Here is a 115,343-nt window from a genome sequence, read left to right as displayed (position 1 = left end):
TTTTGTATGTTTTTAATTTGTGATCGCTGCATACATACTGTATAGTCTTGTCATATAGGTTTTTATATTGAAATTCTCATTTACGTGTTTTTCGAGATTTATAGCCAGTTGATTTCTGTAATGAACATTTTTAATTAGTTTTTCTATTGCTGCCGCAAGTTGTGCAGGTTCTCCGGGAGGTACCAGCAAACCGGTTTTCTCTTCAATAATTACCTGGTCACAATCGCCTACATTTGTACTTATTACGGGTAGTTTAGAAATACCATATTCTAATAAGGCCAGCGGAAGCCCTTCGGAAAGAGAGCTGATAATGCCAATAGTACTTTGTTTCAGGATATGAGATACATCTGCCCTTTCTCCGTATAAAAATACTCTTTTTTCCAGTTTGTTTCGGGTTATAAAGCTTTTCAATGTTTCTGAATACAGATCCTGCTGATCTCTGCCTACAAGGTGTAATGACCACAACGGGTGTGACCGGCTTACCTCTAAAAAGGCCTTTAAAAGTGTTTCATGGCCTTTGGGATCTCTTAGATTGCTCAAACAAACCATGCGTTTTCCTTCTTCTCCTTTTAAAACGGTGCTGTTTTTAGAGGCATTGTTTTTTAGTATAACAAAATTGGGTATGTAATATACTTTTTTGCAGTATAACGATTTTTTAACCCAGGCAGTGATGTCTTTATTAACGGTTATGACTGCACTAAACCCAAGTGAAGCCAGTTTTAATAGAAAGCGGTTTTTAAGAGGAAGGTTTTTACTATTCCCAAGATGATTGTGCCATACGATCTTAATTTTGGGATACCTTATTTTTATAAGGGAAGCGATAAAAAAAGAAGATCCGTGAGCATGAATGATATCTATTTTATGGTGCTTTATAAATGCACTTAGATCTATAAGGGCTCTGCGGTCAAAAACAAATCTGCGTTTCAGGAAAAGATAGTTTACATGTGCATTTATCTCAGCTTTAAGGGGACCCTCTGATCGGGTGGTGCAAAGAAATGGAACAACAGGTTGCGTAAGCAGGGCATTTGCACAATATACGGCTACCTTCTCAGCACCTCCGGTTTGCAGGGAATCTATAAGCTGTAGCACTTTCATCCCTAACTGTTTTTTTCAAGATACATGGTAAGGTGCATGCAATTAAACACTTTAGAAATATGCTTCTTGGTACTCCAGTCTTTCTCAATTAAAGAGCGAATCCATTTTTCTTTATATGGTTGCGACAGCGGAAGCAAATTAATGAGGATTCCCCATTTGGAGGCACCCAAAACCCCATGAAAATCCAGTATCTGAAAATTATTTTCAAATATATATATGGTTTTCCGGTTAAACGGCCATTCCCATTTTTTATCATTTTGGAAGGGGCGGTAGGCACTTCTTACCAGTTTAAGAAGCCAGTACGTTTCCAGTGGGTCATAAGCAATAATTCTTCCTTTAGGGGCTAATTTTTGATTAAGACGTTTTATCAGGATATTTACATCGGGAAAATGATGGAGAACCCCGTATGCATAAATAAGATCAAACTCGGATTCTTTAAAATCATCGGAAAGAAAATCAACTACCTGAACGGAAGCGTGAGGCAGTTGTTCTTCCTCAATTTTGTTTAATAGTTTGGAAATACCTTTTTCACTAAGGTCAATACCCAGATAGCTTTTTGCATGTCTTGCCAGATGTAAAGAGAGATGGTTACCCTCATAACAACCCAGGTCAAGCACTTTCATTTCCGAAAGTTTTTTTTGGTCTATCCACTCAAGATGTGTTTTATATACTTTTTCAGAAATATTAAATTTCTTTCTGTAGGTTCCCAGGGTTTTATTTCGTAACAAATACCATATACGGGTAGCCAGATTTTTTTTTCGTGAAGGGTTGTTGTAAAAAGCAGCCTGTTCTTTATTTACTTCAAGGGTTTTGTCAATTTCTTTTTTCATACTTTTTAGGTATTGATTAATTTCTTCAGCGCCTCTTCAAAATATTCCAAAGTATATATGCGTGACCATTGGGCTGCCGTATCTGATAGTATAGGTAACAGATCTTTGTTTTTGAGTACAGAATCTATCTTTTTTACAGCCTCTACCAGATTATTTTCTATTAAAATACCACGTTTTCCATTATCGAGCATCCAGGGAAGACAAGATACTTTTGAGGTGATAGGAATGGCTCCCCAAAACATGGCTTCTGCCACTGCTTTAGGCCATCCTTCGCTTTGTGAAGGTAATATAAGAAAATGACTTTCTTTTAAATGCTGTTTGACTTTGTTGGCTGATAGATTACCATGGAGATGAATACCTGTATGCAATTCATGCTGGGTGATATACGTGCGTAATGTTTCAAACATAACGCCATCTCCCAGAATATCCAGCGTTGCTTCATATCCCAGTTTTTGAAGTTCTTCAATAAGCTGAATGGCAAATAACGGACGTTTTCCGGGTGATAAAGTACCGACAAAGGCAAATTTCAGATCTTTGCGGTAGGTTCTTACAGATAAAGGCTCTTTCTCTGCTTCCTGATACGTAGCGGTAAAAAAAGGCACAATATTTTTAGATGTATCCGGCCATTCACCATATACCAATACTTTGGTGTTCTTAGTTAAGAAAACATTGTTAAGTATCCATTTCTGAAGACGGTAAGAAACAGGTTGTTTTGACTGTGGATCCCAGTTTCCGGCATACTTTACGGTCTTGTGTTTTTTGGGGAAGAAAATTTGTACAAGGCATCCTAAAAGCCCCATATTACCAGGGCATCTAATATGAATATGGTCGGTGTGAGCAAAAGCCCGGAAAAGATAAAAAATGATCACCGGTACTTTGACAATGGTTTTTAGAACTTCCAGCACTCCGGTAATTTGAAAACCAGGTACTTTTATTAAAGAAATTTGGGTAGCGTATGCTTGTGTTAGTGGTTGTTTACATGGGCTTAATGGAGCTACTACCTCTACCCGGTTAAAATGTTTGAACCAAATATTCATCTCTTTTACGTAAGGTGCATATGCCGAATAGGTAGTGCCATGTGTATTATGAATTGTGTGAGTGACTACTGTAAGTTTCATTTTGCCAATGGTTTAGGTTTATTAGCAATCAGACTTACCCATCCGTAAAAACGCCCGCCAGCTTCCTGAAGAGCACCGTAGCGATCTTTGGTAGTAAAAAAGTTTAAAAAGCGTAAGGTGGAAAGTAAAAGAGTAATGGAGTGCCATTTTAATGAATTCACAAAAGAGAATTCAGGATAGCGCACTTTCCAAACATACCAGCCATTTCTGACTACCATTTTCCCATACTTAAATTTATGTGGTCTTCCGGAAGGATCGTGGTGATGTTCACATCTTGCGGCTGTATTTACATACAGTTTTCCCAGAGGAAGAATTCTGAAACAAAAATCAGCATCTTCATAAAGTCCGTAACCTTCAAAGTATTCTGAAAACTTTACAGTTCTTAGTATATCTGTTTTAAAAGAGGAAATAGCTCCTATTAGCTGCTCGGTGGGATAAATTTTACCAGATGGTGGAAGAAAGCTTATACTTCGGCCATGGCCATACTTTGGATATATTCCGGGAGGCTGATCTGGGTTTAACCCCAGAACCCTTCGAAGTAAAAAACGACTACTTTCTTTTCGATAATATCCGTCATATTGAAAAAAGCGGTTACCTGTAATCGTTTTATCAATAGGTGACCACTTTACTTCATTGGTAATATACCCACCTACAGCAATAGCATTTTTTTTAAGTTTATATGTGTTGATAAGCTCTTCTAAGCACTTTTTTTTCAATGTAACATCATCATCTAAAAAACACGTTACCTCTATACTGTCTTTCACTTTGCTAATTCCAAAGTTTCTTTGTTTCGTAAGTCCTCTATGCTTTTTTTCTACCTGATAGTACTCTAAATTCTCCAAATGCAAAGAGTTTACTGCCTGTCGGGTTTTTTGGTCTTCAGAAGCATCAACTATCACTACCTGATTGGGTGGTAACGATTGCTTTTTTACAGATACGAGCAGCCTCTTTATGGCTTCAGGTCTTTTATATGTACATATGATAAGACAAAGACGCATAACTATTTATATTTTGGAAGGGCTTTTGTGTAATATCTGAACCTTTTATGTTCGAGCAACCGAGAAGGAAGTTTTGGTAACCTCCATACCACTACTAAAGGGTTCCCACTGGAAAGAAACAAGAAAATATGTTTCTTTTTATATTCAAAAAGTTGTTCTTTTTTAAAGTGATTCATGTATGTTTTGTCACAATAGTTTTGTAAAAATCTATATTCTTTTTTATGGTAGCCTGTAGTGAAAAGGATTCTTCTATTCGCTTTCGGGCATTTTTTCCATAGCTTTTAGCCTGTTCCTGGTTGGTAACCATAAAAATAACGGCTTTTTTAAATTCCTGATGATTTTTAGGGTTTATCATAATACCTGTAATGTTTTGTATCATAATCTCCGGTGCCCATCCTATATTAGAACTAATAAAGGGCTTTTCCATAGCCATAGCTTCCAGCCACGTCATGGGAAAGGCTTCGGCAAAGCTGGGGAGCACTACGATACCTGCTTTTGCTATTTCCGATCGTATTTGTGAATAGGGAAGGGGTGCTGTATATGTTACTCTATATTTTGCCTTTTCACTTAGCAAAGAGTAGAACATTTGCAAAGTAGAACTCCCGGTGAATGTATCTGTACTGTCTCTTCCTATAAGTTGTAATCTGAACAAATCGTTTTCTTCTACCAGTTTATTAAACACAGAAGCTAGCTCTAGGACGCCTTTTTTTCTGATAATGGTTCCAAAATACAATAACAAATAAGGATTGGTTTGGCTGGTGTGGTTTAAAGAAAACAAGGATGTGTCGATCCCGTTGTGGATGACGGTAACGTCTTTTTTAAGATGAAAAAGTTTTTTGGTAAGTTTCCGGGTAAAGGCACTTACGCTAATAAGGTAATCGGCCTGTTGTAATGCTTTCTTCTCAAGTATGTAGTTTTTGAACTTCTGTCTCCTTCCTTCCAGATGACAAAAATAAGCGTCTGTACCATGCATTCGTATAACAAGAGGTGCCCTGAGACGAATAAAAGCGGTTAATCCTGTCCAGTCGGGAGCTTCCAGAATGTCAATTTTTAATTGGGTTACCTTAGTATTGATATACTTTTCGTAATACTTACGACGAAAATACCAGTTCAGTAAAGGCGATTTAGGAGGCGCAATACTATGTATATGAATATGGTCTTCTGTCCAAACCTCTTTTTTTGTATCCTGGATAAGAAAAATGGTTACCTGTACAGACTCTTTAACCAAAGCCTGGCAGAGGTTTTTAATACTGGTAGCGAGCCCGCCCCATGAGGTACAGTTTTTACAGGGATACTCAGAAGTTATAAAGCCTATATGCATATCTCTAATAATTTACCATATTCCTGTACCCTACTATTGAGATGATAATGTTCTTCAATTTCCTGAAATGTATGACTTTTCATAGTCGGGGCTCCTTCCGGAATTTTGTGTATTATATTTTTAAGCGAATTGATACCACCAGGAGAAAAAAGGCCCCTATTTTTTTGATTAACTATGATCTCCCGGTTATTGCTCATCCTCTCCGGGTGTAAATGATCATCATGAGTAATATTGCCTTTTAGGATATACATAATATTAATTGTTCTGCGATACGTTCACTAGTGTTTTTCAAAGGTCGGCCAACCTGTAATTTAAGCATTTGCTGGCGTTCCAAGCTGTTTTTTTTAGGATGGTTAAGATATACCCTAATGGCTTCAATTAACTCTTTTTCATTGGTAGCAATGATTACCGAACCGCTCTCGGCTACCGGTTTATAATGTGCATACTTCAAAAACCGTTGATCATCATAAAGGGAATTATCTGTATTGCCAAAAACCGGGTTTATTACAGGCTTGTCAAAAACCATAAAATCCAGGCTCATGGTAGAACACATATTAATACCCACATCGCAGAATTCAAGAATGGCTCTTAAGTCCTGAACATCTTGTGATTCTGGTACTCTCTGGGACCAGGGTTCTGAGTGCGAGGGCCGTAAAAGGGGCCATCGCGGATGGTTCCATGCAATAAAGGGATAACGTTCTTTTGTAGAGAGAAAACGCTCGGGTGATTCGGCCGGAGAAGTTCTTACTAAAAAATTAACCGGTTCACTAAATACATTATTTTTAATAGCTTTGGCTATGGTTTCAATATAAACAGGATCGTTTTTACTGGTTGAAACATCTCCACAACTAAAACAAATGGTTTTGATGTTTTTATCCAGTTTATTTTTTATGTAAAATTCATTTCTGTCGCATTTATAAATATCCATGGTATAAGGTTCAAATTGCGGCATCCCTACTACAAAAATGGTCTCTTGCTTAATAGTGCTGTAAAAGTGCAGCAGATCCTGTTTCATTAGATCACTCCAAACTAAAAAATAATTGAAATTTCCGGCCATTCTACCTTTGGAAGCCAGATTATCCCAACTAAATATAAATGAAGCTGTAGGGATTTTTGCTTTCTCAGCAGCATAGATCACCGGGGCAATGTACGAAGGTCTTTGGTGCGTAAAAAACAATATATCAGGTTGGTACTTTCTAAGTAATAGCTTGTATTTTTTGGTGGACGGATGATTTTTAAAACTTAGCTGTTGTAAGTAATTGTAGATACCGATATAAAATTCACTGTTAAAAACAGAGGCCCACTTAAAAATGAAACGGGTAAGCCTTCCTCTTCTGTTTTTTTGGGTATTGTAGGTAATTGCCAAATTATCCTGAATGCCAAAGTTTCCTTTTTTGTGACGTTGTAAATGCGCATTTTCTTTGAGTTTGCGAAAAAACCAGGTGTAACCTGATTCTTTGAAATCATCCAGCTCTTCAATAATGATCCCGTTCAGGTCTATAGTATCATAGGCATGGCGGGGCAGCCCTGAAAAGATAACGATATGTTTGAAACGTTTTCGGGCTTCCTCCGGGAAGGTACTGAGCATAAAGTTTCTAAAACCCACACCGTCAACAATAACTAACCCTAATGTTTTTTGTTTAGTCATAAGCGATCCAAAAATTGTTTTTGAGCGTTTATATTCCAAAAGGTATTGGTTTTAAGGCAGGAAAGAAATGTTTTGGCACTATTTCCCGAGCCAAATTCGTTGGCATGAGAAGTTCCGGTCTGCAGGTCACTTTCAATAGCTTTGATAATATCGGTTTTTTCATAAGATGTATTTACTATATGGGCATGCAGCGCTCTGTTTTCCTGCCGGGTACCAATATTAATGGTGGGTACTCCGTAATAAGGCGCTTCCCGTATCCCGGCACTGCTGTTCCCAATGATGAAGCGGGCATGTTTTAACAGAGTGAGGAAATATTCAAACCGAAGGGAGGGAAAAACTCTAAAATGCTTGTTAGCCTTAATACGATCATACGCAGCAAGTATGGCAGAACTTCCCATATCATTGTTGGGGTATATCACTACATATTGTTGTTTTGATTGTATAAGGGCTTCTATAAAATTAGTAGCGTATTCTTTCATTTGTGACGCCTCTGTAGTTACCGGATGGAACATGGCCATGGCGTAAACAGGAAATTCAATTTCATAATAAGCTTTGGCTTCGGTTAATAAGGGAAGTGTATCTGAAAACATAATATCAACATCGGGAGACCCTATTTTAAAAATAGATTCGGGGACCTCTCCCATTTGAATGAGCCTGTTACGGGCTGTATCATTGGCCACGAAATGAATATGGCTCATTTTGGTAACGGAATGGCGAATGAGCTCGTCCACGGTTCCTGATATTTCTCCTCCTTCAATATGGGCTACAAGAATGTTGTTTAGAGAGCCGGTAATGGCTCCTGCCAGGGTTTCAACACGGTCTCCGTGCACGACAATAAGATCGGGACGGGTTTTTTTTACGTACTGAGAGAATCCTTCAATAGTTTTTGCAAGGGTGAGCTCCATTGAGGTTTCTGAGGTATAATTTTCAAATGTATTAATATTCTTAAAACCACATCTTTCTATTTCCAGAAGGGTATAGCCATAGGTTTTCATAAGGTGCATACCGGTTACAAAAACATGCACTTCAAATTCTTTTTGCCCTTCCAGAATAGTAATAAGTGACTTTATCTTTCCAAAATCAGCTCTTGTTCCGGTTAGAAAGATTATTTTTTTTGTTTCCATCTTTTGGGGTCTTCAATATCAGACCATTGCAATTGCTGGTCATTCTGTATTTTTTTTGAGGCTTTTTTTCCCAGAATACTTTCAAAATGCTCTGCAGCGATCTCTCCGGTTCCCGGGCGTTTTACCCAAATATTGTTTTTGGTTAGCTTTTCTCCTTTTTCAATAGGGGCTATAGCACAAACGGTGGCAAAGGCAAAATCTATGGTCACTTTTTCTTCTTCAGCCGGTTTTTTAGTGCCTCCCCGCATTTCCCATATTTCCTTACTCCCTATAATCAGGTTGGCACATTCACTTTCATCCATGCTACAAATAATATCGGGGCCCGGCCTGTCTTTCGTATCAGTAAAATGCCTTTCCAGTACAGAGGCTCCTAAAGCGGTAGCTCCGAGGCAGGCATTGTTGTTGAGTGTATGATCACTCAAACCGAATACTTTGTCGGGAAATGCCTTATGGAGTTCCATCATGGCACCAAAACGCACCAGTCTTGGAGGAGTGGGGTACAGATTGGTAGTGTGAAGTAATGCCAAAGGTACTTTGTACTTTTCAAAAATGGAAACAGCTTTACGAACACTTTCCAGGGTATTCATACCGGTACTTAGTATTACGGGTTTGCCAAAACAGGCAATATGCTCAAGTAAGGGGTAGTTATTACATTCACCACTGCCAATTTTAAAGGCGGGAATATCAAAGCGTTTAAGACGCTCGGCAGCAGCTCTTGAAAACGGAGTGGATATGAACAGCATTCCTTTGCTTTCTACATATTGTTTTAAAGCGTACTCTTCTTCTTCATTTAACGCGCAGCGTTTCATAATGTCGTAGATAGATACTGAAGCATTACCGGGAACTACTTTCTTGGCGGCACCACTCATTTCATCGTCAACAATATGAGTTTGGTGTTTAACAATTTCAACACCTGCACGAGATGCTGCATCTACCATTTGCTTGGCAACCGTAAGGGAACCTTCATGATTAATACCTATTTCAGCAATGACCAGGGGAGGAAAGTCTGGTCCTGTTTTTCTGTTTCCTATTTCAATGTAGGGTTTTGGCATACGTAAGGTTTTCTTATGGGTAATTTTCCAGGTACCACAATGCTTTTTTAAAATCGTGCTCAGTATCAATATCTACTTCGGCATATGGGTGATCTACAATAAAAGGAAAAGGAGCCTGGCCGCTTATTTTTCCCTGCAATATAATTTCAGACCGTATAATATACAACAATCCGTTCTCATAATACTCAGGGGATAAATCCTGACCGCGTTGTCCCAGACTGTAATTGGCGGGTACAAACGTATTATCTTTTATGTAGCCTGTTTTTCGATGATTTGTGGAAACGGTAATCAGATTTTCAGGGGTATGCTCCAAAAACGTTTTATACGCTTCTTTAAGCAGGTTTTGCGGTCTTAACGGATTGGTGGGTTGTAAAAGAATAACATGGTCATATGTATTTTCAAGATTTTTTAAAGTGTGCTCCAGGGCCGTAACGGTGGGTTCCAGGTCACCACTGAGTTCCGGAGGTCTTTTAACTACCGCTGCTCCGTGTTTGCGGGCCATCTTAGCGATTTGGTCACTATCTGTTGAAACCACAATATCATTGATTATTGATTGGTTTTTTTGTGCAAACAAAATGCTGTGCACAAATAAAGGGAGCCCGTTAAAAGGGAGCATATTTTTATCAGGAAGCCTTTTCGATCCTGCTCTTGCGGGTATGATAGCGATATTTCTCATTTAAATACTCTTACAAATCCTTCGCAGCCCTATAACAGGCATGGGCAGGGTTTTTATTTTTTTATAATGTTTAGTTCCAGGATTTTCTCTCTGGATAAAATTGAAGGAGGAGATACAAACTCTCATAACGGCTTTTCCCATACCCTTCATATAACGGATATCTGTTACCCTGTATTTTGTAAAATTATCGAAATACAATTTTACGATCTTACAGACCCTGAAAAGAAAGGGATCATAAATGAGATAATAAAAGGAGGCGTTCTTAAGTTTTTTTGCAAGGCGAAAACAGTTCTCTCCCTTTTGTTTTTTGTGTATCTGGTTAATTCTGTGATACACCTTGATATAGTTAGAACATTGTATCTCAAACACTTCGGTTTTTACCCAACCTAATACCTCTTTGAGAAATACCAGGGTTTTTCGCAGTTCTTTTTTCTGGTTAAACGCAATTACATGTATGGATGCTTCTTTCAACATCTTCTTATTTTATGTTAGCGGTCTTAAACAGAGAATCGTTAAAAAAAACACTTCCTTTGCCCAGGAGGCTAAAAGAAAATGCACCCGCTAAAAAGCGCACCCCCCATGATAAGAACCGCCATTCATATTTGAAAGCTTTTAAGTAGGATCTTAGAAATAACTTAAAAGGTTTTTCGTTTTTTGCAGCCAGTAAGGGATAAAGTTTTAGCTGTTTTCGTAGTAAAAAAAACAAAGCATCGCGGCCAAGCTTTTCCTGTTTAACCAAGTTAATTTGTCTGGTCAGGGCAAAAAAGTGAGAGTATATAACGTCGGGTTGAGTCTGGTTTGAAATAGACTCTGCATGTTGCCTGTAAAATGTTAAACAGTCTTTTAAAAACAAGATTTTCGGGTTTTCCAGTAACATTCTAATATGGAAATCCCGGTCTTGACCAATAAACAGACTTTCATCAAATAGTATTTTATTGCTTAAAAAAGAACGGTTCCAAAAACCATCGGGTAAATACCAGGTAATTTTTTGGGTAATAAAATCTTGCAGAACGTTTTGGGAGGGTCGGGTTCGTTTTTGTTCATAAAGAATATGGGTTATGGCTTTTTCAAAAATAGCGCTTCTTGAAATTAATAAGTCGGTATCTTTTTTTACTGCGCCCACTCTAGTATTCAGAGAATCCCTGTGCATGATATCATCACTGTCAAACCATTGTACCCAGTCACCTTTACAGATTTTTAAACCGTAATTTCTACAGGCATTGGCACCTTTAGGGATGGTTTCAGGTCGTTTTAGATACTGAAACCTGTTATCTTTTTGTATATAAGCATTCAATACGTTTTCGGTGGTATCGGTGCTACCGTCATCGATCACAATACACTCCCAGTCTGGATAGGTTTGTTCCCGAATACTATCAAGTGTTTCCGGTAGCAGATGGGCACGGTTATACGTTGGGATGATAATGGAGACCAGCGGGTTAATAATAAAATGAGGTTTTAGTAAACAAACGGTGTATTTTTAAGGGTGTTCCCACTTTGGAAAACTGTATATCTTCCATAGGTTTCATAAGGGATCCCGAGAATTCTTTTCCATTCTTCGGTGATAATTTGTTCATCTTTTCTGTTGGTATCGTCAAGGAGAACGGTAAAATTATCAGATAAATGATCTTTAAAAAAAGGTATTGCAGAAAACCTGGAATAATCACATAATGAGCCTTTGGGTCCGTCTACAATTATTAAATCCCATGTTGGGCCTGACAGAAAAGGGAATAAAGGTTTCGTCTCGTACCATGTGTGCTGTGTTTTTAATTTTATAGATTGATCTACAGTATTTAAAGGTGCATAGACAAATTTAACCTGCTTTTCACAATCCAGATCTTTCAGAATCCTGTTTTGATGTAAAATCCACTCTTCGTTGTTATCTATGGATATAAACTGAATATCCAGTTTGTGTTGTTCAATTAATAAAGCTATGAACACTGTAGATAGACCGGAACCGAATTCTATGATGTTTTTCCGTTTGTTTATAAGAATGTCATTGAGAATAAAAACAATAGCGGAAGGAGCCATTGACCAGGAGGTGATAGGAAGGAAATAAGGTTTAGGAAGTAACTGGTTAAGATGCGCTAATGCAAAATCTTCACGGATCAAAACATTTGTTTTTTTGATCAATACTCTGGATTCTTTAAGATTTTTTAATGTCTTTCTGATCATACGGTCTGTATCGTATAGTTTAATAATATATCTCCCTGAGACCTTGGCACAACCTTGCCATTATTGTAAAAATCGCCTTCTTTTACTTCAAAGGTAAATGCATTTTGTATCCAGTCATAAATCTCGCCATTACCGGTTAAATACAGAGTTACATGATAGCTGCCCTGGTTCAAAGGGTTTTTGGGTACTGTTATCAATAAATTTTCTAGCGGGGAGTTGGCTGCTTTAAAACTTACTTCAGTGCTTAACCAGGAAATTCTGGTGCCAAATTGAGAGTCAATACGCATATCCATCCTTACCTCTTTATCACTTATATTTTGGGGGTTTAAAAATGTAAAAGCTATGTTTAAAACTGAACCTGAAGTAGAATTGGAGTCGGTGCTATTTCCGTAAACGGAGACACTTTTAAACAATATTTTTCTGTTTCCCTGTCTTTCTGTAATATTTTGCAGGTTTGTTTTAGATTGTCCTTTCAAATACATAGAAATGATATCCTGGGTTTCGCCGTTTGCCACTATTGCCCCCTGCTTCAGGAGGATACAGCGGTTACATAAACTTTGTACCGCAGCCATATTATGGCTTACAAACAAAACAGTACGTCCGTTACCCTGAGATATGTCCTGCATTTTGCCAATAGCCTTTTTCTGAAACTCAGCATCTCCTACAGCCAGCACCTCATCTACTACCAGTATATCGGGCTCCAGATGAGCGGCTACGGCAAAGGCCAGTCTTACTTTCATACCGGATGAATATCGTTTAACAGGAGTATCTATATAGCGTTGGCAGCCACTAAATTCTATGATCTCTTCAAGTTTTGAAGATATCTCCAATTTTGTCATTCCCAGGATAGCGCCATTTAAGTAAATATTTTCGCGACCGGTTAGTTCGGGATGAAAACCGGTGCCTACTTCAAGAAGAGAAGCGATTCGTCCTCGGGAACGAATAATTCCGGTAGTAGGTGAAGTTACTTTGGAAAGTATTTTTAGCAATGTAGATTTACCGGCTCCGTTTTTCCCGATAATCCCGAGAACTTCTCCTTTCTCAACCTCAAAAGAAATATTTTTCAAGGCCCAGACATATTCATTTTTCCCTAATTGGGTTTGATTGTTTAGTTCTCCCACCTGCAAATAGGGGTCCTGTTTCCCACGCAATCTGTGCCACCAACGGTTAAGGTCGTGTGAAAGTGTGCCGGTTCCTATTACACCCAAACGGTATTGTTTGGAAATGTTCTCAGATCTTAAAATTACTTCAGACATAGGAGGCCTTTTATATAGTATCTATAAACGACTTTTCAGTACGGTTAAATGTTAAAATACCTATTAGCAAAACAACTATGCTAAAGATACAACTATAAATAAAGCTTCCCCAGGTAAAAGTACCCTGACCAAGAAAACTGTATTTAAAGATCTCAAAAAGGGGAGTTAGAGGATTTAGCTCGGCGATCCATCGATACTGGGTGTTTATTTGCGATAAGGGATATACTACCGGAGTAGCATACATAAGAAGGCTAACACCAAATTTCACCAAAAATGTGAGATCCCGGTATTTGGTGGTCAAAGATGATATGATCATTCCTGCACTTAATCCCAGAAGCCCCATAAGTAACACCAAAACCGGAAAAAGTATAAGAAGCTTATTGGGCTTTGCAGAGGTTTCGGTAAAAAAAACAAAATAGCCTAAAGTGGCTAAAAACAGGAAAAGCTGAATTAAGAACTTTCCCAGGTTGGAGATCACTATTGATAGCGGAAGTACTATTCTGGGAAAATATACTTTGCTGAAAATAGCCTCATTTTTTTTAAACGTGTCTGATGTAAGATTAAGACATTCTGCAAAATAATTCCAGGCCACAATACCAGAGAGGTAAAAGAGTATAGGGGGAACGCCATCTGTTGGGATATTGGCAATTTTACCAAATACCACCAGAAAAACGATAGTGGTCATAATAGGTTGAATAAAAAACCAGAGAGGACCAAGAATGGTTTGTTTATATACTGTTACGATATCACGCTTTACAAACAGCCAGAGAAGGTCCCGGTATTGCCAAATTTCTCGAAGGTTGAAGTCTAAAAGACCTCGACGAGGAGTAATCTCAAAAAGCCAGTTTTCTTTTGTTTTTTTCATGTATTAGGTCGGGGCTTTTACGCTTACTGTGTAAATTTAACAATCTTTGAGTATTCAACGCTCCCCTTGTGGTTTCATTGTCTAACAAAAAAATAAAGAAATGTACATAAAGCTTTTTAGTTTAGATCTGATAACCATTAACCCGATAAAATTCCTGATTTTTTTTATTGGAAAACCATGCAATCGTTTGGTCAATTCCTCTTTCAAAAGGAGTTTCGGGTTTCCAGAGCGTGCGTTCTGAAAACTTAGTGGCATCTCCCAGCAATCTAAAAACTTCACTTTCTGAAGGGCGTAATCTTTCTTTTTGGGTAACCAGCGATGTTTCTGGGTTTATTTTACTAATTAGCATATGTGCCAGTTGGTGTATGGATATTTCTTTTCCCGAACAAATATTGTAGGTATTACCGGCCAATTCTGGCTTTTTTCCTGTTTCTGCAAAAGCTTTTACGAGATCATCGATAAAGGTGAAGTCTCTGGTGGGAGTAGTGTTACCCAGTTCAAGCATTTGGGTTTTAGAGAGTAGTTGTATAATTATGGCAGGAATAATGGCTCGGGTAGATTGCCTCGGGCCAAAAGTATTAAAGGGCCTTAAAATAGTAACGGGAAGCCGGTAGCTTTTAAAGAAGGACCAGGCCAAAGCATCAGCAGCTACCTTAGAAGCCGCATAAGGAGACTGTGGCTGTATCCTGTGCTCTTCATTAATGGGAACTCGTATGGCAGTACCGTAAACCTCAGAGCTGGAAGTTACTATAAGGTGCTCAATGTCATGATCTAAAGCCGCTTGAAGAATGTTGAGGGTGCCGTTTACGTTAGTATCTATAAAAGAAGAAGGAGCTATATAGCTGTAGGGAATACTTATGTGAGCTGCTAGATGGAATACAGTATCACAATCTTTCATGGCTTTGTAAAGCGTGTTACGGTCACGTATATCTCCGGGGCTTATTTCAATATTGTCAAGAGTGTTTTTAGGAAACGTATCGAGCCACCCTTTCGAGCCGTTTGCAGTGTACAGGCAAAAGGCTTTTACATCAAAACCTTCTTGCATTAATGTTTCTGCTAAATGCGATCCTATAAAACCTTCGGCTCCTGTAATCAGCACTTTTTTCATGGGGTCATAGAGTATTTACGGAAATGATTTTCAACTGGCCGGTTATTTGAGCCTGTTAAAATCTATATATGAACCTACAATATACTCCGGGAAGAATTAGGATACAAATACAAACCGAATAAAGATATAACAGTTTTTTAAAATGGTATAAAAAATAAATAGCTATCGTTTGTAAGGTATTGATACGGGCAAATAAAAAAAGCCTTGTGGATACACAAGGCATAATATATTCAATATTTTAATATCGTCTTAGGAGAGCGAAGCGATGTGACGCGTTAAACTGCTTTTTAAATTAGAAGCTTTATTCTTGTGAATAATGTTTCTTTTTGCAAGTTTATCGATCATAGAAATTACTGAAGGCAGCAATGTAGCCGCTTCTTTCGCATCTTCCGTATTACGGAGTTTTTTGATAGCATTACGCGCAGTTTTGTGCTGATATCTATTTCTCAGCCTTTTGGTTTCACTGCTGCGAATTCTTTTTAACGCCGACTTATGATTTGCCATTTTTAACTTAAATTTTAATCGGAAGCAATACGCTTCCTCATCTTCATAAAAATTCTAGTAGTCCGTAGGGGAATCGAACCCCTGTTACCAGGATGAAAACCTGGCGTCCTAACCCCTAGACGAACGGACCAAAATAAAGCGGTTTACTACTATTACCTACAAGTAATTCTTAAACCGTTATGTCATTGAACTTTTTAGTAGTCCGTAGGGGAATCGAACCCCTGTTACCAGGATGAAAACCTGGCGTCCTAACCCCTAGACGAACGGACCATTTTTTTGTTTTATCGCGGATGCAAAAATACAACTATTTTTAAAAGCTGCAAGAGTATTAATTTTTTTTTCACTAAAAAATTTAATACGCTTTTGCAAACAAAACTCTTCGGTTGGAAGGTTTTCCGCTAAGAATACAACTGCCATTTTCAGTGTTGCTATTCAAAGGGATGCACCGAATGGTAGCCTTAGTCATATTTTTTATTTTTTCTTCAGTTTCCGGAGTTCCGTCCCAGTGAGCAGCCAGAAACCCTCCTTTGCTTTCTAAAACCTCTTTAAACTCATCAAAAGTATTTACTTCTGTAATGTGAGCATCGCGGTAAGCACGGGCTTTCTCAAAAATGGAGCTTTGTATATCTTTTAACAAAAAGGTAATTCTTTCAATTACTTCGGTCTCATTTACCGTCTCTTTGGCAAGTGTATCTCTGCGGGCAATTTCATAAGTACCGTTTTCAAGGTCACGTTGCCCTATTGCAATTCGAATAGGGACTCCCTTTAATTCGTATTCATTAAACTTCCATCCTGGTTTGTGAGTATCTCTGTTATCAAATTTTACAGACACGCCATTTTGTCGAAGGCTTTTAATAAGAGGAGATACTTTTTCTGTAATAGCATCCAGTTGCTCTTTTCCTTTGTATATAGGCACGATCACTACCTGAATAGGAGCCAGATTAGGGGGAAGTACCAAACCGTTGTCATCACTATGGGTCATTACCAGAGCGCCCATCAACCGGGTGGACACTCCCCATGAGGTAGCCCATACAAATTCTTGTTTTCCTTCTTGCGTGGCAAACTTCACATCAAAGGCTTTGGCAAAGTTTTGCCCCAGAAAATGTGAGGTACCTGCCTGTAATGCTTTCCCGTCCTGCATAAGGGCTTCAATGCAATAGGTCTCTTCGGCTCCGGCAAAACGCTCACTTTCGGTTTTTACACCTTTTATCACAGGTACGCCCATATAGTTTTCGGCAAAATCGGCATAAACATTCATCATTTGTTCGGCCTCGGCTATGGCTTCATCACGGGTGGCATGTGCTGTGTGTCCTTCCTGCCATAAAAACTCAGTAGTTCTTAAAAACAGGCGTGTGCGCATTTCCCAACGCACTACATTGGCCCATTGATTAACCATAATGGGAAGGTCTCTGTATGACTGCACCCATTTTCTATAAGTATCCCAGATAATAGTTTCAGAAGTGGGGCGTACAATAAGTTCTTCTTCCAGTTTGGCTTCAGGATCTACAGTAAGCCCACTACCGTCGTCTGCATTTTTTAATCTGTAATGCGTTACAACGGCACATTCTTTTGCAAAGCCCTCTACATGGTCTGCCTCTCTGCTGAGGTATGATTTGGGAATAAAAAGGGGAAAATAGGCATTTTCATGGCCGGTTTCCTTAAACATTCTGTCAAGTTCGGCCTGCATTTTTTCCCAGATAGCATACCCGTAAGGTTTAATGACCATGCAGCCTCTAACACCTGAATTTTCGGCCAAATCTGCCTTTACAACCAATTCATTGTACCATTTGGAGTAATCTTCGCTGCGTTTGGTTAAGTTTTTGCCCATGATTAAGTACTTTGGCACAAATGTTGTGACTTTGTTAAATAGAAAAAATAGTTCGGCAAAACTAACTATTTTTGTAATGTACAACAATAAAATTTTGCAATGATGATAACTTCTACTTCCCTTACGCACAAAATATTATTGTTGATACCCTTTGGAGCCATTCTGTTAAGCGGTTGCGGATCGTATCAACAATCTTCGTATTACGATAACGACGGGATCTATGGGACTCCCGAGACGGCTACGGAAAGGCCGGTTAGACCAACTTCTCAAACCACACGAAATACACAACAGACAGTGCAGGCCAATGCCGCGTCTGCAGGATATCAGCAATACTTCGGCCAAAAAGCAGATGAGTATGAACAATTGCTGAATGCTCAAAATGAGGTATTTACAGATATCGATAGTTATTCAAGTCTTCCTCAGGACAGCACAGGAGTAGTGACTCAATACCGTAATGAATACCAAACCGGTTTTGGTGGCTGGGGAGATAACCCTCAGGGTACCTCGATCTTTATTTACGACACCCCTGGTATGTGGGGTGGCTGGGGTCCTGGCTGGGGCTGGGGCGGCGGTTGGGGCCTTGGCTGGGGCTGGGGTGGTTTTGCTGATCCCTTCTGGGGTCCCGGCTGGGGCTGGGGCGGCGGATGGGGCCTTGGTTGGGGCTGGGGTTGGAACAACTGGGGCTGGGGCGGATGGGGCCCTGGCTGGGGTTGGAACAACTGGTGGTTTCCCAACAATAATTTTTACGGTAGAAGATTTGCCTACAATGCGGGTAGAAGAGGTTTTTACGGTCGCAATGGAGTTGCGAGAAATTCAGGCAGGTCATCCCTGGGCAACAGAAACGGATATTACCGCAGTAATGGAAGTGGCTACAGAAGATCTGGTAGCGTTTCAGGATATTCAAGAGGTTATCGAAACAGCGCAAATATAGGAGACAGAGGACGGGGTAGAAGCAGTGGTGGCGATTATCGCTCTTCGCGTTCTTCCCGAAGTTCATATGGCAGAAACTCAGGTTCACCCAATCGTAATTATGGAAGAAGTAATTCGTCTTCCAGAAGAAACTCCGGATATTCAAGATCGTACGGGGGGTCCCGATCCAGCGGTTCTATGAGATCAGGCGGAGGTTCCCGTTCTTCAGGAGGTAGCAGAGGAGGAGGTTCCAGAGGAAGGGGTCGCGGATAAAATGAATTCATCAATCTAAAACACTATTTTTATGAAAAGAATGATTTGTACGTTGGCGGTTTTAATGACTGCAGCGACCATTAGTGCTCAAAGTATAGGAGATGTGGTTCGTTATGGTACCGAAAACATTCGTGGAACGGCCCGTTTTCAGGGAATGAGTGGGGCATTTGGGGCATTGGGTGGAGACATGTCTGCCATAAATATCAATCCTGCCGGCTCAGCGGTTTTTGCCAATAGCTTTCTTACCATTACCGGTAGCAATTACGATGTAAACAACCAAACCAGGTACTTTAACGGCTTTAGTGAAACATCCTTTAATAACATAGAACTTAATCAATTAGGAGGTGTATTTGTTTTTGAAGATACCAATCCGGGAGCCACAGGCTGGAAAAAGTTTTCCCTGGCCTTTAATTATGATCTCGTCAATAATTTTGATAATGAGTTTTTGGCTTCAGGGCAGAGTAACCAGTCTATTGATGAGTATTTCTTGAATTTTGCCAACGGCGTTCCTTTTGGAGCGATCCTTATTCAGCCTGATGAATTTATTGAAGACGCTTATTTAAATATTGGTTCAAGTCTCGGTTTTACTCCCCAACAGGCTTTTTTAGGGTACTTTGGTGGGATCATAGACCCGGTAGATTTTGATGATGATGACAATACTGTTTACGTGTCTAATGCCGATTTTGAAACTGTTAACCAGGATTTTTTACAGGTAACTACAGGACATAACGCCCGGTTCACTGCAAATTTTGCAGGGCAATACAACGATAATTTTTATCTGGGAGCATCTCTTAATTTTCATGATATTGAATATGAAAGGCTCACACGTTTTGACGAAAGCGGATATAATCAGGATTCACCCTTGCAATTTGTGAATTTCGATAACCTGCTTCGTACGTTTGGTAATGCGTTTTCTTTTAATGTGGGGGGGATTGCCAGACTTAATGAAAATGTTAGGGTAGGAGCCAGCTATCAGTCGCCTACTTGGTATCGTCTTACCGACGAATTATCGCAAAGTATCAACTCAAACCTGGCTGATAGTGAAATAGAATTTATTAATTTTTCACTGGTAAATGTTTTTCCGGACTATCGCATTTTTATTCCTTCAAAATTAACGGGAAGCCTGGCATTGGTTTTTGGCCAGCAGGGCCTTATTAGTTTTGATTACAGTTATCAGAATATGGCCAATGCAGAGCTAAGGCCTGCTTCAGATATTGATTTTGCTACAGTAAACAATGCTATAGGAGATCAGTTAAGGGCGGTGTCTTCATACCGTATTGGCGGGGAATACAAAATAGAAAGGGTAAGCTTGAGAGCAGGATACCGATTTGAACAAAGTCCTTATGAAGATGGAAATGCACTGGGCGATCTTACCGGTTTCTCAGCCGGATTAGGGTATAGTTTTGGTGCTACGCGACTCGATTTGGCGTATAGCAGGTCTGAACAGGAGATCAATCAGCGATTGTTTGATACCGGATTACCACAACCTGCAAATATTGAGAGTGTATTATCAAATATTATTTTATCCCTGAGCTTTAACTTGTAACATATGAATATGGGTACATAAGACAAGGGCCGGTTTTTAACCGGCCCTTGTATTTTTTATCGTTTTAAAGAAAAGTGACTTTTTATTTCTTTCTGTACCGGAGTTCCTCCTGTAGTATCAATATATACAAACCGAAACCAATAATCACTGGAAGGTAAGGGTCTTCCGTTAAAAGTGCCGTCCCATCCGGTACCTCCGGGTTGTAGTTGTTTAAGTAGTTTACCATAACGGTCAAATATGAATACAGTAGCGGCATTAAAGGTATCCATGCCGGCAATTTGCCAGGTATCGTTTATGCCGTCTCCATTGGGAGTGAAAAATTTAGGGTAACCGGCTACGAGCACTTCTTGTGTAGTACTGCCGCATCCGTTTTTATCATTTACGGTAACCTGATAAAGGCCGGGAGCAATATTTATGAAGTCGTGACTGTCCTGATACGGCCCGTTATTCAGACGATATTCATATTCACTGGGGCCATTGACTATGACTTTTATACTGTTGGTATCAGAAAGGTCTTCGACCATAATATCGGCTATCTCAGGGGCTCCCAGAAAGGTAACGACTACTTCATCCTGAAAAACCTGGGAAGGGGTGTTTACAATAACTGAGTAGGTGCCCGAAACAGAATTGGTAATAATGAGTTCGGGGCCTGTCTCTGCCAGTGGTTGTGGGCCGAGGCCGGTATCCAGGAACCATGAGTAACCGGTGGCACCAAACTTGGTGGCGTTCAATGTAACTTCTTCTCCCTCACAAACTAATCTGTCCAGTCCTAGAAATTCGTTAATGATCGAACAATCCAATCCGCTACCATCAGGGTTGTCGTCAATAAGCTGTCCGGTAAATTCAATAGAGAACCCTACAGGATTACCTGAAAAATTGGTATTGAAATTGTTAATAAAAATAAGGTATTCTTCTCCTTCGGTTACATCCAGCCATGTGTCATACTCCATAGACTGATCGCCTGTAGCGGGATCAATACCCACTCCTGTAAAACCGGTGGTGCCTGTCTCATAATTGCACCGTATAGGATTGGTAAGATCACCACAACCCGAATCGGGGCCATATACTGCGAAATCCCAATCCTCATTAGGGGAAAGGAACTCTATATTAAAACCTAACTGGCCGTTGCCTCCTGCCCGTATCCGGTACCAGGCTGAATTATTTTCTATCGTGGCAACTGCCAGTCCGCCTTTAAAAAGGCAGCCGGAGTTAAATGCTTCATTGAAATCATCATCGCCCATGCCATCTACAAAGCCAATAATAGGCCCATTAGCAGCACAAACAGGAATGGCAGGATTGCAATCGGGCGCAGTTACCTGTGCTACACTCATAAAATAAAAAAAGGAAAGTAAAGCAGTAACAAACAGAGATTTGTTCATGTTTAGATGGGGTTCTGTCTTTAAAATCTTGTTAAATCGTTTCAGATGATTTACTTATTTGACAATAACGAAAAAAACTTCGTTATATTGGCTATCTTTGCAATCTTATTATCGCAAGATTGTAACAATAATGAAAATAGACAGCGCACTGGAAGAACAGTTTGATGAGTTAGGGGATGATCATGTTTCGTCTTCCTCAGAAACCCCTCTGAGAGAAGATGCCTTTGAATTATCTGATGAAGAAAAGATCGCTCAGATAGAGAGCAATGTATATGAGATTATGGAAACCCTGGGGTTAGATCTTACAGATGATAGTCTGAAAGGAACTCCAAAGCGGGTAGCTAAAATGTTTGTGAAAGAAGTTTTTGGAGGGCTCCATCCCAGAAGAAAACCGGGGGCATCTACCTTTCTGAATAAGTATAAGTATGGAGAAATGCTGGTGGAAAAAAACATTACTGTGTATTCTACCTGTGAACACCACTTACTCCCCATAGTAGGAAAAGCTCATGTAGCATATATTTCAAATGGAAAAGTAGTGGGGCTCTCCAAAATGAATCGCATTGTAGATTATTATGCCAAAAGGCCACAGGTTCAGGAGCGAATGACCATTCAGATCGTTAAAGAGCTCCAAGATGTTTTGGGTACCGAAGATGTAGCGTGTATAATAGACGCCAAGCACCTGTGTGTAAATTCCAGAGGAATACGTGATATTGAAAGTAGTACCGTAACTTCTGAGTTTGGCGGTCGTTTCAAAGAAAAAGAAGTAAGACGTGAATTACTGGACTACATTAAACTGGATACCCAATTTTAACCTGCAAATGGCATATGCAACGTTATAAGGAACAAGAACTAAAGATATATAATTCACTTACCGGGCAGAAAGAACTTTTTACACCTATTAATGAAGGCTATGTAGGGATGTATGTCTGCGGGCCAACGGTTTATAGCAATGTACATCTCGGTAATGTACGCACCTTTATGTCTTTTGACGTTATCTTTAGGTATTTGCGTTATCTGGGCTATAAAGTAAGGTATGTTCGCAATATAACAGATGCCGGTCATCTTGAAAACGATGCAGATGAAGGAGAAGACCGTATTGCTAAAAAAGCGAGGCTGGAACAAATAGAGCCCATGGAGGTGGTACAGCGCTATACGGTTGATTTCCATACGATATTGCAAAGATTTAATTTTCTTCCGCCCAGTATTGAACCTACGGCTACCGGTCACATTATAGAGCAGATCGAGATTATAAAAGAGATCATTGAGAAAGGATATGCCTACCAGGTTAATGGTTCTGTATATTTTGATGTGGTAAAGTTTAACGATTCGCATAAATACGGTAAGCTTAGCGGAAGAAATATAGAAGAGCTTATACACAATACCCGTGAACTTGCAGGACAATCAGAAAAAAAGAATCCTCAGGATTTTGCTCTTTGGAAAAAAGCAGAACCTCAGCATATCATGAGGTGGCCCTCTCCCTGGAGTGACGGTTTTCCCGGGTGGCACCTTGAGTGCACCGCCATGAGTACCAAATACCTGGGAGAGCAATTTGATATTCACGGAGGAGGAATGGACCTTAAGTTTCCGCATCACGAATGTGAAATAGCCCAGGCAGAGGCCTGCAATGGCCATGCACCCGTAAATTATTGGATGCATGCTAACATGCTTACGCTCAATGGTAAAAAAATGGCTAAATCTACCGGGAACAATATTCTCCCCGGAGAAATATTTACAGGAGAAAATACTATTCTGAGTAAGCCCTTCGCTCCTTCGGTAGTTCGTTTTTTTATATTGCAGGCACATTACCGAAGTATTCTCGATTTTAGTAATGATGCATTATTAGCTTCCGAAAAAGGTTTTAACCGGCTCATGGATGCCATGCATGCACTGAATGAACTCCCTATCTCATCTCAAACTAAGGGCTTTGATACCTGCACTTGGTCTCAGGACTGTTTTGAAGCCATGAATGATGATTTTAATACACCCATTCTTATTGCAGGTTTATTTGAGGCGGTGAAATTCATCAATCAGGTAAAAGAAGGGAATGCAGCGGTAAGTCAACAGGATCTTGATCTATTGAAAGAGGTCATGGGAGATTTTGTGTTTGATATTTTGGGATTAGTAGATCAAATAGCCGAAGAAGATAGCGCAGATAAGTTAAACAGTGTAGTAGAGTTGCTTATTCAACTACGTTCAGAAGCGCGTGCAAATAAAGATTTTGCTACTTCAGACAAGATACGTGACCAACTGGCCGTTATGGGAATACAGTTAAAAGATGGTAAAGACGGTACTACTTTTTCCATTGAATAACGTTAATTTTCAGGACTCATACAAACATTTTGAGTGATGGGAAAGCAAAATAATTTGATCAAAAAAATGCTCATTGCTCCTTTTCTTGTAGTGGTACGCTTATATCAATATCTTATTTCTCCCCTTACACCCGCTACCTGCCGGTACTCTCCTTCCTGTTCACACTATACGGTTGAAGCACTTAAAAAACACGGGCTTTGGAAAGGTGGGGCACTGGCCGTAAAGAGAATTTCCAGGTGCCACCCATGGGGTGGAAGCGGGTATGATCCGGTACCCTAACGAAAGGGAGTTATACATCGGAGTATTTTTAATTTGAAGATGTGTACATTGTATTAAATTGTATTTTTACCAAAACCCTTATACATGAAAAAGCATATTCCTAATATACTTACCTTAATGAATTTGTTTTGTGGCTGTATTGCTATAGTTTTTGCTATGGAAAATCAATTGGAAATGGCAGCACTCTTTGTTTTTTTAGGAATTGTATTTGATTTTTTTGATGGCCTGGCAGCGCGGCTTTTAAAAGTACAAAGTGCACTGGGGTTACAACTGGATTCTTTGGCAGATGTAGTTACTAGTGGGGTTGTACCCGGTATTGTAATGTTTAAACTTTTTCATTTGGCCTCTCCAAACTGGTACACTTGGGACTCGGTTACTACAAATGAATCTTTGATAGTCTGGAAAGATATTTTTGCATCGGGTTTGCCTCTGGCAGGTTTTCTCATTACTCTGGCTGCAGCATACCGCCTGGCCAAATTTAATATAGACGAGGAGCAGGCTACCTCTTTTATTGGGTTACCTACTCCTGCCAATGCCCTTTTTGTAATGTCATTACCCCTTATACTGGCATATCAGGAAAATGATGCCATTAATCAAATTATTGTAAATCAGTGGTTCTTGCTTATAATTACTATACTAAGCGCAATCATCATGAATGCACGACTGCCATTATTTGCACTTAAGTTTAAAAGTTTTTCTTTTAAAGATAATGCAGTGCGATACACATTCTTATTGTTTAGTTTAGTGCTTCTTATTGTGCTTAAGTTTGCTGCTTTGCCGCTTATTATTCTCCTTTATATAGCGCTTTCTTTTATAGCGGGAACTTTTTTTAAAAAAGCAATTTGATCAAAATTTCACTAAGTTTTAAGAGTGTGCTTTGTCTTTGCAGAAAGGGGAGAGATCTTGAAAAAAACAGAAGTTAGAAAGAAAGTTTCTTTTTTCGTAACTCAAAGTTTTTGCCGAGATATACTTTTCTAACCATTTCATCGGCAGCCAGATCTTCAGGTTTCCCTGCTTTTAGAATACTTCCTTCAAACATAAGATAAGATCGTTCTGTAATCGCAAGGGTTTCCTGTACATTGTGATCGGTGATCAGAATACCAATATTTTTATTCTTTAATTGGGCTACAATACGCTGAATATCTTCTACGGCTACAGGATCTACACCTGCAAAAGGTTCATCCAGAAGAATAAACTTTGGGTCGGTTGCCAGTGCCCGTGCTATTTCGGTACGCCTTCGTTCCCCTCCGGAGAGAAGATCACCTCTGCTTTTGCGAATATGGCCGAGACCGAACTCTTCAATAAGCGCTTCCATTTTGGCAAGCTGTTCTTTTTTTGAGAGTTTTGTAAGCTGGAGTACACTTAGAATATTATCTTCGATGCTTAATTTTCTGAAAACAGAAGCTTCCTGAGCCAGATAACCAATGCCATTCTGTGCCCTTCGGTACATGGCGTATTTGGTGATCTCCATATCATTTAGGTAAATAGCGCCTCCGTTAGGTTTTATAAGCCCCACGATCATATAAAATGAAGTAGTTTTTCCGGCACCATTAGGCCCCAACAGGCCTACAATTTCACCCCGGTTTACTTCCAGAGAAATGCCCTTTACTACCTTTCGTCCTTTATAGGACTTCATTATGTTCTCGGCTCTAAGCTTCATATGGCAAATAAGAAGGTGCTAAAATAGCGAAAAGAAAACTATTTATCCTGTCACTTTGTACTACTTTAACGGTTTTACTAAAAAAGTGAAAGCCAGGCAACGCCTGCAATGTTTTTTGAATACGGGAGCTTTTAATAGGTTGATAACTAAGGATTTTTAGACTCCAGTGCATCCCAAAATTCATAAGCACGCCTTAAATGAGGTATCACAATAGTGCCGCCTACCAAAGTGGCAATAGCCAGAGTTTCTTTTACTTCTGCTGCTGAAACACCTTCTTTATGACATGTTTCCAGGTGGTAGCTAATGCAGTCATCACATCTTAATACGGCAGAGGCAACCAGGCCTAAGAGTTCTTTGGTTTTAACATCCAGCGCTCCCGGCATATAGGCATTGGTATCCAAATTAAATATCCTTTTAATGATCTTGTTATCATCACTAAGGATCCGCTCATTCATTCGGGTTCTGTAGTCGTTAAATTCTTTAACTGGGTCTGACATGTTTTTTGGCTTTTCGTTCCTGATTTCTCAATACAATTCGCGATATATGAATACTTACTTCGTACAAGATTAAAATGGGGATAGAGACTACAACCTGACTGGCAATATCGGGAGGGGTGATCACTGCAGACAGAATAAGAACAATAACCAGGGCAAACTTGCGGTACTTTCTCAGAAATGCAGGGGTTACCAAACCTACTTTCGTAAGGAAGTAGATAATTATAGGAAGTTCAAAAATGAGTCCGCAGGCAATTACCGAAGCTCGAATAGTGCCTATGTATGAGCTAAGGTCTATATCGTTAAAGACTTCCTGGCTTACCTGATAGCTGGTAAGGAAGTTTACAGACAGGGGAGCGATAACAAAATACCCGAACAGGACACCTGCAAAGAAGAGTAAAGAGGCAATAAAAATAAAACCTCTGGCATTTTTGCGTTCGTTTTCATAGAGGCCCGGGCTTATAAATTTCCACATTTCATAGAGTATATATGGGAAGGCAAGTATAAAACCGGCCCAAATAGCGGTCCATATATGTGCAGAAAACTGCCCTGCCATGGTTCTACTCTGTATCCTGAATGTCATTTCATTGGCACAGAAGGTTTCGTCAAGGCCCATACTTTTAGAAAGGTCGCAAAATACCCGGTAGGTTATAAAATTGGGGTCTTTAGGCCCAAAGAGAATAACATTAAATATAAAATCTTTGGCCAGAAAAGCCACAATACCTACCAGAACCACAGCAATGGTAGATCGTATAAGGTGCCATCTCAGTTCTTCCAGGTGATCCAGAAATGACATTTCATTTGTTTCTTTTTTCGCCATCAAATAATACCTTCTTTAATCAGGTTATGTAAATGGATCACTCCGGCATAATTTCCCTTTTCTTCTACCAGTAACTGGGAGATGCCGTTTTCTTCCATCATTTCTAGAGCATCCACCGCCATCGCATCTGCTTCGATGCGTTTTGGGTTGGACGACATGATATCACGTGCCGTAAGTGTACTGATATCATTGTATTTATTCAGCATTCTTCTTACATCACCATCTGTAATAATGCCTACAATAGTATTATTTTCGGTTACGGCAGCTACCCCTAGCATTTTTTCAGATATTTCAACAATTACATCTTTTACATGCGTTTCGGGTGTGACCCTGGGCTTCATATTGACAGATGAGATGTCATGCACCCGCAGATATAGTTTTTTACCCAAAGCCCCTCCGGGATGGTATTTTGCAAAATCCTTGCTGCTAAATCCGCGCATTTCCAGAAGGCAGATAGCAAGCGCATCTCCAACAACCAATTGAGCGGTAGTACTGGTAGTAGGAGCCAGGTTGTTAGGGCAGGCTTCTTTTTCTACATAGGCATTTAGTACATGATCTGCATGTAAGCCTAAAAATGATTCTTTATTTGCAGTAATGGCCACCAGTTTATTGCCACCACTTTTAATAAGAGGTACTAATACTTTTATTTCGGGAGTATTACCGCTTTTTGAAATACAAATAACAACATCGTTAGATTGTATGGTGCCCAGGTCTCCATGAATAGCATCGGCTGCATGCATGAAAATAGCAGGCGTTCCGGTAGAGTTCATGGTCGCCACAATCTTAGTGGCAATAATAGCGCTTTTTCCGATTCCGGTGATAACTACTCGTCCCTGTGAGCGATAGATAAGTTCTACCGTATCAGAAAATTCACTATCAATATAAGAGATCAGATTTTTTATAGCGTTCGCTTCCGTTTCCACAACCTTTTTTGCAACGGAAATGATGGAGTTTTCAAGGCCCAAAATTTTCGGTTTTTTGTTTTTGTAAAATTAAAGAATGTTTTATCTTTAGTAGTACAAATGTATGTAAAATAGTAAAAAGACAGGATGGGATTAGCGGAAATCGATTTACACGCATCACTAAAAAAATATTTCGGTTTTAATAAGTTCAAAGGATTACAAGAAAAAGTTATTGAGAGCATTACAGATGGTCATAATACATTTGTAATCATGCCAACCGGAGGAGGTAAGTCCCTTTGTTATCAGTTACCAGCTCTTGTAAAAGAGGGTACGGCCATAGTAGTTTCACCTCTCATAGCCTTAATGAAAAATCAGGTAGATGCTATAAGAGGTATATCTTCAGAGAACGGTATAGCACATGTACTCAATTCGTCGCTTACCAAAAATGAGATAAGGCAGGTAATGAGTGATATTCGCAACGGTGTCACTAAACTTTTATATGTGGCTCCGGAATCACTTACCAAAGACGAATATATAGATTTTCTGAAATCATCCTGTATATCTTTCGTAGCTATTGATGAGGCACATTGTATATCAGAATGGGGGCATGATTTCAGGCCCGAATACCGTAATTTACGAACGATCATTAAAAGGCTGGGCGATCACATACCGGTAATAGCCTTAACGGCTACAGCTACTCCCAAAGTTCAGGATGATATACTTAAAAACCTGGGTATTACCAGTGCCAACACTTTTAAGGCTTCTTTTAACAGACCGAATTTGTACTATGAAGTAAGGCCTAAGACCAAGAATGTAGATGCAGATATTATCCGATTTGTTAAACAGAATTCGGGAAAATCAGGTATTGTGTATTGCCTTAGCAGAAAACGGGTTGAAGAACTTGCGCAGGTTTTACAGGTAAATGGTATATCTGCCGTACCCTATCATGCAGGGTTGGATGCAAAAACGCGTTCAAAGCACCAGGATATGTTCCTTATGGAAGATGTTGATATCGTTGTGGCCACCATTGCTTTTGGAATGGGTATCGATAAACCGGATGTACGTTTTGTAATTCATCATGATATTCCCAAAAGTATAGAAAGTTATTATCAGGAAACCGGTCGTGCAGGAAGAGATGGAGGAGAAGGCCATTGCCTTGCTTTTTATGCGTATAAGGATATAGAAAAATTGGAAAAATTCATGTCAGGCAAACCTGTGGCTGAACAGGAAATAGGTCATGCGCTTCTTCAGGAAATGGTAGCTTATGCAGAGACCTCTATGTCCAGAAGGAAATTTATCCTGCATTATTTTGGAGAAGAATTTGATGAAGTTAATGGGGAAGGAGCCGATATGGATGATAATATCCGTAATCCTAAGAAAAAGAAAGAAGCTCAGGAAGATGTGGTAAAATTGCTTACCATAGTTAGAGATACACACCAAAAGTTTAAATCTAAAGAAATCGTCAATACTCTGGTGGGTACGGTAAATGCACTTATTAAATCCCATAAAACGGACGAACGTCCTTTCTTTGGTATTGGGAAAGATAAAGATGCAAAACACTGGATGGCCCTTATAAGGCAGACGCTGGTAGCAGGATTTCTGCGTAAAGAGATCGAAACATACGGAGTGCTCTTTCTTACGGAAAAAGGAAAAAATTTTCTGGAAGCACCACATTCTTTTATGATGACCGAAGATCATATTTATGAAGAGACTGAAGATGACAATATTGTTACTCCGGGTAAAGCAGCAGGGATTTCCGGAGACCAAAATCTTCTTAAAATGCTGAAAGACCTTCGTAAATCAGAAGCAAAGAAATTAAAAGTACCTCCTTTTGTAGTTTTTCAGGACCCTTCGCTGGAAGACATGGCACTTAAATATCCCGTAAACCTGGAAGAACTTAATAACGTTTATGGGGTGGGTGAAGGCAAAGCCCGTAAATACGGAAAACCTTTTGTGGCGCTTATTGAAAAATATGTAAAAGATAATGACATTGTGCGTCCTGACGATCTGGTAGTTCGCTCCACAGGAAGTAATTCTGCGCTTAAACTCTTCATTATTCAAAGTGTGGACCGTAAACTACCATTAGATGATATTGCCGCAGCCAAGGGTTTAGATATGAATGGCTTTATCAAGGAAATGGAACAAATAGTATATAGCGGCACCAAGCTAAATATAGACTATTGGATAGATGATATTCTCGATGAGGACCAACAGGAGGAAATACATGAATATTTTCTGGAAGCAGAAAACGATAAAATATCCCTGGCTTCCGAAGAGTTTGAAGGAGATTATGAGGATGAAGAACTTCGTCTATATCGTATTAAGTTTATAAGTGAAGTCGCTAACTAGCGCAGCCATATACTGTTTACACCGCAAATAGTTATCTTTTTTATCTATAAAAAAAGGAATGACTTTCTACAGGAAAAAAAAGAGTGTATTTTCCGGTTACCCTATAATTTCCTGTAAACTGTTACAGAATAACTGAACCTCTTCGGGTGTACCGGTACTTATACGGCACCAGTCATAAAACGGAGGAAAAGGTCTGCCAATACGAATACCCTTTTCGAGCATCAGTCGTTCCAACGTACGTATTTCAATACCGCTTCTAAAAAAGACAAAGTTGGTGGAAGAGGGTACATAACGTAAAGATAGTTTGTCTAATGTGTTGTAAATAAACTGTTTGGCCTCTTTATTCTTATTAAGGCTAAAGCTGTAAAAATCATTGTCCAGAAGCGCTTCTTTGGCGGCATGAATAGCCAATACATTTGAGAAAGCCATAACATTGGCCCTGATTTTTCGGGCCAGATCCGGCCGGGCAATAAGATATCCAATTCGTAAGCCCGCAAGGCCATATACTTTGGAAAATGTTCTCGAAACTACCACGTTCTGGTCTTTTTTTACTAAAGCGACCATAGAAGGGTAGTTGGGTTCTTCAATAAAATCATAATAGGCTTCATCACTAAAAACTAGTGCTTTACGGGAGGCAGTGGTACAAAAATCCATAAGCTTTTTGGCAGGTACAATAGTGGTTGTAGGGTTATTGGGGTTACACAAGAATATCATTTTAGTTTTTGAGGAGATCCGGCTTTCAATAGTATCCAGATCATACGCCATATTTTCAGTAACCGGCACCCAATTAACCTTAGCGCCCCACGTTTTTGCATAACTCATCATGGCCAGAAAAGTAGGTTGTGCAGCAATGATCTCACCCCCGTTTGCCGCAAAAGTTATTCCTGAGGCTTTGAGCCCTTCGGTAGAGCCCCCGGTAATTATAATACTTTCTCTCGAAACACCTTCTTTCTCTGCCAGGATCGAGGCCAACGTATCTGCATATGCGTATGGATATCTACATCCGGTTCTAAAAGCTTCTGTAATTGCTTTTTGTACTCTTAGAGAGGGTCCGTAAGGGTTTTCATTAGAATTCAGTCTAATAGGATCGCCAGAAACTCTGGGGTTATAGCTGTAACGTTCTGCAGCAGTTAAAGTTTGTAAAGTGGTTAACCCGGAAACCAGTGCAAGGCCTCCCGTTAAAGAAGTACTCTTTAGCCATTCTCTTCTGCTTATATTCATAAGTTCTGTGGGTTAGCATTTATTTTTCTAATATACTAATAATTAGCTGTATAAAACCCGGTATGAGCCGGGTTTTATGCTGTTTTTTAAGGAAAGGTTACCCTGCAAAACTTCTAAGGGGGTATGATCTCCCATTACCCATATGGGTGAACAATTCATCCTGAGATTCTAACAGTCTGGTTCTTTTTTTTAGGGATTCCTTACAGAGCGCAACAATTTTGTGTCACTAAATGATCTAAAAATGAAAACCATTATTTGTGCAATTAGCCTTTTTTCAACACTTTGTTTGTACGCTCAAACTACCATTACCGGTAAGGTAACCAATATGAAAGGCATGACTATTACAGGCGCAAATGTATATCTGGAAGGTACGTATGATGGTGCTTCTACCGATGCCGATGGGCGGTTCTCTTTTTCAACCTCAGAAACGGGACAGCAAACTCTTGTAGTTTCTTTTCTCTCATTTGAGAATTATAAAAAAACAGGGGAGGTTTCTTCTTTTCAGGAGATGACTATCAAGTTGCGTGAGGAAGTCAACTCTTTGACTGGTGTAACCTTAACAGCCGGTACATTTAAAGCCGGCGATAATTCTAAGGTATCGGTTCTAACACCTCTGGATGTAGTAACCACGGCCAGTGCGCTGGGAGATTTTGTAGGAGCCTTGCAAACATTACCGGGAACAACTAACGTGGCAGAAGACGGCCGCCTCTTTGTTAGAGGAGGTGATGCAGGAGAAACTCAAATATTTATTGATGGGATACGGGTTTTTACCCCTTTTACCCCCACTACCAATAATATACCCACAAGAGGTAGGTATTCTCCTTTTTTGTTTGATGGGATCACGTTTTCCACAGGAGGGTACTCGGCAGAATACGGACAGGCACTTTCCAGTGTTTTACTTCTTAATACTATTAATGAACCCGATCAGGAAAAAACAGATATAGGCTTAATGTCTGTAGGGGCAACTCTGGGAAATACTCAAAAATGGGAAAAAGGATCATTGAGTGTTAACGCTTCCTATATTAATCTTGCTCCTTATCTTGAAGTAATTACAGATCGTAATACCTGGCGCAAGCCTTTTGAAACTGCCGCAGGGGAAGCGGTTTTCAGACATAAAACCAAAAAAGGGCTCTTAAAACTATATACCGCTTTTGATTATACACATTTTGACGTGGATCAGGAGGATATTAATTTTGATGATCTGGTTAATTTTCAAATCAGGAACCGTAATCTTTATTTCAATGGGTCTTATAAGGGTGTTTTAGGCAACGATTGGATCTTTAAAACAGGTGCAAGCTATACTTTTGGAGCTACTAACTTCAATGTAATTGGAGATCGCATACAACAAAATGAGCATTCAGTTCATCTAAAAGCAGCTTTAAAAAAATCGTTTAGCAGCTATTTTACCATTGTTACGGGCGTTGAGCAATTTATAACTGATTTTGATGAAAAATTCAGGGCTAATGGAAGTGATAGCAGTTTATTATCAGATTTTCAAAACCCTATAACCGGTGCTTTTGTAGAGGCAGATATTTTTCTTTCGAAGAATCTGGCAGCAAAAACAGGAATAAGAACTGAATACTCCGGAATTTCTCAGGAGTTTACATGGAGTCCAAGAGTATCATTAGCTCTTAAAACGGGCAGTAGTTCTCAATTATCCTTCGCTTACGGAAGTTTTTATCAGGCACCTGAAAACAATATCCTAAAGTTTTATGAAGATCCCAGAGATGCCCGGGCTACTCATTACCTTCTTAATTATCAGTACAATAAAGAAGGAAGAACTTTTAGAGCAGAGGCATTTTACAAAGACTATGATCATTTGGTGCGTTTTGATTCAGAATTTGCATTTCCTGACAGTAATTTTACAAATGACGGAGAGGGGTTTGCCAGCGGGCTGGATATTTTCTGGAGGGATAATAAAAGTATTAAAAATACAGATTACTGGGTAAGTTATTCCTATTTGGATACGCGCCGTAATGCGGGTAACTTTCCTGAGCATGCTACTCCTAATTTTGCTCCCAGACACAACTTTTCACTAGTTGCCAAACATTGGGTAGAAAGTCTTAAGAGCCAAATAGGTTTTGCCTATATTTATGCATCAGGGCGCCCTTTTACCAACCCTAATACAAACCAGTTTCTATCTGAAAAAACCAAGAGTTTTCACAACCTCAGCCTGAATTGGGCCTACTTAATAGATCAGCAAAAAATACTTTATTTTTCAGTGAATAATGTATTGGGTTTCCGGAACATTAATGGGTATCAATATGCCAATGCACCGGGGCCTGATGGTATTTTTGATCGCAGGGCGTTACGTCCTGCGGCAGATCAGTTCTTTTTTGTTGGTTTCTTCTGGACCCTTAGCGATGACAAAAAAAGTAATCAGCTTAACAATCTTTAATCTGATAGCATACAGCAAAAGGCCTTCCTGTTTAATTTTGGGAAGGCTGTATTCTTTCAAAAATATAACCTTCTTTTTCTGCTCCCCACACCTGCTTGCCGTTAGTATCAAACCCTCTGTCCCATGAAACGATCTTGTTAGGAGTAATGGTAACCTCGCTGGTAGCATAAGAGGCACCTCTTAACTCACTGGGACAGTCACGATCTTTTGTGGCGCCGGAATACATGTCGCTCCCGGTTTTTTTCAGATATACGGCGCAACCGGACCTTAACTGAAGAGAGTCAGGATGCAGGGTGCCAAATGCTTCCGGGGTCTTCCATTTTCCAATCCATAAAGAATCGTTGGGTAACGTATATATCTGACTTTTATAAACACTGTCGTTTACACTTGTTACATAATAGATACGCTGACGATATGGTTTGTTTTGCATAGTGTTCAATGCCTGCTCTACGTACAACCAGTTCCCGCGATCTTTCCAAATAGGATACATATGTAGAGAGATATTATAATAAGCAGAATCAGATTCAGCCTGTGCAGCAGAATTAAAAGATCCCGTCATCATTTTAAAAAGAGCATTCAGGTTTTGAGTAACCTTGTGCTCACGGGCTGCCTGATCTTTGTTTTTTTTACAGGCTGCCGTATAAACTAAAATAATGGCCAGAAGAAAAAGGCGGAAAAAAATGGAAGTTTTCATAAAATAAGTTGTTTTTATAGTCAGCCAATGCTAATGAGGATAGTGTTTTCTGGCTTTTGGGGAACTAATAAAATGATTTTGATATTAATTGGTTTGGGTTCGCGCAATGTTTTTAAGCATACCCGCAAATATGAAGTAATGAAAAGGCACCATAGCATACCAGTACAATCTTCCGGCAAGTCCTCTGGGGCGAAAAGTAGCGGTTTGGTGCAATACATTTTCGTTATCGATCTTAAATTCTAACCAGGCTTCTCCGGGAAGTCTCATTTCAGCGAACAATAATAAACGGCGTTGTTTTTTATCTGCGAGAAGCACCCTCCAAAAATCGAGAGCATCTCCGGCAAATATTTTATCAGGATGGGTTCTGCCTCTTCTCAGGCCTACTCCGCCCACCAGTTTATCCAAGAAACCGCGAATGCGCCATAACACGTTCCCATAATACCAGCCTCTTTCTCCGCCAATACTCCATATATTATCCAATACTTTTTCAGGATATTGTATTTTTAAAGACTTTTGATCTTTGAGACAGCCGTATTTAGGCACCTGAATATAAGGGCTAAGATCTTCTTTAAAACGACCACTGGCCATACTGTCTTTCCAACTGCTTATGACCATATTTTGCTCGATGCGGGCAAAAGCCATAGCTATGGCTTCACGATAGGTAAGAGTTTTTACCTTAAGCATTTCTTGAAGTTTGTTATCTTTAGCAATTATCTCAATCTTCATACTATCTACAAGGTTTACAGCTAGTTTATAAGAAGTTGAAGTAACAAAATACAACCAGTAAGAAGAAAGTTTGGGACTCATAATAGGTATGGTAAAGATCCAGTTACGAAAGTCCCTTTCTTCAGCATACTGCTGTAACAGTTGCTTATAGGTTAAGATATCTGGTCCGGCGATGTCAAAAGAAGCATTATAACAATCTTCTCTGCCCAGTACACCCGTTAGGAAAGTGATTACATCTCTTATGGCGATAGGCTGGGTTTTGGTAAGAACCCATTTAGGAGTGATCATTATCGGAAGTTTTTCGCCCAGATCTCTTATAATCTCAAAAGAAGCACTGCCTGAACCTACTATTATGCCTGCTCGCAATACAGTAAGATTGAAATCTCCCTGATATAACAGGTTTTCTACATTTTTTCGCGATGCCAGATGCTTAGATAGCGTTTTGTCACTTACAATGCCACTTAAATACACTACCTGCTTAACGGTAGTTTCTTTCATATATTCATTAAAATTCATAGCGGCCTCTGCTTCCATCTCGTCAAAATAACGTGTAGAAGCACTCATTGAATGAATAAGAAAGTAGGCAGCATCAAGCTGGCGCGGCATACGCTCATGATCAGGAGGTTTTAAAAAATCGATCTCAATAATGTCAACACGATCTCTAATTTCCTGAGATATGGAAAAACGCTCTTCATTTCTCACGGCGCAAACCACTTCATGTCCCTCTTCCAGTAGTTTGGGGAGTAAACGCATACCTATGTAACCGTTAGCACCTGTAAGTAATATTTTCATGAACTTTTCTTTAAATGTAATAAATATTTTCTTTCTTTTCTACATTCACAGGTCTTCAATATTGGTAGGGGCGAGATCAGATTTATAGCCTGCCAGTTTTCTCATAAAGGTGTGCACGTTTTCATCAGCTTTCACTTTTATAAAATAATGATCTCTGTAAAGAGAGTATTCGCGTGCCTGGCCTTTATAGATTTTGAGTTTATAAAAAGGGACTACCAGTGCAAAAGTTTCGAGTAATGAACGGAAACGAATAATAATGCCTGCAGGGCGTATTTCGATATTGCAGGTATTGAGATTATTATCCAGAACAAGCAAATTATGAATATCTATACTACAAGAAGTAATAAAAAGTTTGGGAGAGCCCACACCTTTGAGTTTGAACCGTTCCTTAAGGGTAAATGGTTTTCCCACTTCTTTATCTATTCGGTCAGTTAATGAAGGGTCGTTATAAGATACGTTTACCAACATATTTTTAAATTGAAGATTATTTAAATTTAATTATGTTACCGTCACTGTCAAAAATAGCAAACTCTTTTTACCCACGGGGGTTGCTCTTGAGAGAACCGTTAAGATAATACCGTACCAGCTATATGTATGTCAATATAGAACCGTTCAATTATACAGCAACAGTGTTTCCGGAAACCTCTTATTATCGCATTTCCAGAATAGATTTCAACCTCATCACACCCTTTACTGCATAGTTCTCATCTTGAAAAGTAATTTGGTGAATCCCGGCCTATCCTCAAAAAAAACAGACTTGCTGGTTCATACTTACTGAAACTAATGCCGGCATAGTGTGTTTGCAATGTTCCATAAAGGTTTAATTTCATTACAAGATACTGTTTTTCCATTTTTAAATCGGTTAACCAAACCCTAAACTTTGGTGAGATTCTTTATCTTTGGAGCCTTAAAAAACAGTGATTAAAACACAATACATGAATATTCAGCAGATACTGGAATCAAGTGTAAAAGAGGCCGTACAGAAACTCTGGAATGCTTCTCTGGAAAGCGTAGAGTTTCAGGGTACCCGAAAAGATTTTGAAGGAGATATTACTGTAGTGGTTTTTCCCATGTTACGAGTATTAAAAGGAAATCCTCAAAAAATTGGAGAAACCCTAGGGGAGTATCTGGTAACACATGTTGATGAAGTAGCCCGTTTTAATGTAGTAAAAGGGTTTTTAAACCTTGTTCTGGCCGATTCGTATTTCATGGATTTTTTTCATAGCCTTCAGAAAGATAGAAAATATGGAATAACAGGTGTTCCGGAAGATGGTAAGGCCGTGATGGTAGAATATTCTTCTCCTAATACCAATAAGCCTCTTCACCTTGGGCATGTTCGTAACAATTTGCTTGGCTTCTCAGTGGCCCGCATTCTGGAAGCGTCAGGAACTCCTGTATATAAAACCCAGATCATTAACGACAGAGGGATACACATTTGCAAATCCATGCTGGCCTGGAAAAAATACGGGAATGGCGAAACTCCTGATTCTACTCAATTGAAAGGAGACAAACTCGTAGGTAACTATTATGTGAAATTTGAAAAAGAATTTCAGCAGGAATATACAGCCTGGCTTTCTTCCCCTGATGGGCAAAAAGAGTTCCAAAAATTTCGCAGTACCCCTTTGGCCGAAAAACTCCTCAAAGAACAGAGTGAAATTACAGAGAAAGGACTTCTTAAAGAGTTTAGAAAACACTTTAAGAATGATTATTTTAATACCATAAGTGATTTAGGCGCACAGGCACAGGAAATGCTCCGAAAATGGGAGTCGGGAGACCCTGAAATTGTAGCCTTATGGAAAAAAATGAATGGCTGGGTTTACGATGGTTTTGAAGAAACCTATAAAAATCTGGGAGTTGATTTTGATAAGCTTTATTATGAAAGCAATACCTACCTGCTGGGGAAACAGGTGGTAGAGATGGGACTTGAAAAAGGAGTTTTCTACAAAAAAGCAGACGGAAGTGTATGGATAGACCTTTCTGATGAAGGTTTAGACGAAAAAATTGTGTTAAGAGCAGATGGTACCGCTGTGTATATGACACAGGATATAGGTACCGCCATACAGAGAGTCACTGATTATCCCAATGTGGGCGGACTGGTATATACAGTGGGTAATGAGCAGGATTACCACTTTAAAGTATTGTTCCTGATATTAAAGAAACTTGGATTTTCATGGGCAGATAACCTGTACCATCTTAGTTACGGAATGGTCGATCTGCCCAGTGGAAAAATGAAAAGCAGGGAAGGAACCGTAGTAGATGCAGATGATCTTTTAGAAGAAATGACACGTACTGCGGAAACCCTGGCTACCGAGCTGGGTAAGCTGGAAGGCTATACACCCGAAGAAAAACAGACATTATACAAAATCATTGGGCTGGGAGCACTTAAATATTATGTACTAAAAGTAGATCCCAGAAAACGTATATTATTCAATCCTGAAGAATCCGTAGATTTTCAGGGGAATACAGGGCCGTTTCTCCAATATACCTATGCCAGGATACAGTCTATTCTGCGAAAAACAGACTTTGATTACCTCTCACCTGTGAGTACCTCATACGTTTTACATAATAAAGAGAGAGAGCTTTTAAAACGTTTGCAGCTTTTTCCAGAAACCTTGCAACAGGCTGCAGAGAATTACAGTCCTGCCCTTATTGCTAATTATGTGTATGAGCTCGTAAAAGAGTTCAATTCTTTTTATCAAAATGTTTCTATCCTGGGAGCAGAAGAAGAGGAAAGCAAGCGTTTCAGGATACAGCTTTCTGACAAAGTGGGAGAGATTATTAAAAGATCATTATATCTGTTGGGTATAGAAGTACCCGAGCGCATGTAGCCAATCATCTTTTCTAAATTGAAAACAATAAATTATTCATAACTACTTCAGTGGTTTTAGAATAACGATCCTGCTATGCATATAGGTGGTCTTCATTACATCTGCCCATGAACAGTACCGGCCGGTTTTCCTTCTTTGCAGAACTGTTACTTTCCCAATGAGGGTTCTATCTTTATCATTAGCGTTTTGGTAATTGCACTCAAACACTTGCTGAGAAAAACCACTTCCCGTGTCCCGCAACATTCATAAAAAACCATAAATCTCGCTTTTTAACATTCTTGTTCGTAAACAAATGGTTATCAAAGACGGATAAAAGTGCAGTTTTTCATTTGATCGTGGTTCTGGAAAAAAACACGATGTGAAAAACATTAATTTTAATTAGATTCAATAAAAATAAGATTTATATTTGCAGTCAAAATTATCAATAATGAGTCTAAATAAAAATTATTTAGTACTATTTTTTTTGTTTCCTGCCGTCCTTTTTAGTCAGGGCCCGGCAGTTTCTAAAGATTCTATACTGCAACAGGATCTTGAAGAGGTGATTGTTACTGCTACGCGTACGGTCAGACAATTATCTGCTTTGCCTTTACCCGCACAGTTAATATCCAAAGAACAAATTAAGACTACAGGTTCTTTACGGCTCAATGATATTCTCAATGAACAAACCGGAATTATAACCGTTCCCGATTTTGGCGGAGTAGAAGGAGTACAAATGCAGGGATTGGATGCACAATACACCCTTATTTTGATAGATGGGGTTCCTTTGGTAGGGAGATCTGCAGGCACCCTTGATCTTAACCGGATTACTTTGGGAAATGTGAAGCAGATCGAAATTGTTAAAGGGCCTTCTTCCAGTCTATACGGTTCCGAAGCATTAGGAGGCGTTATCAATATTATTACCGAGACTCCCGAAAAAAGCTCCTTACAAGGCTCTTTAGACTCCAGAGCTGGTAGCTTTGAAACCTATGACACCAACGTCCAAGTAACCTTTGGAAGCGAAAAATTGGGGATAAGTGCATATTTTAATGATTTCCGCACCCAGGGATTTGATCTGAACGAAGCAAACAGTATTCCTACAGTGGCCCCTTTTAATAACCAAACCGGAAATTTGCAGTTTCGTTATGACCCTTCGGAAAAGCTTAAATTTTTAGTTTCCGGGCGTTTCTTTCGTCAGGATGCCGATGTTTTTACTTTAATTAATGAAGAAGTGGTAGATGGAACAGCCTCTATTGATGAATGGAATGTACATACGCGGGGCATACATAAGCCTTCTGATAAGTTTGATATTACATACGAAATGTATGTAACCGGATATAAGGCAGATCAGGCTGCCCTTTTTGTGGATGATCTGGAGGTACAGGGAAACAGTTATTATAATGAGCGCCTCATTCGTCCTGAAATACGGGCATCTTACGAATTGGCCCCGAAAAATATACTCACCATTGGAGCCGGAGGGAACTATAGTAGGCTGGATCGTACTTTTTTTGATGAACAGGTTGCTTTTGATGCTTTATATGGTTTTGCACAATACGATTTTCACCTATTTGAGAAAGTAAATATCATAGCAGGAGCCCGCTTTGATAAACACAATATTTACGAATCTGCCTTTACGCCCAAGCTGGCCGTTAATTACCGATTAAATACTGATTGGAGCCTGAGAGCTTCAGCCGGTTTTGGTTTTAAAGTACCAGACCTGCGCCAGCTATTCTTTGATTTTGAGAACAATTCCATTGGTTATGTAGTATTGGGCTATAACGTAGCAGCAGAACGTCTTAGAGAGTTGGATGACCAGGGGCGTATCCAGAATTTTACCGTACCGTTGTCTTTTTTTGACGATGAGTTATCTACCGAAAATTCAGTAGGATATAATTTTGGTTTCGTTTACAACAGGAATAAATTAAAAGCAGATGTTAACTTTTTCTACAATGAAATAGAAAACCTTATTGACATTCAGGCGGTGGCCCGCCTTAATAACGGACAGAATATATTTAGCTACCGTAATATAGGACAGGTGTTTACCGGAGGGCTTGAGACCAATCTTATCTACCGGTTTAGCAGAACGTTAAAACTTCAGGCCGGATATCAATACCTCATTGCCAAAGATCAGGATGTTATAGATCGAATTAGGGAAGAAGGAGAGTTTGCCAGAGATCCGGAAACACTGGAGACCATTGAAATAGATGCCTCAGATTATTTCGGGCTTTATAACCGTTCAAGGCATACAGCAAACTTCAAGGCATTTTATTCATTGCCCAAGTGGAACTCTGAAGCTACTTTCAGAGCCACCTACCGCAGTAAATACGGACTTTTTGACTCCAACAATAATGGCTTTCTTGATGACTTTGACCGTTTTGCAGATCCGTTTGTTTTGTTGGATGCTTCTTTCTCCAAGCGTTTTGGAAAACACTATCTCGTTCAGGCAGGAGTAGATAATCTTCTGGACTTTACAGATCCCGCAAACGCTACCAACATTGCCGGACGTATTATTTATGGGAAAGTACAGTTTAATTTTTAAACCTGCTTCATGAACACCATATTTCCAAAAAACCGGATACCCAAACTTCTCAATATAGGTTTCATGCTCGTATTGGGAGCAATGTTGTTTTATGGTGGGTTTGCCAAATTTTCAAAACCTACACCATCGCCTGCTTCCATGATAGAAAAAACAGAAAAAGGGCAAGACCTGACTGCTAACATGGAGGTACTTAAAATACGTAATTACATTAAACTATTCTTTAATCCTTATATATAAATTGTTATGAGATCTAGATTTCAACTACTGTGTTTTTTAGTGTTTAGTACTGTTTTTTTTGTTTCCTGCAGTGATGATGACAGTAATGACGGTGATTCCGGTGAGCCGATAGCCGTAGAAACATTTTCCAACCTTCATGCCCCTCAACAGGGAGGAAGAGGAACTCCTATTTCAGGTGCGTTCACAAAATTCAGTTTTGCCACCGGTGATATTACCCAAAGTGAGACTGATTGGGATATTGCTTTCAGAGGAACCAGAATTGCCGTAAACGGTGGTGTGGAAACCGGAACAGATGATGAACCCACACGCACAGGAAATGCTGCCATCGCTTTAGTAAGAAGTACTTTTGAAGGAGTAACCGAAGCTCCTGAAGCTTCCTTATTTCTTCAGGACAGCGCCAATGGTTTTGCATTAACCCCCTTAAGTGACCAGGGGTGGTATAATTATGACGGGTCGCAAAATCTTGTAACCCCACTGGCAGGTCGTGTATTGGTAATACGTACCCACGATGGTAAGTATGCCAAGATGGAAATACTGAGTTATTATAAAGATGCTCCTTCTCAGCCAGATCCCTCTACAGACGAGGAAAGATATTATACGTTCAGGTACGTATATCAGGCAGATGGCTCGCTTTCATTTGTTAATTAATTTGTGATGAATAGCCATTGTGTGTATGAAAGATCCCGGGAATTTTCCCGGGATCTTTTTTAAAACCGTATCCTGAAGCTCATGTTTGGTGTAATACCCAGTGAGCGGCTCTCTATTCTTTGTACTTCATTGTTCTCATTCAATCTGAAATAAGTGTTGAGAAGATTTTCCCTGTTTAGGACATTTAATACAGAGACCCCTACCGTAGCAGGTATTTTTGGGAAGAGATTAAAATTGTATATAGCCGAGATATCTGCCCGGATATAGTCATCCAGATTTTCTGAGTTTGTTGCTTGGTAATTTATTCTGGCCGGAACTATGTTGTCATTAACAGGGCTCTCACTATCGGGAAGTGTAAAAGGTGTTCCGCTTCTCCAATTAAGCCCTATGGCCAGTTTCAGGTTTCGGTAAGTGTAATTACCGGCAAGGGTAACAGAGTGTCTTATATCTACATTATTGGGGAATGTATCGGGAACCAGATCCTCAAAAGTATAATTATTCTCATTAAAAGTATAGGTGAGCCAGATGCTGTAGATCTGGTTTTTTTTATTGATAAGCAGTTCCGCCCCTTTAATTTGGTAGGAACCTATTGCGTTTATAAGTTGATTCTGATCCTGAAACCCCTGGCTACGCGTGGTTATGCCTTCTACTTCTTTATAGTAAGCTTCTGCACTCAAAAGCCAGCCATTTTTTTTATAATCAAAACCGGCCGATGCCTGTTGGCTGGTAATGACAGGTGTTTCATTGTTATCAGAGAGTACCCATCGCCGTTGGTCAATACCCAGAAAATCCTCTCTTAGGTCAATAACCTGCGAAATAAACTGGCTCCTGAATTCTCCCATAGCCTTTAACGAGAAACCTGTAAAGACCTCATGCCTTAAATTAAGGCGGGGTTCTGGTATAAAACGGCCAAAATTTTCAGCATAATTGAGTCGTACTCCTGCTTTTAAGAAGGTTTTATTGGTTTCATAGGTAACTTCGTTAAACAGAGCATGATTTCTGAGAACATTTTTAGTGGTTTGAAAAAACACAGGATTGTTTACATCAACAGCATTGGTTACCCCAAGTTCATAAAACTGGTATCCTCCTTCCAGAACAAGATTTTCATTAAATCTATATACTGAATGGATCTTACCTCCAGATTCCAGCACGTTATTTTCCTGAACCAGTCGCTGGTCATCTCTTACATTGTAATTAATGGCATTAATATTATATTGGGTATAATATCCTGAGATCTCGGTAGAAAAAGAAGGGTTCCAGTTTCTCTCCCAGCTGCCACCTACACCAATATTAGTTTGGTCCAGTGAGCTCGTTCGCGTATCATCTTGAGTTTCTCCAAATTCATCATAAAACAGCTCGTTGTGAACCCCAATAAAACTAATACGTATTTTATCATTTTCAGAAGGATCAAATAGTAGTTTAGCTGCATAATCATAAAAAAAGAAGCTTTCGTTCCCTGTTAACTCTTCTTCACCCCCGTCGGTACCGGTAGTGGTTTCATTGCTTATTTCAGTGTCCTGAAAAGATCGTTGAAAAAACTGCTCAAAGGTAGGTGTGTTTATATAATCAGTAACCGATCGTCTTGCCGATACCTGAGCTGACCACTTTTCAGATATGGGAACCAGCGCAAAAAAGTCACCACTAATGAGATTAAAACCGGCGCCTCCTGAAAAATCAGTTACCACATTATCCCGGGTTTGCATATTAATGGTACTGGAAACAGCATCGTTGAACCGGGCACTGGTACCGTTTTTAACAATTTCGACTTTCTCGGTAAGATAGGGATTGAATGCAGAGATCAATCCGAAAAAATGTCCGGTGTGGTACATTTTAATACCATCCCACAAAATGAGGTTTTGGTCATGGGTACCTCCCCTTATATTAATATTGGAAATACTCTCATCTCTGCTTTCTATCCCGGGAAGTGCCTGTATGGTTTGCAGTACATCGGGTTCTGATAATCCCGGTAATATACCGAATTGTTGAGGTTTCAATTCAGTGGCGCCATCTCTTTTCAGATTGATACCCCGGGTAAGGTAATTCACCACCACTACTTCCTCAAGTTCTTCTACCAGAGGCATCAGGAAAATAGGAGAACAATCCGGCCTTTCGGCAAAGCGCCTTGCCGGAATGCTAACAGGTTCATAACCTATAAAAGTAATTTTTAATATGCTATTTAAGGGAACATTGAAGAAAGAAAAGTTTCCACTGGCATCTGTAATGGTTCCTTCTTCACTATTTAAAATAACAACGGTGGCGCCGTCCAGCACCTTATAATTATAAACGTCACGAATACTGCCACAAAGCCTTGTGATCTCATCTTTACTGCTTACTGCTATAAAGCGATCATCTACTATCTGAAACTTGAGGGAAGTATGGGTGCTTAGAAAACGAAGTGCATCGTCTAAAGTTTCAAAATTATCTAAGGGAGGAACCGTGATACCGTGTACCTGATTGTCCTGATAGGAGAATTTTACACCAAATTGGTTTTCAATGATAATGAGTATTTCTTTGAGATCATTTTTGTCCTGATTTTCCTGTGCCAGAAATTCAGTGGGAGAGAAACAAACCAGTATAAGCGCTAAATAATACCGTATTTTTTTAATTAGCATAGATCCTTACCGAATTATCCTGATTTTTTACAAAAGCCAGATTCATAGGGACACAGACTGATCTTAGAGCGGCATCAAGATTTTTGTGGCTAAACCCTCCTGTAAACAATCTGTTCGTATCTACTGTTTCCGTTTGAATTCTAATGTCAAACTGCCTTTCTATTTCATCGAGTACCTGTACTAACGGAACGCTTTTAAAAATACTCTCATGGTTTAGCCAGGAAGGTTCGGTATCGGTAAGTTCCATTTCTTCTACGATCGTGCCACCATATACTTTAAAGCTATTCCCGGGGCTTAAAAGTACTTCTTTTAACTCGTGTGTTACTTTCACCAATCCTTCATAACAAACAACCTCAAAGTAATTTTCACGACTTTTTACATTGAATTGGGTACCTATAACCGTCACTACTCCGTTTTCCGAAATTACCTCAAAAGTTTTTCCTTTATTTACTTTAAAATACGCTTCTCCTCTCAGCTTTACTTCCCTATGGCTGGCCCATGAAGATTTTTTATACCGTGCCTCAGAATCTGCATTTAGAATTACTTCAGAAGCATCAGGAAGCGTGAAAAGAGTACTTTCTGCAAATCCCGTAGCTACGGGAGTATCTCTCTGGGCCATGAAATAATAGGTACCGAAAATAACCGCAATAACGGCCGCAATACGCAAAAATACTTTCATGGTATTAAGCTTTATAATTCGTGGTTTACGGACAGAATCAAGCTTCTCCTTCAGTTTTTTGTAGGCTGTATCACTATCGTAATCCGGCGCTTCTAGCATATCCGTTCGCTCGATGATTTTCTTGTACAAATCGTAATCAGAACTCTTTTTGAATATATTGAGTTCTTCCTCACTGAGCTCTCCTGAAAGCCATTTTGCTAAATAGTTTTCCGTTTTCATTTCCATTCACTTATATGATGATAACAGTTAAAAACCATTTTACCCTACTTTAATATAATTATAATTCTTTTATGTCTTTTCGTAAAGAGACCAAAGCCCCATGAATTCGTTTTTCTACAGCTTTTACAGAAATACTGAGCATCTGCGCAATTTCACTATATTTTTTACCATCCAACCTGCTCAAAAGAAAAGCTTCTCTCTGGGCATCGCTTAATTTTGCGAGGGCATTTTTGAGCTTTTCATCAAATTGTTTTACTTCTAAAGAAAACTCCGGGTTTTCATTGGTATGGGTTAAGTGATTACCTGATTTGTATTTAAGCACCACTTTTTGATGCGCTACATCATTTAAAAATAGGTTGTTAGCAACCGTGTACAAGAAAGAAAGCGCTTTTTCGGGGCTTACTTTTAAGCAGTTTTGCCATAACTTTATAAAGGCGTCTTGAACAATGTCTGCAGCCTTGTCTCTATCCCCGCATTTGTAATATATAAAGTTGCGAAGCGTAGGGGCATTTTTAGTAAAAACCGCGTGATAAGTACGTTCTTCACAAACATGAGTTACAGGGTCCTTCATATAGGAAACGAAAAATGTATTTTAACAAATTTATTTAAAAAAAATGAAAACAGGGTAGGGTATTTCAATAGATAGCTGTTTCAATATCAAAAGCAATGTAAAACTAAACTTTTTTAATCATGAAAAGACTAATTCGAAACCTGTTTACATGGTCATTAGCTGTAGTTTTGGTAACTACATCCTGTCAGGATGAAGTAGATGTCATAGGTCCTGATACAAGTTCTGGAGAAAATATTGAAGCCAGCTCTGCTACCGCACAACTTATAAGCAGAACTTCTGCCAAGGACGGCTCAACAGATAATATTGTTGACGGTGCCAGTTGTATTAGTGTTGTGTTTCCCATAAGTGTTACCGCCAACGGGCTTGAAATTACCCTCGATTCTGAAGATGACCTCGAAGTACTTGAAGCAATTTTCGATGAATTTGATGATGATGATGATGTACTTGACATTTTGTTTCCCATTACCATTGTTACGGGAGATTTTACAGAAGTAACCATAAACAATGAAGATGAACTGGAAACCTATGTAGAACGTTGTATAGAAGGAGGCGATGATGATGATATTGAATGTATAGATTTTAATTACCCTCTAACGTTTTTTACTTTCAATGCAAACTTACAACAAACCGATACCATTGTGATCGAAAGTGACCGACAACTCTATCGATTTTTTGATGAATTGGATGATGACGATATAGTGAGTTTGCAATATCCGGTATCCCTAACACTTTATGATAATACGGTTATAACCGTAAACAGCAATGAAGAGCTGAGACGAGCGCTGGAAAGTGCAAGTGATGCCTGCGATGAAGATGACGATGATGACTATAACGATGATGATTTTACAAAAGAAAGACTGGATAACCTTTTGGCAGAATGCCCCTGGGAAGTAGATGAAGTACGCAGGAACAGTATTGACCAAACAGAGCAGTATCTAGACTGGTTTCTCATTTTTGCCGAAGATGGATCCGTTACTGCAAGATCTAATGTAGGAGCCTCTATTAACGGTACCTGGAACACACAAGAAAGTGATAATGGTATTTTATTAACCCTCGATTTCGATTTGCTTTCTGATTTTACTTTAGAATGGCTTGTGTATGAGATAGACGATGATGAGATCAAGCTGTATTCTGGAGACGGAGATCGCATACGCCTTGAACAGGATTGTGATTTTACAGATTCGATTTCTGAAGACCGGGTAGCCAATATATTGGAGGATTGCCTTTGGATCGTAAAACGGTTACAGTTAGATGGAGTAGATAATAGCAGTGCATATCTGGGAACTCCCATTAAATTTGAAGATGGCGGGCAGGCTAAGTTGCGTGTAAACGGAACCTTTGTAACCGGTACATGGAACATTGTTGAAACCAGTGCAGGGTTTGCTGTAGAAATTTCTTTTCAGGGGCGTCCTGAATTAAATCTGAGCTGGCTAATTACCAGTCTTGAAGAATACCGGGTAACTTTTGTAAATGAAAACAGCGAACTGGTACTTGAAAAATACTGTGAGGGAAATAATGATGGTGAGGCTCAGGAAGTGAGATCATTTATTATTAATAGCACATGGTTGGTTGCCTCATATTTTAGCGATGGTGTTGATGGTACCGCCAACTTTTCAGGATACGAATTTGGATTTGATACAGAAGGAAAGGTAGTTGTTGAAGGTAACGGGCAAATGGTTGAAGGTTCTTGGGTAGTATATCTGGATAATGATAGTATTGATTTTGACATGAACCTGGGAGAGAATGATCCTTTTAATAATCTCAATGAAGACTGGGAAGTGGTGTCTGCTACCGAAACCCGAATAGAGTTAAAACAAACAAATGATAATATGGTAACAAAAACCATTGTTTTTGAAAAGGCAAATTAATATTTCTTAAATAACTGATTGTTTTTGATGCCAAGTTTTAGGTTTAATTACGGTTTTGGCCTTTAACAAAAAAGCCCGCCTCCTGAGAGCGGGCTTTTTTGTTAGGAGTATTTCAAGTATTTATTTGCCCCCTCTTCTTAATCATCTTCCTGTTAAAATAAACTTCCTCAATACATCACAAATAACTAAATTTGCACTTGCCTTTATTAAAAGGGTGTTTTAGAAAAGAAGCAGGATTATGTTTGACAGTTTAAGTGAAAAGTTAGATAAAGCGTTGCATGTGCTCAAAGGGCACGGGCAAATTACTGAGATTAACGTAGCGGAAACCCTTAAGGAGGTTCGCAGAGCCTTACTGGATGCCGATGTTAACTTCAAAATAGCCAAAGAGTTTACCAACAGGGTTAAAGAAAAGGCATTGGGTCAAAACGTACTCACTACCTTACAGCCAGGCCAGTTAATGGTCAAGCTCGTAAAAGACGAGCTGGCCGAGCTCATGGGCGGAGAAGCGGCTGGCATTAATCTCTCCGGTAATCCTTCAGTAATCCTTATGTCTGGTTTACAGGGGTCAGGTAAAACCACATTTTCGGGTAAACTTGCTAATTATCTTAAAAACAAAAAAACAAGAAAACCATTACTGGTAGCCTGCGATGTATATCGTCCTGCGGCCATTGACCAGTTACATGTAGTAGGAGATCAGATAGGAGTCGAAGTGTATTCAGACCGGGAAAATAATGACCCGGTAGCTATAGCCACCCAGGCCGTAGCATACGCTAAAAGTAACGGGTTTAATACCGTGATAATAGATACGGCCGGACGCTTGGCAGTAGATGAGCAAATGATGACTGAAATTGCCAATATTCATAAAGCCATAGAACCACAAGAAACTCTTTTTGTGGTAGATGCCATGACCGGTCAGGATGCTGTTAACACAGCAAAGGCATTTAACGAGGTGCTCAATTTTGACGGCGTAATACTCACTAAGCTGGACGGTGATACCAGAGGAGGGGCGGCACTTACTATAAAAACAGTAGTAAATAAACCCATAAAATTCATCGGTACCGGTGAAAAAATGGAAGCTATCGATGTTTTTTACCCTTCCCGTATGGCAGACCGAATACTGGGAATGGGAGACGTAGTATCCCTTGTTGAACGTGCCCAGGAACAATTTGATGAAGAAGAAGCCCGAAAACTTCAGAAAAAAATTGCAAAGAACCAGTTTGGCTTCGATGATTTTCTGGGGCAGATACAACAAGTAAAGCGTATGGGTAATATGAAAGACCTGGTGGGTATGATACCTGGTGCTTCAAAAGCCATGAAAGGAATGGATATAGATGATGATGCTTTTAAATACGTAGAGGCCATCATCTATTCTATGACCCCAGATGAACGCTCAAATCCTTCATTGTTAAATGCCAATAGAAAAAAACGTATAGCCAAAGGAAGCGGAAGATCCGTTCAGGAAGTAAATCAGCTTCTTAAACAATTTAATCAAATGAGCAAGATGATGAAAATGATGCAGGGCGGGGGCGGAAAAAAACTTATGCAGATGATGGGTAAAATGCGCTAGTATGTTATGAATACATAACTATGCGATGATAACAATACATGCCCATGAGCCCTGGAAAATATAAAACGAAAACCTAAACGAACCCCTATAGTGTATGACAATCTTAGACGGAAAAAAAATATCAAACCAGATTAAAGGTGAAATAGCCCTTGAAGTAACCGGGATGAAAGAACGGGGAGAGAAAGTACCTCATCTTGCTGCTATAATTGTAGGGAACGACGGTGCCAGTATGACCTATGTAAACAGTAAAGTAAGCGCTTGTGAACGGGTGGGTTTTGAGTCTACGCTTCTTAGAATGCCTAGTACTACCAGTGAGTTAGAACTTCTCAAGAAAATTAAGGAACTTAATGAAAATCAGAGTATAGATGGGTTTATAGTGCAGTTACCCCTGCCAAAGCAAATAGATACTCAGCGTGTCATTATGGCGATAGATCCCGATAAAGACGTAGATGGTTTTCACCCTATGAACTTTGGTAAGATGGCTTTAGATATGAGTACTTTTATCCCAGCCACCCCTTTTGGTATCCTGGAGCTTTTAGAAAGGTATCAAGTTGAAACCCAGGGAAAACATACCGTAGTTATAGGCCGTAGTCATATTGTAGGTCGTCCCATGAGTATTTTAATGGGTAGAAGAGGGTTCCCAGGAAACTCTACGGTTACCCTTACCCATAGCCACACCAAAAACATAACCCAAATTACCTCTCAGGCAGATATCATAATTTCTGCATTGGGAGTTCCGGGCTTCCTAAAAGCCGAAATGGTTAAAGATGATGCGGTAATTATTGATGTAGGTATTACCAGGGTTCCGGACGATACCCTGCCAAGAGGGTATCGCATTGTAGGAGATGTTGATTTTGAAAATGTGAGTAAAAAAGCCAGTTTTATCACCCCGGTTCCCGGAGGTGTCGGGCCAATGACCATAGCCATGCTTCTCAAAAATACTCTTCTGGCCAGAGATCGCCACCGGAGCGTTTAATAAAATGTATCAAGTGTTAAAATTGGCATTTTTCGTACTTCCTTAGGTAGATCAAGGCAGTATATTTCCTTTTGCACCCCTTACACTTACAAAGAAAGGAAAAAAATGATATATTGAAAAGTCAGGCTCTCAAATAGAATTCAAAATACAGATGCCATTATTTAGAGTGAATTACCAGCTTTAAGCTGGAGTTTATCAGGCTCATTTCACTATTGCTCACAACGGCCGGCTTTTATAGTGAAGCGCAATGCCTTTATGATCCGCCGAGTAAACAATTTTGCATAGAATCCGTAAATCAACAACTAAGCAGCTAGTTGCACATTATTAATAACCATTTTATGGAATTTAAAAGAGAATGCCTGTAGTAAAGGTGAGTTCTCTCCGCTTATCCGAACAGGATTCGGTTTTGATTTGGTTACACAAACAAAAAAGAGTACTTTTTATAGGTTCTTTTATTTTCCTTTAGTGTATTCAGGTTGTTATTTATTTAACGGGCGAATAACTGGCTCATATCTTTAAAAGCTTTGAATTCCAGTGCGTTACCAGATGGGTCTTTAAAAAACATGGTTGCCTGTTCTCCGGTTTGTCCTTCAAAACGTATGTAGGGCTCAATGATAAAAGGAACGCCTTTTTGCTGTAGCTTATTGGCAAAGGAATGAAAGGTATCCCAATCTAAAACCACCCCGTAATGGGGAACAGGAACTTGTTTTCCATCCACCGGATTGTGAAATGCTTCTTCTGCTTTTTCCTTTGGCTGGTAATGAATAACCAACTGATGACCAAACAGATTAAAATCTACCCAGTGATCACTGCTTCTTCCCTCCTCACATTCCAATACATCTCTGTAAAAAGCACGGGTTTCATCCAGGTTGTAAACAGGAATAGCGATATGAAAAGGTGGTATATGTGACATAGTATATTTTTTAGTAAAAATAATAAAACCGAATAAAAAAGATATTTAAATTTTAAGTAAAACTGCTTTGGTAATTTCAGATAAACCGGTGTTAATCTCATAATATATTTTAAAGGCCCCGTCAATCCTATCATCATCGGTTAAATCGGGAAAGCGGTTGTAAGAGGTACCCGTTCCTGGAGGCCATGCAGCGGCATTTATCTCAAAGGCGATCACACCGTTTACGTTATCAGCTTTTACAATACGAAGTGTATTGGTATTGCCATTAGTAAGACGAGAGGTTATAAAGCTACCCTTTACGATCTTTCCTGTATTGGGGTTTAACCTCGCAAGTACAGACACTCTTGGCCCGCCACCGCTTCCATAGTTATTTTGAAAGACACAGGAAAAAGCATTATTTTCTATTTCCTTACTGTTTATATATCCAATATCATTACTTCCTCCATCAAAGCTAAAAACAACCCACGGGTTCTGGTCATTGTCCAGAAAAATAAATTCGGCTCTTCCATCTACCGGGGTACTTTCATGAGTAATGTTCCACAAAGTATTACCAGAGCTACTTCTTTTGCGAACAAAAGGGTTTTGATTAATACTGGTAATCTGGTTAAAACCTACTTCATAGGTATTGCCATCATTATCTGTAATCACAGATTGAGACTCAGGAAGAGGGGCAGTTTCGTCTCCCGACCTTATGGTAACATCGTCATCTTCATCAGAACAGCTTATAGAAATGGCTGTGATAAAGCACAGCAGGAAATATAGGTGATTTTTCATGAGATTTGGGTTTTATTACTAACATTTAGATAAACGTTTTTTTAGGTTAAATCATATAGTGATTTTAAAGTTTAAGGGTTTTCTCTATGTACGTGATCTAATGAAAATGCAGGAAGACATATGGCAATATATTCACATTCCTCTTCAAAAGGGTTAGCATATTGAACACGTGTATTTTTACCTATTTTAATTGATTGTCCTGCCTCAAGAACAATGGTCTCTCCGTTTACGATACACTGTTTACGGCCTCTTACTACAATTGTATATTCGTCAAATTCAGGTGTTTGAAAAGGCTCGCTCCATCCCGCAGGTGCCACCATTCTGGCAATGCTTATTTTGCTGTCACCATCGGTGGCCCGGCCATAGTGTTCTTCAATAAGTTTACCATCTGAAGTGGGAATGGTGAGCGGTTCTTTTTGAACAAAGTATTTTTTCATGTTTTTGAGGTCTTAGAAAGTTTTTAAAGAAAGTCACTGATTTTAATTAAAACAGGTAGTACGCAGCAAAACCAAAATTACCTGTTAGTTGCTCCAACTGAGCATTAGATATTTTATTTTCGTATTATCTGGTATTTGTACAGCTTCTATAGGTTGTGTCTGGTATTTTAGATCGGCAGGCAGATCATCCTTATCAATGGTGAAGTAAACATCAGAGTTTTTGATATTGACTACCACATTAAACAAAGTAGAGGTAATTTTTTGTACTTCATAAGCATTTCTGATATCACCATAAGTACTGTTTAAAGAAATGCCTTTATCGGTAATAAATCGAGGGTCATATACCCGGATGTTCTCTATGGTCTCTACACTGTCTTTCTTAACCGGACTTAGCGACAAAAGCAGCTTTCCGCCTTTTTCGTAAACCTCATAATGCTTTTTGCTGCTCATTGAAAATTGCGTTTTGGGAGCGTTTGTTACGAGCGAGTCATTGCTATAAATAGAGTCCAGTTCCTGTGTTAAAACTCCTTTTGGTAATTTCCCTATCTGGTTCTCAGTTATTAAAAACGGGTCGGGTTTATTCGTACATTGAGTAAGCAGGCCGGCAATACATAAAAGGGCTAGGGTTTTCTTTAAATTCATAAAAGTGTGTTTTATCGTTTACTTTTAGATAATATCCCGAATACGCCTCTTATAAAAGTGGCACTGGTTAATACTTTTAAAACAGGTTTCACCCATTGACTGGCAGACGAAGAACTTCGGGAGGTGCGGGAAGAAGCACGTTCAAGTTTCTCTTTCTCTTCTTGTACGTGTTGTTTTTCTTCAAGCTCCTGGGCTTTACGTATCTTTTCATTTAGCAGCTCATAGGCACTTTCTCTATCTACAGTTTTGTTGTATTTATTAACCAGTTGGGAGTTGGAAATAAGAGATTGTAATTCAGTTTCCGTAAGAATATCCATTCGGCTCATGGGAGCTCTCAACATAGCGGCAGCGAGGGGTGTAGGGCGTCCTTTTTCGTCAAGAGCCGTAATCAATGCTTCACCAATACCAAGGCTGGTTAATATTTGGGTAGTATCATAAAACTCAGAATCCGGATAATTCTCAGCAGTAAGTTTAATGGCTTTCCGGTCTTTGGCTGTAAAAGCACGAAGAGCGTGTTGTATTTTAAGACCCAATTGCGAAAGCACAGCCTCGGGTACATCAGTAGGGTTTTGGGTTACAAAGTACAGCCCCACTCCTTTTGAGCGTATAAGCTTAACAATACTCTCTATTTGGTTGAGCAATGCTTTGGAGGCTTCTTTAAAAATGAGATGTGCTTCATCAATAAAGAACACCAATTCGGGCCGCCCGCTATCTCCCTGTTCAGGAAAAGTAGAATAAATTTCGGCAAGGAGACATAGCATAAACGTTGAGAATAATTGGGGTTTATCTTGTATATCGGTAAGCCTGATAATGTTAATATAACCTCTTCCATTTTCATCTATTCGCAGCAGGTCATCCACCTCAAAAGAGTATTCTCCAAAAAAAAGATCGCCTCCCTGTTGTTCCAATGCGATGATCTTACGCAGGATAGCTCCTCCGGAAGAAGCAGAAATACGACCGTAGGTAGCTTCAAATTCTTTTTTACCTTCATGGGTAGCATATTGCAAGGCTTTTTTAAGGTCTTTAAGATCGAGTAACGGGAGTTGAGCGTCATCACAATACTTAAAGATAATGGCCATAACGCCTTCCTGAGTTTCAGAAAGATCCAGTATGCGTGAAAGTAAAACAGGCCCGAATTCTGATAGGGTAGCCCTGAGGCGAACACCATTTTGTTCAGACAGTGTAAGTATTTCCACCGGAAACCCTTTAGGTTCAAATGGAATGCCTATCTTTTCGTGGCGTTCATCGATCTTAGGATGTCCGGGACTTGCTTTGGCAAGGCCGCTAAGGTCTCCCTTTAGGTCCATCAGTAATACAGGAATACCTTTTTCAGATAGATTTTCAGCAAGTACCTGTAACGTTTTGGTTTTTCCTGTACCTGTAGCTCCGGCTATGAGTCCGTGCCTGTTTAAGGTTTTCAAGGGTACTTTTACATAGGCATTGGCAACCACTTCTTCGTCAAGAATAGCGGCCCCAAGAGTGATAGCGTCTCCCTTGAAGGTATGCCCTTTTTCCATATGCCCTAAAAATGTCTCTTTCCTGCTCATAGTTAGTAAATTTGGATAAAAATAAGTTAATTTTAAGCAACAAAAAAAGTACGGATATGAAATCAATTGTTTCCTTTTGTTTACTGGCTGTAATGCTTTCGGTTAAACCAGGGTATGCCCAGGATGTAGTTCCAGAATTTCATGAATCACATATAGAGCAAAAAAGAAATGCTCCGTTTAGTGATGTGGTAGTTGCTAACGGGTTTATGTTCCTGGCAGGCCAAATAGGATTTGATTATACAACCGGAGAATTGGCAGAAGGTGGTATTAAAGAACAAACATTACAGACCATAATGAATATAAAGGCAGTGCTTGAAAAACACAATGCTTCTTTGGATCAGGTAATTAAGTGTACGGTAATACTAAAAAATATAGAAGACTTTAAGGCTTTTAATGAAGTATATGTTCAGTATTTTCCAAATAAACCGGCACGTACTACTTTTGCTGCTGCGGGACTTGCCAGAGATGCCCTCATTGAAATTGACTGTATTGCTGTGAAGTAAAGAAGTAAAAAAAAAGCCCGGGTTTTGCATACCGGGCTCATCACGTAACAATAGGAGGGCCAAAAATTTTTTACAAATATGTCTTTAGTTTATTAAAATTCAAACATGTAGTACTTTTTTTCGTTGAAATGTAAATTTTTTAGATAAAAGTTGAGGTTTTGCTAAAAAGTGGTTTTAAATGAATATCTGAGTATCTTTGCAAAATGATGCAAGACGAAGTAATGACATTGGTAGATAAAGGAGAGATGTTGCCTCTTATGGAAGAGTTTTACACCATACAGGGAGAAGGTTTTCATAAGGGTACTGCCGCTTACTTTATTAGAGTAGGAGGTTGTGACGTAGGGTGCCACTGGTGCGATGTAAAAGAGAGTTGGAATGCGGCTGTACATCCCCCAACCGCTACTAAAGATATTGTTGCCAATGCAGCAAAATTTTCAGATACCATAGTGGTTACAGGAGGGGAACCTCTTACCTGGGATATGGGGCCCTTAACAGCAGGTCTTAAAGAAAAAGGATTAAAAATACATATTGAAACCTCTGGAGCATACCCTTTAACCGGAATATGGGACTGGATATGCCTTTCACCAAAAAAAGTGAAGTTGCCCTTACAGGAGATCTACCCTAAGGCAAATGAATTAAAAGTGATTATTTATAATCACAATGATTTCCAGTTTGCAGAAGAGCAGGCTTCAAAAGTAAGTGATTCGTGTATTTTGTATTTACAGCCCGAGTGGAGTAGAAGAGAAAAAATGATCCCTCACATAGTGAATTATGTAATGAAAAACCCTAAATGGAAGGTATCATTACAAACCCATAAATACCTTAACATTCCCTAAGCCTATTTTCCTCCGTTGGCCCTCAGGTCCTCCAGGCATGCAGGGTCCAGCTCTGGTATTTCATCATCTCCCAAAACATCCGGAGTGCCGAATTCGATGTTGGCATTCATAAGGCAATCAGTAACATTACAATGATTTCCATTTTCAACATCCAGATGATCCGATTGTAAAGGTGTTCCCAGGTCCACCAACCCCAACAAATGGGCAAATTCATGTTCTAAAACAGCAGTAGCTACGGTATTGTATGACAATCCGGCTCTTCTGTCGGCCAGTTTCCTTACCGATTCTTCGTAAATAACGATCGAGGTGTTAAAATATGCCGAACCTAATATGAGGGTGTTATCACTTGAATTTTCAGAAGGGGCATCTGCAAAATAAATGTAAACAGCCATCGTAGTACCCTGATTGTAGAAAGTGCGTTCTCTTACTTCTATGTTTGCAATTTCCTGTATTTCAAACTCTTCAAGTCCGGTAGATCCTACGGCTGTAAATTCAATCTCAATTCCTGCCGGTTTATGAGTTCTGTTGTTTATAAAAGAAATAAGATTATCTATGGTAGTGTCACTGGGCCTGTAACCTTCTACATACACAATATCGAGAATGAGGCGGTCAAAATTTTCCTGAGTTAATAAATCTCTTGCTGAAGACCCTACCTGTTGGCGATTGGCTGTAAAATTAGAATTATCATCATCAGAAGTATCCGAGCATCCTGCAAATACCCATAAAAAAAGAAGGAGAAAGGGGTATAAAACCTTTTTCATAGTTAGTGCGTTAAAGATGTGTACTAAGGTAACAGTTTTAGGTAGAAAAACCCTAATTGATGGGATGTTAAAATGGAAAGCGTAATGAAAAACTAACGTGAGCCCTTTTTTGAGAAGTTTAGAGAGATGAGTATGTAAAATTAGAAGGACCCACGTTTAGTTTGAAGCAGAAAACTTGGATTAAAATTCTTGGTCACAAGTATATACTTGAGGACAAGCTACACATTGACTGCAATAAAGAGGCCCGGTTACAGAACCGCTGCATGAACAACCACATTGTGAAAGATCTAATGAGCTACAACGTCCTATTTGACCTACGATTTTTCTTTGACTTTCTTTTGAAAGTACTTTGATACCGTTAAGATTTAAAAATTTTGACTTCATTTGTGCTTTTTTTGAATTCGACACTAAAAATATAAAATTCTTACTTTTAAAAGAAGTAAATTATGTTAAAAAAGATACGTTTTGTAAACTATCTGTTTACCAGAAAGTAAGCTTGGCAAGATAGTCAAAATGCTCTCCTTTTGTTAACATTTCACACCTAAAACCTTCGTAATTACTTGCTTTTTGAAGTGTGTTGAAATCGAGATAGAGCCAAGAAAAGGGTAATTCCGTTTCTCCTTTGTACGTTAGCACAAACTCAAGTTCTCCGTAATAGTCCATTTGAGCAGGAATGTAGTAGCTTCCATTTTTATCCTGATCGTACATATATATAATGTCTGAAGAATCTATTAATATCTGCCCGTTTTTATGTAGTAAGGATTTAAGGTGTTTTAGGAAAGCAGAGAGATTTTTATAAGTACCACAGATCCCGGTTCCGTTCATTAATAGTAAAAGAGTATCGAATTTTTTATTGTGAAAATCTTTAAATTCTCTGGTAATTATATTTTTTACTCCTCGCATTTTACAGATTTCGGTTGCTCTGGCCGATTGGTCTAACGCAGTAACCTCGATTTTTCTGATGTTTTGTAAATACAAGGCATGGCTACCGGCTCCGCAACCTATATCCAGAACCTGCCCGCGAGCTTCGCTCAGCGCTTTTTTTTCAATTTCAGGCATATTCTCATAATCCCTGAACAGATGAGAAACCGGAAACTCCTCTTTTTCTGATATGGAAGTTTCGGTATATAGTTTTTCAGACCTTTCACCATTATAATAGTCTGCAAGAGCCTTCCCAAAAATATCTTTCATAAAGAAATAAATTACTTAATAACAGGCTTGTCCAAATTCTTTAATTTTGAAACCTAATAAATATTGACATGTTAACCCTGCATTAGATGAATAAAAACCTTGAACTCTTGCCACAATTGGCAAAGGATAAATACAAAGAAAACAAAAAGTATTTTACAAGGCTCAGGAAAAAACCTCCAAAAAACCTTGATCGCACCATGCAGGAACTACATGAAGAGGAGTTTTCTCAAACCGATTGTCTTCAATGTGCAAATTGTTGTAAAACTACCGGCCCTCTGTTTACAGAAGCAGATATCCAGAGAATCGCAAAGTTCTTAAAGCTAAAGCCACAGGTATTTGAAGATAGGTATCTTAAAGTGGATGAAGATCGTGATAAAGTGTTAAAGCAGCTGCCCTGTACGTTTCTGGATAGTGACAATTACTGTATGATTTATGAGGTGCGCCCTAAGGCCTGCAGGGAGTTTCCACATACCGATCGCAAAAAATTTCATCAAATTACCAATCTTACTTTAAAAAATACAGCAATTTGCCCCGCAGCCTACAGCATAGTAGAAAAAATGAAAGAGCAGGTCAAGATATAGTGCATAGGCAGCCCGGGTATCTAGTTTTCTTTTAAGGGTAAAGCAGGTACTTTTGTCGTATATCTAAAAATGTAAGGATACCTGGTTGCCAGCTTTCTTTAATGGCTTTTTCGTTCATTCCTGCTATTATTTGTTGCTTTAACAGCTCGTTCCCGGCATGTAAACTGAATGAAGGATCTTTAAAAAAATCATAACCTTCCGGAGTGTTTTGGTAAGCTTCCAGTATCCATGTAAGGGTAATTTCCTTTAATACAGGATATGTTCTCAGGTCCAGTCCAAAGCATAAACTATCCTTATGTTTAGGGTTTTTGGCTCCCTCTTTGGAAACAGGAGTGTAGGTATATGAATATTGTTTTGGGTCAAAAAAAGGAGCCCCAATTAACTGGAATTGATAGTCTGTACCTCGCCCTGCATTAATGTGAGTACCTTCAAAAAGCCCAAGGCTGGGGTATAAGTTAATGGCTTTGTCATTGGGGAGATTGGGTGATGGTTTTACGGGGAGATGGTAACGAAGTGAGCGATCGTAGTTTTCACAGGTTACAACGGTCAAATCACAATGCACCTCTCCTGCAAGCCATTTCTCTCCATTTATCATTCGGGCATATTCTCCAATGGTCATTCCATATACTAAGGGAACGGGGTGCAGCCCCAGAAAACTTTTTTTCTCAAGAATGGGCCCGTCCACATAATAGCCGTTAGGGTTGGGCCGGTCTAGTACAATAAGTGGAATGTTATTCTCGGCACATGCCTCCATCACATAGTGAAGAGTAGAAATATATGTGTAGAAACGTACACCTACATCCTGCATGTCAAAAATTATTATTTCTACATCTTTCAGGTCTTCAGGAGTTGGTTTTTTATTTCTCCCATAAAGAGAAATTACCGGGAGTTTGGTGTGGATATCAACCCCGTCTTTTACAGTTTCACCGGCATCGGCCCTGCCACGAAATCCATGCTCGGGAGAAAAAACTTTAATTAGCTGCATTCCCAGATGTATCAGTGAATCAGCTAAATGTGTATAATCTTTGGTTTTGAAGTATTTGGTATCGGCTGCTTCACTATCAAAAGAAAGTGCCTGCTGCCCAACACCTTTATGAAAGATAACAGATGTTGGATTGGCGGCAAGTGCTATTTTTTTTCCTTTTACCAGAGGAAGGTACGTTTGCGTTTGGTTAGCGCCGGGAAGTACCAATGTCATTTGTTTATAAGAATGAGAGCTTGCCTGCTGGCGTTGTTCAGTGTCAAGATGAGCTTTCAAAAGGTTGTTTTCAGAACTTTGCTTACAGGAAAGAACAATGATAAACAACGGTAAAAAAAGTGTATTTTTGAACTTCATAAATGAATGGTAGCTTTTGAACCTGGAATTTTTTATAGCAAAACGTCTTATTGCCGGTAAATCTTATAAAAGTAGTATTTCGGCGCCAATTATAAAAATTGCGATTGCTGCTATCGCATTAGGGGTGGTGATGATGTTAATAGCAGTAGCAACCGGTGTGGGCTTACAGCATAAAATACGGGAAAAAGTAGCTGCTTTTAATGGCCATATCCAAATATTTAATTATGATACCAACAATTCTGCGGTATCTTTAAATCCCGTGTCAACCCGTCAGGACTTTTATCCCGTTTTTTCCTCAGTTGATGGAATTTCACACATACAGGCGGTTGCCGCAAAAGGAGGTATTATTCGTACTGAAAATACTTTCGAAGGTATTATTGCTAAAGGAGTGGGAAAAGATTATCGCTGGGATGCTTTTCGGGAATATATGGTTGACGGGAGGCTCCCCAATTACCAAAATGCATTAAATACCGAAGCCCTTATTTCTTCATATCTGGCAAATCGGCTCGATCTTAAAACCGGAGATACCTTTTTTTCTTTTTTTCTGAAAGATGATCAAAGTAAAATACCTAACCAGCGAAAGTTTACAGTGGTAGGTATTTATGACAGTGGTTTTCAGGAGTTTGACGCTACTTATGTTTTTGTCGATATACGGCATATACGACAGATGAATAAATGGAAAGAGGATGAAGTAGGCAGTTTTGAAGTGTTTATAGACGATTTTTCAGAGATATCTCAAAAAAGCAATGAGATATATGGAAAAACCCTTTCTACACTGGATTCTCAATCAATTTTGGATCGATATAATTATATTTTTGAGTGGATAAAATTATTTGATTTTAATATTGCTATTATTATTGGTATCATGATCCTGGTAGGCGGTATTAATATGATAACTGCACTTTTAGTACTTATTCTTGAAAGAACCCCCATGATTGGAATCTTAAAGGCATTGGGGGCTGCCAATCTTAGCATACGCAGGGTTTTTCTATACAATGCAGCCTACCTAATTGGTATAGGATTGTTTTGGGGCAATCTTATAGGGCTTACATTCCTTTGGTTACAGCAAAAGTTCGGATTTATTGAATTAGACCCTGCAACGTACTATGTAGATAAAGCCCCTGTGTATATTAGTATATATCACATACTGTTATTAAATGCAGGTACCTTATTGTTATGCCTGCTTATGCTGCTTATACCTTCTTATATCATAACCCGTATATCGCCCGTGAAGGCAATGCGTTTTGAGTAGAAAATACTCCGGAGATTACTGAAAAAAGTAAAAATAATCTCAAAATACAAACAGCGGGATTGGTAAATACTTCCAATTAAGCGTAACTTTGCAACCTCAAATAGTTGACATGAAATACGCTAAAAATATACTGGAAACCATAGGCAATACGCCACTGGTTAAGATTAATACTCTCACAAAAGAGATCGATGCACTGGTTTTAGCCAAAGTGGAGACATTTAATCCCGGAAATTCGGTTAAGGACCGAATGGCCATTAAGATGATAGAAGATGCAGAAGCCGACGGGAGACTTAAGCCGGGTGGGACCATTATAGAAGGAACCTCGGGCAATACAGGAATGGGACTCGCTCTGGGTGCCATCGTAAAAGGATATAAGCTTATATGTGTTATTAATGATAAGCAATCTAAAGAAAAGATGGACATCTTAAAGGCAGTGGGAGCAGAAGTAGTAGTTTGTCCTACCAATGTAGAACCAAATGACCCCAAATCATATTACTCAGTGTCCAAACGGCTTGCAGGAGAAACACCCAATTCGTGGTATGTAAATCAATATGATAACCCCTCGAATACAGTAGCACATTATGAGCAAACCGGCCCCGAGATATGGGAACAGACCGAAGGCAAAATAACGCATTTTATAGTAGGAGTAGGCACCGGTGGTACTATCTCCGGAGTTGGTAAATATCTTAAAGAGCAAAACCCGAACATTAAGATCTGGGGTATCGACACCTACGGATCAGTATTTAAAAAATATCACGAAACCGGTGTTTTTGATGAGAATGAGATCTATCCTTACATTACTGAGGGTATTGGAGAAGATATTTTGCCTAAAAACGTTGATTTTAGTGTTATTGATGGTTTTACCAAAGTAACTGATAAAGATGCTGCCGTTTTTACGAGAAAGCTGGCCAAAGAAGAGGGAATATTTGTAGGGAATTCAGCAGGGGCTGCCATTAAAGGAGTACTTCAGTTAAAGGAAAAATTTAGCCCCGATGATGTGATAGTAGTGCTTTTTCACGATTCGGGAAGCCGTTACGTGGGTAAAATGTTTAATGATGAATGGATGCGTGAACGCGGGTTTCTTGAACGACCGGTAACTACCGCGGAGGACCTTATACAACAACATGTGGATAAGCCTTTGGTAACTGTGATGACGGAAGAACTGGTGCAGCATGCTACCGATAGGTTGAAGAAATATAAAATATCCCAAATACCAGTAAAGGATGTGACCGGTTTTGTGGGCTCTATTGATGAAACCAGTTTGCTGAGAGCTTATATGGAAAATACAAACATAGCTACGACCCCTATTAAGGATATCATGAAGCCTCCTTTTCCAATTGTTGATAAAAATGATCCAATAGAAAAAATATCAAAGCTTATCAACAAAGATAATCAGGCGTTACTGGTAGATCTGGGGAATGGTAAATATCATATTATTACCCGGCACGATATAATAAGTGCTATTCAGTAAAATAACAGTGATCACGCTTCCGGTTGTTTTTCAGTAAGGTGCCTCCAGTACCTTTTAGGTATGTGTTTCAGGTGTAACTTCATGTTTTTTCTGGAACCTATTTGAGTATTTTTAAAATACGTTTTCCATAGTTCCTGATATATACCTTCTTCCTGATGCAGATGTATGGGGGCTTCCAAAGCATTTTCAGTATCTGCTTCTGCAGATAATTGTATTCTTTCAGTTTTATGCAGATCGTAGTAAAGCCCGTAATCTCTTTTGAGATCATAAATAATCCACGGTTGATCTGCGTATCGGTCTGTAAAATGAGGTGCGATAAGGGGTAATACATTAAAATCGGGTGATATGGTTGCAAAATAAATACCATTAGTAGTAAGTCTGAACCTGATAAAAGCTTCCATACGATGTTTTTCCCGGCTTACCATCCTGGCTACCTGAGAAACTCTGAGTACATCGTTATTCCTGTAATTATCAAATGAATAAGTTTCGGTAGAATACATGTGCACAACATATCGCAAAAGCACCATTTCAACCCCTTTAATTTCACTAAGAAAGGCTTTGTACAATTCATATGCCCCTATTTTTGTAGCCTTTAATAATAAACTTTTCCATACTCGTAAAGCTTTGTAAGGATCGCTTATAATATGTTCGCTCTCGGCAAACATATCTGGTTCATAATGTTTGGGTTTGACAATCTTTACATTTTCTGCTTTTTCTTCAAACACCTGGTAAATGGCAGTGAGAAAGCCTTCAAAACTACCATCGTAAATGAGTATTTTTTTCATTTTTTTGGATTTACTGGATTAGTTAATAAAAAGTGATAATTGTCGGTCATAAACTGCGCTGTACTTACTTTGGTATGATCTCAGGATACGGTTTTTAATTTCCAAAGGGGTGTACTCTCTTTGCATTGTGTTCTTATCATTGCGGGCAATAAAGAACCGGGCCCGGTTTGCAGCGATTCCAATTTTTTTAAGATGTTCCCATCTCACGGTTCCAGATTTTCTTGCGGCAAGTATTTTTTGTACAGATAGCATACCTACACCGGGAATTCTCATGAGCATCTGAGGAACTGCTGTATTTACATCTATGGGGAAGAGGTGCAGGTTCCTCAGGGCCCAGGCGAGCTTTGGATCTATATCGGTATCAAGGTTAGGCTGCTCGGGAGTAAGCAGCTCGGTAATGTGAAAACCATACAGCCGGGTTAACCAGTCTGTCTGGTATAACCTGTTTTCTCGTAACATGGGTACCGGAGAACCAATTTGAGGTAATCTGCTGTCTTGACTGACGGGTATATACCCCGAATAATATACCCTTTTCAGATTAAAGTTCTCATAAAAATGACGAGCAGTAAGCATTACCTGCAGATCGGTTTCTCCGGTCGCACCCACGATCATTTGTGTACTTTGGCCGGCTGGAGCATAACTGGGAGTTGATCTGTATCTTTTTTTTTCATCACGGTGTCGTATGATCTCGTCTCTCACTTTTTTCATAGGTGCCACAAAGTGATCAAAACGTTTCTCCGGTGCCAATAAACGCAAACCGCTTTTAGTGGGGATCTCTATATTCACACTCAGGCGATCTGCATACAATCCCGCTTCTTTCATCAGGATGTCTGATGCCCCGGGAATAGATTTTAAATGTATATACCCATTAAAGTTTTCTTCTTCCCTGAGGGCTTTGGCAACTGCAATAAGGCGCTCCATGGTAGTATCAGGATCCTTAAAGATACCGGAGCTCAGAAATAACCCTTCAATATAGTTTCTCCTGTAAAAATTGATAGTGAGAGCTACTACCTCTTTGACTTTAAAAGCGGCTCTTTTTATATCGTTGCTACTTCTCGTTATACAATAAGCACAATTGTATATGCAATGATTAGTAAGTAATATCTTTAATAAAGATACACAACGCCCGTCTTCGGTATAAGAATGGCAAATTCCCATGGAAGAGGCATTCCCCAGCCCTTTGTTTTTGTTTTTTCGGGTACTGCCGCTTGATGCGCAAGACACATCATATTTGGCAGCATCGGCAAGGATACTTAACTTTTCTTGTATGCGTTGGGTAACGAGCATTGTGATTTTTTTCCAAAAATATGGAATAATTCCATTATTTAAAAACAAAAAGCAATAATAATTGGAAAAATTCCAAAATATATTATCTTTGTAGTATGGAAGAAGGTGTAAACATTGAAGCCAAACGTTTTAAAGAGATACGGGAGTCAAAAGGATATACTCAACAAGGGTTTGCTAAAGCCCTTGGAATAGGTAGTTCTACTGCAGATATAGAAAGAGGAAAAACTCGGGTACCTGGAAAAGCAGTTATGGAACTGTTACACCGTTTTAAGGTAAATCCTATGTGGCTTTTTGGTGAAAGTAGCCAAAGGTACATACAATCCTTGCATAATGTTTCACCCAAAGTGGTGAGCGTGGGGCCGGAGGATACCGAAAATACGGTAATGGTAAGTGTAAAAGCAGCCGCAGGGTATCCTGCCAATATTCAGGATGTAGAATGGTTTGAACAATTACCGGCTTTTAGTATTCCCTTACCACAGTTTAGAAATGCCACTTTCAGAGGGTTTGAGGTTGAAGGGGACAGTATGCTACCATCGCTTCAGCCTGGAGAATGGGTGATAGGCCGTGCCGTAAATTCTATTGATGAAGTAAATGACCATTCGGTTTGTGTAGTGGTGATGAATGACAGTGTGCTGGTAAAAAAAGTTCAAAAACTACAGGATCCTTCTAAACTGGTATTGATCTCCCTTAATGAGTTCTATCCACCTTTCACGATAGAAGTAAGTGATATACTGGAATTATGGCAGGTAAATAGTAAAATTAGCTTTGATATTGACACCAGTCCTTCACAACATCTGGCACTTAACCAGCTACAGCGATCTGTAGAAACCCTTAAAAAGGAAATCCAGCGTCTTAAAGATTAGCTTTGCTATCTTTTCAGGCTAAAATGCCCTTTGTATATACGCCCGTCCTGAAGCCTGGCAGAAAACCAATAATCAGAAGAAGGCATAACGTTCCCGTTGAATGTACCGTCCCATCCGGTACTGGTCGGATCTATATCAGCAAGTAATTTTCCGTATCTGTCAAAGATGGTGATTTTAGACCCCGGTTGCAACCGTACGCCTATAATTTGCCAGGTATCATTTACAGAGTCTCCGTTAGGGGTAAAAAACCGGGGAAAACCAATGAGAGAGACTTCTCTTTGTACCATGCCACAGCCATTTTTATCTCGTATGTAAACAGTGTGCTCTCCTAAGGGTACTCCGGTAAATTGGTGCCCGTTATCCTGGTTTCCGCTCACAAAGCGATTATCGTTCAGTGCAAATTCATAATCTCCTATACCGTTTACGCTGAGTGTAATAGAATTGTTACTGCTGTTATCTATAACAGTAATGTTTTGGATGTTGGCAATTACCGAAGGTACGATCTCAAAACTTTTGGTTTTTGAACATCCGGTTCCGTCTGTTTTGGTAGCGGTAACATAATATGTTCCAAAATCATTTACATCCAGATGGTTTGCATCTGTAGATAACACTTCACCGGTAGCATTTTTCCACTCGTACTGATAGTTTTCAGCAGCATTTAAAACACGTAAGTTGATAGTCTCCGGAGCATTGATGCAAAATATGGGAGGAGCAGATACCTCAAATACCGGAGTAGGATCTACCTGTAATTGTATGTGGTTCCCAAGGCCAAAACAGGCATTGCCCGAAGGGTTTTCTATTCGTACCCATATATCCTGCTGAAAGGGGGAATCAACATTCCTGTGATTTGAAGGGTCAATGGCATTAAGTTCGGCAAGTGCATCTCTTCGGTTTTTGTAATAGGTGATGAGCAAACCGGGATCAGCCGGGAACAACGCCTGTATTTGAGCACTGGCATCACTCAGGTCAAATGCAGTGATCCCATTAGTGTCATCACCATCCTCCATATCATCACAGGCGCTATAGAACAATTGGAAATTGTTGGGGATAGAAGTATTTACGGTATTAAGTTCAAGGGTGGTGGTGTTATGACAATTGGTTCTACCCGTAGCTCGTACGTAAAGCCGGGATGCCAGTGCATCGGAAAAAGTCACTCCCTGATTAATGGGGTTTTGACCTGTCTCTGCATCTGTTAACGTAAAATGATAAGTAAACCGAACCCCTGGTTCGGACGTTATAAATAACTGAGCTTCTTTTAAGTTAAAGTCGCTAAAACCATCTCCGTCATCATCACATTGGGTAAGAGAGGTGGCATTTAAAACCGGTAGGGGGTAAATAGTGATTGTTTTTTGGTAGATCTCTGTTTCGGTTCCCTTGGTTATAGTAGCAGTTACTGTATAATCTCCCGGTGTGTTGTAAACATGGCGGGGTCTTTTGTCTGAAGTACCTGAAATACGGTTGCCATCTCCAAAATCCCAGTCAATAGTTACGGGTTCGGGAAGATAGTTTATGGAAAGTTCTGTTTCTCTCCCCACACAGGTATTCTGTGTTTTAATTTCTACATGAAAATATGATTGAATAAAAGAGGGAAGCCCTGTTTTGCTAATTCTTCCTAATAGATTGATTACTCTGCTCTGATAGTCGGCATTGGTTCGGTCTTCTCTTGGGGTATTAATAACACTTAATTCCGGTCTGCCACGCATTGCTCTGTATATTTTTCGGTCAATGGCCAGTTGTAAAGCTCCGGGTGGAAAATTTAGATCAATATCCATACGAAAAGCTCTGGGTGGGGTTTGTCCCGAACTGAGATCAAACTGATAAAGGCTGCTCTGCCCTCTGTTTATGGTGCGATCGTTCCAGCTTCGTAAAGTGGCATAGAGTTTTTTGGAGTTGTCTGAGAATTCTACACCGTAGGGATGTATAAAGTCATTAGGCAGTAATTCTACCGGATTACTCACTTCTCCTGTAGTATCGTTAAAATCAAAAAGGTAGAGGTTACCGGTGCCTTCACTTTGAGAATCAATACCATTGGCTTCATTGGCCATAGCCAGTTTAGTACCATCGGGTGATATTTTCATTTGACCTTTGGAGTTAAGGGCATAGTTCCCGGGGTAGAGCGTGGGTCCTATCTTACTTTTTACAGGCCTCTCAACTACCCCTCTGGCCGTAACCCGAAATGCATAAAAAGTATGAAGAAAATGAGTTACTACCCAGAAGGATTCGTCATCGGCATGTTGAACCGCTGTAAGCTTTTGCGAGCATTTCAGATCATTTTCAACGGTTACGGCAGCATTATAGGTAGAAAGAGGGATGTTTTTGTTTATGACTGCCCCGGCACCTCCGTTCCTTGACATATCTACTGTTGAATAGTTAAGACCTTCACCTCTGGATGAAGTAAGTGTGAATTGTTGGTGCCCGCTTACGGTAAATATGTAAAAAATATCCGGATGACCGGGCCTGGGAATAATAAGTGCAGATTGACTACTGTTATTCCCTCCCAGAAGCCCGGTACCGTTTTGCATTAGGGGATGCGGGTATTGTGCAGCGGTCCAGACGTTTACGCCATTTGTGTAAAAAAGGAGGTTGCCACTGGCATCGGTAGCTACTGAAGATCCTTCTTCCGTATCTGCTCTGCCGTCAATAAGACTGGTGGGGTCCAGGTTGAAATGTATTCCTGAAAACCTGCCAAAATACCAGAAAGAGGCCTCTTTTTCCTGAGTATGCCCTAAAAAGCCTAGAAACAGGAATATGAAGAATATGAGCTTTTGAGCTTTTACTGTATTTATATAAACAAAGTTCAAATGAAAGTAATTACCTATCTTTCTCAAAGCTAGATAATTATTCCGAAAGAGTCAAAAAATGATATAGAGTAAAGATATACATGACATAAAAAAAAATCCTGCGGGAAGCAGGATTTTTTTTAAATATACATGTTATCACTATTGATTCATTGTCATAAGGAACTCTTCATTGTTCTGGGTTTTCTTAATTCGATCTTCAATAAACTCCATGGCTTCTACGGGATTCATGTCTGAAAGGTATTTTCTAAGTATCCACATGCGCTGTATATTGGTTTCGTCCAGAAGCAGATCGTCTCTACGGGTTGAAGAGGAGATAAGGTCTATAGCAGGGAAAATACGCCTGTTGGCTATGCGTCTGTCAAGCTGGAGTTCCATATTACCGGTTCCTTTAAACTCTTCAAAGATCACTTCGTCCATTTTAGAGCCGGTTTCGGTTAAAGCTGTAGCTATAATGGTAAGAGAACCACCACCTTCTATATTTCTGGCAGCTCCAAAAAAACGTTTGGGTTTATGAAGGGCATTTGCATCTACACCGCCGCTAAGTACTTTGCCACTTGCCGGTTGTACAGTATTATAAGCTCTTGCCAGTCGGGTAATAGAATCCAAAAGGATAACTACATCATGCCCGCACTCTACGAGTCTTTTGGCCTTTTCAAGAACAATATTAGCTACTTTTACATGCCGTTCTGCGGGTTCGTCAAAAGTAGATGATATTACTTCGCCCCGAACATTACGTTGCATATCGGTAACTTCTTCCGGGCGTTCGTCTATAAGTAAAATAATTTGATAGACTTCCGGATGATTTGCTGCAATAGCATTGGCTACATCTTTAAGCAGCATGGTCTTACCTGTTTTAGGCTGCGAAACAATCATACCCCTTTGTCCTTTTCCTATAGGTGAAAAAAGATCAATGATCCGGGTAGATATGGTGCTTCTCCTTTCGGCGAGTTTAAATTTTTCTTCAGGGAACAGAGGTGTGAGATGCTCAAAAGAGACACGATCTCTCACCACCTGAGGGTCAAGGCCATTAATTTTGGCCACTTTAATGAGCGGAAAATACTTTTCTCCTTCTTTAGGCGGACGTACATTACCAAGAACTGTATCCCCGGTTTTGAGCCCAAACAGTCTGATCTGAGATTGAGACACATAAATATCATCTGGAGAAGAAAGATAGTTGTAGTCTGATGACCTTAAAAATCCGTAACCATCCTGCATGATATCCAGAACGCCTTCACTTTCTACAATACCGTCAAATTCAAAATCAGGATCTCTGTATCGGTTTTTCTTGTCTTTGTCAAAGTTGTCTTTGTCAATATTTTCTTTTGTGTTGGCTTGCTGTACAGATGAATGCTGTTTATGGTGTTGCCTTTTTTGTGGATGATCTTTACTTTCCTGCTCTCGCTTTTTGAATTCTTCCTTAGGCTTGGCGGGTTCTTTCTTTTCTTGGGCCGGAGGCTCTTTGCTTTTTTCAGTTTGGGCTGCCGGCTGCGGATTTTTGTTTTCTTCAAAAAGGGTAGGAGAAGCCGTTTCTTTTTTCTCCTGTTTCTTAGGTTGTGTTTTATTTACACGTGTTCGGGTCCTTCTTTTCTTTTTCTCTTCCAGTTTTTCTGCCGAAAGAGTATCTTTTAAAGGTGCTGTCACCTGAGGGGTCGCAGCCTGTACATCAAGTATTTGGTACACAAGGTCCATTTTTTTTAAGGACTTGAACTTAGGGACATTAAGGCCTTTGGCGATATCCTGTAATTCAATAAGCTTCTTTTCTTTTAAATCTGAAATGTCAAACATTGAAATATCAATAAATTATGAAATACTACTGTTGAGGTAGACTGTGTTTTAGTCGTTATGAAAACTTTGAACTGAAGTACAAACGAACCACTGAATGAGGTAGTTACGAATGGATACCGCAATATTACAAATTTATTTTCATATTCTGACATATTTTTTTAAAAAGAACTCTTATTTTTGCCTCAAAACATAAGGTATGTTACAACGCATACAGAGTTTGTATTTACTGGGAGTGTTTATAATTAACGGTATTTTGCCTTTTTTAGTAAGTGTTTGGACCAATGTGGATAACAAAGTAGTTTACGCAAAAGATGAAATGCCCGTTTTATTGTTATTTGCAGGTTCTGCCCTGATGGTTTTAACAACTGTTTTTTTATTTAAAAATCGAAAATTACAATTTGTGCTAAACAGATTGAATATCATATTAAACATTACTTTACTAGGATTATTTGTGGTTAGATCACTAAACTTATCCGGAGAAACACTGGTTTCTGAGAAGGGTATTGGGATGCTTTTTCCTATAATTTCTATCGTTTTTCTTGTTTTAGCCAATAAGGCTATTAAAAAGGATGAAGATCTTGTAAAATCTGTTGATCGATTACGATAAACCTAATATCTTAGTAGTATTAGTGCGTAAGCCCGGGGTAGTGTCCGGGCTTTTTTTTATCTTTTCGCGAGCTCTATGATCTCCAGGTTTTTAATATCCGGGCCGTCAATTGTAAAACGCAGCATGGTACGTACCTTATGAAAACCATGTTTGCCGGCCGCTCCCGGATTCATAAAGAGCAGCTCAAGTTTCTTGTCATATTTCACCTGTAAGATATGTGAGTGTCCGCAAATAAATAATTTGGGAGGATGGTTTTTAAGGTCTTCCCTAACCAGTTTATTATACCGGCCCGGAGTGCCTCCTATATGAGTGATCCATACGTTTACATCTTCACAAAAAAAACGATCATGTTCCGGAAATTCCAACCGTGCCGTAGCATCATCTATGTTGCCATATACACCCCTGAGAGGTTTCAGTTCCTTAATAGCATCGGTCACTTTGAGATCTCCAATATCGCCTGCATGCCATACTTCATCTGCCTGAGCTACATATTTTAATATTTGGGCATCTATATAACTATGCGTATCGGATAGAAGAAGAATGTTTTTCATGGTGTGTTTTTGAAAGGTGTTTTTAGGATTGTGGAACTAATATTGCTTCCTTTGTATCTTTGACAAGAATGAACAAAAATACGTATTCTTTGAGATATTTTCTTGAGTTTTCATATAAGGGAAAAGAGTATCACGGCTGGCAGCGTCAACCCAATGCTATATCTGTACAGGAAACACTGGAGCATGCCCTTTCTCTTCTTTTGCGGGAAGAAATCCTTATTACAGGAGCCGGAAGAACAGACACAGGCGTTCATGCGCGTCAAATGTTTGCTCATTTTGATACAGAGCATGTACCGGACAGAAAAGGGCTCGTCAGGAGGCTCAATGCGTTTTTACCTTCGGATATTGCCATTCAAAATATACATCCGGTTACCGAGACGGCACATGCGCGGTTCGATGCCGTTTCACGTACCTATGAATACTGGATTGTTTTTGAAAAAGACCCTTTCCTGGCTCATTTTGCATGGCACTGCCGGTATTCTCTTGATGTAGAAAAGATGAATGAAGCGGCGGCTTTATTACTGGAGTATGATGATTTTCAATGTTTTTCAAAATCTAATACTGATGTAAAAACCTATAAATGTGAGATATCCAAAGCCTTGTGGACCAAAGAAGGCAAGGGCATTATATTTACAATTACGGCCGACAGATTTCTTAGAAATATGGTACGTGCCATAGTAGGCACTTTATTAGATGTAGGCAAAGGAAAAATATCTAAAGAAGATGTTAAAAAGATTATTGAAAGTAAAAATAGAGGGGAGGCCGGGGTATCAGTTCCCGCACATGCCTTATATTTGACTAAGGTAGTCTACCCAATACAGCTGTTTACAGAACATGGATAAAAAAACAGGTAATGCTTTTGATTTTAAGCTTTTTAAGAGGCTTATTGCTTATACCAAACCCTACAAACCTATTTTTTACGGAGTAGGAGTGGCTGCTATTTTGCTATCCTCTTTTGCAGTAGCAAGGCCTTATTTACTTAAAATTACTGTAGATGATTATATTCTCTATAAAGATAATGAAGGGTTGCTCTTGTTTGTAGGGCTCATGGCATTATTACTGTTACTGGAAGTTCTTAGCCAATTGGGTTTCATATACTTTTCAAACTGGTTAGGTCAGAGTATTATAAGAGATATCAGGATCAAGCTATTTCGGCATATGCTGCGTTTTAAAATGAAGTATTTTGATAATTCTTCTGTAGGGATACTGGTTACCCGCTCGGTAAATGATATGGAGCGTATTGCTGAGATTTTTGGACAAGGTTTTTTTATGATTGTTAGTGACCTGCTTAAAATGACTGTTGTAGCAGTAGTGATGCTCATATTTAGCTGGGAGCTTGCGCTCATTGTTTTTGCCGTGCTTCCGCTTATATTGTATGCAACGCGATTGTTTCAAAAGGCCATGAAGCTGGCTTTTAATGAGGTACGTACCCAGGTTGCCAATTTAAATTCCTTTGTGCAGGAGCGTATTACCGGAATGAAGATCGTACAGATCTTTAACAGAGAAGCTATTGAATATGATAAATTTCGAGAAATTAATCGTAAGCATGAAAGAGCCTGGATCAAAACCGTATGGTATAACAGTATCTTTTTTCCCGTGGCAGAACTGGCTTCATCACTCACCATTGGCCTGTTGGTCTGGTACGGAGGTTTACGGGTCATAGCACCGGACAGTACTATGGAAATAGGGACTATCTTCATGTTTATACAAATGTCCCAAATGTTGTTTCGCCCGCTAAGGCAAATAGCTGATAAGTTTAATACCCTTCAAATGGGAATGGTAGCTGCCAACCGGGTTTTTAAGATACTTGATACCGACAGTAGAATTGAAGATAAAGGAGAAAAAGAGGCCGTAACTATAGAAGGACATATAACTTTTGATAATGTGTATTTTGGTTATACCGAAGAAGAAGAGGTAATACATGGTATATCTTTCAATGCCAATGCAGGAGAAACCATAGCTATTGTTGGGGCTACCGGTGCGGGAAAATCAACCATAATTAATTTGCTTACCAGATTCTACAATATTAATTCGGGAGTAATACGTATAGATGGTGTTGATATTCAAAAATTTAAGCTAGAGTCCCTACGAAGTAAAATAGCTGTGGTTTTACAAGATGTGTTTTTGTTTGCCGATACCATTCATAACAATATTACCCTTAGAAATCCGGACATTTCAGAGCAGGAAGTCATAAATGCGGCAAAGGCTATTGGGATACATGATTTCTTTATGAGTTTGCCCGGAGGATACCAGTACAATGTAAAAGAAAGAGGCACCATGCTCTCAAGCGGACAAAGACAGCTTATTGCTTTTCTCAGGGCCTATGTGAGTAACCCAAGTATTTTAATACTGGATGAGGCCACCTCTTCAGTAGATGCATATGCCGAACAGTTGATCCAACAGGCCACAGATAAGATTACAGAAGGCCGAACGTCTATTATCATTGCACACCGTCTGGCAACCGTTAAAAAAGCCACACGTATTTTGGTAATGGATGCCGGTAAAATTGTAGAGACCGGTACCCATGAAGAATTGTTGCAAAAAGAAAACGGATACTACAAAAAACTTTACGAAGTTCAGTTTATGACAAGAGAAGCCATAAGTTGACCTCTATAGTACCACCAACCGTTTTTTTGACCTTTCTATTTTATTATTTTATGAAGGTTTAGGAATTCCTACAAACGCAAAAAACAAAACAGCTACAGCAAACACAATTATGATATAAAAAACCAGGAAAATGCCCAGGAACAAAAGTGTTTTTAAAAAAGCTGTTTGTAATTTAAGGTAAATACTCGTTTTAACACATAGGCATGATAGGCAATAAGGCTTATATAGGTAACCAGCGTAACCCATATAGGAGCAGATGCGTAGAAAGGGAGTAGAGAAACAGTAAAAAATGACAGTAATATAGATATCTGTGTATAACTATACATATAGATTACCGCTTGTTCAGTAAAGTTGTACTTGCGATAATTAAAGAAAACTATAAGAGAAATGATAGCCATAAACGGTATGGCTAAAAAAGAAAAAATAGCCTGGTAATCTAAAAAAGTGTCCATAGATTGCCTAAATACTTCAGTGTTTTCATCCCCTACATTAAAAGAAGTATAGAAATTTGGTCTAAGCTTTTTGATGATAAACAATTGCAAACCGGTAAGTGTTATGGCGACAGCCATATAATTAAAAGGGTTTAGATAACGCTTTCGTATTCCTGAATAAACCCGTTAATTACTTCCTCCGGTTTTGTGAACATGTGCCTAAACGTCTTTAACAGCGTGTTATCTACATTTAAAAAGGTTTCAGTAAGTTGAAATGACAGGCTTGTAAGCGTTAATCTCTTTTTGAACGTATTTGGCACCGCAATTAGAACAAAAAAGATAAGGTGAATGCAATACGTTTTGGCAGTTTTTGCAGGTCATAACCTATTTGGTTTTAAGTAAGGTCTTTTTCCAATATGTAGATCAATTCTTCCAGATCTTTAAAAAGAGTGAACTCTCCGTTTTTTATATAAGAAATTTGTCCTGTTTCCTCACTTACTACCAATGCGAGGGCATCAGTTTTTTCGGTAATACCCACTGCGGCACGATGCCTTAACCCAAAACGTAAGGGAATGGTACGCTCGTTAGACACTGGCAGGATCACTCTGGTGGCAGTAACAAAATTACCTTCTATAACTGCTGCACCATCGTGTAACGGACTATTCTTGTAAAAAATACTTTCCAAAATGGGTGTATTAAGCTCAATATTCATTGTATCTCCCGTTTGCTTAACAAAGTCAAGATTGTTATTGCGCTCTATGATAATGAGAGCACCTGTTTTTGAGTCGCCCATGCGGCTGCAGGCACTAACAATAGCGCGAACGTTCGTTTCCGTTTGGAGCGCTTCATCTCTCAATATCTTAAGATGGCGTAAAAATTTCTTTCTTCCGGTGAAATTGGTAGAACCTACCATTAATAAGAACTTCCGTATTTCCTGCTGGAAAACAATGATCAGCGCAATAAGCCCTACACTCATAAACCCTCCGAAAATACCACTAACCATTTTCATCTGTAAGGCCTCGGTTAGTTTCCAGATAAGATATACAATAACGATCCCTATAAAAATGTTGATCGCCACAGTACCTTTTACCAGTTTATAAACATAATACAGGAGCACGGCTACCAGTAAAATGTCAATGACATCAGCGATACTAAAGTCCAAAAAATCAAAAAGTTTCAATGGCGGTAAGGGTTTTTGTAAAAATAACAAAATTGGTTAACAAAATACAATCACGGCTTTTTTGTGAAGCTACTTAATATACAAAATGCAAGAAGGCTAACTGTACTTTTTCAGATGTCAGCCTTTTTATTCTTAAATACAAGTTGATATACTCTTCAAAGTGTATGCGTTCATCAACATTCAGATATATTAAAATGTTTTCCGATGTATCGATGCTACTTAATTTTTCCTGTAAATAGGGAATGAAAACCTCTTTTTTTACGATATCACCATCAATGGTAATTTGATGCTCGTAGTTTAGATCTATATGAACTACTTGCCGGCTACTATGTTCTTCGGGAGTTGTGGCTACATGTTTTAGAGAATTCATAGAAGCCGGTTGAAATTTTGTACCCGTAGCTTCTATAAATGCCAATCCTTCGGCCAGACGGTCATGTACTGAAAAATAAATAGGCGAAGGTTCTTTTTTATGCATCGTTTCTTTGTTGGCTTTATTATAGATAAAGTCCAGTTGATTCCGAAGTTTCGAAAGTGGCAGGCGCTTATCTATATGTAGTATCCAGTTGGTATTAGTAATAAGGTTGTTAGCATTAAAAATAAGGCTGTCTGGAGCCGTGGGATCATAAAAAATATATACAGCAGAGTGGTTGGTAAGCTCCCGTATTTCACCCTGATCAACTTCAGCCAGTTGTACCTTTTGATCCTGGGTACAACCTATACAGAGAATTAACAAACAGGCTAAACAAATCTTTTTCATTTTTTTGAATATATAAGTTTGGACAAAGTAATACATTCCATAGCTTCTTTAACATCGTGTACTCTTAGTATGGCGGCTCCTTTAGCCAGAGCTGCCATATGTAGGGCAGTGGTGCCATTCAAAGCATTTTCCGGAAGGGTGTTAAGAGGTTTGTAGATCATGGATTTCCTGCTCACTCCTATCAGGAGAGGGTGATCGAGCATACAAAAGCTTTCCATTTTTGAAAGAAGTTCATAATTGTGTTCTAAAGTTTTTCCAAATCCAAATCCGGGATCTATGATTAGGTCGTGAATACCCTTTTCTCTGGCAGCGGCTATACGTTCTGAGAAAAAGTAAAGTACTTCCTGCAAAATATCAGTATATACAGGCGCATTTTGCATAGTTTGCGGAGTTCCCTGCATATGCATCATACAATAGGGCACCTGTAGTTCTCCTATGGTAGTGAGCATAGCGGTATCTAACAGGCCGGCAGAAATATCATTTATCATAACTGCTCCGGCTTCTACTGCTGCCCGGGCAACAGAACTCCTAAAAGTATCAACAGAGATATATGTGTCAGGAAAACGCTCAAGGATACCGGTAATGGCCGGGAGTACTCTCTTTAACTCTTCTTCCTCGGGAATTTCCAGAGCTCCGGGTCTGGAACTGTACCCCCCCACATCTATAAAAGCAGCACCTTCTTCCAGCATTTGTTCCGTTTTTTGAAGAATACGGTTTCTATCAGCATAACGGCCCCCGTCATAAAACGAATCCGGAGTAAGATTGAGTATTCCCATTACCCGCGGAGTAGAAAGGTCAACCAGTGTACCTTTACAATTTATATACATAGCACGACAAAGATAAACTTAAAGAAGGTAAAAAATGTCAACTTCCCCCTCTTTGCTTTGAACATATGGAAATTTAAGCGAAATTTACGCAAAATAGAATCAAAAGTATGCAAAACACCTCAAAACAATATGATGCCGTGGTAATGGCCTGTCGGGATCTGTTTGCCAAGAAAATGAAAGATTATGGCAGTGCATGGCGTATATTGCGATTACCTTCGTTAACCGATCAGATATTTATAAAGGCACAACGCATAAGGGGTTTACAGCAAAACGAAGTTCGTGAGGTAGATGAAGATGAAACTTCAGAGTTCATTGGGATCATAAATTATGCCATTATGGCCCTTATACAACTGGAAAAAGGGGTAGTACAGCAGCCGGACCTCACCCTGGAAGAAGGTTTGGAAGCGTATGACCGAAAGCTACAGGAAACAAAAGCACTTATGCAACGTAAAAACCATGATTATGGAGAGGCCTGGCGCGAAATGCGTATCAGTTCACTTACCGATCTTATCCTGCAAAAGCTATTGAGAGTAAAACAAATTGAAAATAACAAAGGAAAGACACTGGTGAGTGAGGGTATCGATGCTAATTATCAGGATATAATTAATTATGCCATTTTCGCTTTGATACACCTAGATGAAATAAAAAAGGCATCTTCCTGAAAAAATCAGATAATTAAAGTTCTAAAAAACACATAAAACAATCATATGAAGTATGCAGTTGGAATATCCCGGGTGGTAGTGGGGATACTCTTTATAATAAGCGGTTTTGTAAAGCTTAATGATCCGGTAGGTTTTTCTTTTAAACTGGAAGAATATTTTAGTCCCGCAGTATTGAATTTAGATTTCCTAACACCTTTTGCACTGGCTTTAGCACTGTTTGTAGTGATTTTTGAAGTGGTCCTGGGAGTTATGCTGCTGGTAGGTTTTATTCCCAGGTTTACGGTCTGGAGCTTATTGCTTATGATCGTTTTTTTTACCTTTCTTACCTTTTATTCTGCGTATTTTAATAAAGTTACCGATTGTGGTTGTTTTGGAGATGCTTTAAAGTTAACACCATGGCAGTCATTTACCAAAGATGTGGTATTACTTGTTTTTATATTGATCCTTTTTTATGGGAAATCATATATTCACCCGGTCTGGTCAAAACGATTCAGTACTTATGCTTCGGTATTGACCTTGCTGGTTTGTATTGTTTTTGCCAATCATGTTCTTAACCATTTACCGGTTATAGATTTCAGGGCCTATAAAATAGGAAGTAATATAAAAGAAGGGATGAGTGTGCCGGATGATGCTCCTAAAGCGTTGTATGAATACACCTGGAGGTTTAATATTGACGGAAAAGAAACGGAGTTGGTTACTAATGGAGAGTATCCTGAGGTAGCAGGAGACCTGATAGATGTAAAGACAACCCTGTTACAGGAAGGATATATACCTCCGGTTCATGATTTTACTATTGAAAAAGAAGGAAGTGACTATACAGAAACCTATTTGAGTAAAGAAAAAGTATTGTTTGTGATCTCTTATGACCTCGCCAAATCAGATGCCGAGGGTTTTAATGAAGTAAAGGCCCTTACAGACATAGCCTTACAAAAGGGATATACAGTTATCGGGATGTCTGCTTCCTCTCCCGATGAAGCTAAAACCATTAAAAAAGAATTTGAGTTGGGTTTTGACTTTTATTTTACAGATCAGACTACATTAAAAACCATGGTACGTTCCAACCCGGGTGTACTTACGTTAGAGAACGGGACCATTTTGGATAAAAAACATCACAACGACCTGAATGAGATTTCTTTGTGATCATAATGTTTAATAGGTAAACCTATAAAAACACAGTTTGTAAATAATATTAAAAATATAGAAAAATTAATGTTTACATTCCATTTTAAAAATTTTGTAGGAAATCTGGATGTTCAATGTCCAAATTATGATGGAATACCAAATGATAGCCCTGTATTCATATTTTACGAAGAAAATTCAGATTTAAGTAAACACGAAATATTGAGACGATTCTATAGAATTCTTCAAGGCAACAATATTTCATATTTAAGACCTGCTAATAATTTAACAGGAGAATGGATTTTAAATTTAAAAGAGTTTAGGCATTCTTTTGAATGTCTTAAAGATGTAGAATATTTACAAGGCTCGATAACCATCGAACCTGAATATCTTAGGAAATTAGGTGACAATGGATATGATGACGAAGACTTAACAGAAAAAACATCTATAAAAATATCAGTTTACAAGGAAGACATGGCATTATTAAAAAGTAATCAACCAACAATAAGTGATGAACTTTCTTTGTCTTTAAAAAGGTTTAGAAAAGACTATCCAATTACGGAAAAATGTGGATTTTTAATGATGAAGTTTGAGGATTCAAAAATCCAAAAGGAGATAATAGATGTATTAAAGTCTCATCTTGCCGAAAAGGGAATAACCCTGTTGAGAGCAGATGATAAATGGTATGCAGATGACCTTTTCGAAAATATAAAGACCTATATGCAAGGATGTTCTTTTGGAATTGCATTATTTGATAGAATAAACACAGAGGAATTTAACCCAAATGTCTCACTTGAAATTGGGTATATGATGGCTTTGAACAAACCAGTCTTATTACTAAAAGATAAAACTCTAAAATCATTACAAACTGACTTGGTTGGAAAATTGTACCATCAATTTGATTTTCAATATCCCGAGAAAACAATTCCGTTAGTATTGGATAAATGGATATCGGATAAAGAACTGAGTTAAAAAAAACAAGAGTTTTTGACTTAACCTGTACACATAATTTTCATCATAAGGCGAAACTGATTTTGCTATTTCAAATGCCTGTTTAAAGGTCTTATATGTACCCGTCGGAGGCTGTCTTGTTAACCCACACAAAGAGCCATGCACAAACATATTCGTACCCTAAGCATGTTAAAGTGTACCGTGCCAAAAGTTTTTGGAAAAGCAACCCTTTTCCTCCGGGTAGTACAAGAAAGCGCTGGTGATATACCAAAAGGAGGGTTACTCCTTTTGGGCAGTGTTTCGAGTACGGTTTGCGTAGCAAAACCCCTAAGGAAAAGGCGTCCTTTTTTTGCTCCTTTTTAGACGAGTAAAAAGGAACAAAGCCAACACCAGACAAACGTACATATACCCCTTACAGAAAAACAAACAATTATTACTATATTAATAGGAGTATTTAGATGATCGTCATAATTAAAATGAAATAAGTGTCATACTTGTTTTTAGGTGTTGGCGGTCGGTTTAAGTAACACCCATACAAATGCCAGATATAAAACAGCAATTTATAGAGCTTATTCAAAACAGAAGTAAAGAAAATGCAGAATCGTTGCGAGACGACTTTTCTAAAAAGCGAATAAGCAAATGTATAGAGACATTACGAACCGAATTAGATTCATTCATTAGGATTATGTACCTTGGAAGAATAGCTGACATTAATGAAAGGGAAAGATTAATACAGCAAACTCTATCAGGCGAACGATGGACGGTTTTGACACATAACAACAAATGGAAAAAAGTCACCGACAAGGATATGGTTGACAAAGCAGATGAATTACTTGGATATGTTCATTACGTTTACAAATTTGGTTGTGGATTTATTCACTTGTCAGACCTTCATAATTACGCAACGACAAATCCTTTTGATAAACTAAACGAAATAGATAAAACTAATATCAAAAATTATCTGAATCAATATCACCAATTCCCAGTTGACAATGAATTGACAGTAGAAAATATTGCGGATTACATTCCCAATGTATTTGAAAAAATATCTTCTAATTTAACTCATTATTTTGGAAACATAATAAATGATGGAATGATTAAAATGTAAAAACCGATCCGCTGTGTGTACTTGTAGTTACGTGTTAACCCTAGGAACTACTCATGACTGAGATTGTCAAAAAACAAAATAGTTCTTTATTTATTTAGGGTATTTAATACTTTTGTGAAAGTACAAAATACTCTTCCGGATATGTGATATACCGGATAACCATATCTTTATAAATACCAACATAAGTATGAGAAAAAAAATAGTGGCCGGAAACTGGAAAATGAATAATGATCTGGCAGAAACAGAAATGCTCATTACCGATATTCGTAAAAGTATGCCTCGTACAGATACCTATGTAATGATAGCTCCTGCTTTCACCAATTTATACGCAGCTTTTGAAGCCTTGCGTAAAGATCCGGTAGAAGTAATTGCCCAAAACATGCATTATGCCGAAAAAGGAGCATTTACCGGAGAAGTATCTGCCGCCATGTTGGCCAGTGTTGGTATCAAAACAGTTATTTTAGGACACTCTGAAAGAAGAGCGTATTTTGGTGAAAACGATACATTGCTGGCAAAAAAAATAGATACTGCACTGGCGCACGATATGGACAGTATTTTCTGTTTTGGTGAAGAACTTGAAGACCGAAAGGCCGGAAATCATTTTGAAGTAGTAGAAAGCCAGCTAAAAAATGCACTCTTCCATCTGGGGCCGGAAGCATGGAAACATATAGTTCTTGCCTACGAACCTGTTTGGGCCATTGGTACCGGAGAAACGGCTACACCTGTTCAGGTACAGGAAATGCACAAATTCATAAGAAACGTACTGTCAGACCAATACGGAGCGTCCCTGGCAGATAAAATATCCATTCTTTACGGCGGCAGTGTAAAACCCGAAAATGCAGAAGAAATATTCGCTCAGGAAGATGTGGATGGTGGGCTTATAGGAGGTGCATCATTAAAAGCAGAAGACTTCATAGCTATTGTTAAAGCCATGAAATAATGAACAACGGTCTTAATGAAGCTGGAAATAGAAGATCATGAAGCAAATATATCTGGAATATACTTTTGAAGTAGCTCCTCTACAACCGGCAACAGACATTCTTATTGCTCAACTGGGAGAGGCCGGATTTGAAAGTTTTGTAGAAAATGAAAAAGGGGTAGCAGCCTATATTCTTAAAGAAGAGTTGGATGCACAGTTTCCAAACAATATCAGTATCCTCTCTCACCCTGATTTTAAAATATCATTTACCGTAAAAGAAATACCTTCTCAAAACTGGAATACCGCCTGGGAAAAGAATTTTGAGGCCATAGTAGTAAATGATACTTGCACCGTAAGAGCACCGTTTCACGATCGTCCGGAAACAGAATATGATATAATCATTGAGCCCAAAATGAGCTTTGGTACCGGGCATCATGAAACTACTCATATGATGATACAACACATATTACAGACCGATATGCGTCACAAAACCGTACTTGATATGGGTAGTGGAACAGGGGTATTGGCAATTCTTGCCGAAAAAAAAGGAGCACTTGCAGTAGATGCCATTGATATAGATAACTGGTGCTATGTAAATGCGCTTGAAAACGTTGAGAGGAACCATTGCCATGCGATTTCCGTATATGAAGGAGATGCTACCTTGCTAAAAGGGAAAACGTATGATGTGGTCATTGCCAATATTAATCGTAATATACTATTGAATGATATACCGCGTTACATTCAGTCACTCAATAAAAAAGGAATTTTACTGCTTAGCGGTTTTTATGAATATGATATCCCTATCATTCACGAAGCCTGTGTAAAGCATTCGTTAAAATTAGTTGAAAAGCTTGAAAAGAATTTCTGGGTTGCCCTAAAATATGTAAATTAGCTTAAAATCTGTTTCATGGCTACTAAAGAAAAAACTCTGGAAGACATTCTACTTCTGGAAGAGGTAGATAAACAAAATGAAATCGTTTTATATAATGACGATGTAAATACATTTGATCATGTTATCGAAACCCTTATTCACGTTTGTGATCATACTCAGGAACAGGCCGAGCAATGTTCTATAATTGTTCATTATAAAGGAAAATGCACTGTAAAAACAGGATCGTACAATGATTTAAAGCCAAGATGCACCTCACTTCTTGAAGCAGGTCTGAGTGCTGAAATTGTATAATCGCAACAAAACCTTTAATTTATTACGGATTACCTATACAATACCTATACATGCTGTCGTTTTTTCTGTTTTTTAAGATATCAAATAAATAAACTGTTATCTTAGTTCTGTTAAAAACAGGACTTTATGGCTATACTTTCTTTTGCAGGCTTTACACTTTTAGTAGCTGTCATTTCATATTTTGCCACACGAAAAACAGATGAACGTTCTTCAGACGGATACTTTTTAGGAGGAAGGAGCCTCACAGCGGGAGTTATTGCGGGATCATTGTTATTAACCAACCTTTCCACCGAGCAAATAGTGGGCCTAAACGGCCAGGCCTATACCGAAGGAATTCTTGTAATGGCCTGGGAAACACTGGCCGCTATAGCCATGGTAGTTACTGCCGTTTTCTTATTACCGAGATATTTAAAAGGAGGTATCACAACGGTACCTCAGTTTCTGCAGGATCGCTATGACAAAACGACCAAGACCATAACATCGCTACTGTTTTTATCAGGATATGCAGTTGTTTTTCTTCCTATAGTGTTGTATTCAGGCTCACTGGCTATTGTAACTATGTTTAACATTCCTGAAGAATTTAATGTCTCCCATAGTACAGCTATCTGGTTATGTGTATGGGGTATAGGGATCATAGGTTCAATATATGCCATTTTTGGAGGGCTAAAAGCAGTAGCAGTTTCAGATACGGTAAATGCAGTAGGATTGCTTATAGGAGGTATTCTTATTCCCTTTTTTGGGCTTAGTTATATTGGAGATGGAAATATAGTTGCGGGTATCAACGAGTTAATGGAATCGAATCCCAATAAGTTCCAGGCAATGGGTGGCAGAACAGCATCAGTGCCATTTAGCACCATTTTTACGGGAATGATGCTGGTACAGTTGTTTTACTGGGGAACTAATCAGGCTATTATTCAACGGGCACTTGCTGCCAAAAACCTTCGTGAAGGACAAAAAGGGCTTTTGTTGGCAGCATTCATAAAAATACTCGGGCCTCTCATCGTAGTATTACCGGGAGTCATTGCCTTCCACATTTTTGGAGGAGGACTTGAGATACCAGACCAGGCATACCCCAAGCTGGTAAATACAGTTTTACCGGTGTCCCTCATAGGCTTTTTTGCGGCTGTCCTTTTTGGCGCCATATTAAGTTCATTTAACAGTGCCCTCAACAGTTCAGTAACCCTTTTCGGAATAGATATCTATAAAGAATATATTAACAAAAAAGCTTCCGAACTCACAGTAGTTCGCTATGGTAAAGCCTTTGGTGTTTTACTGGCCATTTTATCTATGATCATTGCGCCTTTTATAGCCAATGCTCCCGAAGGACTATTTGACTATTTACAGGAAGTGAACGGCTGTTACAGCATACCCATACTTACCATAATAGTAGTGGGTTATCTTACTAAAAAAGTACCTGCCATTGCGGCAAAAGTAGCCATAGCATCAGGAGTAGTGCTCTATAGTATAAGTCAATTTATACTCAAACCGTATCTGGTTAACCGTGCGGTAGAAGAGGCCAAAGCTTCAGGCGTGACCGATACCCTGTTACTGGCAGAAACCGAAAAGCTGGCCTATCCTCCTTTCCTGCATGTTATGGGTATATTATTTGCATTTAATATCCTGGTAATGCTTGTTATAGGAGCTTTTAAACCTCGTAGTGAACCCTTTGTTCTTCCTTACACCAAACAGGTGGAAATGACCCCATATCGCTACCTTACAATAGTAGGGATTGGTATTGTATTAACGGTAATAGGTATATATATGTATTTCTCGTAAACAAAGTGAAAATAGTACCAGGGTTCATATTGTTATTTTTAATGTTCTTTTCTTTTGGTCAGGAACATCCACCCATAGTTGAATATACCACCAGCACTTATAAAGGAGATAATCAGAACTGGATGGTGTCCCAGGATATACAAAAACAAATACTGGTCGCCAATAATGCAGGACTGCTGGTTTTTAATGGAGAAGAGTGGGAGCAATACCCCTCTCCCAATGAAACCATTTTACGTTCTGTAGTGCATATAAACGGAAAGATCTATACAGGCGCCTATATGGAGTTTGGTTTTTGGGAGCCGGATGTTACCGGAAAACTAAAGTATTCATCGCTTAGCAAAAATATCCAGGAACAAATTATTGATGATGAGGAGTTCTGGAACATCTTTTCCTATGGTGATCAAATTATTTTCCAATCACTTGATCGTATTTATACGTACCATTCGGAAAAAAAGAAGTTCGGGGTGATCACTCCAAAAACCGGAGTGACCAAAATGTTTCAGCCTTCCGGTGCGTTGATGTTCCAGGGAAATGATAATATACTCTATGAAGTAGAGAGCGGGGAGATAAAACCTTTAAGCACCCATCCTGAGATATTGAGAAACAGGATCATCAATATTTTTGACAGCCCCGAAGGATACCTTGTTTTAACCAATAACGAAGGGTTTTACCGGTTAACAGAAGAAGGGCTTCAAAAATGGTATGTTGAAATAATAGACGGTATTGAGGAACGCATTACAGCCTATAGTGGTATTAGGCTTAGCAATGGTGATTTTGCCATAGGAACTATTTCTCATGGTGTGTTTATTCTTACTGCCCAAGGTGTTTTAAAATATCACATGAGTCAAATAGAAGGGCTTACCAACAACACAGTACTTTCCATGTATGAGGATGTAGCCGGTAACCTTTGGATGGGGCTTGACAACGGTATAAACTGTATTAACCTGAACTCTCCTGTTCGCAGGTTTATTGATAATACAGGAATACTGGGTACAGTGTATGGTGCAGTTCATCATGATAAAAAATTATACGTAGGTACCAATCAGGGACTTTTTGTAAAAGAGTGGCCCGGGGCCAATTCTTTCAGACTGGTGCAGGGTACCCGGGGTCAGGTCTGGTCTTTATTTGTTCATGAGAATACTTTATTCTGTGGCCATGATCTGGGGACTTTTATTATTTCAGAAGACAAATCCGCTCATATAAGCACCCTGCCGGGCACCTGGAAATTTAATCCCATACCGGGAAAACCGAACCTTTTGCTCCAGGGTACGTATAACGGGTTCAGTGTGTTGCAACGTGAAGGGAATTCATGGCGTTTTAAGAATAAAGTCACCGGTTTTGAATATTCCAGCAGGTATTTTGAATTTGCAAGCCCGCAGAAAGCTTTCATGAGCCATGAATACAAAGGCGTTTTTGACATAAGGTTTGATGAAAAGTATGAGAAAGTAAACCGTGTTACAAAACTCGAAAGCCCTGATAAAGGAAAAAATGCGAGCCTTGTAAAGTTCAATGAAGCTATTTTCTATGCTTCCCGGGATGGTGTGTTCAAAAAAAGCCCTCGAGCTACAGTGTTTACAAAAGATACTATTTTAAGTAAACTATTTGATCAGGAGCGATACGTTTCCGGTAAATTAGTAGCAGATGCCACTGGAAAAATGTGGTTTTTTACTAAAAACGGGCTCACCTATGTTTCGCCCGGTAAGTTGAGTTCAGAACTGCAAATACATACCATTTCCATACCCATTCTGTCAAGAAAATCTATGGATGGTTTTGAGAATGTAACCCATATAGGGAATCATTCTTTCTTGTTTGGTACTACCAATGGGTATTTTGTATTGTATCTGGACCGTACCATGTATGAAATGCATACTGTCTCGCTTACAAAAACTGAGGTGTCTGTACTGGATAAAAAAAGCCAGCCGGTTGCTCTTAATGTTCCGGGAGATTTTGAGTATAACCACAACACCATTAGTTTTTCGTATGCCGTTGCAGATTTTAACGGTTTCAATACTACAGAGTACCAATATAAACTAGAGGGATTATATGAGGAATGGAGTGAATGGAGCCATGTTCCAAAAACATCTTTTGACAATTTACCTTATGGCGAATACACATTTTATGTGCGTTCACGCACAGGAGATGAACTCTCATCCAATACCGCCGTGTATCGTTTTAAAATCAGGAAACCCTGGTACTTCTCTTCCTGGGCAATAGTTTTTTACGCTATAGGCTTTATACTCCTGGGTCTTCTTATACATTCCATCTACAAAGTTTATTATCGTAAACAGCAGGAAAAACTAGTAGAAGCCAATAATAAAAAAATGGAACTGCAACGCCTGGCCTCAGAGCGTGAACTTATCAAAGTGAAAAACGAACAGCTTCGGCAGGACATTGAAAGTAAAAACAGAGAATTGGCCGCTTCAGCCATGAATCTCATCAATAAAAATGAACTTCTGGGGCAGATTAAAAAACAACTGGTGGTAGAAGATGACCTTAAAAGCAATATTAAATCTGTAATAAGAACCATAGATCGTAACGTTAGTGAAGAAGATAACTGGAACGCATTCAAAGAAGCTTTTAATAATGCCGATAAAGATTTCCTTAAAAAAGTAAAACAAAAACACCCCGTATTGACCCCCAATGATTTACGTCTATGCGCCTATTTAAGACTTAATCTATCATCAAAAGAGATCGCTCCCTTATTGAATATTTCACCGAGAAGTGTAGAGATAAAACGATATCGTTTGCGTAAAAAAATAGAACTTGCGCACGAAAAAAGCCTTGTTGAGTATATTATGGAAATGTAAGCAGCTACATCACAAACACTACACACCTTAACATTACCTATACATGTAAATAATTTCTTAACAAAATTAGTGTTTCAATCTCCGGATAACTTCCTTTTTTCTTTAGATAAACTCTGTGTTTTTGTGGGTTTAAATGAATTATTCTTTAAAAATTATCACTTTTTTTGCGATGTATGTTTTTTGTTGAGGTAAAATTTAACGATTTCGTAACGAAAACATTTAAGTTTATCTCAAATCAAAACTTATGAAGTCGTTTTTAATCTTTATGTTTCTAAGCCTGGGCAGTTTACATCTATACAGCCAGGGTGCTAGTATAAAAGGAACCGTTTCAGAAGCAGGAACGAACTCACCCTTACCGGGGGTGAGCGTAGTAGTAAAGAATACCTCGAAAGGAACCACCACTGATTTTGACGGACGTTTTGAACTCTCAGATGTAGTTCAGGGTGATATACTGGTGTTTTCATACATTGGTTTTAAGACCATTGAGATCGTGTTTTCAGGTCAGGATACAGTAGATGTACTTATGGAAGAAGACACGCAATTGCTTGATGAAGTCGTTGTAATTGGATATGGTACTCAGGCAAAAAGGGAAGTGACCGGAGCCATTGCCGTGGTGGGTTCTGAAACAATAGAAGATCTGAAACCCGTGCGTATAGAGCAGGCACTGCAGGGGCAAAATGCAGGAGTACAGGTAATCAGTTCTTCCGGTTCTCCCGGTAGCGGATTAAACATACGTATTCGTGGGGTAACTACCAACGGAGATAACAGGCCTTTAGTAGTAGTAGATGGTAACATTACAGAAGGCGGATTGGAACTTATCAATCCAAATGACATTGAAAGTATTACCACCCTAAAAGATGCTTCGGCTGCCATTTACGGAACCAGAGCTGCCAACGGTGTAATTCTCATTACCACCAAAACAGGTAAAAAAAATACTGCACCATCATTTTCCTATAATGCCTTTGCAGGTTTTCAGGAAACCTCTCGTCGTCTGCCCGTATTAAATGCTACCGAATATGCCCTCTACGTAAATGAGGCGCGTACCAACGGCGGAGAATCACCCCTTTTTACCGATATAGGCTCACTGGGGCAGGGTACTGACTGGCAGGACGAAGTTTTTGAAACAGCACCCATTTCCAGTCATGATTTTGCCGTAACCGGAGGAGGAGAAAAAATCACATACGGTATGAGTGTGGGATATACCGCTCAGGATGGTATAGTGGGTTCAGGAGATAAATCCACCTTCAATCGTTTAAACACCCGACTTAGCCTGGGTGCAGATTTAACAGAAAAACTCAAGTTTAATACCTCCTTGTTCTACACCAGAACCTATTCAAGAGCCATTAATGAAAGCGGCCTGGGTTCAGTTCTATTTAATGCGCTTAATATGGCTCCTAATCTGCCGGTCAGGGATGCTAACGGCGATTTTACCCTGGCAGAAGGCTTGGGTAACGAAGTAATTAACCCCTTAGATCAATTAGCGAATACCTTTAATGAAGGGTTTTCCAATAAAATAAACGGTACCGTAGGGCTCAAATATCAACTTAATGATCAGATAAGTGCAGAAACACGCCTCGGTTTTAACTATACAGTATCTAAAGGAAAAACATTTCAACCCATAGCCTTTTTCGGTTCAGGAAAAGTTTTTAATAACGACCGAAGTAACGTAACCGAATCAAAAGACGATTTCTTTGACTATACCTGGGATGCCTTTATAAATTATGAAAACACCTTTGCAGAGGCACATTATGTCAAAGTTACGCTTGGTACTACCGTTTTTGAGAATACAGGCGATTTTTTCAGCGCTACCGGGTTTGATGTGCCCAACAATATCTATGAATTTGCCGATCTGGCACTTACCAACGATAATATAGAAGATGAGCGTTTTACAGACAGTCAGTTTAGAGAAAGTCTCGTATCGTACTTCACCCGAATTCAATATAACTACCTAAGCAAATATCTCTTTTCATTTTCATTAAGAAGAGACGCTTCCAGCAATTTTGGGCCTGACAACAGCGCCGCTTTCTTTCCTTCCGGTTCTTTTGGATGGGTAATGAGCGAAGAGCGCTTTTTAGAAGACAACAAAGTCATCGATTTTTTAAAGATACGTACCAGTTATGGTATTCTGGGAAATGATCGTATAGGGGCAAATGCCTTTCGTTCATTGCTTACCGGTGAGGCCGCATACGTAATTGGCGGGCGTCTCATAAATGGAGATGCGGAAGGAAGAATACCTAATCCTCAGGTAAAATGGGAAGAGCAGGAGCAGTTTAACATTGGGTTAGACACCCGATTGTGGAACAGCCGTTTCGATATCACTGCAGATTATTTTATAAAAACCACCCGTGACCTTCTTCTGCAAGCTCCCGTGTCCGGTATCTTAGGTGCGTCTGCCCCCGGAGCATTACCCCCTTTTATCAATGCAGGGACCGTTAGAAACTCCGGTTTTGAATTAGGCCTGGGATATACCAAAGAGTTTTCAGAAGATCTAAGATTAGCAGTCAACTATAATTTTACCACCCTTACCAATGAAGTACTGCAAGTAAACAATGGCTTTGGATTTGTACCTGGCGGACAGTTTGGTATAGGCCAGGAGCCGCCCTCCAGATTTGAAGAAGGACTACCGGCCGGGTATTTCTTCGGTTTAAAAACAGATGGAATTTTCCAGGATCAGGCCGAAGTAGATGCCCACGCCACACAGCCTAATGCAAAACCGGGCGAACTCAGATTTGTTGATATAAACAGAGATGGTCAAATCAATAATTTAGACCGCACCAATCTGGGAGATCCTATTCCCGATATAAGTATGGGGCTTAATATTTCTCTCGACTATAAAAACATCGATTTCAGTATTTACGCTTTTGCACAAATGGGTAATGAGATCGTAAGAAATTATGAGCGTAACCAACCCCTTACCAACAGGCGTATTGCCTTTCTGGACCGATGGACCGGGCCTGGCACCAGTAACAGTTTCCCATTGGCAACCACCGGACCCACAGATACCAATCTCTTTTCCGATTTTTATGTAGAAGATGGTGATTTCCTGAGAATGCAGACCATTCAGTTAGGCTATTCACTTCCCGGTGACGTAACTTCCAAAATAGGGATTAGCCGTCTTAGGTTATATGCACAGGTAAATAACGTATTTACCCTTACAAAATATTCAGGATTTGATCCTACGATCTCCTCGGGTGCCCCTATAGGAGGCGGTATTGATCCTGGTTTTTACCCTATTCCCACCACCTATCTTGTAGGTGTAAATCTTAACTTTTAAAAACAAATGAAGATGAAACAAATACCCATAATAAAGAGAGTAATGACCGCTTTTTTTGCAGTAGTCATTGTGTATTCGTGTTCTGATGAATTTGTACAGGAAGAGCAGGAATTTGTAATCGACTCAGAGAACTTTTTCAATTCTGAAGAAGATTATCAAAATGCTCTTATAGGTGCGTATGATCTGTTGCAATCCACCTATATCAACGTCATGCTGGGTGAGATCGCATCAAACAATACCCTGGCCGGGGGCGAAAGCGCTACCGATGCGATCGCTATACAGGAGATTGACGATATGATCCATACTCCTGTCAATGACCAGTTAAACAATATATGGAACTGGATGTTTGCCGGAGTAAACCGGGCCAATTATATAATGGAATTTAAGGATAAAACCGATTTTGAAGGAAAAAATCAGATACTCGCACAAGCAAGGTTTTTAAGGGCCTATTATTATTTTGAGTTGGTTAAGTTTTTTGGAGATGTGCCTTTAGCCGTAGATAAAAGAATCCAATTTGGAGATCAGTTTGAACTTCCGCGTACACCCAGATCAGAGATATACACACAGTTAGAAAGCGATCTTATTTTTGCTGCTGCCAACCTGCCCGATACCTGGCCGGCACAGGATACCGGAAGAGCTACCAGAGGTGCGGCACAGGCCCTGTTAGGTAAAATATATCTCTTTCAGGATAAGTTTGCCGATGCCGTGAACGCATTAGATCAGGTAATTACTACCGGTCCCTATGATCTGGTTCAGGATTATAATTCCATTTTCGAAATGGAAGGAGAAAACAACATCGAGTCCGTTTTCGAGGTGCAATACACAGATATTGAGGGTGCCGGTTTTGAATGCCTGCAATGCAGTGAAGGTAATGTGGCTGTAGGCTTTAACGGAATAAGAAATTACAGCGGTCCTCTTTTCGATTCCGGTTTTAGTTTTAATATTCCCACTCAGGAAGTAGTAGATGCTTTTGAAGAGGGAGACCTCAGAAAAGACGTTGCTATTCTGGATATAGAAGCTTGGGCAGCGCAAACCGATGCTACCTTTAGTGAAGGCTTTGAGCATACCGGATTTTACAATCGAAAATACATTGCACGTAAAGGAGACCTGAATACTGGCGATGCCAACCTTACCAATCCCAATAATTACAGAGCTATTCGTTTTGCCGATGTTCTTTTAATGGCAGCAGAAGCACATGCCCGGGGCGGGGGAAATCAACAAACTGCCCAAAACTACCTCAACCGTGTTCGTACAAGAGCAGGACTCAGTGAGATTACCCCCGTGGGAGAAGCACTGGTAAGTGCTATTTATCAGGAACGCAGAGTTGAACTTGTGGGAGAAGGACATCACTTTTTTGACCTTGTTCGTACAGGCAGGGCCGCTAATGAAATTAACGGTTTCCAGTCTGGGAAGCACGAGCTTTTTCCTATCCCGTCTATCGAAATTGAATTGGCCGGAAACCGTTGGATGCAAAATCCCGGATATTAAACTACCTTAAAAATTTACAGATTATGAAACATATAAAGAAAATAATCACAATTATGATCGGTATTATCATGTTTACCGGTTGTGAAGATGATGATGTATCTTATATACTTCAGAATATTTCGGCTCCTGAAAATCTGGAAGCTGTTTTTGACGTGACCCAGGATGATACAGGCCTGGTAACCATTACCCCTTCCGCAGAAGGCGCTTCTGTTTTTGAAGTATATTTTGGAGACGTAGAAGATGAAACCCCTACAAGGGTACAACCTGGGAGTACTGCTCAGAATACCTATGCTGAAGGCGATTATCAGGTGAGAATTGTAGCCAAAGGCCTTACCGGCCTTACCAGTGAACTGGTACAAAACCTGGTGATCGCTTTCAGAACCCCTGAGAACCTGATAGTCGATATTACCCAGAATCCTCAAAATCCGGCAGAAGTAACCGTAACTTCCACAGCAGATTTTGCAACCGTTTTCGATGTATTCTTTGGGGTGGGAGAAGATGAGGAACCCGTAAGTGCCATGCCAGGGGAAGCTGTTTCATTCACATATACAGCACCCGGAGAGTATCAGTTAAAAGTAATTGCCAAAGGAGCAGGTGCCGCTACCGTTCAATTTACACAAACAATTGTAGTGCCCGAGGCCAGCGACCCCGTTAGCCTTCCCATAACCTTCGATGTGCCTACCGTAAATTATGCGCTGGGAACCTTTAACGGAGCTTCTTTTGAAGTAGTGAGTAATCCCGATCTTTCCGGTGCCAATACCAGCGACTCCAGAGTAGGGGCCATTACCAACGCCGGTGTGAATTTTGAAGGCGGCGCCTACAATTTAGGTACAGCAGTAGATTTTAGCGGAAATAATAAGACCATACGCATGAAATTCTGGTCTCAGGTAGCCGTACCCGTATTACTCAAGTTTGAAGGCGCACTTAATGCAGAGCGTGAAAATGAAGTAGTAGCAAATCACGGAGGAACCGGCTGGGAACTTTTAGAGTTTGATTTCGCTACCAATGCTGTCAAAAGCTTTATTGACGGCAATCAGGGAGTAGGAGAGCCGTTTGTGCCTACCGGGCAATACGGTACCGTAGTAATTTTTGTAGATGGCCCCGGGACCACCGCAGGCACCTTCTATATAGACGATATTGAACAAGTAGCTTCTTCGCCCATGCAGGAGATACCCGTGCAGGATTTTGAAGGCACACCTCCCCAATTTACCGTTTTTGGTAATATTGCCGCTACCGAAGTTATTGATAATCCCGATCCTTCAGGAGGTAATACCTCTGCTAAAGTTGCAAGACTCACCAAATCCGGCGGGTCCGAACCCTGGGCAGGAACCTTTTTTGAAACAGGAACCCTGAATATCATAAACAATCCGTTTGTCAAAGTGCAGACCTGGTCACCCAAAAGCGGTATCACCGTTAAATTAAAACTAGAGAATACCGATGCAAGTATAACCCATGAAGTAGATATTGTGAATACTACCAGCAATGCCTGGGAAGAACTCATATATGACTTTAGTGATGCACCTGCAGCAGATTATGTTCGGGTAGTGATCTTCTTTGATTTCGGTACCCCGGGTGACGACTCATTATATTATTACGATGAAATTATTTTAAGTGCCAACGGACAAACAGGTACCCCTCCTTTACCCCTTCAGGATTTTGAAGGTACTCCGCCTGAATTTACCGTATTTGGCAATATTCCGGCTACTCAGGTCATAAACAACCCCGATGTATCCGGAAGCAATACCACTGCCAATGTCGCGCAGTTAACCAAATCTGCCGGATCCGAACCCTGGGCCGGAACCTTCTTTGAGGTTTCCGGCCCGCTGGATCTCAATACGTATAGCCTTATCAAAGTACGTACCTGGTCGCCCAAAAGCGGGATTACCGTCAAGTTAAAACTGGAAAATGCCGACGCCAGTATTACTCATGAGGTAGATATTACCAATACTACCGCCAATGCCTGGGAAGAACTTTCGTATGATTTTAGCGATGCACCGGCAGCAGATTACATTCGGATAGTGATCTTCTTCGATTTTGGCACCCCGGGTGACGATTCCGTTTACTACTTTGATGAATTTCAATTAGCAAATTAATACAGATACTATGAAATCCAGAATCAGATTATACAGTGTGTTCCTTCTTCTGGCAGGCCTTTTACAGTTTGCCTGCCAGGACGATGATGCCGACTTCGGGGAGGTAATAGCCCCCTCTGCCCTGCAGGTTGATGCAGTAGTGGCAGATGATCAGTCCGGTAACGTCACCGTGACCACTATCGCAGAAAATGCCATAAACATACATGTCTTTTTTCAACCCGACAGTGACCCCGTTGTGGTAGCCCCCGGAGAACCTGCCGTTTTTCGGTTTACCCGTTCAGGGCAGTACCAGGCCGTGATCACCGTGGTCGCACATGGATTAGGAGGTGTTTCCAGTTCCCGATCAGTTACTGTAGATATGGATGTACGACTTTTTATCGATCAGCCAACCCTTCAGTTAATTGGTGGTAATGGCACCAAACGCTGGGTTTGGAACAATTCAGAAGCCGGCCACTTTGGCGTAGGAGACCCCAATACCGATTTTCCCGGCTTTTTCAGTGCCGACCCTTTTGCTATAAACGATTGTATGTACGATGACGTTCTCGTATTTAGTTACGATGCCAACGATCAGTATTCATATCGCCTGGAAACCGGTGAGAACAACGAAACCTTTGTAAACTGGGCTGAAGTAAATCGTTTCTTTCCCAATGATTCACCACAACAATTTGTAGATGAGTGCCGGGATCTCGGCGATCAGATTGATACCGATACAAGCTTTGTGATCTTTCAAAATGACGATGGAAAACGCGTTTTAAGTGTTGCCAACAGTACCCTTTCCTATTGGTCGGGAGCCACCGAATATGAAATCGTAGAGCTTACCGAAAATCGCCTTACCGTTCGTGGTTTACAGGTTCCCTTTATAGGGGGCGGCCTCCTGGCCTGGTACCATACATTTGTACCCGAGGGTTTTGATCCCGGAGGGGAAGACATTTTTGATACCCTCATTTGGGAAGATACCTTTGACGTAGCCGGTGCCCCCAATGCTTCTACCTGGAACTTTGAAACAGGCACAGGTAATAACGGTTGGGGGAACTCAGAAGAGCAGTTCTATACAGATAGGCCCGAAAATGTGATCGTAGAAGACGGATTACTTAAAATCACAGCCAGAGCAGAGAGTTTTAGCGGCAGTAATTATACCTCGGCACGTATTACCACACAGGATAAATTTGAATTTCAGTACGGAAGGATAGAAGCCCGTGCAAAACTACCTTCGGGTGGCGGTACCTGGCCCGCTATCTGGATGCTGGGAGCCGATTTTGAGACCAACATATGGCCCGCAGCCGGTGAAATAGACATTATGGAGCATGTAGGGAACGACCAGGATCGTATCTTTGGTTCTACACACGACCCCAATAACTTTGGAGGAAATGCCCGTACCGGTTCCGTAGTAATACCCGATGTTTCAACAGAATTTCATGTATATGCAGCAGAATGGACCCCAACCGAGATACGTTTTTACGTAGATGACCAACTGTATCATACCGTTACCAATAATAGCTCGCTGCCATTCAATAAAGACTTTTTTATAATTCTTAATGTAGCCATGGGAGGTACTTTCGGAGGTGCCATAGACAACGGGTTTACATCCTCAACAATGGAAATAGATTACATACGAGTATATCAATAGTTTAATTAGAGTATTTAGTTAGAATGACAGAGGGGGCCGGTAAAGCCGGCCTTCTCTTTTAAACGCTATAGTAAGATGAATTATAAAAAAGTATATACATTATTACTCTTCAGTATCGCACTCCTACTAACAGTTTCCTGTAAAAAGGTTCCTGCAGGCAATGCGACAACATCCCTTTTAGACCAAAGAGTCGATTCCGTCCTGGCGCTTATGACCCTTAAGGAAAAAATAGGGCAAATGAACCAGTATAATGGTTTTTGGGATGCCACCGGCCCCGTGCCTGAAGAGGGAGATGCCGCAGGAAAATATGAAGACCTCAGAAACGGAAGGGTAGGCTCGATGTTAAATGTAAGAGGTGTAGAGCAGGTAAGGGCCGTTCAGAAAATTGCCGTAGAAGAAACCCGCCTGGGAATACCTCTCATAATAGGGTTTGACGCAATTCACGGGTACAGTACCATAAGCCCCATACCATTGGCAGAAGCAGCCAGTTGGGATATGGAAGCCATTCAAAAGTCAGCAGCCGTGTCTGCTGCCGAAACCGCGGCTATGGGTATCAACTGGACCTTTGCCCCTATGGTCGATATTTCCAGAGATCCGCGTTGGGGAAGAGTAATGGAAGGTGCCGGTGAAGACCCTTATCTGGGAAGCCGGATAGCAGAAGCCAGAGTAAAAGGTTTTCAGGGAGACGACCTCGCAGCCGTAAATACCATTGCTGCCTGTGCCAAGCATTTTGCAGGCTACGGTTTCTCAGAGGCAGGACGGGACTATAATACAGTAGATATAGGAACATCAACTCTGTACAATGTTGTATTTCCTCCGTTTGAAGCAGCCTCCAATGCCGGTGTTCGTACCTTTATGAATGCATTTAATGTACTGGAGGGCATTCCTGCAACAGGGCATACCTTTTTACAAAGAGAGATCCTTAAAAAAGAATGGGGTTTTACCGGCTTTATCGTATCAGACTGGGGGTCAATTGGAGAGATGATACCCCACGGTTATGCAGCCAATGGCCGCGATGCCGCATATAAGGCAATAACCGCAGGTTCTGATATGGATATGGAATCGGCACTATACCTTGAGCATCTTGAAGACCTGGTAAATGAAGGTTTAGTACATGAAAGTCTCATAGACGATGCCGTTCGCAGAATTTTACGCCTTAAATTTGAACTCGGTCTTTTTGATGACCCGTACCGGTATTGTGATGAACAAAGAGAAGCTACCGTGCCGGGGAGCCGGGAACATCTCGAAGCTGTAGAAGATATGGCTAAAAAATCTATAGTACTGCTTAAAAATGAAGATAAACTACTTCCCTTACCCAAAGAAGGGCTTAAAATAGCCCTTATCGGGCCTCTGGCAGACGATAAGAATAGCCCTTTGGGAAGCTGGCGCCTGGCAGCAGAAGACCATACCGCCTCTTCAGTCAAAGAAGGCTTAGAGCTATACGGAAATCATATCTTAAACTATGCCGTGGGTGCAAAGCTTACTTTGGGAAAGCCTGCTTTTGTTTTTGAAACAAAAGTCAATACTACCGACAGAAGCGGATTTTCTGAAGCCATAAATGTGGCGCGTGATGCAGATGTAGTAGTGATGGTTTTAGGAGAGAACGGATACCAGAGCGGAGAAGGGAGAAGCGTAACTTCACTTGACCTGCCCGGACTCCAGCAGGAACTCCTCGAAGCTGTGTATAACGTAAATAAAAAAATAGTTCTTGTATTGATGAACGGACGTCCGCTTACGATTAACTGGGCAGACGAAAACATCCCCGCCATAGTAGAAGCATGGCATTTGGGAACCAGAAGCGGACACGCCATTGCTCAGGTGCTTTATGGAGAGTACAATCCCGGAGGAAAACTTCCTATGACCTTTCCCCGCACAGTAGGGCAGATACCCCTGTATTACAATCACAAAAATACAGGAAGACCCTTAGTTCCCGGCCCAGATCTTGTATTCTGGTCGCATTACACAGACGAAGAGAACACCCCCCTGTATGCATTTGGCCATGGGTTAAGTTATACCACTTTCCAATATCATAACCTCCAATTGAGCAATCCCGGTTTTTCGGGAGATGAACGCCTTGAAATTTCAGTAGAGGTCACTAATACCGGAGAAAGAGCAGGGAGAGAAGTCGTACAGTTATACCTTCGGGATCTCGTAGCCAGTGTAACTCGCCCCGTAAAAGAGCTCAAAGGTTTTGAAACCGTAAATCTGCAACCCGGAGAGACCAAAAAAGTTACCTTTACCATAGATAAGGAAACTATAAGCTTTTACAATGCACAGCAACAAAAGCGGGCAGAGTCCGGTGAATTTGCCGTATATGTAGGAGGAAGCTCCGTTACCGTTTTAGAATCATTATTTACCTACCAGGAATGAAAAAGAGCAGGTTTTATCAATATTTTGTTCTTCTCAGCTTCGTAACAGGTGCCGTATCGTCCCAGGAATATACAACACTGGTGTGGGAAGAACAGTTTGAAGGCAAAACCCTTGATCACAATAGCTGGAGTTTTGAGCTGGGCGATGGCTGCCCTTCCCTTTGCGGCTGGGGTAATAACGAAAGGCAGATCTACACAAAAGTAAATCATAAACTAAAGAATGGGTATCTTATCATTACTGCAAAAAAAGAAGACAGTATCTACACATCTACCCGTATCGTAACTAAAAATAAAAAAACATTTCAATACGGGCGCATCGAGATAAAGGCAAAACTTCCCGCAGGCAAAGGGCTGTGGCCTGCATTCTGGATGTTGGGCAGTAACATAGATAAAGTAAAGTGGCCCGCATGTGGCGAAATAGACGTATTGGAATACGTGGGTAAAGAACCGCATACCGTATTCACCTCCCTTCATACAACATCAAGCCATGGCAATACCGTAAACTCCAAAAAAACATGTATTCCTGATATTGAAAAAGGTTTTCATGTATATGAAGCCCTGTGGACTCCCGAGCGAATTACTTTTTTGATAGACAGGAAAAAGGTGTATGAGTATGCACCTGAAAACAAAACTCCCGACAACTGGCCCTTCAACCAACCATTTTACTTCATTATTAATCTGGCCATAGGAGGTAATTTTGGCGGACCTTATGTAGATAACACTATTTTTCCTCAAAACTTTGTTGTGGATTATATAAGAGTGTATCAATAACAAAGTTTATATTAAAAAAACTTATTCACTTTACGGGTTAACCTTTTTTTATACTTACATTTTTCACATAATTAAATTGTAAGAAAAATATGGTAAAACAGTACTGCTCCTGAGTAAAAACTTGCCTTTAATCGATAAAATACTGCACTACAACGATTTAACTTTTTAATTTTTTATTTGTAAATATGTTAAAGGATAAAAATTTATTTTGATAATTTGTTAAAAAATCACTTTGTACACTATTTTTCGTAAGAATATTTTTAGTTTTTTGTAATTTTAACTCGCTTTTAACGGTAATTAACAGTGTACATGACAGAATTTGTTAGATAGCAATCTATTAACATTAACAATCAAAAAGTTTAAAATGAAAAATCTTAATTTAAAAGTAGTATTATCCTTTATGGGTTTAGGTATTGTCTTAGCATCTTGTAGTAAAGATGAGGCTGCCGAAATAAACACAGTTCAAGAGATCCCTCAGGATGTGATCGAAAAAGTAGAATCACTTGCTTTAAACCCTAAGGGGATGACCCTGGAGACCTTTGAAACTCCAGACGGAACTACAGAGTCTGTATATATGGTAGAGGGTGATATAGCCATCTATCCCGAGCAACTGGCTAATATGAGTATTTATGACGGTATAACTTCAGAGCAGTACCGTACCAGAAATCTGGTATCACAACCAAGAACTATTAGTGTTATTGGTTATACCGGTGGTTCTAATGCCCTGACGACTAATATGCGTAACGGTACCTCTTTCGCCATTAATAATTATAATGCACTTAATTTAACCCTTACATTTACCCTTACCTTTGCTACCAGTACTGCTGCAGATATCGTAGTATATAGAGATCCTTCCGTATCCGGTGCAGGTGGTGCTGCGGGATTCCCTTCCGGAGGTAACCCTTTTAAGTGGAACCGATTGTTTGCGGGTCTGGATAATGCCCCTAATGATGTAAATGAGCACGTAGCTACGCACGAAATAGGGCACTCCGTTGGTCTGAGACACACAGACTATTTCAGCAGACAAAGCTGTGGTCAGAATGTAAATGAGGGTGATGCCGGTGTTGGAGCGATCCACATTCCCGGAACCCCTACCGGTTTTGACCCGACTTCTATCATGTTAGCCTGTTTTACTTTCTCAACAAATGGAGAGTTTAATGCTAACGACATTACTGCCTTGCGGTTCATGTATTAAAAATTTTCACATATCAGGCAAATTTTGCCCTGTACACAAAACAAAGGGGAGCGATATCGCTCCCCTTTGTTTTGCTTAAAAACGAAAAAAAACTTCAAAAAATGTAGGTTAAAACCTATAAAAACTGTATATTTTGATGTAAAACATTAACATTCAAATATATACGACAATGAAAATTTTAAGATCAACAAGACTCCTATGTAGTCTGGTAGTCGGGATAGTTTTATCCGGTTGTACGCGAGATACGACCGATGATACAGACCCTGGCCTTACCATTTCCAAACAGGTTATTGAAAAAGTTACTTCTCTGGGTTTAAATCCTTATGGCATGACAGTAGAACGATTAGAACGTCCCAATGGTACAGAAGAAGATGTGTACGTTATTGAAGGTGATATTGCCATGAGCGCAGAGCAATTGGCAGAAATGAGTATTTACGGTGGGATCACCTCAGAACAGTACAGGACCAATAATCTTGTGAACCCGGGTGTTATTCAGGTTATAGGATATACCGGGGGCAGTAACGGACTCACTTTAAATATGCAAACGGCACTTCTTCAGGCAGTAAATGAGTACAATAACCTAAATCTTACCATTCGGTTTGACCTTACATTTGCTCCCTCTACTAACGGTGATATTATTGTTTACAAAACATCGGGAGGGTCCATTGCAGGTTTCCCTGCCAATGGAAAACCTTATAAATGGATCGCTTTAAGCGATAGTTTAAGTTCTGCGTCGGTTAGCGTTTTAAAAATATTACTTATGCATGAAATAGGGCACTCTATAGGCTTAAGGCATACCGACTGGTTTAGCAGACAAAGTTGTGGGCAGAATGTAAGTGAAGGTGATGCAGGCGTAGGAGCGATCCATATCCCCGGGACCCCTACCGGTTTTGACCCTGACTCACTTATGCTGGCTTGCTTTTCTTTTAGTGCTAACGGGTTTAATACCAATGATATTATTGCCTTAGAGTTCCTGTATTAAAAGTTTTAACCTATCAGGCACATGGTTGCTCTTCGTATTTAATTTCTGACATAAAAAACAATATAAAAAGTAGGTTAAAACTTATTAAATATGTATATTCGTAATATATTAACAATCAAAACTATACGATTATGAAAATCTTAAAAACAACTGTTTCTTTTTTAGCAGCTACTCTGGTGTTTGCATCCTGTACCAGAGATGAAAACCCTGTACAGGTAGAAAACCAGGCAATTTCACAAGAGGTGATCGAAAAAGTAGAATCACTGGCTTTAAACCCTAAAGGGATGACCCTGGAGACCTTTGAAACTCCAGACGGAACCACCGAAACCGTTTATATGGTAGAAGGTGATATAGCCATCTATCCCGAGCAACTGGCCAACATGAGTATTTATGATGGCATTACTTCAGAGCACTACCATACCAGAAATCTGGTAACTCCCAAAAGAAGAACTCTTAGTGTTATTGGTTATACCGGTGGTGCCAATGCCCTGACGACTAATATGCGTAACGGTACTTCTTTAGCCGTTAATAATCTCAATTCACTTAATTTACACCTTAGATTTACCCTTACCTTTGCTACCAGTACAGCGGCAGATATCGTAGTGTATAGAGATCCTTCCGTATCCGGTGCAGGAGGTGCCGCAGGATTTCCTGATGGGAACGGTAATCCGTTTAAGTGGAACCGATTGTTTGCAGGTCTTGATTTTGCTTCTGACGATGTAAACGAGCACGTAGCTACGCATGAAATATGTCACTCTATAGGTCTGAGACATACAGACTATTTCAGCAGACAAAGTTGTGGTCAGAACATAAATGAAGGTGATGCCGGTGTTGGAGCGATCCACATTCCCGGAACCCCTACCGGCTTTGACTCGACTTCTATCATGTTAGCTTGTTTTACTTTCTCCACCAATGGAGAGTTCAATGCTAACGACGTTACTGCCTTGGAGTTCCTGTATCAATAACATATCGGGCAAATTCTGCCCTGTAAATAAAACAAAGGGGAGCCATATCGCTCCCCTTTGTTTTGCTTAAAAACGAAAAAAACTTCAAAAAAGTAGGTTAAAACTTATAAAAACTGTATATTTTGATGTAAAACATTAACAATCAAAACCATACGATTATGAAAGTCTTAAAAACAACGGTTTCTTTTTTAGCAGCTACTCTAGTGTTTGCATCCTGTACCAGAGATGAAAACCCTGTACAGGTAGAAGATCAGGCAATTTCACAAGAGGTGATCGAAAAAGTAGAATCACTGGCTTTAAATCCTAAAGGAATGACCCTGGAGACCTTTGTAACTCCAGACGGAACTACAGAGTCTGTATATATGGTAGAGGGTGATATAGCCATCTATCCCGAGCAACTGGCTAATATGAGTATTTATGACGGTATAACTTCAGAGCAGTACCGTACCAGAAATCTGGTATCACAACCAAGAACCATTAGTGTTATTGGCTATACCGGTGGTGCCAATGCCCTGACGACTAATATGCAAACCGGTCTTGCCCTGGCCATTAATAACTATAATGCACTTAATTTAACCCTTACATTTACCCTTACCTTTGCTACCAGTACTGCGGCAGATATTGTGGTATATGTAGACCCTGCGATGACCAGCGCGAGCGTGGGTGCTTCGGGGTTCCCTAGTAATGGTAATCCTTTTAAATGGGTAAGGTTGTCACCTTCGTTAGACAACTTTCCCATGAACGTAATTGAATGCGTAATCACCCATGAAATTGGGCACTCTATTGGTCTGAGACATACCGACTGGTTTAGCAGACAAAGTTGTGGTCAGTATGTAAATGAAGGTGATGCCGGTGTTGGAGCGATCCACATTCCCGGAACCCCTACCGGTTTTGATCCAACGTCTATAATGTTGTCTTGTTGCTCTCTTAATACAGATGGAGAACTTAACGCTAATGATATTACTGCCTTGCGGTTCCTGTATTAAAACATTAACATATCAGGCAAATTCTGCCCTGTACATAAAACAAAGGGGAGCGATATCGCTCCCCCTTTGTTTTATTTAAAAGAACACCTAAAAATCCTAAAAAAAAGTAGGTTAAAACTTATAAAAACTGTATATTATGATGTAAAACATTAACAATCAAAACTATACAATTATGAAAGTCTTAAAAACAACTGTTTCTTTTTTAGCAGCTACTCTGGTGTTTGCGTCCTGTACCAGAGATGAAAACCCTGTACAGGCAGAAGACCAGGCAATTTCACAAGAGGTGATAGACAAAGTAAGATCCCTTAACATGAATCCCGAAGGGATGACCCTGGAAAATGTAAAGTTGCCAGACGGAACATTGGAAACATTTTATCATTTGGAAACCGATATCTTCATGCCTCCCGAACAACTGGAAGCAATGGTTCCTGATGATGTGGTTATCACAGAGCATTACCGCTATATAAATGTAGTCAACCATCCGCGTACCATTAGTGTGATTGGATATACGGGAGGCGTTAACGGTCTTACTGCCAATATGCAAACCGGTCTTACCTGGGCGGTAAATAATTACAACGCAGTACCCGGGTTGACCCTTACCTTTACCCTTACCTTTGCTACCAGTACCGATGCAGATATTGTGGTGTACAGAGATCCTGCTACCTCTGGGGCCGGAGGCGCAGCCGGTATCCCGGATACAAGCGGTAATCCTTTTAAATGGCTCCGTTTATATGCGGGACTGGATAACGCAAGTAATAATGTAAATGAACATGTAATAACCCATCAAATGGGGCATTGCATAGGAATGGCCCATACCGATTGGGAAAACAGAGAAAGCTGCGGCAGTGGCGGAGGCGGTGGAAGTAGCACTAATGTAGTTTATATTCCGGGTACCCCTACGGGTTTTGATCCCGGGTCTATATGGAACGCATGTTTTGATTTTAGCACTACCGGAGAGTTTAATGCAAATGATATTCTGGCACTACAGGTGCTTTTCTAAAATACATTTCTATACATATCTATAAAGAGAGTATCTGTACGGTACTCTCTTTTTTAATTAGGAGCCAGTAAGTTCCCGTATTAAAATATAAACACTCATTGCCAGTATGAGCCACCCAAATCCTTTTTTAAGGCCTTTGTCTGAAACATGACGTGAGAGCATACCTCCTAACAAAATACCTATCATGGTGATTGCAGTGAATGTGAGTAAAAAAGGCCATTCTATTTCCATTTTCTGAAGGTCTCCCGTAAACCCGATCAGGGAGTTGATCGAAACAATGACCAGTGAGGTACCTACCGCTTTTTTCATAGGCAGATGTGTCCATAATACCAGTGCCGGAACGTATAAAAAACCACCTCCGGCACCTATAATACCAGTTATAGTACCAATAATCAATCCCTGAACAAAAATAAAAGGATAAGAGGTTTTTTTCGCTGTCTCCCGGTCGCCCACCTGTTCTGGGCGTATCATGGCATAGGCTGCAAATACCATGATCAGGGCAAAAAATAACATGAGGGCCATTTCTTTGGTAACAGGCAGGGCCCCTACAGAGAAAAGAGTATCTGGAATGGCCGGCACCAAAAAACGTCGTGAAGCATATACCGCTACAAAAGAGGGAAAACTAAAAAACAGCCCTGTTTTAAAAACCACCAGCCCCTCACGGTACTTCTGCCATACCCCGGCAACAGAAGAAGCACCTACCACAAAAAGCGAATAAGCAGTAGCTACCACAGGATTGTATCCCAGAAGATAAACCAGGAGAGGCACCGTTAATATAGAGCCACCACCTCCGGCCAGTCCCAGAATGAGACCTATAAAAAGTGCGCCGGTATAACCCAGTATCAGGGTAGTTTCCATGGGTTTGAATATATGTGCAAAAGTATTTATAATCCTTTAAAAACGCCGGTTTTATCTGCCATAAAAAAAAACTGGTTAAAACAAAAAAGTATTTGGAGTATGTATAACCGGTTTATAGATATTTTTAACAATCTTTAGGTTTTGAATATTATAACTAATAAGGCGTTTTTTTTGAGATTTCCGTAAATTGCGATCCAAAATAACTTCTTTTATTAACGATGGAACAAACATTACCCTATAAGCCTGAGAACAAGATCAGGATCGTAACAGCGGCCTCGCTTTTTGACGGACACGATGCAGCTATTAACATTATGCGCCGCATTATTCAGTCTACCGGGGTAGAAGTAATACATTTGGGGCACGACCGCAGTGTGGAGGAAGTAGTGAACTGCGCCATCCAGGAAGATGCGAATGCCATTGCCATGACCTCTTATCAGGGAGGGCACACCGAATATTTTAAATATATGTATGATCTGCTTAAGGAAAAAGGGGCCGACCATATCCGCATTTTTGGCGGTGGTGGCGGAACGATCCTTCCCGGGGAGATCAAAGAACTTATGGATTATGGGATTACCCGTATCTATCATCCGGATGATGGCCGCGAAATGGGACTTCAGGGAATGATTAACGATCTTGTAAAAAGATCTGACTTTCCCGTAGGAGATCAGGTAAACGGAGAATTTGCAACCGTTTCAGCAACACATCACAGAGAGATTGCACGGGTCATATCTGCCGCAGAGAATTTCCCCGAAAAACATAAAGAAGCTCTTGGAAAAATAAGAGCACAGGCCAAAGAGGTCCCTATTCCCGTATTGGGAATTACCGGAACCGGAGGTTCCGGTAAATCAAGTCTGGTAGATGAGCTCGTACGGCGTTTTCTCATAGACTTTGAAGATAAGACCATTGCCGTGATCTCAGTAGATCCTTCCAAAAGAAAAACCGGAGGTGCATTGTTAGGAGATCGTATTCGTATGAATTCCATTAAAAGTGATCGCGTATATATGCGTTCACTCGCTACCCGCCAGTCCAATCTGGCCCTTTCCAAATATGTTGATGATGCCGTTTCCATCCTAAAAGTGGCAGGGTTCGATCTTATTATCCTGGAAACTTCCGGAATAGGCCAGAGTGACACAGAGATCCTCGATCATTCTGATGCGTCTTTGTACGTAATGACCCCCGAATACGGTGCAGCTACCCAACTGGAGAAAATAGATATGTTGGATTTTGCCGATGTTATTGCCCTAAATAAATTTGATAAAAGAGGGGCCCTCGATGCTCTTAGAGATGTAAAAAAACAATATCAGCGAAACCACCAGTTGTGGGATAAAGACCCCGAAACCATGCCTGTACACGGTACTATCGCTTCACAGTTCAACGATCCCGGTACCAATACCCTTTACCGCGTATTGATCAATACCCTTAATGAAAAGACCCAGGCCGGTTTTGAAAGTAGTTTTGAGATTACCGAAGCCATGTCTGAGAAGCAGTATATCATACCGCCCAATCGCACGCGTTACCTCTCTGAGATTACCGAGAACAATCGGGGTTACGGCGAGAAGGTACAGCAGAGCGTAGCCGTTGCTCAAAAGCTATTTGGCATTTATAAAACCATTGAAGCCGTTTGCGGCACCACTCCGGTCCTCACTACTTACGGACTCGACATGCCAACCATACCCGAAGAGAAACAGGAATTTACAGATCTCTTGCTCAAAGAGTTTGACCGTATTAAAATGAACCTGGACCCTCATCACTGGGAGGACCTGCTGCAATGGGAACAGAAAATTAAAAAATATAAAGACCCCGTTTATACCTTTAAAGTGCGGGATCGTGAAATAAAAATAGATACCCATACCCCATCCTTATCGCATACGCAGATCCCTAAAGTGGCACTGCCGCGTTTTGAAGCATGGGGCGATGTGCTACGCTGGATACTGCAGGAAAATGTACCCGGCGAGTTTCCCTATGCCGCGGGTATTTATCCTTTTAAAAGACAGGGAGAAGACCCTACCCGTATGTTTGCAGGAGAAGGAAACCCCGAAAGAACCAATCGTCGTTTTCATTACGTAAGCCTCGGTATGCCGGCTAAACGTTTATCTACCGCTTTCGATTCCGTCACCCTGTACGGGAATGACCCCGGCTATCGTCCCGATATTTACGGAAAAGTCGGGAATTCAGGAGTTTCCGTTTGTTGTCTCGACGATGCCAAAAAACTGTATTCCGGTTTTGACCTGGCAGACCCCATGACTTCCGTAAGTATGACCATTAACGGGCCTGCCCCTATGTTGCTTGGTTTCTTTATGAATGCAGCGATAGACCAGCAATGTGAACGTTATATCAAAAAGAACGGACTGGAAAAAGAAATAAATGCCAAAATAGAGGCTATTTATAAAGAAAAGGGAGTTCCCAGGCCTGTTTATCAGGGAGAGCTCCCGGAAGGAAATGACGGACTGGGCCTTATGTTACTGGGTGTTACCGGAGACGAAGTACTGCCGGCCAATGTATATGAAAAAATAAAAGCACAAACCCTTTCACAGGTACGGGGTACCGTACAGGCCGATATTCTTAAAGAAGACCAGGCACAGAATACCTGTATTTTTTCTACCGAGTTTGCCCTGCGTTTAATGGGAGACGTTCAGGAATATTTTATACATAACAATATTCGAAACTTTTATTCCGTATCCATTTCAGGATACCACATTGCAGAAGCAGGAGCCAACCCCGTTACCCAACTGGCGTTTACCCTTGCCAACGGGTTTACCTATGTAGAATATTACCTGAGCAGAGGCATGGATATTAACGCTTTTGGTCCCAATCTTTCCTTCTTTTTCTCAAACGGGATCGATCCCGAATATGCCGTAATAGGGCGTGTGGCCCGTAAAATATGGGCTAAGGCCATGAAGCTTAAGTACGGCGCTAACGAAAGGGCCCAGATGCTCAAGTACCATATTCAGACCTCCGGAAGGTCACTACATGCCCAGGAGATAGACTTTAACGATATTCGTACCACCCTCCAGGCATTGTATGCTATTTATGATAATTGTAATTCCCTGCATACCAATGCGTATGACGAAGCCATTACCACACCTACCGAAGAAAGTGTACGCAGGGCAATGGCCATACAGCTTATTATTAACCGCGAACTGGGCCTGGCGAAAAACGAAAATCCCTTACAGGGTTCCTTTATCATAGAAGAGCTTACCGATCTGGTAGAAGAAGCCGTGTATGCAGAGTTTGACCGGATTACCGAAAGGGGAGGCGTACTGGGGGCCATGGAAACCATGTACCAACGTTCTAAAATACAGGAAGAGAGTTTGTATTATGAAACCCTGAAACACACAGGAGAGTTCCCTATCATTGGAGTAAATACCTTTCTCAGCAGCAAGGGGTCACCCACTATTATCCCCAAAGAAGTGATCAGGGCCACCGAGGAAGAAAAAGAAAGTCAGATACAAACCTTAAAAAGCCTTCACAAAGGGAATACCCAAAAAGCTACTGACGCACTGAAAAAAGTACAGCAGGCAGCCATACAAAATAAAAATCTGTTTGCCGAGCTTATGGAAGCCACCAAAATATGCTCTCTCGGGCAGATAACCGATGCGCTTTTTGAAGTAGGCGGGCAGTACCGTCGCAATATGTAAATTCATAAATAAGGTCACTATACAAAAAGGTTCCGGTACTCCGGGACCTTTTTTTTGGTACCGCCTTTTTTTTGATAAAAAAATTAACTTTTATTTAACAATTTTTTTCTTCTTTTTTCAACTGATTGATAATCAAATTTCTACTTTTTATTTTATCATTAAAATGTATTTACTACTTATTTTTTAACGCAATTACTTACAGAAACCAACAAATGTCATATTCTTTTTAAAGAATAATTGCTTGTTTTGTATATACCTCGTCCGCATTTAAAAAATTAATGATCGGGGAGGGTACACTGTTAACATGAAGAAAAACTTAGAAAAAAAGCCACTATATCTTTTATGCCGAATACCTGTTAAGCGTATTCTTAAAGATGGTCACATCATTTCCCTATACTTAAATCCATTTCAAGCTATGTTCCGTACCTTGCTATTTTCGTACATTAAGTTCTATACATTAACACTCCTGTTTTTTCCTGCTGTAATGGCGGCTCAGGACTTTACTCCCGATTATATTACCTATCATTCCGAATACGTGCCGGTTACCCCTAATGCAAGTACTTTTAAGGTTTATGGAGACACACCTGTAAATAATGCTACCGGGGTACCTCAAATAGAGATCCCGCTGTTTACCATAGAAGAAGACGGGTTTTCACTCCCTGTCTCTATTTCGTATCATGCTTCGGGTATAAAAGTAGATCAGTTGGCAGGTGTTGCCGGACTGGGGTGGACCCTCAATGCCGGAGGGGGTATTTTTCGACAGGTAAATGATAAAGACGATGAAACAGGGTGGCTGGTACCCTCCAGAGTTGGGTATATTGATGCCCAGTGGGTAGTAAACAATCCGTTGAATGACTATGACAGTCAGAGAGAAATGGCTTTTTCAAGCAATAGTGACGACTATATCCCCGATGATTTTAGTTATACTCTTAACGGGATGTCCGGAGCTTTTATTCTCAATCATGATGGCACCGTAGAACAGGAAACCCGCAGCGCCTTAAAAATTACCCGTATTCCCGGTACAGGCCAGCTCTCCAGTTATACGGTTGCCGATGGTTCAGGAAACACATATCATCTGGGCACCCGCGAGATCAACCGTACCAATGTAGTCTCGGGTACGGGAGCAGGTCTTTCTTTTGACAGTAATACCCATACTTCAGGCTGGATGTTGGATCGTGTGGTAACCCGCAATAACCGTCAGATCAACTTTACCTATCAGGATTATAATCTGCAATATACTTTTAATAATGTATCTCATAGCATCACCCGCGCCCCGCAATGTCCTGAGTCTGGATCTATTTGCGGTTGCCAGGGTTCCGGTGGCGGATTTACCACCAGCCAGAGTACTACCACCATTACCCATTATCCTTTTAATAAACTGGTTTCCCAGATAGAATCACCCACCGTAAGGGTCACCTTTACCTATGCAGACGATGCCACCCTTTCTACCTGGAAGCGAAAACTTACCCGGGTCACCATTCTGGATAAGATAGGCAACCGTACAAAATATTTTGATTTCACCTACGGGAAGTTTACCGGTGATCCCCGTCTGCGTTTAGATCAGGTACAGGAAACCGGTTTTGACGGCACCGTAAGACCCCCTTATAAATTTACCTATAACGGGATATCCTTACCAGATAAAAGCAGTACCTCAAAAGATTTTCTGGGATATTATAACGGGGCAACCAATAGTACACTTATTCCGTTTTCCCTAACAGCATTCAATACGCTTAGTACCTCCTTTCGCTCCCGGCTTGCCGATCGTAAAGAGAACTTTCTTTTTCTGCAGGCCGGAACCCTCACCAAAATTGACTACCCTACAAAAGGTTCTACCCGTTTTGAATATGAAGCCAATGCTGTTATAGATACCACTCCGGCCAATCCAGTATATGTTACCAGAAATATTAAAGTATCCAATCAGATCTATACCTATACCGGTCCCGATTCCGGTCGTACCTATTTCAGAGTGCCTTTTACCATAGCCGAAAATGAAAGTCAGGTATCAGGAACCCGGGTAACCTATAGTGCAGCCTCTACGATCTGTAATTTTGATCCCGGTTTTCCCAGTATAGACTGTTCCCGTTTTAATATTTATGAACGTTCGGGCCCATTTGTTTTACAGCCTGGTGTTTTTAATCCCTACAAAGTTATAGGGGCCGAAGGCAGTGTAAATTTGATGAAAGGGGATTATATGCTGGAACTGAGTGTGGCCAATGCCGATCTTACCGCCAATCCCGGAGCCAATATTGAAGTTTTTATAAGCTGGAGAGAAGAAGCGCCGGGACCCCAGCAAACTTTTTATACAGGAGGCCTTCGCGTAAAAAACATTACCAATCGTGATGCCGGTGGCCAGGTACTTACCCAGAGGAACTATAAGTATGACGGATTGACCGGGTATCAGCCCAGTGTGGTCAATACCATGAAAAATTACGGAGAGAGTGCCGTATTCTCGGCAGATAACCTTGCTTTGAACCCTACTCTTATCAAAAACGGATACTACTATAAAAATGTAACCATTAACCAGGTAGGAGCCGCCGGAGATACCATTCGCACCGTAGAAAAGTATCAAGACGCATTTCGCAATAAATCCTATGCGCCGCAAATGGTACAGCAGGATATGTACAAAGGTGCACACAAAGTACGCTCAGTATATATGCAATATGACAATACCGTAGATAAAGACCTGCAGTTCTGGGTACTGGGGGATAAAGATTTCTGTTACACCAACCAGTTAAACGGGTCCATTTCTCTTGTTTTTAACAACCCTAACCCCCGTAACTACCGGCATCGTAAAAACCTGTTGTCGCAACGTACCAGTATTGATTATTTATATGAACAGGGTGATCCCTTTACCAGCGTAGTACAAATAGACCGCTATCAGTATAACAATCAGTTACAGTTAAGCCGTCAGGAAAAAGACAATCGGTATTATGCACAGAGCCTTACCGATGCCGAGCAGGGTAACTTCACATTATATGCTGATGGCGACTGGTATAAGGTAGATTATACCTACCCCATAGATCATACCACACAAAGCAGCACTTTAAACCAGCTCAATAACAAACACATGACCGCTTTACCCGTAAGCCGGAAAATATACAACCACTCCCGGCTTATTCTCGGGCAGTTTCAGGAATACGATACCAATGGTAACGTAACCGCAACCTACCGGTATCATAAAGGGCAGGGCAGCAATACGGCCGGGGGACATATTCCTGCCGATTATGAGCTTTTCAGCCGTTTTCGTATGGACACTCGCGGACGACCGGCCGAGATTCTGCCATACGATGGTACCCCTGTAGCCCTTTTATGGGATACCAGCGGTATCTATCTGCTGGCACAGTTACAAGGAGTTACCAAAAACCAGCTAGATACCCAGGTGCCACTGGGCGTGAACCTTTTTACCACCAGCGAAACACAGCTGCAAACTATCTATTCCGGTTTGCGTACCGCTTTCCCCGATGCCATGATCACTACCTATTCATATACCCCGCTCACCGGCCTCGCCCGAAGTAATGATACCCGAAATATGGCTACCTATTATGATTATGACGGTTTAAACCGTCTTATAAGGGTCAGGGACCTTAATAACCGTATGTTACAGGAAATCATATATCACTACCAACAACCCTGAAAAAGCGCACCAATCGACAACCTATGAAAAATTTAGTTCGCATGAAAAACCCTTTGTTTATTTTCTGTACGGTTTTTACCATAAGCCTTATGAGCGCTCAAATACCCACTACCATTGTAAAAGGAGGGGCCACCGATTATATAGTTACCGGGAATGATACCCTTATCGCTTCCCAAAGCATAACGCTTACACCCTTGTCGTGGATACAGGCCGGAAGTAATTTTACCGCTACCGTTATTTCAGATCCCTATATAGCCATAAGCCGAAGTAATCAAAATTACATATACTCGCGGGAGTATATGACCGCTATGGCCGATAGCAATGGCATACGTGAGAACAGAGATGTTTTGGAGAGCCTTGTGTATTATGACGGACTCGGGAGGCCCAAACAGCAGATCGCGATAAAACAGTCGCCCGACAAAAATGACCTGATCACTCATGTGGCCTACGATGCCTTTGGGCGAAAAACCCGTGAGTACTTATCATACGAAGAAACTACCCAGATTCCCGGTACCTTACGTACCGGTGATATACATGCAGCCACCCAGAATTTTTACAAGAGCCACTATCCGGATGATTTTCCTTTTGTGGCCGCTCAGGCCAACCCGTACAGCGAGACCCTTTTAGAGAACTCCCCCCTAAACCGAACCTTACAACAGGCCGCCCCCGGAGAAGTATGGAAGCTGGGGAATGGCCATGAGATAGAAATGGCCTACAATGCCAATACCAGCGGTGAAGTGCGCCATTTTAAAGTAAGCTTTGCCGGGAACGATCCGCAGGCACCACAGCTTTCCGTAGCTGCGGCCACCCATTATCCTGCCGGGTTTTTATATAAAAATACCACCCGTGATGAGAACCACCCCGGCACAGCTACCAGAGACCATACCACCGAAGAGTTTACCGATAAACAGGGAAGAGTCGTATTAAAACGTACCTATGCCAATGAGACCGCGCACGATACTTATTACGTGTATGACAGTTACGGGAACCTTACCTTTGTGATCCCACCCAAAGTAATTACCACCGATGGGGTGAGTACCACCGAGCTTAATGAACTGTGCTACCAGTATATATATGACCGCCGTAACCGGCTTATTGAGAAAAAAATACCAGGCAAAGGATGGGAGTTTATAGTATATAACACCCTGGACCAGCCCATAATGACCCAGGACAGTATGCAACGTACCCAGAACCGGTGGCTTTTTACCAAGTACGACCGTTTTGGAAGAGTAGTCTATAGCGGGCTCTATACAGCCGCAGGTGCCGCTTCCCGTACCAGCGTACAGGCCGATGCGGAGAACATTGCTTTGTTCTCACCCACCGTAAGCTATAGCAGCATCCCACAATCATTGGGAGGTGCCCAGGTATATTATTCCAACAATGCATTTCCCGTTACCGGGATCACCGAGGTATATAGTATAAACTATTATGATGATTACAACGATTTTGACAAAGCCGGCTTTACCGTACCTGCCGGTATAAACGGTCAGACAGTTACCTCCCAAACGCAGGGGCTTGCTACCGCCAGCCAGACCAAAGTATTAGGCACTGCCAGTGACTGGATCACCACCCTGATGGGGTATGACCAAAAAGGGCGTATGATCTGGAGCGGTAGCCGCAACACCTATCTCGATACCCGCGATGAAACAGAGACTACACTCGATTTCCCCGGTCGCATCACCCAACTGGTAACCCGGCACACCAAAGGTACCAGTGCAGTAATTGTCACTACCGAGCAGTTTACCTATGACCATACGGGGCGACCACTTGCACATACTCACCAGACAGGGAGCGGTAGCAAAGAGCTACTGGCATATAACCGATACGATGCTTTAGGCCAACTTACTCAAAAAAACGTAGGCAATACAATTAGCACCCCGTTACAGCAAATAATCTATAATTACAATGTACGGGGCTGGTTAAAAGGTATAAACGATGTGAATAGTACCATAAAATTGTTTAACTTTAGTATCCGGTATAACGACCCGCAAAACGGGGCCACTCCGCTCTATAACGGGAACATTAGTGAGACCCATTGGCGTACCGCCAATACCGACAGTTCTTTGAAACATTATCGCTATACGTACGATGCGTTGAACCGGTTGGTAAGCGCGAATCACTCGAATCCCAACTATACTCTGGGCTT

Annotated in this window: 96 protein-coding genes and 2 tRNA genes (1 of these 98 running past the window's edge); 47 read left to right on the top strand and 51 right to left on the bottom strand. The window is 40.1% G+C overall.

Annotation, left to right across the window (positions count from 1 at the left end; translation table 11 throughout):
- The 21 genes from WAO84_RS12355 to proS form a co-directional block, all read right to left on the bottom strand.
- Positions 1-32, bottom strand: the 5' end (the start) of a protein-coding gene (locus WAO84_RS12355) for an O-antigen ligase family protein (protein ID WP_340066132.1). Its footprint begins 1,342 nt before the window's first position; 32 of the gene's 1,374 nt are visible here — the first part of the coding sequence; the start codon lies at positions 30-32; the stop codon falls past the left edge of the window.
- Positions 13-1,095, bottom strand: a complete 1,083-nt coding sequence (locus tag WAO84_RS12350) for a glycosyltransferase (protein WP_340066131.1) — start codon at positions 1,093-1,095, stop codon at positions 13-15. The genes WAO84_RS12355 and WAO84_RS12350 overlap by 20 nt, the downstream gene beginning before the upstream one ends.
- Before the next feature lie 2 nt (positions 1,096-1,097).
- Positions 1,098-1,925: a class I SAM-dependent methyltransferase gene (locus tag WAO84_RS12345; protein WP_340066130.1), complete on the bottom strand. Its 828-nt coding sequence runs from the start codon at positions 1,923-1,925 to the stop codon at positions 1,098-1,100.
- Positions 1,926-1,930: 5 nt separating this feature from the next.
- Positions 1,931-3,043: a glycosyltransferase gene (locus WAO84_RS12340; RefSeq protein WP_340066129.1), complete on the bottom strand. Its 1,113-nt coding sequence runs from the start codon at positions 3,041-3,043 to the stop codon at positions 1,931-1,933.
- The gene (locus tag WAO84_RS12335; protein WP_340066127.1) at positions 3,040-4,041 is read right to left on the bottom strand and encodes a glycosyltransferase family 2 protein; all 1,002 of its coding nucleotides are present in this window, start codon (positions 4,039-4,041) and stop codon (positions 3,040-3,042) included. Before WAO84_RS12335 ends, WAO84_RS12340 begins: the two co-directional genes overlap by 4 nt.
- A 172-nt stretch (positions 4,042-4,213) precedes the next feature.
- The gene (locus WAO84_RS12330; RefSeq protein ID WP_340066126.1) at positions 4,214-5,362 is read right to left on the bottom strand and encodes a glycosyltransferase family 4 protein; all 1,149 of its coding nucleotides are present in this window, start codon (positions 5,360-5,362) and stop codon (positions 4,214-4,216) included.
- Positions 5,353-5,613, bottom strand: a complete 261-nt coding sequence (locus WAO84_RS12325; protein ID WP_340066125.1) for a hypothetical protein — start codon at positions 5,611-5,613, stop codon at positions 5,353-5,355. The genes WAO84_RS12330 and WAO84_RS12325 overlap by 10 nt, the downstream gene beginning before the upstream one ends.
- On the bottom strand, positions 5,601-7,010 hold the full coding sequence (locus tag WAO84_RS12320; RefSeq protein WP_340066123.1) for a hypothetical protein: 1,410 nt from the start codon (positions 7,008-7,010) through the stop codon (positions 5,601-5,603). The genes WAO84_RS12325 and WAO84_RS12320 overlap by 13 nt, the downstream gene beginning before the upstream one ends.
- Positions 7,007-8,134: a UDP-N-acetylglucosamine 2-epimerase gene (gene neuC / locus WAO84_RS12315; RefSeq protein ID WP_340066122.1), complete on the bottom strand. Its 1,128-nt coding sequence runs from the start codon at positions 8,132-8,134 to the stop codon at positions 7,007-7,009. The genes WAO84_RS12320 and neuC overlap by 4 nt, the downstream gene beginning before the upstream one ends.
- A complete protein-coding gene (locus WAO84_RS12310; RefSeq protein WP_340066120.1) occupies positions 8,116-9,186 on the bottom strand; it encodes an N-acetylneuraminate synthase family protein in 1,071 nt (356 codons plus the stop codon). The genes neuC and WAO84_RS12310 overlap by 19 nt, the downstream gene beginning before the upstream one ends.
- A gap of 13 nt (positions 9,187-9,199) precedes the next feature.
- Positions 9,200-9,862 (bottom strand): acylneuraminate cytidylyltransferase family protein, encoded by a 663-nt coding sequence (locus WAO84_RS12305; RefSeq protein ID WP_340066119.1) that lies wholly within the window; start codon positions 9,860-9,862, stop codon positions 9,200-9,202.
- A complete protein-coding gene (locus tag WAO84_RS12300) occupies positions 9,863-10,336 on the bottom strand; it encodes a hypothetical protein (protein WP_340066117.1) in 474 nt (157 codons plus the stop codon).
- 4 nt (positions 10,337-10,340) lie between these two features.
- Entirely contained in the window at positions 10,341-11,282 is a 942-nt protein-coding gene (locus tag WAO84_RS12295; protein ID WP_479686285.1) for a glycosyltransferase family 2 protein, read from the bottom strand.
- A 35-nt stretch (positions 11,283-11,317) separates the two neighbouring features.
- A complete protein-coding gene (locus tag WAO84_RS12290; protein ID WP_340066115.1) occupies positions 11,318-12,034 on the bottom strand; it encodes an O-methyltransferase in 717 nt (238 codons plus the stop codon).
- Entirely contained in the window at positions 12,031-13,290 is a 1,260-nt protein-coding gene (locus WAO84_RS12285; RefSeq protein ID WP_340066114.1) for an ABC transporter ATP-binding protein, read from the bottom strand. The genes WAO84_RS12290 and WAO84_RS12285 overlap by 4 nt, the downstream gene beginning before the upstream one ends.
- A 10-nt stretch (positions 13,291-13,300) precedes the next feature.
- Entirely contained in the window at positions 13,301-14,155 is an 855-nt protein-coding gene (locus WAO84_RS12280) for an ABC transporter permease (protein ID WP_340066112.1), read from the bottom strand.
- Between the two features lie 121 nt (positions 14,156-14,276).
- Positions 14,277-15,263: an SDR family NAD(P)-dependent oxidoreductase gene (locus WAO84_RS12275; RefSeq protein WP_340066111.1), complete on the bottom strand. Its 987-nt coding sequence runs from the start codon at positions 15,261-15,263 to the stop codon at positions 14,277-14,279.
- Between the two features lie 249 nt (positions 15,264-15,512).
- Positions 15,513-15,767 carry a 30S ribosomal protein S20 gene (rpsT, locus tag WAO84_RS12270; protein WP_340066110.1) on the bottom strand — a complete coding sequence of 85 codons (255 nt, stop codon included), beginning with the start codon at positions 15,765-15,767 and terminating at the stop codon, positions 15,513-15,515.
- Positions 15,768-15,825: 58 nt separating this feature from the next.
- Positions 15,826-15,897: transfer RNA gene (locus WAO84_RS12265), tRNA-Glu, on the bottom strand.
- A 68-nt stretch (positions 15,898-15,965) separates the two neighbouring features.
- Positions 15,966-16,037 (bottom strand) — tRNA-Glu (locus tag WAO84_RS12260).
- A gap of 82 nt (positions 16,038-16,119) precedes the next feature.
- Positions 16,120-17,595: a proline--tRNA ligase gene (gene proS / locus WAO84_RS12255; protein WP_340066109.1), complete on the bottom strand. Its 1,476-nt coding sequence runs from the start codon at positions 17,593-17,595 to the stop codon at positions 16,120-16,122.
- A gap of 99 nt (positions 17,596-17,694) precedes the next feature.
- Between proS and WAO84_RS12250 the strand changes: the two genes are divergently transcribed.
- Complete coding sequence (locus tag WAO84_RS12250; RefSeq protein WP_340066108.1) at positions 17,695-18,777, top strand: hypothetical protein; 1,083 nt, start codon at positions 17,695-17,697, stop codon at positions 18,775-18,777.
- A gap of 31 nt (positions 18,778-18,808) precedes the next feature.
- Positions 18,809-20,323, top strand: a complete 1,515-nt coding sequence (locus WAO84_RS12245) for an OmpP1/FadL family transporter (RefSeq protein WP_340066107.1) — start codon at positions 18,809-18,811, stop codon at positions 20,321-20,323.
- Positions 20,324-20,379: 56 nt separating this feature from the next.
- On the opposite strand, the gene WAO84_RS12240 is transcribed toward WAO84_RS12245, so the two are convergent.
- The gene (locus tag WAO84_RS12240) at positions 20,380-21,702 is read right to left on the bottom strand and encodes a T9SS type B sorting domain-containing protein (RefSeq protein ID WP_340066106.1); all 1,323 of its coding nucleotides are present in this window, start codon (positions 21,700-21,702) and stop codon (positions 20,380-20,382) included.
- A 130-nt stretch (positions 21,703-21,832) separates the two neighbouring features.
- Here WAO84_RS12240 and folE point away from each other — a divergent pair, with 130 nt between their 5' ends.
- The 4 genes from folE (at position 21,833) to WAO84_RS12220 (ending at position 25,137) form a co-directional block, all read left to right on the top strand.
- Positions 21,833-22,513 (top strand): GTP cyclohydrolase I FolE, encoded by a 681-nt coding sequence (gene folE, locus WAO84_RS12235; protein WP_340066104.1) that lies wholly within the window; start codon positions 21,833-21,835, stop codon positions 22,511-22,513.
- A gap of 14 nt (positions 22,514-22,527) precedes the next feature.
- Complete coding sequence (gene cysS, locus WAO84_RS12230; RefSeq protein ID WP_340066103.1) at positions 22,528-24,012, top strand: cysteine--tRNA ligase; 1,485 nt, start codon at positions 22,528-22,530, stop codon at positions 24,010-24,012.
- A 54-nt stretch (positions 24,013-24,066) separates the two neighbouring features.
- A complete protein-coding gene (yidD, locus tag WAO84_RS12225; protein WP_340066101.1) occupies positions 24,067-24,291 on the top strand; it encodes a membrane protein insertion efficiency factor YidD in 225 nt (74 codons plus the stop codon).
- Between the two features lie 84 nt (positions 24,292-24,375).
- Positions 24,376-25,137, top strand: a complete 762-nt coding sequence (locus WAO84_RS12220; RefSeq protein ID WP_340066100.1) for a CDP-alcohol phosphatidyltransferase family protein — start codon at positions 24,376-24,378, stop codon at positions 25,135-25,137.
- 73 nt (positions 25,138-25,210) lie between these two features.
- Here the strand turns inward: WAO84_RS12220 and lptB are convergent, their stop codons facing one another.
- The 4 genes from lptB to WAO84_RS12200 form a co-directional block, all read right to left on the bottom strand.
- Complete coding sequence (lptB, locus tag WAO84_RS12215) at positions 25,211-25,951, bottom strand: LPS export ABC transporter ATP-binding protein (protein ID WP_340066099.1); 741 nt, start codon at positions 25,949-25,951, stop codon at positions 25,211-25,213.
- Between the two features lie 146 nt (positions 25,952-26,097).
- Positions 26,098-26,448, bottom strand: a complete 351-nt coding sequence (locus tag WAO84_RS12210) for a carboxymuconolactone decarboxylase family protein (protein WP_340066097.1) — start codon at positions 26,446-26,448, stop codon at positions 26,098-26,100.
- Complete coding sequence (gene tatC / locus WAO84_RS12205) at positions 26,432-27,265, bottom strand: twin-arginine translocase subunit TatC (RefSeq protein WP_340066096.1); 834 nt, start codon at positions 27,263-27,265, stop codon at positions 26,432-26,434. Before tatC ends, WAO84_RS12210 begins: the two co-directional genes overlap by 17 nt.
- Positions 27,265-28,230, bottom strand: coding sequence for a KpsF/GutQ family sugar-phosphate isomerase (locus WAO84_RS12200; protein WP_340066095.1), 966 nt, complete (start codon positions 28,228-28,230; stop codon positions 27,265-27,267). The genes tatC and WAO84_RS12200 overlap by 1 nt, the downstream gene beginning before the upstream one ends.
- 84 nt (positions 28,231-28,314) lie before the next feature.
- Here WAO84_RS12200 and recQ point away from each other — a divergent pair, with 84 nt between their 5' ends.
- Positions 28,315-30,516 carry a DNA helicase RecQ gene (recQ, locus tag WAO84_RS12195; RefSeq protein WP_340066094.1) on the top strand — a complete coding sequence of 734 codons (2,202 nt, stop codon included), beginning with the start codon at positions 28,315-28,317 and terminating at the stop codon, positions 30,514-30,516.
- 96 nt (positions 30,517-30,612) lie between these two features.
- On the opposite strand, the gene WAO84_RS12190 is transcribed toward recQ, so the two are convergent.
- Complete coding sequence (locus WAO84_RS12190; RefSeq protein WP_340066093.1) at positions 30,613-31,737, bottom strand: pyridoxal phosphate-dependent aminotransferase; 1,125 nt, start codon at positions 31,735-31,737, stop codon at positions 30,613-30,615.
- A 241-nt stretch (positions 31,738-31,978) separates the two neighbouring features.
- On the opposite strand from WAO84_RS12190, the gene WAO84_RS12185 reads away from it, so the two are divergent.
- Positions 31,979-34,135, top strand: a complete 2,157-nt coding sequence (locus WAO84_RS12185) for a TonB-dependent receptor (RefSeq protein ID WP_340066092.1) — start codon at positions 31,979-31,981, stop codon at positions 34,133-34,135.
- A gap of 31 nt (positions 34,136-34,166) precedes the next feature.
- Here the strand turns inward: WAO84_RS12185 and WAO84_RS12180 are convergent, their stop codons facing one another.
- The 3 genes from WAO84_RS12180 to WAO84_RS12170 form a co-directional block, all read right to left on the bottom strand.
- A complete protein-coding gene (locus tag WAO84_RS12180) occupies positions 34,167-34,829 on the bottom strand; it encodes a chromophore lyase CpcT/CpeT (protein WP_340066091.1) in 663 nt (220 codons plus the stop codon).
- Between the two features lie 84 nt (positions 34,830-34,913).
- Positions 34,914-36,347: an SDR family oxidoreductase gene (locus WAO84_RS12175; RefSeq protein ID WP_340066090.1), complete on the bottom strand. Its 1,434-nt coding sequence runs from the start codon at positions 36,345-36,347 to the stop codon at positions 34,914-34,916.
- A gap of 45 nt (positions 36,348-36,392) precedes the next feature.
- On the bottom strand, positions 36,393-36,815 hold the full coding sequence (locus tag WAO84_RS12170) for a hypothetical protein (RefSeq protein WP_340066089.1): 423 nt from the start codon (positions 36,813-36,815) through the stop codon (positions 36,393-36,395).
- A 467-nt stretch (positions 36,816-37,282) separates the two neighbouring features.
- On the opposite strand from WAO84_RS12170, the gene argS reads away from it, so the two are divergent.
- From argS to WAO84_RS12150, 4 genes are all read left to right on the top strand, one after another.
- Complete coding sequence (gene argS / locus WAO84_RS12165; RefSeq protein ID WP_340066088.1) at positions 37,283-39,175, top strand: arginine--tRNA ligase; 1,893 nt, start codon at positions 37,283-37,285, stop codon at positions 39,173-39,175.
- Positions 39,176-39,602: 427 nt separating this feature from the next.
- Positions 39,603-41,690 (top strand): TonB-dependent receptor plug domain-containing protein, encoded by a 2,088-nt coding sequence (locus tag WAO84_RS12160; protein ID WP_340066086.1) that lies wholly within the window; start codon positions 39,603-39,605, stop codon positions 41,688-41,690.
- Between the two features lie 9 nt (positions 41,691-41,699).
- Positions 41,700-41,927: a hypothetical protein gene (locus WAO84_RS12155; protein ID WP_340066084.1), complete on the top strand. Its 228-nt coding sequence runs from the start codon at positions 41,700-41,702 to the stop codon at positions 41,925-41,927.
- Positions 41,928-41,933: 6 nt separating this feature from the next.
- Complete coding sequence (locus WAO84_RS12150; RefSeq protein WP_340066083.1) at positions 41,934-42,575, top strand: HmuY family protein; 642 nt, start codon at positions 41,934-41,936, stop codon at positions 42,573-42,575.
- Positions 42,576-42,634: 59 nt separating this feature from the next.
- Here the strand turns inward: WAO84_RS12150 and WAO84_RS12145 are convergent, their stop codons facing one another.
- Genes WAO84_RS12145 through WAO84_RS12135 form a run of 3 tightly spaced genes read right to left on the bottom strand, consistent with a single transcriptional unit; the run spans position 42,635 to position 46,656 of the window.
- Positions 42,635-45,187, bottom strand: coding sequence for a carboxypeptidase-like regulatory domain-containing protein (locus WAO84_RS12145; protein WP_340066082.1), 2,553 nt, complete (start codon positions 45,185-45,187; stop codon positions 42,635-42,637).
- Positions 45,177-46,085 (bottom strand): FecR family protein, encoded by a 909-nt coding sequence (locus WAO84_RS12140; RefSeq protein ID WP_340066080.1) that lies wholly within the window; start codon positions 46,083-46,085, stop codon positions 45,177-45,179. Before WAO84_RS12140 ends, WAO84_RS12145 begins: the two co-directional genes overlap by 11 nt.
- Positions 46,086-46,143: 58 nt before the next feature.
- Positions 46,144-46,656 carry an RNA polymerase sigma factor gene (locus tag WAO84_RS12135; protein ID WP_340066079.1) on the bottom strand — a complete coding sequence of 171 codons (513 nt, stop codon included), beginning with the start codon at positions 46,654-46,656 and terminating at the stop codon, positions 46,144-46,146.
- Between the two features lie 119 nt (positions 46,657-46,775).
- On the opposite strand from WAO84_RS12135, the gene WAO84_RS12130 reads away from it, so the two are divergent.
- From WAO84_RS12130 to WAO84_RS12120, 3 genes are all read left to right on the top strand, one after another.
- Positions 46,776-48,524, top strand: a complete 1,749-nt coding sequence (locus WAO84_RS12130) for a hypothetical protein (protein WP_340066077.1) — start codon at positions 46,776-46,778, stop codon at positions 48,522-48,524.
- Positions 48,525-48,762: 238 nt separating this feature from the next.
- Positions 48,763-50,091 (top strand): signal recognition particle protein, encoded by a 1,329-nt coding sequence (gene ffh, locus WAO84_RS12125; protein WP_340066076.1) that lies wholly within the window; start codon positions 48,763-48,765, stop codon positions 50,089-50,091.
- 94 nt (positions 50,092-50,185) lie between these two features.
- Positions 50,186-51,067 (top strand): bifunctional 5,10-methylenetetrahydrofolate dehydrogenase/5,10-methenyltetrahydrofolate cyclohydrolase, encoded by an 882-nt coding sequence (locus WAO84_RS12120; protein WP_340066075.1) that lies wholly within the window; start codon positions 50,186-50,188, stop codon positions 51,065-51,067.
- A 487-nt stretch (positions 51,068-51,554) separates the two neighbouring features.
- Here the strand turns inward: WAO84_RS12120 and WAO84_RS12115 are convergent, their stop codons facing one another.
- The 5 genes from WAO84_RS12115 to WAO84_RS12095 all read right to left on the bottom strand — a co-directional run bounded on the left by WAO84_RS12115 (position 51,555) and on the right by WAO84_RS12095 (position 55,380).
- The gene (locus WAO84_RS12115) at positions 51,555-51,980 is read right to left on the bottom strand and encodes a VOC family protein (protein WP_340066073.1); all 426 of its coding nucleotides are present in this window, start codon (positions 51,978-51,980) and stop codon (positions 51,555-51,557) included.
- A 45-nt stretch (positions 51,981-52,025) separates the two neighbouring features.
- Positions 52,026-52,754 (bottom strand): hypothetical protein, encoded by a 729-nt coding sequence (locus tag WAO84_RS12110; protein WP_340066071.1) that lies wholly within the window; start codon positions 52,752-52,754, stop codon positions 52,026-52,028.
- Between the two features lie 71 nt (positions 52,755-52,825).
- Positions 52,826-53,191, bottom strand: a complete 366-nt coding sequence (locus WAO84_RS12105; RefSeq protein ID WP_340066070.1) for a cupin domain-containing protein — start codon at positions 53,189-53,191, stop codon at positions 52,826-52,828.
- 84 nt (positions 53,192-53,275) lie between these two features.
- The gene (locus tag WAO84_RS12100) at positions 53,276-53,833 is read right to left on the bottom strand and encodes a hypothetical protein (RefSeq protein ID WP_340066068.1); all 558 of its coding nucleotides are present in this window, start codon (positions 53,831-53,833) and stop codon (positions 53,276-53,278) included.
- A gap of 11 nt (positions 53,834-53,844) precedes the next feature.
- On the bottom strand, positions 53,845-55,380 hold the full coding sequence (locus tag WAO84_RS12095; RefSeq protein ID WP_340066067.1) for a helicase HerA-like domain-containing protein: 1,536 nt from the start codon (positions 55,378-55,380) through the stop codon (positions 53,845-53,847).
- Between the two features lie 56 nt (positions 55,381-55,436).
- Between WAO84_RS12095 and WAO84_RS12090 the strand changes: the two genes are divergently transcribed.
- Positions 55,437-55,883, top strand: a complete 447-nt coding sequence (locus WAO84_RS12090; protein ID WP_340066065.1) for a RidA family protein — start codon at positions 55,437-55,439, stop codon at positions 55,881-55,883.
- Between the two features lie 206 nt (positions 55,884-56,089).
- Complete coding sequence (locus tag WAO84_RS12085) at positions 56,090-56,719, top strand: 7-carboxy-7-deazaguanine synthase QueE (protein ID WP_422614488.1); 630 nt, start codon at positions 56,090-56,092, stop codon at positions 56,717-56,719.
- Positions 56,720-56,721: 2 nt separating this feature from the next.
- On the opposite strand, the gene WAO84_RS12080 is transcribed toward WAO84_RS12085, so the two are convergent.
- Positions 56,722-57,480 (bottom strand): hypothetical protein, encoded by a 759-nt coding sequence (locus WAO84_RS12080; protein WP_340066062.1) that lies wholly within the window; start codon positions 57,478-57,480, stop codon positions 56,722-56,724.
- A gap of 480 nt (positions 57,481-57,960) precedes the next feature.
- Positions 57,961-58,671, bottom strand: a complete 711-nt coding sequence (locus tag WAO84_RS12075) for a class I SAM-dependent methyltransferase (protein WP_340066061.1) — start codon at positions 58,669-58,671, stop codon at positions 57,961-57,963.
- Between the two features lie 86 nt (positions 58,672-58,757).
- On the opposite strand from WAO84_RS12075, the gene WAO84_RS12070 reads away from it, so the two are divergent.
- Positions 58,758-59,252 (top strand): YkgJ family cysteine cluster protein, encoded by a 495-nt coding sequence (locus WAO84_RS12070; RefSeq protein ID WP_340066060.1) that lies wholly within the window; start codon positions 58,758-58,760, stop codon positions 59,250-59,252.
- Between the two features lie 31 nt (positions 59,253-59,283).
- Here WAO84_RS12070 and WAO84_RS12065 read toward each other — a convergent pair whose 3' ends face one another.
- Positions 59,284-60,588 (bottom strand): exo-beta-N-acetylmuramidase NamZ family protein, encoded by a 1,305-nt coding sequence (locus WAO84_RS12065; RefSeq protein ID WP_340066059.1) that lies wholly within the window; start codon positions 60,586-60,588, stop codon positions 59,284-59,286.
- Positions 60,589-60,604: 16 nt separating this feature from the next.
- Between WAO84_RS12065 and WAO84_RS12060 the strand changes: the two genes are divergently transcribed.
- Entirely contained in the window at positions 60,605-61,840 is a 1,236-nt protein-coding gene (locus WAO84_RS12060) for an ABC transporter permease (RefSeq protein ID WP_340066058.1), read from the top strand.
- Between the two features lie 109 nt (positions 61,841-61,949).
- Entirely contained in the window at positions 61,950-63,311 is a 1,362-nt protein-coding gene (locus tag WAO84_RS12055) for a pyridoxal-phosphate dependent enzyme (RefSeq protein WP_340066057.1), read from the top strand.
- A gap of 11 nt (positions 63,312-63,322) precedes the next feature.
- On the opposite strand, the gene WAO84_RS12050 is transcribed toward WAO84_RS12055, so the two are convergent.
- Together WAO84_RS12050 and WAO84_RS12045 are read right to left on the bottom strand one after the other, a co-directional pair.
- Positions 63,323-64,096, bottom strand: coding sequence for a TIGR03915 family putative DNA repair protein (locus WAO84_RS12050; RefSeq protein WP_340066055.1), 774 nt, complete (start codon positions 64,094-64,096; stop codon positions 63,323-63,325).
- 18 nt (positions 64,097-64,114) lie between these two features.
- Positions 64,115-65,383, bottom strand: a complete 1,269-nt coding sequence (locus tag WAO84_RS12045) for a putative DNA modification/repair radical SAM protein (protein WP_340066054.1) — start codon at positions 65,381-65,383, stop codon at positions 64,115-64,117.
- Between the two features lie 95 nt (positions 65,384-65,478).
- Here WAO84_RS12045 and WAO84_RS12040 point away from each other — a divergent pair, with 95 nt between their 5' ends.
- A complete protein-coding gene (locus WAO84_RS12040) occupies positions 65,479-66,246 on the top strand; it encodes an XRE family transcriptional regulator (protein WP_340066053.1) in 768 nt (255 codons plus the stop codon).
- A 5-nt stretch (positions 66,247-66,251) separates the two neighbouring features.
- Here WAO84_RS12040 and WAO84_RS12035 read toward each other — a convergent pair whose 3' ends face one another.
- Positions 66,252-69,047, bottom strand: a complete 2,796-nt coding sequence (locus WAO84_RS12035; protein ID WP_340066052.1) for a T9SS type B sorting domain-containing protein — start codon at positions 69,045-69,047, stop codon at positions 66,252-66,254.
- A gap of 138 nt (positions 69,048-69,185) precedes the next feature.
- The gene (gene rho, locus WAO84_RS12030) at positions 69,186-70,832 is read right to left on the bottom strand and encodes a transcription termination factor Rho (protein WP_340066050.1); all 1,647 of its coding nucleotides are present in this window, start codon (positions 70,830-70,832) and stop codon (positions 69,186-69,188) included.
- Between the two features lie 196 nt (positions 70,833-71,028).
- Between rho and WAO84_RS12025 the strand changes: the two genes are divergently transcribed.
- Positions 71,029-71,439: a DUF4293 domain-containing protein gene (locus tag WAO84_RS12025; RefSeq protein ID WP_340066049.1), complete on the top strand. Its 411-nt coding sequence runs from the start codon at positions 71,029-71,031 to the stop codon at positions 71,437-71,439.
- A 56-nt stretch (positions 71,440-71,495) separates the two neighbouring features.
- On the opposite strand, the gene WAO84_RS12020 is transcribed toward WAO84_RS12025, so the two are convergent.
- A complete protein-coding gene (locus tag WAO84_RS12020; protein WP_340066048.1) occupies positions 71,496-71,990 on the bottom strand; it encodes a metallophosphoesterase family protein in 495 nt (164 codons plus the stop codon).
- A gap of 89 nt (positions 71,991-72,079) precedes the next feature.
- Between WAO84_RS12020 and truA the strand changes: the two genes are divergently transcribed.
- Entirely contained in the window at positions 72,080-72,832 is a 753-nt protein-coding gene (gene truA / locus WAO84_RS12015; RefSeq protein ID WP_340066047.1) for a tRNA pseudouridine(38-40) synthase TruA, read from the top strand.
- Complete coding sequence (locus tag WAO84_RS12010; RefSeq protein ID WP_340066045.1) at positions 72,825-74,597, top strand: ABC transporter ATP-binding protein; 1,773 nt, start codon at positions 72,825-72,827, stop codon at positions 74,595-74,597. The genes truA and WAO84_RS12010 overlap by 8 nt, the downstream gene beginning before the upstream one ends.
- Positions 74,598-74,749: 152 nt before the next feature.
- On the opposite strand, the gene WAO84_RS12005 is transcribed toward WAO84_RS12010, so the two are convergent.
- From WAO84_RS12005 to folP, 4 genes are all read right to left on the bottom strand, one after another.
- Positions 74,750-75,166, bottom strand: a complete 417-nt coding sequence (locus WAO84_RS12005; protein WP_340066043.1) for a hypothetical protein — start codon at positions 75,164-75,166, stop codon at positions 74,750-74,752.
- Positions 75,167-75,422: 256 nt separating this feature from the next.
- A complete protein-coding gene (locus tag WAO84_RS12000; protein WP_340066041.1) occupies positions 75,423-76,208 on the bottom strand; it encodes a diadenylate cyclase in 786 nt (261 codons plus the stop codon).
- 73 nt (positions 76,209-76,281) lie between these two features.
- On the bottom strand, positions 76,282-76,965 hold the full coding sequence (locus WAO84_RS11995; RefSeq protein ID WP_340066040.1) for a hypothetical protein: 684 nt from the start codon (positions 76,963-76,965) through the stop codon (positions 76,282-76,284).
- Positions 76,962-77,792: a dihydropteroate synthase gene (gene folP, locus WAO84_RS11990; protein ID WP_340066039.1), complete on the bottom strand. Its 831-nt coding sequence runs from the start codon at positions 77,790-77,792 to the stop codon at positions 76,962-76,964. The genes WAO84_RS11995 and folP overlap by 4 nt, the downstream gene beginning before the upstream one ends.
- A gap of 107 nt (positions 77,793-77,899) precedes the next feature.
- On the opposite strand from folP, the gene WAO84_RS11985 reads away from it, so the two are divergent.
- The 20 genes from WAO84_RS11985 to WAO84_RS11890 all read left to right on the top strand — a co-directional run bounded on the left by WAO84_RS11985 (position 77,900) and on the right by WAO84_RS11890 (position 105,067).
- Positions 77,900-78,454 (top strand): DUF1599 domain-containing protein, encoded by a 555-nt coding sequence (locus WAO84_RS11985; RefSeq protein WP_340066038.1) that lies wholly within the window; start codon positions 77,900-77,902, stop codon positions 78,452-78,454.
- A 45-nt stretch (positions 78,455-78,499) separates the two neighbouring features.
- Positions 78,500-79,594, top strand: a complete 1,095-nt coding sequence (locus tag WAO84_RS11980; protein ID WP_340066037.1) for a BT_3928 family protein — start codon at positions 78,500-78,502, stop codon at positions 79,592-79,594.
- Between the two features lie 69 nt (positions 79,595-79,663).
- A complete protein-coding gene (locus WAO84_RS11975; protein WP_340066036.1) occupies positions 79,664-80,545 on the top strand; it encodes a hypothetical protein in 882 nt (293 codons plus the stop codon).
- A 517-nt stretch (positions 80,546-81,062) separates the two neighbouring features.
- Positions 81,063-81,632, top strand: coding sequence for a hypothetical protein (locus WAO84_RS11970; RefSeq protein WP_340066035.1), 570 nt, complete (start codon positions 81,063-81,065; stop codon positions 81,630-81,632).
- 187 nt (positions 81,633-81,819) lie between these two features.
- Positions 81,820-82,572 (top strand): triose-phosphate isomerase, encoded by a 753-nt coding sequence (gene tpiA, locus WAO84_RS11965; protein WP_340066034.1) that lies wholly within the window; start codon positions 81,820-81,822, stop codon positions 82,570-82,572.
- A gap of 37 nt (positions 82,573-82,609) precedes the next feature.
- Complete coding sequence (gene prmA / locus WAO84_RS11960) at positions 82,610-83,443, top strand: 50S ribosomal protein L11 methyltransferase (RefSeq protein ID WP_340066033.1); 834 nt, start codon at positions 82,610-82,612, stop codon at positions 83,441-83,443.
- Positions 83,444-83,458: 15 nt separating this feature from the next.
- Positions 83,459-83,734: an ATP-dependent Clp protease adaptor ClpS gene (locus WAO84_RS11955; protein WP_340066032.1), complete on the top strand. Its 276-nt coding sequence runs from the start codon at positions 83,459-83,461 to the stop codon at positions 83,732-83,734.
- 126 nt (positions 83,735-83,860) lie between these two features.
- On the top strand, positions 83,861-85,510 hold the full coding sequence (locus WAO84_RS11950) for a solute:sodium symporter family transporter (protein WP_340066031.1): 1,650 nt from the start codon (positions 83,861-83,863) through the stop codon (positions 85,508-85,510).
- A 5-nt stretch (positions 85,511-85,515) separates the two neighbouring features.
- Positions 85,516-88,317 carry a helix-turn-helix and ligand-binding sensor domain-containing protein gene (locus tag WAO84_RS11945; protein WP_340066029.1) on the top strand — a complete coding sequence of 934 codons (2,802 nt, stop codon included), beginning with the start codon at positions 85,516-85,518 and terminating at the stop codon, positions 88,315-88,317.
- A gap of 244 nt (positions 88,318-88,561) precedes the next feature.
- Positions 88,562-91,591: a SusC/RagA family TonB-linked outer membrane protein gene (locus WAO84_RS11940; protein ID WP_340066028.1), complete on the top strand. Its 3,030-nt coding sequence runs from the start codon at positions 88,562-88,564 to the stop codon at positions 91,589-91,591.
- A 12-nt stretch (positions 91,592-91,603) separates the two neighbouring features.
- Positions 91,604-93,079: a RagB/SusD family nutrient uptake outer membrane protein gene (locus WAO84_RS11935; protein WP_340066026.1), complete on the top strand. Its 1,476-nt coding sequence runs from the start codon at positions 91,604-91,606 to the stop codon at positions 93,077-93,079.
- A gap of 23 nt (positions 93,080-93,102) precedes the next feature.
- Positions 93,103-95,172 (top strand): hypothetical protein, encoded by a 2,070-nt coding sequence (locus tag WAO84_RS11930; protein ID WP_340066025.1) that lies wholly within the window; start codon positions 93,103-93,105, stop codon positions 95,170-95,172.
- A 10-nt stretch (positions 95,173-95,182) separates the two neighbouring features.
- Positions 95,183-96,799, top strand: a complete 1,617-nt coding sequence (locus tag WAO84_RS11925; RefSeq protein WP_340066024.1) for a glycoside hydrolase family 16 protein — start codon at positions 95,183-95,185, stop codon at positions 96,797-96,799.
- Between the two features lie 75 nt (positions 96,800-96,874).
- Positions 96,875-99,169: a beta-glucosidase BglX gene (bglX, locus tag WAO84_RS11920; RefSeq protein ID WP_340066023.1), complete on the top strand. Its 2,295-nt coding sequence runs from the start codon at positions 96,875-96,877 to the stop codon at positions 99,167-99,169.
- On the top strand, positions 99,166-99,939 hold the full coding sequence (locus tag WAO84_RS11915) for a glycoside hydrolase family 16 protein (RefSeq protein ID WP_340066022.1): 774 nt from the start codon (positions 99,166-99,168) through the stop codon (positions 99,937-99,939). The genes bglX and WAO84_RS11915 overlap by 4 nt, the downstream gene beginning before the upstream one ends.
- A 364-nt stretch (positions 99,940-100,303) precedes the next feature.
- Positions 100,304-101,134, top strand: coding sequence for a M57 family metalloprotease (locus WAO84_RS11910; protein WP_340066021.1), 831 nt, complete (start codon positions 100,304-100,306; stop codon positions 101,132-101,134).
- 169 nt (positions 101,135-101,303) lie between these two features.
- Positions 101,304-102,116 (top strand): M57 family metalloprotease, encoded by an 813-nt coding sequence (locus tag WAO84_RS11905; protein WP_340066019.1) that lies wholly within the window; start codon positions 101,304-101,306, stop codon positions 102,114-102,116.
- Between the two features lie 131 nt (positions 102,117-102,247).
- Positions 102,248-103,081, top strand: a complete 834-nt coding sequence (locus WAO84_RS11900) for a M57 family metalloprotease (RefSeq protein WP_340066018.1) — start codon at positions 102,248-102,250, stop codon at positions 103,079-103,081.
- A gap of 158 nt (positions 103,082-103,239) precedes the next feature.
- Positions 103,240-104,067 carry a M57 family metalloprotease gene (locus WAO84_RS11895; RefSeq protein ID WP_340066017.1) on the top strand — a complete coding sequence of 276 codons (828 nt, stop codon included), beginning with the start codon at positions 103,240-103,242 and terminating at the stop codon, positions 104,065-104,067.
- Between the two features lie 172 nt (positions 104,068-104,239).
- Positions 104,240-105,067: a M57 family metalloprotease gene (locus tag WAO84_RS11890; protein WP_340066016.1), complete on the top strand. Its 828-nt coding sequence runs from the start codon at positions 104,240-104,242 to the stop codon at positions 105,065-105,067.
- Between the two features lie 57 nt (positions 105,068-105,124).
- On the opposite strand, the gene WAO84_RS11885 is transcribed toward WAO84_RS11890, so the two are convergent.
- The gene (locus WAO84_RS11885; protein ID WP_340066015.1) at positions 105,125-105,925 is read right to left on the bottom strand and encodes a sulfite exporter TauE/SafE family protein; all 801 of its coding nucleotides are present in this window, start codon (positions 105,923-105,925) and stop codon (positions 105,125-105,127) included.
- 218 nt (positions 105,926-106,143) lie between these two features.
- Here WAO84_RS11885 and WAO84_RS11880 point away from each other — a divergent pair, with 218 nt between their 5' ends.
- From WAO84_RS11880 to WAO84_RS11870, 3 genes are all read left to right on the top strand, one after another.
- A complete protein-coding gene (locus WAO84_RS11880) occupies positions 106,144-109,563 on the top strand; it encodes a methylmalonyl-CoA mutase family protein (protein WP_340066014.1) in 3,420 nt (1,139 codons plus the stop codon).
- A gap of 304 nt (positions 109,564-109,867) precedes the next feature.
- On the top strand, positions 109,868-113,197 hold the full coding sequence (locus WAO84_RS11875) for an RHS repeat domain-containing protein (RefSeq protein WP_340066013.1): 3,330 nt from the start codon (positions 109,868-109,870) through the stop codon (positions 113,195-113,197).
- Positions 113,198-113,220: 23 nt separating this feature from the next.
- The coding region (locus tag WAO84_RS11870; RefSeq protein ID WP_340066012.1) for a DUF6443 domain-containing protein at positions 113,221-115,343 on the top strand (2,123 nt) is incomplete at its 3' end.

This window comes from Ascidiimonas aurantiaca (genome assembly GCF_037646345.1).
Taxonomy (GTDB): domain Bacteria; phylum Bacteroidota; class Bacteroidia; order Flavobacteriales; family Flavobacteriaceae; genus Ascidiimonas; species Ascidiimonas aurantiaca.
This window is presented reverse-complemented; position numbering and strand designations above follow the sequence as displayed.

Excerpts from the sequence above, each read along its gene's own strand:
- WAO84_RS12065 (WP_340066059.1), bottom strand. The coding sequence starts at position 60,588 with ATGAAGTTCAAAAATACACTTTTTTTACCGTTGTTTATCATTGTTCTT.
- WAO84_RS12350 (WP_340066131.1), bottom strand. The coding sequence starts at position 1,095 with ATGAAAGTGCTACAGCTTATAGATTCCCTGCAAACCGGAGGTGCTGAG.
- WAO84_RS12045 (WP_340066054.1), bottom strand. The coding sequence starts at position 65,383 with ATGCTCGTTACCCAACGCATACAAGAAAAGTTAAGTATCCTTGCCGAT.
- WAO84_RS12080 (WP_340066062.1), bottom strand. The coding sequence starts at position 57,480 with ATGAAAAAGGTTTTATACCCCTTTCTCCTTCTTTTTTTATGGGTATTT.
- argS (WP_340066088.1), top strand. The coding sequence starts at position 37,283 with ATGAATATTCAGCAGATACTGGAATCAAGTGTAAAAGAGGCCGTACAG.
- WAO84_RS11875 (WP_340066013.1), top strand. The coding sequence starts at position 109,868 with ATGAAGAAAAACTTAGAAAAAAAGCCACTATATCTTTTATGCCGAATA.
- WAO84_RS11890 (WP_340066016.1), top strand. The coding sequence starts at position 104,240 with ATGAAAGTCTTAAAAACAACTGTTTCTTTTTTAGCAGCTACTCTGGTG.
- WAO84_RS12320 (WP_340066123.1), bottom strand. The coding sequence starts at position 7,010 with ATGACTAAACAAAAAACATTAGGGTTAGTTATTGTTGACGGTGTGGGT.
- WAO84_RS12190 (WP_340066093.1), bottom strand. The coding sequence starts at position 31,737 with ATGAATATAAGCAGAAGAGAATGGCTAAAGAGTACTTCTTTAACGGGA.
- recQ (WP_340066094.1), top strand. The coding sequence starts at position 28,315 with ATGGGATTAGCGGAAATCGATTTACACGCATCACTAAAAAAATATTTC.
- WAO84_RS12275 (WP_340066111.1), bottom strand. The coding sequence starts at position 15,263 with ATGAAAAAAGTGCTGATTACAGGAGCCGAAGGTTTTATAGGATCGCAT.
- WAO84_RS11885 (WP_340066015.1), bottom strand. The coding sequence starts at position 105,925 with ATGGAAACTACCCTGATACTGGGTTATACCGGCGCACTTTTTATAGGT.
- WAO84_RS12345 (WP_340066130.1), bottom strand. The coding sequence starts at position 1,925 with ATGAAAAAAGAAATTGACAAAACCCTTGAAGTAAATAAAGAACAGGCT.
- WAO84_RS12130 (WP_340066077.1), top strand. The coding sequence starts at position 46,776 with ATGAAAAGACTAATTCGAAACCTGTTTACATGGTCATTAGCTGTAGTT.
- folP (WP_340066039.1), bottom strand. The coding sequence starts at position 77,792 with ATGTATATAAATTGTAAAGGTACACTGGTTGACCTTTCTACTCCGCGG.
- folE (WP_340066104.1), top strand. The coding sequence starts at position 21,833 with ATGAAAATAGACAGCGCACTGGAAGAACAGTTTGATGAGTTAGGGGAT.
- WAO84_RS11905 (WP_340066019.1), top strand. The coding sequence starts at position 101,304 with ATGAAAATTTTAAGATCAACAAGACTCCTATGTAGTCTGGTAGTCGGG.
- WAO84_RS11995 (WP_340066040.1), bottom strand. The coding sequence starts at position 76,965 with ATGAAAAAGATTTGTTTAGCCTGTTTGTTAATTCTCTGTATAGGTTGT.
- WAO84_RS12090 (WP_340066065.1), top strand. The coding sequence starts at position 55,437 with ATGAAATCAATTGTTTCCTTTTGTTTACTGGCTGTAATGCTTTCGGTT.
- WAO84_RS11940 (WP_340066028.1), top strand. The coding sequence starts at position 88,562 with ATGAAGTCGTTTTTAATCTTTATGTTTCTAAGCCTGGGCAGTTTACAT.
- WAO84_RS12335 (WP_340066127.1), bottom strand. The coding sequence starts at position 4,041 with ATGCGTCTTTGTCTTATCATATGTACATATAAAAGACCTGAAGCCATA.
- bglX (WP_340066023.1), top strand. The coding sequence starts at position 96,875 with ATGAATTATAAAAAAGTATATACATTATTACTCTTCAGTATCGCACTC.
- WAO84_RS11910 (WP_340066021.1), top strand. The coding sequence starts at position 100,304 with ATGAAAAATCTTAATTTAAAAGTAGTATTATCCTTTATGGGTTTAGGT.
- WAO84_RS12155 (WP_340066084.1), top strand. The coding sequence starts at position 41,700 with ATGAACACCATATTTCCAAAAAACCGGATACCCAAACTTCTCAATATA.
- WAO84_RS12330 (WP_340066126.1), bottom strand. The coding sequence starts at position 5,362 with ATGCATATAGGCTTTATAACTTCTGAGTATCCCTGTAAAAACTGTACC.
- WAO84_RS11935 (WP_340066026.1), top strand. The coding sequence starts at position 91,604 with ATGAAACAAATACCCATAATAAAGAGAGTAATGACCGCTTTTTTTGCA.
- WAO84_RS12245 (WP_340066107.1), top strand. The coding sequence starts at position 18,809 with ATGAAAAGAATGATTTGTACGTTGGCGGTTTTAATGACTGCAGCGACC.
- tpiA (WP_340066034.1), top strand. The coding sequence starts at position 81,820 with ATGAGAAAAAAAATAGTGGCCGGAAACTGGAAAATGAATAATGATCTG.
- lptB (WP_340066099.1), bottom strand. The coding sequence starts at position 25,951 with ATGAAGCTTAGAGCCGAGAACATAATGAAGTCCTATAAAGGACGAAAG.
- WAO84_RS12280 (WP_340066112.1), bottom strand. The coding sequence starts at position 14,155 with ATGAAAAAAACAAAAGAAAACTGGCTTTTTGAGATTACTCCTCGTCGA.
- WAO84_RS11930 (WP_340066025.1), top strand. The coding sequence starts at position 93,103 with ATGAAACATATAAAGAAAATAATCACAATTATGATCGGTATTATCATG.
- ffh (WP_340066076.1), top strand. The coding sequence starts at position 48,763 with ATGTTTGACAGTTTAAGTGAAAAGTTAGATAAAGCGTTGCATGTGCTC.
- WAO84_RS12290 (WP_340066115.1), bottom strand. The coding sequence starts at position 12,034 with ATGATCAGAAAGACATTAAAAAATCTTAAAGAATCCAGAGTATTGATC.
- WAO84_RS12325 (WP_340066125.1), bottom strand. The coding sequence starts at position 5,613 with ATGTATATCCTAAAAGGCAATATTACTCATGATGATCATTTACACCCG.
- WAO84_RS12100 (WP_340066068.1), bottom strand. The coding sequence starts at position 53,833 with ATGAATTTAAAGAAAACCCTAGCCCTTTTATGTATTGCCGGCCTGCTT.
- WAO84_RS12010 (WP_340066045.1), top strand. The coding sequence starts at position 72,825 with ATGGATAAAAAAACAGGTAATGCTTTTGATTTTAAGCTTTTTAAGAGG.
- WAO84_RS12210 (WP_340066097.1), bottom strand. The coding sequence starts at position 26,448 with ATGTCAGACCCAGTTAAAGAATTTAACGACTACAGAACCCGAATGAAT.
- WAO84_RS12145 (WP_340066082.1), bottom strand. The coding sequence starts at position 45,187 with ATGCTAATTAAAAAAATACGGTATTATTTAGCGCTTATACTGGTTTGT.
- WAO84_RS11985 (WP_340066038.1), top strand. The coding sequence starts at position 77,900 with ATGCAAAACACCTCAAAACAATATGATGCCGTGGTAATGGCCTGTCGG.
- WAO84_RS12095 (WP_340066067.1), bottom strand. The coding sequence starts at position 55,380 with ATGAGCAGGAAAGAGACATTTTTAGGGCATATGGAAAAAGGGCATACC.
- WAO84_RS12050 (WP_340066055.1), bottom strand. The coding sequence starts at position 64,096 with ATGAAAAAAATACTCATTTACGATGGTAGTTTTGAAGGCTTTCTCACT.
- rpsT (WP_340066110.1), bottom strand. The coding sequence starts at position 15,767 with ATGGCAAATCATAAGTCGGCGTTAAAAAGAATTCGCAGCAGTGAAACC.
- WAO84_RS12055 (WP_340066057.1), top strand. The coding sequence starts at position 61,950 with ATGAAATACGCTAAAAATATACTGGAAACCATAGGCAATACGCCACTG.
- WAO84_RS12140 (WP_340066080.1), bottom strand. The coding sequence starts at position 46,085 with ATGAAAACGGAAAACTATTTAGCAAAATGGCTTTCAGGAGAGCTCAGT.
- WAO84_RS11970 (WP_340066035.1), top strand. The coding sequence starts at position 81,063 with ATGCCAGATATAAAACAGCAATTTATAGAGCTTATTCAAAACAGAAGT.
- WAO84_RS11895 (WP_340066017.1), top strand. The coding sequence starts at position 103,240 with ATGAAAGTCTTAAAAACAACGGTTTCTTTTTTAGCAGCTACTCTAGTG.
- WAO84_RS12020 (WP_340066048.1), bottom strand. The coding sequence starts at position 71,990 with ATGAAAAACATTCTTCTTCTATCCGATACGCATAGTTATATAGATGCC.
- WAO84_RS11915 (WP_340066022.1), top strand. The coding sequence starts at position 99,166 with ATGAAAAAGAGCAGGTTTTATCAATATTTTGTTCTTCTCAGCTTCGTA.
- prmA (WP_340066033.1), top strand. The coding sequence starts at position 82,610 with ATGAAGCAAATATATCTGGAATATACTTTTGAAGTAGCTCCTCTACAA.
- WAO84_RS12310 (WP_340066120.1), bottom strand. The coding sequence starts at position 9,186 with ATGCCAAAACCCTACATTGAAATAGGAAACAGAAAAACAGGACCAGAC.
- WAO84_RS12170 (WP_340066089.1), bottom strand. The coding sequence starts at position 36,815 with ATGTTGGTAAACGTATCTTATAACGACCCTTCATTAACTGACCGAATA.
- neuC (WP_340066122.1), bottom strand. The coding sequence starts at position 8,134 with ATGGAAACAAAAAAAATAATCTTTCTAACCGGAACAAGAGCTGATTTT.
- WAO84_RS12135 (WP_340066079.1), bottom strand. The coding sequence starts at position 46,656 with ATGAAGGACCCTGTAACTCATGTTTGTGAAGAACGTACTTATCACGCG.
- WAO84_RS12250 (WP_340066108.1), top strand. The coding sequence starts at position 17,695 with ATGATGATAACTTCTACTTCCCTTACGCACAAAATATTATTGTTGATA.
- WAO84_RS12180 (WP_340066091.1), bottom strand. The coding sequence starts at position 34,829 with ATGAAAACTTCCATTTTTTTCCGCCTTTTTCTTCTGGCCATTATTTTA.
- WAO84_RS12240 (WP_340066106.1), bottom strand. The coding sequence starts at position 21,702 with ATGAACAAATCTCTGTTTGTTACTGCTTTACTTTCCTTTTTTTATTTT.
- WAO84_RS12085 (WP_422614488.1), top strand. The coding sequence starts at position 56,090 with ATGCAAGACGAAGTAATGACATTGGTAGATAAAGGAGAGATGTTGCCT.
- WAO84_RS11880 (WP_340066014.1), top strand. The coding sequence starts at position 106,144 with ATGGAACAAACATTACCCTATAAGCCTGAGAACAAGATCAGGATCGTA.
- WAO84_RS11955 (WP_340066032.1), top strand. The coding sequence starts at position 83,459 with ATGGCTACTAAAGAAAAAACTCTGGAAGACATTCTACTTCTGGAAGAG.
- WAO84_RS12150 (WP_340066083.1), top strand. The coding sequence starts at position 41,934 with ATGAGATCTAGATTTCAACTACTGTGTTTTTTAGTGTTTAGTACTGTT.
- WAO84_RS12025 (WP_340066049.1), top strand. The coding sequence starts at position 71,029 with ATGTTACAACGCATACAGAGTTTGTATTTACTGGGAGTGTTTATAATT.
- WAO84_RS11975 (WP_340066036.1), top strand. The coding sequence starts at position 79,664 with ATGTTTACATTCCATTTTAAAAATTTTGTAGGAAATCTGGATGTTCAA.
- WAO84_RS12105 (WP_340066070.1), bottom strand. The coding sequence starts at position 53,191 with ATGAAAAAATACTTTGTTCAAAAAGAACCGCTCACCATTCCCACTTCA.
- WAO84_RS12070 (WP_340066060.1), top strand. The coding sequence starts at position 58,758 with ATGAATAAAAACCTTGAACTCTTGCCACAATTGGCAAAGGATAAATAC.
- WAO84_RS12285 (WP_340066114.1), bottom strand. The coding sequence starts at position 13,290 with ATGTCTGAAGTAATTTTAAGATCTGAGAACATTTCCAAACAATACCGT.
- WAO84_RS12005 (WP_340066043.1), bottom strand. The coding sequence starts at position 75,166 with ATGGCTGTCGCCATAACACTTACCGGTTTGCAATTGTTTATCATCAAA.
- WAO84_RS12110 (WP_340066071.1), bottom strand. The coding sequence starts at position 52,754 with ATGAAAAATCACCTATATTTCCTGCTGTGCTTTATCACAGCCATTTCT.
- WAO84_RS12040 (WP_340066053.1), top strand. The coding sequence starts at position 65,479 with ATGGAAGAAGGTGTAAACATTGAAGCCAAACGTTTTAAAGAGATACGG.
- WAO84_RS12160 (WP_340066086.1), top strand. The coding sequence starts at position 39,603 with ATGAGTCTAAATAAAAATTATTTAGTACTATTTTTTTTGTTTCCTGCC.
- cysS (WP_340066103.1), top strand. The coding sequence starts at position 22,528 with ATGCAACGTTATAAGGAACAAGAACTAAAGATATATAATTCACTTACC.
- WAO84_RS12305 (WP_340066119.1), bottom strand. The coding sequence starts at position 9,862 with ATGAGAAATATCGCTATCATACCCGCAAGAGCAGGATCGAAAAGGCTT.
- WAO84_RS12175 (WP_340066090.1), bottom strand. The coding sequence starts at position 36,347 with ATGAAAATATTACTTACAGGTGCTAACGGTTACATAGGTATGCGTTTA.
- WAO84_RS12120 (WP_340066075.1), top strand. The coding sequence starts at position 50,186 with ATGACAATCTTAGACGGAAAAAAAATATCAAACCAGATTAAAGGTGAA.
- proS (WP_340066109.1), bottom strand. The coding sequence starts at position 17,595 with ATGGGCAAAAACTTAACCAAACGCAGCGAAGATTACTCCAAATGGTAC.
- WAO84_RS12340 (WP_340066129.1), bottom strand. The coding sequence starts at position 3,043 with ATGAAACTTACAGTAGTCACTCACACAATTCATAATACACATGGCACT.
- WAO84_RS12185 (WP_340066092.1), top strand. The coding sequence starts at position 31,979 with ATGAAAACCATTATTTGTGCAATTAGCCTTTTTTCAACACTTTGTTTG.
- WAO84_RS11980 (WP_340066037.1), top strand. The coding sequence starts at position 78,500 with ATGAAGTATGCAGTTGGAATATCCCGGGTGGTAGTGGGGATACTCTTT.
- WAO84_RS12115 (WP_340066073.1), bottom strand. The coding sequence starts at position 51,980 with ATGTCACATATACCACCTTTTCATATCGCTATTCCTGTTTACAACCTG.
- tatC (WP_340066096.1), bottom strand. The coding sequence starts at position 27,265 with ATGGCGAAAAAAGAAACAAATGAAATGTCATTTCTGGATCACCTGGAA.
- WAO84_RS12075 (WP_340066061.1), bottom strand. The coding sequence starts at position 58,671 with ATGAAAGATATTTTTGGGAAGGCTCTTGCAGACTATTATAATGGTGAA.
- WAO84_RS12220 (WP_340066100.1), top strand. The coding sequence starts at position 24,376 with ATGAAAAAGCATATTCCTAATATACTTACCTTAATGAATTTGTTTTGT.
- WAO84_RS11925 (WP_340066024.1), top strand. The coding sequence starts at position 95,183 with ATGAAATCCAGAATCAGATTATACAGTGTGTTCCTTCTTCTGGCAGGC.
- rho (WP_340066050.1), bottom strand. The coding sequence starts at position 70,832 with ATGTTTGACATTTCAGATTTAAAAGAAAAGAAGCTTATTGAATTACAG.
- WAO84_RS12300 (WP_340066117.1), bottom strand. The coding sequence starts at position 10,336 with ATGTTGAAAGAAGCATCCATACATGTAATTGCGTTTAACCAGAAAAAA.
- WAO84_RS11900 (WP_340066018.1), top strand. The coding sequence starts at position 102,248 with ATGAAAATCTTAAAAACAACTGTTTCTTTTTTAGCAGCTACTCTGGTG.
- WAO84_RS11950 (WP_340066031.1), top strand. The coding sequence starts at position 83,861 with ATGGCTATACTTTCTTTTGCAGGCTTTACACTTTTAGTAGCTGTCATT.